Annotated in this window: 82 protein-coding genes (1 of these 82 running past the window's edge); 31 read left to right on the top strand and 51 right to left on the bottom strand. The window is 63.5% G+C overall.

The annotated features are described in order from the left end of the window. Positions 1-87: 87 nt before the first annotated feature. From Q358_RS0105090 to Q358_RS0105005, 18 genes are all read right to left on the bottom strand, one after another. Complete coding sequence (locus tag Q358_RS0105090) at positions 88-786, bottom strand: sulfotransferase (RefSeq protein ID WP_169735505.1); 699 nt, start codon at positions 784-786, stop codon at positions 88-90. Then, on the bottom strand, positions 783-1,796 hold the full coding sequence (locus Q358_RS0105085) for a sulfotransferase (RefSeq protein ID WP_027961065.1): 1,014 nt from the start codon (positions 1,794-1,796) through the stop codon (positions 783-785). The genes Q358_RS0105090 and Q358_RS0105085 overlap by 4 nt, the downstream gene beginning before the upstream one ends. A 13-nt stretch (positions 1,797-1,809) precedes the next feature. Further along, on the bottom strand, positions 1,810-2,793 hold the full coding sequence (locus Q358_RS18515) for an aspartate aminotransferase family protein (RefSeq protein ID WP_156940858.1): 984 nt from the start codon (positions 2,791-2,793) through the stop codon (positions 1,810-1,812). 39 nt (positions 2,794-2,832) lie between these two features. Next, complete coding sequence (locus Q358_RS0105075; protein WP_027961064.1) at positions 2,833-3,522, bottom strand: WbqC family protein; 690 nt, start codon at positions 3,520-3,522, stop codon at positions 2,833-2,835. Further along, positions 3,519-4,613 (bottom strand): DegT/DnrJ/EryC1/StrS family aminotransferase, encoded by a 1,095-nt coding sequence (locus Q358_RS0105070; RefSeq protein WP_027961063.1) that lies wholly within the window; start codon positions 4,611-4,613, stop codon positions 3,519-3,521. Before Q358_RS0105070 ends, Q358_RS0105075 begins: the two co-directional genes overlap by 4 nt. Before the next feature lie 36 nt (positions 4,614-4,649). Further along, positions 4,650-5,525 (bottom strand): glucose-1-phosphate thymidylyltransferase RfbA, encoded by an 876-nt coding sequence (gene rfbA / locus Q358_RS0105065; protein WP_027961062.1) that lies wholly within the window; start codon positions 5,523-5,525, stop codon positions 4,650-4,652. Between the two features lie 78 nt (positions 5,526-5,603). Further along, positions 5,604-6,656 (bottom strand): dTDP-glucose 4,6-dehydratase, encoded by a 1,053-nt coding sequence (gene rfbB / locus Q358_RS0105060; RefSeq protein WP_027961061.1) that lies wholly within the window; start codon positions 6,654-6,656, stop codon positions 5,604-5,606. Between the two features lie 37 nt (positions 6,657-6,693). After that, entirely contained in the window at positions 6,694-8,490 is a 1,797-nt protein-coding gene (locus Q358_RS0105055; protein ID WP_027961060.1) for an ATP-dependent nuclease, read from the bottom strand. An 88-nt stretch (positions 8,491-8,578) separates the two neighbouring features. Continuing rightward, on the bottom strand, positions 8,579-10,372 hold the full coding sequence (locus Q358_RS0105050) for a hypothetical protein (protein ID WP_156940857.1): 1,794 nt from the start codon (positions 10,370-10,372) through the stop codon (positions 8,579-8,581). A 38-nt stretch (positions 10,373-10,410) separates the two neighbouring features. Then, positions 10,411-10,992, bottom strand: a complete 582-nt coding sequence (locus Q358_RS0105045; RefSeq protein ID WP_027961058.1) for a hypothetical protein — start codon at positions 10,990-10,992, stop codon at positions 10,411-10,413. Beyond that, positions 10,979-12,418: an AAA family ATPase gene (locus Q358_RS0105040; protein WP_051530180.1), complete on the bottom strand. Its 1,440-nt coding sequence runs from the start codon at positions 12,416-12,418 to the stop codon at positions 10,979-10,981. The genes Q358_RS0105045 and Q358_RS0105040 overlap by 14 nt, the downstream gene beginning before the upstream one ends. A gap of 312 nt (positions 12,419-12,730) precedes the next feature. After that, complete coding sequence (locus Q358_RS0105035) at positions 12,731-13,513, bottom strand: Wzz/FepE/Etk N-terminal domain-containing protein (RefSeq protein ID WP_027961056.1); 783 nt, start codon at positions 13,511-13,513, stop codon at positions 12,731-12,733. A 256-nt stretch (positions 13,514-13,769) separates the two neighbouring features. Next, complete coding sequence (locus tag Q358_RS0105030; RefSeq protein ID WP_027961055.1) at positions 13,770-14,936, bottom strand: nucleotide sugar dehydrogenase; 1,167 nt, start codon at positions 14,934-14,936, stop codon at positions 13,770-13,772. Positions 14,937-15,020: 84 nt separating this feature from the next. Further along, positions 15,021-18,929 (bottom strand): ATP-binding protein, encoded by a 3,909-nt coding sequence (locus Q358_RS0105025; RefSeq protein WP_027961054.1) that lies wholly within the window; start codon positions 18,927-18,929, stop codon positions 15,021-15,023. 36 nt (positions 18,930-18,965) lie between these two features. Further along, complete coding sequence (locus Q358_RS0105020) at positions 18,966-19,616, bottom strand: MiaE family protein (protein WP_043487654.1); 651 nt, start codon at positions 19,614-19,616, stop codon at positions 18,966-18,968. Between the two features lie 256 nt (positions 19,617-19,872). Then, the gene (mmsB, locus tag Q358_RS0105015; protein WP_211248310.1) at positions 19,873-20,784 is read right to left on the bottom strand and encodes a 3-hydroxyisobutyrate dehydrogenase; all 912 of its coding nucleotides are present in this window, start codon (positions 20,782-20,784) and stop codon (positions 19,873-19,875) included. A gap of 89 nt (positions 20,785-20,873) precedes the next feature. Beyond that, positions 20,874-22,028, bottom strand: a complete 1,155-nt coding sequence (locus Q358_RS0105010; protein WP_027961051.1) for an enoyl-CoA hydratase/isomerase family protein — start codon at positions 22,026-22,028, stop codon at positions 20,874-20,876. Between the two features lie 97 nt (positions 22,029-22,125). Beyond that, entirely contained in the window at positions 22,126-23,292 is a 1,167-nt protein-coding gene (locus Q358_RS0105005; RefSeq protein WP_027961050.1) for an acyl-CoA dehydrogenase family protein, read from the bottom strand. Between the two features lie 195 nt (positions 23,293-23,487). Here Q358_RS0105005 and Q358_RS0105000 point away from each other — a divergent pair, with 195 nt between their 5' ends. Next, on the top strand, positions 23,488-23,931 hold the full coding sequence (locus Q358_RS0105000; RefSeq protein WP_051530179.1) for a MerR family transcriptional regulator: 444 nt from the start codon (positions 23,488-23,490) through the stop codon (positions 23,929-23,931). 83 nt (positions 23,932-24,014) lie between these two features. Beyond that, on the top strand, positions 24,015-25,703 hold the full coding sequence (locus Q358_RS0104995) for an AMP-binding protein (protein WP_027961048.1): 1,689 nt from the start codon (positions 24,015-24,017) through the stop codon (positions 25,701-25,703). Between the two features lie 133 nt (positions 25,704-25,836). Here Q358_RS0104995 and Q358_RS0104990 read toward each other — a convergent pair whose 3' ends face one another. The 3 genes from Q358_RS0104990 to Q358_RS0104980 form a co-directional block, all read right to left on the bottom strand. Further along, a complete protein-coding gene (locus Q358_RS0104990; RefSeq protein ID WP_043487652.1) occupies positions 25,837-26,415 on the bottom strand; it encodes a hypoxanthine-guanine phosphoribosyltransferase in 579 nt (192 codons plus the stop codon). Positions 26,416-26,510: 95 nt separating this feature from the next. Continuing rightward, positions 26,511-27,533 carry a beta-N-acetylhexosaminidase gene (nagZ, locus tag Q358_RS0104985; protein ID WP_043487650.1) on the bottom strand — a complete coding sequence of 341 codons (1,023 nt, stop codon included), beginning with the start codon at positions 27,531-27,533 and terminating at the stop codon, positions 26,511-26,513. 2 nt (positions 27,534-27,535) lie between these two features. Further along, entirely contained in the window at positions 27,536-28,195 is a 660-nt protein-coding gene (locus tag Q358_RS0104980) for a TetR/AcrR family transcriptional regulator (RefSeq protein WP_027961045.1), read from the bottom strand. 265 nt (positions 28,196-28,460) lie between these two features. On the opposite strand from Q358_RS0104980, the gene lexA reads away from it, so the two are divergent. The 6 genes from lexA (at position 28,461) to Q358_RS0104950 (ending at position 35,158) form a co-directional block, all read left to right on the top strand. Then, entirely contained in the window at positions 28,461-29,108 is a 648-nt protein-coding gene (lexA, locus tag Q358_RS0104975; protein ID WP_027961044.1) for a transcriptional repressor LexA, read from the top strand. Next, entirely contained in the window at positions 29,080-30,153 is a 1,074-nt protein-coding gene (gene dinB, locus Q358_RS0104970) for a DNA polymerase IV (protein ID WP_027961043.1), read from the top strand. Before lexA ends, dinB begins: the two co-directional genes overlap by 29 nt. 284 nt (positions 30,154-30,437) lie before the next feature. Continuing rightward, positions 30,438-33,041, top strand: coding sequence for a bifunctional aconitate hydratase 2/2-methylisocitrate dehydratase (acnB, locus tag Q358_RS0104965; RefSeq protein ID WP_027961042.1), 2,604 nt, complete (start codon positions 30,438-30,440; stop codon positions 33,039-33,041). Positions 33,042-33,253: 212 nt separating this feature from the next. Next, entirely contained in the window at positions 33,254-33,460 is a 207-nt protein-coding gene (locus Q358_RS0104960) for a DUF6494 family protein (protein ID WP_027961041.1), read from the top strand. Next, the gene (locus tag Q358_RS0104955; RefSeq protein WP_027961040.1) at positions 33,453-34,400 is read left to right on the top strand and encodes an ABC transporter ATP-binding protein; all 948 of its coding nucleotides are present in this window, start codon (positions 33,453-33,455) and stop codon (positions 34,398-34,400) included. The genes Q358_RS0104960 and Q358_RS0104955 overlap by 8 nt, the downstream gene beginning before the upstream one ends. Beyond that, entirely contained in the window at positions 34,397-35,158 is a 762-nt protein-coding gene (locus Q358_RS0104950; protein WP_027961039.1) for an ABC transporter permease, read from the top strand. Before Q358_RS0104955 ends, Q358_RS0104950 begins: the two co-directional genes overlap by 4 nt. 46 nt (positions 35,159-35,204) lie before the next feature. On the opposite strand, the gene Q358_RS0104945 is transcribed toward Q358_RS0104950, so the two are convergent. Then, on the bottom strand, positions 35,205-36,188 hold the full coding sequence (locus Q358_RS0104945) for a hypothetical protein (protein WP_027961038.1): 984 nt from the start codon (positions 36,186-36,188) through the stop codon (positions 35,205-35,207). Positions 36,189-36,220: 32 nt separating this feature from the next. Further along, positions 36,221-37,228 carry a hypothetical protein gene (locus tag Q358_RS16580; protein WP_043487649.1) on the bottom strand — a complete coding sequence of 336 codons (1,008 nt, stop codon included), beginning with the start codon at positions 37,226-37,228 and terminating at the stop codon, positions 36,221-36,223. A gap of 376 nt (positions 37,229-37,604) precedes the next feature. Here Q358_RS16580 and Q358_RS0104935 point away from each other — a divergent pair, with 376 nt between their 5' ends. From Q358_RS0104935 to Q358_RS0104905, 7 genes are all read left to right on the top strand, one after another. After that, positions 37,605-38,015 (top strand): putative pterin-binding protein, encoded by a 411-nt coding sequence (locus tag Q358_RS0104935; RefSeq protein ID WP_245598272.1) that lies wholly within the window; start codon positions 37,605-37,607, stop codon positions 38,013-38,015. After that, on the top strand, positions 38,015-39,451 hold the full coding sequence (locus Q358_RS0104930) for a sensor histidine kinase (protein ID WP_051530178.1): 1,437 nt from the start codon (positions 38,015-38,017) through the stop codon (positions 39,449-39,451). The genes Q358_RS0104935 and Q358_RS0104930 overlap by 1 nt, the downstream gene beginning before the upstream one ends. Next, on the top strand, positions 39,438-40,520 hold the full coding sequence (locus tag Q358_RS0104925; RefSeq protein ID WP_027961035.1) for a response regulator: 1,083 nt from the start codon (positions 39,438-39,440) through the stop codon (positions 40,518-40,520). Before Q358_RS0104930 ends, Q358_RS0104925 begins: the two co-directional genes overlap by 14 nt. Positions 40,521-40,612: 92 nt before the next feature. Continuing rightward, positions 40,613-41,620, top strand: coding sequence for a nucleoid-associated protein (locus Q358_RS0104920; protein ID WP_027961034.1), 1,008 nt, complete (start codon positions 40,613-40,615; stop codon positions 41,618-41,620). A 10-nt stretch (positions 41,621-41,630) separates the two neighbouring features. Further along, on the top strand, positions 41,631-43,394 hold the full coding sequence (locus Q358_RS0104915; RefSeq protein WP_027961033.1) for an ABC transporter transmembrane domain-containing protein: 1,764 nt from the start codon (positions 41,631-41,633) through the stop codon (positions 43,392-43,394). Between the two features lie 134 nt (positions 43,395-43,528). Next, positions 43,529-44,581 (top strand): DUF3137 domain-containing protein, encoded by a 1,053-nt coding sequence (locus Q358_RS0104910; protein ID WP_027961032.1) that lies wholly within the window; start codon positions 43,529-43,531, stop codon positions 44,579-44,581. Positions 44,582-44,757: 176 nt separating this feature from the next. Next, positions 44,758-45,108 (top strand): carboxymuconolactone decarboxylase family protein, encoded by a 351-nt coding sequence (locus tag Q358_RS0104905; protein WP_027961031.1) that lies wholly within the window; start codon positions 44,758-44,760, stop codon positions 45,106-45,108. 46 nt (positions 45,109-45,154) lie between these two features. Here the strand turns inward: Q358_RS0104905 and Q358_RS0104900 are convergent, their stop codons facing one another. Next, the gene (locus Q358_RS0104900) at positions 45,155-45,922 is read right to left on the bottom strand and encodes a metallophosphoesterase (RefSeq protein ID WP_027961030.1); all 768 of its coding nucleotides are present in this window, start codon (positions 45,920-45,922) and stop codon (positions 45,155-45,157) included. Between the two features lie 166 nt (positions 45,923-46,088). Between Q358_RS0104900 and Q358_RS0104895 the strand changes: the two genes are divergently transcribed. The 4 genes from Q358_RS0104895 (at position 46,089) to Q358_RS0104880 (ending at position 49,665) form a co-directional block, all read left to right on the top strand. Beyond that, positions 46,089-46,943, top strand: a complete 855-nt coding sequence (locus tag Q358_RS0104895) for an AAA family ATPase (protein WP_027961029.1) — start codon at positions 46,089-46,091, stop codon at positions 46,941-46,943. A 3-nt stretch (positions 46,944-46,946) separates the two neighbouring features. After that, on the top strand, positions 46,947-48,137 hold the full coding sequence (locus Q358_RS0104890; protein ID WP_027961028.1) for a vWA domain-containing protein: 1,191 nt from the start codon (positions 46,947-46,949) through the stop codon (positions 48,135-48,137). A gap of 101 nt (positions 48,138-48,238) precedes the next feature. Continuing rightward, complete coding sequence (locus Q358_RS0104885) at positions 48,239-48,901, top strand: hypothetical protein (protein WP_027961027.1); 663 nt, start codon at positions 48,239-48,241, stop codon at positions 48,899-48,901. A gap of 2 nt (positions 48,902-48,903) precedes the next feature. Next, positions 48,904-49,665, top strand: coding sequence for a DUF3307 domain-containing protein (locus Q358_RS0104880; RefSeq protein WP_027961026.1), 762 nt, complete (start codon positions 48,904-48,906; stop codon positions 49,663-49,665). Positions 49,666-49,758: 93 nt separating this feature from the next. On the opposite strand, the gene scpC is transcribed toward Q358_RS0104880, so the two are convergent. Continuing rightward, entirely contained in the window at positions 49,759-51,300 is a 1,542-nt protein-coding gene (gene scpC, locus Q358_RS0104875) for a succinyl-CoA:acetate CoA-transferase ScpC (protein ID WP_027961025.1), read from the bottom strand. Between the two features lie 238 nt (positions 51,301-51,538). On the opposite strand from scpC, the gene Q358_RS0104870 reads away from it, so the two are divergent. After that, positions 51,539-53,263, top strand: a complete 1,725-nt coding sequence (locus Q358_RS0104870; protein WP_027961024.1) for a proline--tRNA ligase — start codon at positions 51,539-51,541, stop codon at positions 53,261-53,263. Positions 53,264-53,319: 56 nt separating this feature from the next. Here Q358_RS0104870 and Q358_RS16575 read toward each other — a convergent pair whose 3' ends face one another. The 3 genes from Q358_RS16575 to Q358_RS0104855 form a co-directional block, all read right to left on the bottom strand. Further along, complete coding sequence (locus Q358_RS16575; protein WP_043487648.1) at positions 53,320-54,546, bottom strand: PqqD family protein; 1,227 nt, start codon at positions 54,544-54,546, stop codon at positions 53,320-53,322. 2 nt (positions 54,547-54,548) lie between these two features. Further along, positions 54,549-54,944 carry a hypothetical protein gene (locus Q358_RS17910; RefSeq protein ID WP_051530177.1) on the bottom strand — a complete coding sequence of 132 codons (396 nt, stop codon included), beginning with the start codon at positions 54,942-54,944 and terminating at the stop codon, positions 54,549-54,551. 156 nt (positions 54,945-55,100) lie between these two features. After that, positions 55,101-55,823 (bottom strand): SDR family oxidoreductase, encoded by a 723-nt coding sequence (locus Q358_RS0104855; protein ID WP_027961023.1) that lies wholly within the window; start codon positions 55,821-55,823, stop codon positions 55,101-55,103. A gap of 135 nt (positions 55,824-55,958) precedes the next feature. On the opposite strand from Q358_RS0104855, the gene Q358_RS0104850 reads away from it, so the two are divergent. Further along, complete coding sequence (locus Q358_RS0104850) at positions 55,959-56,885, top strand: LysR family transcriptional regulator (RefSeq protein WP_027961022.1); 927 nt, start codon at positions 55,959-55,961, stop codon at positions 56,883-56,885. Positions 56,886-57,021: 136 nt separating this feature from the next. Here the strand turns inward: Q358_RS0104850 and ccoM are convergent, their stop codons facing one another. The 3 genes from ccoM to rfaH all read right to left on the bottom strand — a co-directional run bounded on the left by ccoM (position 57,022) and on the right by rfaH (position 58,374). Continuing rightward, a complete protein-coding gene (gene ccoM, locus Q358_RS19030) occupies positions 57,022-57,132 on the bottom strand; it encodes a cytochrome c oxidase subunit CcoM (RefSeq protein WP_281172958.1) in 111 nt (36 codons plus the stop codon). A 144-nt stretch (positions 57,133-57,276) separates the two neighbouring features. Continuing rightward, on the bottom strand, positions 57,277-57,783 hold the full coding sequence (locus tag Q358_RS0104840; RefSeq protein WP_027961021.1) for an FKBP-type peptidyl-prolyl cis-trans isomerase: 507 nt from the start codon (positions 57,781-57,783) through the stop codon (positions 57,277-57,279). Positions 57,784-57,840: 57 nt separating this feature from the next. Beyond that, positions 57,841-58,374, bottom strand: a complete 534-nt coding sequence (rfaH, locus tag Q358_RS0104835; protein WP_027961020.1) for a transcription/translation regulatory transformer protein RfaH — start codon at positions 58,372-58,374, stop codon at positions 57,841-57,843. 138 nt (positions 58,375-58,512) lie between these two features. On the opposite strand from rfaH, the gene Q358_RS0104830 reads away from it, so the two are divergent. Beyond that, a complete protein-coding gene (locus Q358_RS0104830) occupies positions 58,513-59,874 on the top strand; it encodes an AmpG family muropeptide MFS transporter (RefSeq protein ID WP_027961019.1) in 1,362 nt (453 codons plus the stop codon). 24 nt (positions 59,875-59,898) lie between these two features. On the opposite strand, the gene Q358_RS0104825 is transcribed toward Q358_RS0104830, so the two are convergent. Both Q358_RS0104825 and Q358_RS0104820 read right to left on the bottom strand, forming a co-directional pair. Further along, positions 59,899-61,728, bottom strand: a complete 1,830-nt coding sequence (locus Q358_RS0104825; RefSeq protein ID WP_043487644.1) for an SEC-C domain-containing protein — start codon at positions 61,726-61,728, stop codon at positions 59,899-59,901. 128 nt (positions 61,729-61,856) lie between these two features. Further along, positions 61,857-63,104, bottom strand: a complete 1,248-nt coding sequence (locus tag Q358_RS0104820; RefSeq protein ID WP_027961017.1) for an ABC1 kinase family protein — start codon at positions 63,102-63,104, stop codon at positions 61,857-61,859. A 119-nt stretch (positions 63,105-63,223) separates the two neighbouring features. Here Q358_RS0104820 and Q358_RS0104815 point away from each other — a divergent pair, with 119 nt between their 5' ends. From Q358_RS0104815 to Q358_RS0104795, 5 genes are all read left to right on the top strand, one after another. Next, positions 63,224-65,152, top strand: coding sequence for a DNA topoisomerase III (locus Q358_RS0104815; protein WP_027961016.1), 1,929 nt, complete (start codon positions 63,224-63,226; stop codon positions 65,150-65,152). Further along, positions 65,152-66,048: a ketopantoate reductase family protein gene (locus Q358_RS0104810; RefSeq protein ID WP_027961015.1), complete on the top strand. Its 897-nt coding sequence runs from the start codon at positions 65,152-65,154 to the stop codon at positions 66,046-66,048. Before Q358_RS0104815 ends, Q358_RS0104810 begins: the two co-directional genes overlap by 1 nt. A gap of 145 nt (positions 66,049-66,193) precedes the next feature. Continuing rightward, positions 66,194-67,120, top strand: coding sequence for a LysR family transcriptional regulator (locus Q358_RS0104805; protein ID WP_027961014.1), 927 nt, complete (start codon positions 66,194-66,196; stop codon positions 67,118-67,120). A gap of 124 nt (positions 67,121-67,244) precedes the next feature. After that, on the top strand, positions 67,245-67,532 hold the full coding sequence (locus tag Q358_RS0104800) for a hypothetical protein (protein WP_027961013.1): 288 nt from the start codon (positions 67,245-67,247) through the stop codon (positions 67,530-67,532). Positions 67,533-67,906: 374 nt separating this feature from the next. Continuing rightward, positions 67,907-68,515 (top strand): hypothetical protein, encoded by a 609-nt coding sequence (locus Q358_RS0104795; RefSeq protein WP_043487643.1) that lies wholly within the window; start codon positions 67,907-67,909, stop codon positions 68,513-68,515. A gap of 188 nt (positions 68,516-68,703) precedes the next feature. Here the strand turns inward: Q358_RS0104795 and ppc are convergent, their stop codons facing one another. Genes ppc through cysM form a run of 5 tightly spaced genes read right to left on the bottom strand, consistent with a single transcriptional unit; the run spans position 68,704 to position 76,910 of the window. After that, positions 68,704-71,352 (bottom strand): phosphoenolpyruvate carboxylase, encoded by a 2,649-nt coding sequence (gene ppc, locus Q358_RS0104790; RefSeq protein ID WP_027961011.1) that lies wholly within the window; start codon positions 71,350-71,352, stop codon positions 68,704-68,706. Continuing rightward, positions 71,349-72,281 (bottom strand): nucleoside triphosphate pyrophosphohydrolase, encoded by a 933-nt coding sequence (mazG, locus tag Q358_RS0104785; RefSeq protein WP_027961010.1) that lies wholly within the window; start codon positions 72,279-72,281, stop codon positions 71,349-71,351. Before mazG ends, ppc begins: the two co-directional genes overlap by 4 nt. Next, entirely contained in the window at positions 72,278-74,554 is a 2,277-nt protein-coding gene (relA, locus tag Q358_RS0104780) for a GTP diphosphokinase (protein ID WP_027961009.1), read from the bottom strand. The genes mazG and relA overlap by 4 nt, the downstream gene beginning before the upstream one ends. Next, positions 74,547-76,010 (bottom strand): 23S rRNA (uracil(1939)-C(5))-methyltransferase, encoded by a 1,464-nt coding sequence (locus Q358_RS0104775; RefSeq protein ID WP_027961008.1) that lies wholly within the window; start codon positions 76,008-76,010, stop codon positions 74,547-74,549. The genes relA and Q358_RS0104775 overlap by 8 nt, the downstream gene beginning before the upstream one ends. 3 nt (positions 76,011-76,013) lie before the next feature. Further along, positions 76,014-76,910 (bottom strand): cysteine synthase CysM, encoded by an 897-nt coding sequence (cysM, locus tag Q358_RS0104770; protein WP_027961007.1) that lies wholly within the window; start codon positions 76,908-76,910, stop codon positions 76,014-76,016. 111 nt (positions 76,911-77,021) lie between these two features. On the opposite strand from cysM, the gene Q358_RS0104765 reads away from it, so the two are divergent. Beyond that, entirely contained in the window at positions 77,022-79,745 is a 2,724-nt protein-coding gene (locus tag Q358_RS0104765) for an ATP-binding protein (protein WP_027961006.1), read from the top strand. On the opposite strand, the gene acpS is transcribed toward Q358_RS0104765, so the two are convergent. The 11 genes from acpS to rpoE all read right to left on the bottom strand — a co-directional run bounded on the left by acpS (position 79,685) and on the right by rpoE (position 90,202). Further along, positions 79,685-80,062: a holo-ACP synthase gene (gene acpS / locus Q358_RS0104760; RefSeq protein ID WP_027961005.1), complete on the bottom strand. Its 378-nt coding sequence runs from the start codon at positions 80,060-80,062 to the stop codon at positions 79,685-79,687. The two genes, Q358_RS0104765 and acpS, sit on opposite strands and share 61 nt — an antisense overlap. Positions 80,063-80,065: 3 nt before the next feature. Beyond that, positions 80,066-80,863 (bottom strand): pyridoxine 5'-phosphate synthase, encoded by a 798-nt coding sequence (gene pdxJ, locus Q358_RS0104755; RefSeq protein ID WP_027961004.1) that lies wholly within the window; start codon positions 80,861-80,863, stop codon positions 80,066-80,068. A 101-nt stretch (positions 80,864-80,964) separates the two neighbouring features. Further along, positions 80,965-81,651 carry a DNA repair protein RecO gene (recO, locus tag Q358_RS0104750; protein ID WP_027961003.1) on the bottom strand — a complete coding sequence of 229 codons (687 nt, stop codon included), beginning with the start codon at positions 81,649-81,651 and terminating at the stop codon, positions 80,965-80,967. A 125-nt stretch (positions 81,652-81,776) separates the two neighbouring features. After that, positions 81,777-82,676, bottom strand: coding sequence for a GTPase Era (gene era, locus Q358_RS0104745; RefSeq protein WP_027961002.1), 900 nt, complete (start codon positions 82,674-82,676; stop codon positions 81,777-81,779). Continuing rightward, positions 82,673-83,362 carry a ribonuclease III gene (gene rnc, locus Q358_RS0104740; protein WP_027961001.1) on the bottom strand — a complete coding sequence of 230 codons (690 nt, stop codon included), beginning with the start codon at positions 83,360-83,362 and terminating at the stop codon, positions 82,673-82,675. The genes era and rnc overlap by 4 nt, the downstream gene beginning before the upstream one ends. Positions 83,363-83,415: 53 nt before the next feature. Next, complete coding sequence (gene lepB, locus Q358_RS0104735) at positions 83,416-84,219, bottom strand: signal peptidase I (protein ID WP_027961000.1); 804 nt, start codon at positions 84,217-84,219, stop codon at positions 83,416-83,418. Between the two features lie 28 nt (positions 84,220-84,247). After that, complete coding sequence (gene lepA, locus Q358_RS0104730) at positions 84,248-86,065, bottom strand: translation elongation factor 4 (protein ID WP_027960999.1); 1,818 nt, start codon at positions 86,063-86,065, stop codon at positions 84,248-84,250. Between the two features lie 158 nt (positions 86,066-86,223). Beyond that, on the bottom strand, positions 86,224-87,639 hold the full coding sequence (locus Q358_RS0104725; protein WP_027960998.1) for a DegQ family serine endoprotease: 1,416 nt from the start codon (positions 87,637-87,639) through the stop codon (positions 86,224-86,226). A gap of 68 nt (positions 87,640-87,707) precedes the next feature. Beyond that, positions 87,708-88,676, bottom strand: a complete 969-nt coding sequence (locus Q358_RS0104720) for a MucB/RseB C-terminal domain-containing protein (protein ID WP_027960997.1) — start codon at positions 88,674-88,676, stop codon at positions 87,708-87,710. A 13-nt stretch (positions 88,677-88,689) separates the two neighbouring features. Next, a complete protein-coding gene (locus Q358_RS0104715; protein WP_027960996.1) occupies positions 88,690-89,406 on the bottom strand; it encodes a sigma-E factor negative regulatory protein in 717 nt (238 codons plus the stop codon). 193 nt (positions 89,407-89,599) lie between these two features. Beyond that, a complete protein-coding gene (rpoE, locus tag Q358_RS0104710; protein WP_027960995.1) occupies positions 89,600-90,202 on the bottom strand; it encodes an RNA polymerase sigma factor RpoE in 603 nt (200 codons plus the stop codon). A 321-nt stretch (positions 90,203-90,523) separates the two neighbouring features. On the opposite strand from rpoE, the gene Q358_RS0104705 reads away from it, so the two are divergent. Further along, positions 90,524-91,600 carry a 3-deoxy-7-phosphoheptulonate synthase gene (locus Q358_RS0104705; RefSeq protein ID WP_027960994.1) on the top strand — a complete coding sequence of 359 codons (1,077 nt, stop codon included), beginning with the start codon at positions 90,524-90,526 and terminating at the stop codon, positions 91,598-91,600. A gap of 89 nt (positions 91,601-91,689) precedes the next feature. Here the strand turns inward: Q358_RS0104705 and xthA are convergent, their stop codons facing one another. Further along, positions 91,690-92,514, bottom strand: coding sequence for an exodeoxyribonuclease III (gene xthA / locus Q358_RS0104700; RefSeq protein ID WP_027960993.1), 825 nt, complete (start codon positions 92,512-92,514; stop codon positions 91,690-91,692). Further along, positions 92,514-92,780, bottom strand: coding sequence for a hypothetical protein (locus Q358_RS0104695; RefSeq protein WP_027960992.1), 267 nt, complete (start codon positions 92,778-92,780; stop codon positions 92,514-92,516). Before Q358_RS0104695 ends, xthA begins: the two co-directional genes overlap by 1 nt. A 132-nt stretch (positions 92,781-92,912) precedes the next feature. On the opposite strand from Q358_RS0104695, the gene Q358_RS0104690 reads away from it, so the two are divergent. Beyond that, a complete protein-coding gene (locus tag Q358_RS0104690; RefSeq protein WP_027960991.1) occupies positions 92,913-94,187 on the top strand; it encodes a DEAD/DEAH box helicase in 1,275 nt (424 codons plus the stop codon). A 159-nt stretch (positions 94,188-94,346) separates the two neighbouring features. Beyond that, positions 94,347-94,757, top strand: partial view of an ATP-dependent DNA helicase DinG gene (dinG, locus tag Q358_RS0104685; RefSeq protein ID WP_027960990.1) — the beginning only. The gene runs 1,728 nt beyond the window's last position; 411 of the gene's 2,139 nt are visible here — the first part of the coding sequence; it begins with the start codon at positions 94,347-94,349; its stop codon lies beyond the right edge, outside the window.

The following is a 94,757-nucleotide window of genomic DNA, read 5'->3' as shown; positions in this document are numbered from 1 at the left end:
CCCCGTGTCAGGAACAGGTTAGCAAGATTCCACAGCACTCCAATGCCGACTTTTCGGTTCATTGCCTTCATTCAACGAAACTCAGCATTAGGTTCTATTTTCCCAAGGGAAGTCATCGAAAGGCGAATCCACCCCAAGAAATTTAACGAATTTTTGGTAAGCGCCCTTCTCTGCGACGTTAATCACTAACAAGTCCTCGGGGCGGTCTTTAAAGTACTCCATCACCTCCCTGTTATACCGCTCGTAGTGGGCGATCATGGTGTCTTTATTGTAGGGGTCTTCATCGGTTGTGCCGTGCACGCGCACTACGTTGTACATGAATCCAGGCCATACATACTTCGCGGCCTTGAGGTCTTCCGCAGTTGGAATACGGCCGTCTTTTCCAAACATCTTGGCATGAAAGCGCGTGATGGAATTGTACCACTGCTCCGGGCTATCCCTAACGGTGAGGATGAACTTGCTGCCCGGGTAGGCGTTATCCAGGTACTTGTAGGTTTCCGGGTAGCTGAACGGTACGTCCTGGAATACCTGAGCCGATTTGCAGTAATCCACTATGGGCTGAAAATTGTCTTCAAAGTAGTGCTTGCCGGTGAGATCCTCGGCTTTACGCTGATTGCCCACGGGGTAGTCGAGGGCTTCGAAGGCTGCTTTCAGGGAGGTCGTGCCGGTTTTATTTCTGCCGATACAGAAGTATTTTGCTTTACCTTTGGCTGTTCTTTTCTTGATAACCTCCACAAAAAGTTGTTTCACTTTTCGCTTGGCTTTACCTAACACAGCTTTACTCATGCCTGTTGTTCCGCTATCCTATGATAAACCTTCACTGCTTCTTCTTGTGAGTACTCCTCCAACCGCCACCGATTAGTATTGGAGAACTCCGACTCACCGCTATATTCAGGCACTGAATCAACGCCGCCCTGCTCAGCCAATCTGCGACTGATTTCCTTATAGTAATACTCCGGTCGCTGACAAAAATCTTCGTACTGGACCACCAGTTTTCGATTATCGGGTAAGTCCGCAATGCCCTGCTCTACCGAAGAATTGATGGCAGCGATCTGGCCCGCGACGGATTCCAATGGATCGAGATTTTTTAGCTCGGGATATTCCTTGATCTTGAAGGAATACCAGGTGTTGATGTCGCCGTACTGGCGTTTGCGGGCTTCTAATGCAGACTGAATATTGAAAACCGGGTCTCGACGAATCCAAATAAACAAAGCCTTGTCGAACTGTTCCACTAATTCAGGGATATTCTGATTCATGATCATGGCTTTCATGGCGAAAGGTTTTTCAAATATATTCGCCAAGGCATTGAGTTCATCCCGAAAGCCATCGAGATCAGCCATTTTGCGTAGATCTTCTGGCGGCATGTAGTCCAGCTCGTCGAAGGGCAGGAAGCGGCGCCAGAAATACCAGAATTCGTTGGGTGCCAACGCTCCCTTGGTTTTACCGTTATCCGAACTAAAATTGACGTCAGAGTTGAAATCCAAGATTTCATTACGGAAGTTGTAGCGAGGGTCAGTCAGAAGCTGTTGAATTTTCGCGCCCACCAACGGCGCCCCGAAGAAGCGAGAGAGCAGGTTAGTTGGGTAAGCGGCCAGGCCGGTGTTGGCAAGCCATTGCATAAATAACGTACTGCCTGAACGATGGGGCCCCATGAGAAAGATTTTGGAGAAGCGCTCAGCCGAATCATTCAAATAAGCCTTGTTTGGATCCTCCAAATTGCCATTCAGTTCTTTCAACAGCTCTTCGAGAGAGGTAACGCGTGCGTATTTTTCGGTGCGGTTTTCAGGAGCGGCCATGTATCAAAACCTTTTACTGGATTGCCAACAGGCTGACGAGCCTGTCCATATCGTTTTCTGTGTATCGCTGGTCGCAAGGGAGGAACAAGCCATTAGTGACTAGGTTCCACTCAAAGCTATCCTCTCCCACCCGAGTCAACACTTCCGGCCAATAGCTAGGCACAAACACCCGGCTGTTAATTAACTCTGATCTACTAGCTGTCTTTACATTCGGAAGCAGCGGGTAACACAATGGGGCACTTTCAACGTCAACGTGGAGCTTTAATTGATTATACTTACCCAGGCGCTCATGCAGGTAGCGTACATTCCGGTTTCGTGAGGCTCGGGCCGCTTCGTAATCGATAGAGTGCAGCAGCCGTTCGGTTAATTCGGACATTCCTAGCACAGGCTGTTCGGCAATTGCCTGCTCAGCCTCCTGATATTGCTGATAAGCCGCTTCAGGGCTGTTCGTAAGCCGGCTGATGAGATGGCCCATGCGTGTTGCCGATGTGGTGTCTCTGCTCTCTGGCTGATTGATGCGAGGATCTTCTGAGTACAGTACCCCGCCGTCTGGGAGACCGAAAAATTTTCTCGGCGACCATACTGTAGCTAAAGCTCCTGCATGTTTAGAGAAGTAAGCCTGAGAGCAATCAACAATCGTATTGCTATGACCGAACCTATTGAGGGAGCGATCTACTGAACCACCTGTCAAACCAAAGTAATCAACGACTAGTATGTACTCATACTTGCCAAGTCTCAGATCAGCATCAACATCAAAATTTGAGTTTATCTGGTAATACTCTAACTCAACACCCAGATCATTTACCGCCTCGACTACCGCGTCACAAGTATAGGCTGGCACCCATACCTTTTTTGCGCCGACTACATCGAGTATTATTTTTATCGCTGACCTAGCTGAATTTACTTTTATCGAAGCCTGATCAAGGTTCGCTTGAAAAAATGGAAGTTCTAGCCCTTGGTATCCGCCTATAGGCTTCTCTGATCCAGCTTCCGTCACAAAACTTCCCACTTGCTAATATTGAGATCAGCCATACGCTTAATTAAGTTCATATTGTTTCATCAGGTTCACCACTTCATCAGGTGAACAGTTCATCAGCACATCAATAATCGACAGGTTCGGAACAAATTCACGATTACTCTGCTGGTATTCCACTGGCAATGAATCAATAAACTTCAAGTCCACGCCTTGCTCTGAAAAATCGGTTTTGGCATAAAGCGACCTGCCACCTGGTGCGTTGATGTAACAATCCGCGCCGAACTTATGACACAACGCTATCAAGCGGTCTCGTGCGGATGCGGACCGGTCGTAATCGAGTTCACTTGTTTTCTTGAATTGTTTTTCGATGCCCAAATACGAAAAAATGGCTTGATAACTTTTTTGGCATACCTTCGCAATTGAACGATCATCGTTCTCAAGAATGTCACAGACCATCGGGAAAATCACTGCAAAATAATCAGCCTTTGAATAGCTTTGCTCCAAGGATTTCAGAAATTTTGATACATCAGCTGAAAATTCCAAATCAGATATCAGCTTATTTGAAGAAGCACCTGGCACCGACACAGTAAACCGAGTAGTGCCATTTGCAGTGAGTATATTATTCCGGTTGATGTATCCTTGTTTAATGAATGATACATCATCGTAGATAAAGAAAAGGTCGGAAGCATAAATAAGCTGGAAGTAACCGATATAGGGAAACAGGTACGGCTGCATCACTGCCAGCTTCATACGTTCAGCTCCACCTTGATACACTTGATGATATTATCCTGATCTGGTTGATCCAATTGATCAAAAATTGGCAAGCATAATATTCGACTTGCAATATCCTTCGATACCGGCTGCGCTGACTGCGATTTCAGGCATCCCACGCTTTCCAGCGACGGGTAAAAATACCGCCTGGCCAGTACGCCATTTTCCTTGAGAGTGGCCGCTACGCGTACGGCTTGCTCTTCACTTTCAAACACTACGGGGAAGTAGGCGCAGTTGTATTCCAATCCTTCCGGCTTGGCTTGCAGTTGCAGACTTGCGGGCAACGCCTGCTCGTACCTGCGCCAGACCTGTGCTCGGGCCAGCAAGTTGTCTTCCATCTCATCCAACACACACAGCCCCATGGCGGCCTGAAACTCGTTCATTTTGGCGTTGATGCCGAGCTCCTCGATACTCTCCGGCCCAGTGATGCCAAAGTTGATCATCTTCCTGGCGCGCTCCAGGACTTCCTTGCGCTTGAAGACGATCGCACCACCCTCGATGGAGTGAAACAGTTTGGTGGCGTGGAAGCTGAGGGTCGCTGCATCACCGTGCTTGAGCAGACTTTCTCCCTTGTAGGTCACCCCAAAGGCATGAGCCGCATCGTAGACCACTTTCAAGTCGTGCCTGCGGCCAATCTCATCGATGGCGTCTACGTCACAGGCATTACCGAATACATGCACCGGCACGATGGCACGAGTGCACGGCGTGATGGCCGCCTCGATCAAAGCCGGATCCAGGCACCAGGTATCGGCGTCGATATCCACAAACACCGGCTGCACCCCATCCCACTTCAGAGAACTGGCTGTGGCCACAAAGGTAAAGGGCGTGGTGATGGCTTCGACAGGCTCGTCACTGCCGCTGATGCCCAGCGCTCGATAAGCAATCTGCAGCGCCAGGGTGCCGTTGCTGACCAGCAGCAAGTTCTCGACCCCCAAGTACTCCTCCAGGCGCTTGGTGAGCTCCTGCACCAACGGGCCGTTGTTGGTCAGCCACTGACGCTCATAGATGCCGTCGATATAGCGATCCAGCTTGTCGCGGCTGGGCAGGTAGGGCTTGGTAACAGGAATCATGGCAACCAGAGGTTTTAGAAAATGGTCCGTAAGACGTTATTCGTCATCGATCAGGGAAAGTAGATACTCTCCATAGCCGTTCTTGGCCAGGCGATTACCGGCGTCGATCATATCTGCCGTACTCATCCAGCCATTACGCCAGGCGATCTCTTCCAGGCAGGCGATCTTGTAGCCCTGCCGGCGCTCGATGGTTTCCACGAACTGTGCGGCTTCCAGCATGCTTTCGTGGGTGCCGGTATCCAACCAGGCAAAGCCACGCCCAAGTAGCTCGACATTGAGATCACCGCGCTCCAGATAGGCCCGGTTGACGCTGGTGATCTCCAGCTCGCCACGATGGGAGGGCTCGACCCGCTTGGCGATCTCGATCACATCGTTGTCGTAGAAATAGAGGCCGGTGACAGCATAATGCGATTTGGGCTTACCCGGCTTCTCTTCGATGGAGATAGCGCGCTTGTCAGCATCAAACTCGACGACCCCGAAGCGCTCGGGATCCTTGACCTGGTAACCGAATACCGTGGCGCCACTCTGCTGGTTCGCCGCCTGCAGCAGCTTGGGCGTAAAGCCCTGGCCGTAGAAGATGTTATCCCCCAGCACCAGGCACACCGGGTCGCTGCCGATAAACTCCTCGCCGATGACAAAGGCCTGAGCCAGGCCATCGGGGCTGGGCTGTTCGGCATAGGAAAGCTCGATGCCGAACTGGCTGCCGTCACCCAGCAGTCGCTGAAAACCTTCCAGATCTTCTGGCGTGGTGATGATCAATACCTCGCGAATACCGGCCAGCATCAGCACCGAGAGCGGGTAGTAGATCATCGGCTTATCGTAGATCGGCAGCAGCTGCTTGGAGACGCCCATGGTGATGGGGTACAGCCGGGTACCGGAGCCCCCGGCGAGGATGATGCCTTTGCGTGCCATGGTGATTCCTTTCTATATGCGGTATATCGCCATCGCTGCGCGATGGTTTCGCCCGGCGAAGCCGGCCTCCTACAAATGCTAAGCGGTGCCCAGGCGCTCTCTCTGGTAGCTGCCGTCTTGAACACGGCGACACCATTCGAGGTTGGCGAGGTACCACTGCACCGTCTTGCGAATGCCGGACTCGAAGGTCTCTTCCGGGCGCCAGCCGAGCTCGCGCTCGATCTTGCTGGCGTCGATGGCATAGCGCAGGTCGTGGCCGGGGCGGTCGGCTACATGGGTGATCAGGTTGGCATAAGGCGAATGCGGTGACGGCGCCAACTCGTCGAGAATCGCACAGATGGTATGCACCACTTCGATATTTTGTTTCTCGTTATGGCCGCCGATGTTATAGGTCTCCCCTACTTCGCCTTTCGTTACCACCTGATAGAGGGCCCGAGCGTGGTCTTCCACGTAGAGCCAGTCACGAACCTGCTCGCCCTTGCCGTAGATCGGCAGCGACTTGCCTTCCAGGGCATTGAGGATCACCAGCGGAATCAGCTTCTCGGGGAAGTGATAGGGGCCATAGTTGTTGGAGCAGTTGGTGATCAGCGTGGGCAGGCCATAGGTGCGCTGCCAGGCACGCACCAAATGGTCGGAACTGGCCTTGCTCGCAGAATAGGGAGAACTCGGGGCGTATGAGGTCTCTTCGGTGAAGAGCCCTTCTGGGCCTTCCAGGTCGCCATATACCTCGTCGGTGGAGATATGGTGGAAACGGAAGGCATCCCGATGCTCGGCATCCAGGCCATTCCAGTAGGCCCGGGCGACTTCCAGCAGCGTGTAGGTGCCGACGATGTTGGTCTCGATAAACGCCGCCGGGCCGTCGATGGAGCGGTCCACATGGCTCTCGGCGGCCAGGTGCATCACCGCATCCGGCCGGTGCTCACGGAACACCCGCTCCAGCTCCGCCCTATCGCAGATATCCACCTGCTCGAAGACGTAGCGATCGTTGTCACTTATCTCGGCAAGCGACTCCAGGTTGCCGGCGTAGGTAAGCTTGTCGACGTTGACCACACTGCCGGCAGTGTGGGCGATGATATGACGAATCACGGCCGAGCCGATAAAGCCCGCGCCGCCGGTGATCAGGAGTTTCATGGTCGTCCGTGAGGTGTAAAGGGTGAAGAGTGAGGCGTTAAGGGCCAAGGGGGCGATTGAGCCAGTGAAAGAAGTCTCGTAGTGATTGCGGAGTTTTCACACAAGCATCAAGACCCTCTGCCTCGAGGCGCTGAGTAAACTCGGCCCACTCCTGCTCGTTCTTGTCACCAGGCAAGCCAAGCACGGCTTCAATATCGCCCAGGCGCCAGAGCCAGACACGCTGTGCCTTGAGTTTCTCATGCAACGCCAGGGCAACCGGGCGTGCTGCATCCTGCCGTGCCCACTCTGCGTAGACCTGTGCCGCCTTCTTTCGCCCACCATTGGTCGGCCGCCCATTGCCTCCAATCTCAATGTCGGGATCTTGATCTGCCATGGCCGCAATCTGGGTCAAACAGCTTTCCAGATCGGCATCCTGCTTGTCGATCAGTCGATGTTTGATCGACTGATTGATTGCAAAGTCGAAATCCGCCAGCGCGTAGGCCTCGATTCCCAGTTCGTCAAATACCTTGAGGCAGTGCGGTACCGAGCCCACACCGCCAAGATTCATCACGGCAAAGCGGTCGGCGGCAAGCGTTCGCGCCATCGTCGTCTCATAGAGCACCGGCAACAGGCGTCGCTCAGTCGGCCCCTCGGCCAGAAGTACGCGGTCACTGAACAGCCAGCCACTGGCGTTTCTGAGTTCGAAGAGAGTGTGCAGACGGGTGTCGGCGTTCTCCACTCGCTGCTGCAAGGCTTCGCTGACAGACAGCATGACGCGAGTTTCACCGGTTACGGCATCCTTGCGCACGATTCGAGAATGGGGAATGGCTGCTCGATCGATCATCATCGGCGAGTGAGTGGCAAACACCACCTGGTAACCAGCATTGGAGAGGCTCTCCAGCGCCAGTCGCACCTGTTCGATGGCCTGGGGATGCAGGAACAGCTCTGGCTCTTCGATCAGCAATAGCCGGCGTTGGGTCTGCTGGCCCTCTGCCGCCTTAAGTTCGGCGAGGTAGCGAATCAGCGCCATCTGAATACTGCGCTGCGCACCATGCCCGAGGCTAGTGAAGTCCCGGATCTCTCCCCTACCTTGCTCACTAATCTTGACCGTGCCCTGCTTGAAGAGCGTCTTCACCTCGGGCACCGGGATATCAAGATGCAGATTGATCCCTGGGAAGAAGTCGGCCACCGCCTGGGTAGCCTCTTGGTCGAAGCGCTGCAACTCTGCCACTCGCTCGACGCCATCAGGGGAAAGTTGCCGGCTGACGGCATCGAATGTCGCCTGAATGGCTGCACCGTGGGCGGCTTCAAGCGGCGCGGTGAACTCCGCCAGCAGCTTGCCCAGGGTGGTACCGGTCTTGGGCTTGGTGGCATCCTCGGCGGCGTCCTCCATGGCACCGATGAAGATGGGGTCGGGAAACAGGGCCTGAATTGCCTGGGGAATGCCAGTCGGGGGCGGCTGCCAAGCATCCTCGGCATCGGCTTCAACGGCCGGGTTGCGCACTTCTAGTTTCGCCGCTGCCTTGCCGCCACCGGGTTCCACCTGCACACGACGCAGTCTCATTCGATCATTCTGGATGAAAGGGAGCATCTTCGTGCGATGCCTAGGCTCAAGCCGATCCAGCATGGCCTCATCCAGTCCCTCGATTACACCTTCTACAGCCACCTGCAGACTGGTATCGAAGAAATCGCCCTCCCCCAGAGCGCTTGGCGCAACAAGCCACTCGATGGCAGCCATGATGTTGGACTTGCCGGCATTGTTGTAGCCCACAATCGGCGTGCAACCGCTGAGCATCAGGTCAACTTCCCGGCAGGAGCGGAAATTGCGGATCGCAATGTCGGTGAGGTGGTGCATGGTGCGTCCTTGCGAATGAAATAGCTCATGAAGTAAAAGTTAGCTTTTACTCAGGTGCAATCACTAAACCAAGAGCAATGAAAAATTGTTAACCTGGCTCCGCGACCACATCCACAACGGTTTGGTAGTGTTCACGCAACCATGGCGCATAATGCTGAAGAGAAACATCTGCAGCCTGAAAACATCGTATCCAGTGGCTTGCTTTTTCTTTTTTAAAATTCAGCACCCACTCAAAGTACGCCAATCCGATCATTTTATCTTCAAGACCATGAACGTGTGGCTGCTTTTCCATCAACCTGCCGGCATTTTCAAGTGCTTGCTTAGCCTCTTTCTCCCACTCCCTATGCAGAAGCACTTGCCACTGGCGATGAGGCATTTGCTGGCTGTAACTCATGTATTCATCTACTAAAACAAGCCAGCTCTCTATGGCTTCAGCATACGCCAGCTTTTCTTGATAAAGTGTTGCCACTTCCTTCAAGTTGACAAACAGTAAGTTAAATGCATCGTCGGGATAAACTTTACCTTCATCAAGCTGCTTCATTAGAGAAACTTTAGCCAGAAGATGCGAATAACTTAGCCAATGTTGCCGCGTCTTTACCAGCGTTGGCGGTATGACCTGAAGGTGTGAATCGATGACTTCACACTTTGCAAGCAACTCATCCACAACTTGGTAAAGCAGGTTAATTAAAACCCTTGTTTCCCCATAGGCACCAGCCGTGTGAGCCTCGTCGAGTTCAAACCCCACATCGTGGTAAACAGCAGCCAATGCCGCTACTCTATCAGCCTCCTTGAGAAACTTTAATTCATCAAGCAGGCCAATAATAAAATCGATATAGCCTAAGTCGCTCTGCGGAATGCCATCGCTTCGACTCATGCGCAGCATGCTAACTTTTAACGCCACACGCTCCGGTGCGCTTAGGCTGGGAAGCGCAGCAAGTAGTCGTCGATGATGTTCGTGGACATCGGCCTTCCAGGATTCATCACCGGCTTGGCGAGCCAAGGCTAGACTCATATTGAGAACTTCCAGCACCTGTTGTTTGTTGTGCGGATCGGCAAGCTCCCAAGCTTCCCGCATCACACTCCTCGCGGCACTGGCCCCCTTTTGGTGAAGCATAGCAAACGCAAGATTCTCAGAAATCACAACAAGCATGCTGGCATTAGGAGCCTCTCTCAGGGAACTCATGGCTGAGTTTATCAGGCGAAACTGCTCTTGACGATAGCCTTGTATACCCGCGATAACAGCCAGATTATTATATACTCTTTGGAAATTCTTTGGCGTATGTGCCTTCTCCAGCGTCTCTTCTAACACCTGCCTGGCAGATGAGAATTTAGCACGACACTGAAGCGCCATGCCCTTGAGAATACTGAGTTCAATATCGCCATCGTTAGAGTGCTCTGGCAGGTCATCAACACATGCTAGAAAGTCCCGAATATTGCCTTCTTCATGATAGAGCCACGCCCTCGCAATGCTGACTTTCTCTATTTCTTTATCGAGTAGATCCTGGTCATTGACGCCATTGAGCGTTTTCCAGGCCAGGAGTGCTTCACCCATCTCTAAATAGGCAGTGGACAGGAGTCGCTGCGCCTCAATCCAGGCTTTCATCCCGCAGCTGCGTGGCGTCTGGCGTAGGTGGCTAATAGCAGCCTCCCACTGCAACGCTTCCAGCTTACGCTTTCCCTCGTTGATCCAAGCGGCTTCATTAGGGAGCCGTGAAAAAATTCTCGCCGTGGCCACCAGACCGATGACAATCGTCATTAGGCTCATAGCAGGATGAAGCATCAACAAAATAGCCGCTGATAACGGCGCCCAGCTTGCCAATGCAAAACGAGGCCTAATAAACCATCGCGGCGATTTATTGAGACTTACTAGCAGATCCTGCATGTACGCTCACTTGACCAGTTTAGGCGAGGCCCTGCTTTTTACATTGCCACCTCCACATCACCCCGCTCATCACGCCGATGTCTGTGATGCCGATATCTAGGAAACTCCGGGCTAAGTTCGCAATAACCTTGCTGCCAATCCTGCCCTTGGCGATGGGGCAGCTTTACTCCAACACCAGGCTTGAACAGCGCCGGCTGCGCACTCGCCTGGGGGCTGATGCGGTCTCTCGTATAGCAGGTATGGCACTCGACGATTTCGGGCATGGGCAGGCCGAGCAGCCCCATCAGCGCATGAGCATTGTGCAGCGCGCCAAGCAGCTGCTGCTTGATCTCGCACCACTTTCCGGTGGTGACGCCCCCCTTGAGCTCCACCAGGTGGAGTCGAACCGGTTGTCCATCCTCTCCAAGCTCCAGCAGGACGCCATCGGCGACCTTTCGCTGCTTGAGGAGTCGGAGACGATTCTCCTCGCTCAGATTAAAGCGCAGGAGCTGATTATTGTCTGGCGAGGTAAAGGTGGCTGTGCCCTCACCGCCCTTTTTTCGCTCGATAATGCTGACGGCACGGCCTCGTTCGAAGTGATCAGGCTCGATCCAGGCAAGCCGCTGTTCAAGCACTTCCATGTGCTGGCGCCTCCTGCTCGTCGTCTTCTGCATCCTGCAGCCGCATGACCTCGTCCCATAGTTCGGCCAATGGCTCGTTGAACGTGGGAACAGCGATCCCCAGCGCCGTCTGCTCCAGGGGGACCACCCGAGTGGCCGTTGCCTCACGCCGGAACTGGTAGGCCACGACGTGATCAGGCGCCAGCAGTTCGTCATTCACATAACCGAGCTCGTGCATCAGAGCCGCCTGCTGCGGGTGGGTGTGCAGCGTGGCGAGATTATTGAGCTGCTGGAAGAGCGTATCCCCGTGGGTGGTCGCGATGACAGGCAAGCCGGCATTCACCAGCCTGACAATGGCTCGGGCCATGAGGCGCTGCGCCTTGGGGTGCAGGTGGGCCTCGGGTTCCTCGATAACGATGGAGCGGTAGCCAGGCTTGTGCTTGAGGAAGTGCACGATAGGCGTCAGCTCGGCGACCAGCGACGAGGTGAGGTACATGGGCAGGCGCCGGTTGCCGGCGCCTTCCGGCAGATAGTGATAGCTGGGCAGCGGCCCTCCTGTCGTCTGCTCCACCTGGCCCTTGAGCAGCTCATGCTCGAGCCACTGCGCCAACGACGTATACCTGGCACCCTGCTTCTTGCCCGGCTCGGCGAGTGCCTGCAGAAAGCGCACCACCGGCAGCGTGAACTCGCTGGCGCTGGCCTCTTCATCATCGCCAAGACCGGCATCAAAAAGACTGAAGGCATCCCCCACCAGGGAGCGATAGGCCAGCATGAAGCCCGTGCGCGAGGCGGGCAGGAAGAGTGGTTCGCCATCGCTGCGACGCGTCGCACTGCGTGGACCGAACAGGGGGACGCTGATGTCGCCGGCCACCAGCTTCCAGGTGATCAAGCATACCGCGCGATACCGATCCGGTCCCTTGAGCAGGTTGCCCTCTTCGAGAAGAGGCAGGCGCACACTATGCTCGGCGCGAGCGCTCATGCGTGCCGGGGTGCTGCTGGTTTCCAGCTTGATGCGTAGCGGTTTGTGACGCTGGTAGTTATCAAGGCTCAGGCGGCCGATGGTGATGGCCTTATCGCCGAACAGCCGAGCGGCCAGCTTGTTGCGACTCTGTTGCAGCAGTTCGTTGAACCAGTCAATAAAGCACTGCTGATCTTCCTTGGTCAGTGCCACCTCAGGCTGACGGCTGCCTTGGTGCAGTTTCTGTACCGCAGCTTCCATCGACGACATCAGCCGACTCTGGCAGACCCTGTAGGCCTTGGTGGTGGGCGCCCCGGTCGGGAAGACCGTTCGCCCCAGCGCCAGCAGGCCCCATAGCAGCGTAGCCATATAGCTCTTGCCGCTGTTGTTCTCCCCGACGAAGAGCGTCAGCGGGCGCAGCTCGATATCGGCATGCTGGAACCTGGCGAACTGCTCGACATGCAGGGTCCAGCGTTGATGCATGGCCATGGTGGATTCCTTCAGACGACTGTCGGATCGCGTGGGTGCTTCGAGTCTGACGGCTCCCTGCGGCCTTGGCTAGCCCCAGGGGGCAGGGCTGTTGGCCCGCTCGGGACAGACCCCGGCTGTGTTGGCTTGGCTATGTTGATGCAGGCTATCGGCATTTTTGCCCGCCGCCGGGGTCAGTCCCGATGGTGGTAGGGCCGCTTGGCTCGATGCGGGGCTGCCGTTGCGGGCTGCCAATTGACTGATTGATTGGGTGCGTTAGCGATAAGCCAAGGTTATCAGCAGCAGCCCCTCAGGCATACCACATTCTTAACCTCAGCTCCCTTCAATGAGGCTTTCCCGCACCGCAACAGCAAACTGCATGAAGAACGCGCCCATCACCGCCAGCATGCCCCCGAGCACCATAGCCAGTGCCATGATCAATCTGCGCCCGGTACCTGTGGGCTCCAGGCTCTGTACCGCGGTCTGAGCTACCTGTCCATCCCTTAATTGAGCAATCCGCCCCTCAATCTCGCCCGCGAGCTTGGCGTATGTGGCAACAAGGTCGGCAGCATTTACACTGGACGACTCTTTGGCAGCCTCAAGAGGGCGTTGGACACTCTCGAGCTGACGCTCCAGATCGTCGCGACGCCGGTTGAGTTGAGACTGCTGACCGGCTTTTATCCGCTCCAGCAAAGTCGTGTGCATGGCTTCAACCAGCGCCTCATGTTCCTCAGAGGACTTGGAGCTGAGGCGGACCAGCAGCGTATCGCTCGGGTTGGACACCGAAACATCAAATGGCAGACGCTCAAGTTCCTCAGCAGAGAGCACTTGACGCGTCACCGGCCCCAAATAAAGGTTGTTGACCGTGGCCACCACCGTTTCCGGTGGCTCGAGCGCACCAGATGTCTGTTCCGCAACCTGGTAGATCGACACATACCCATAGCTGCGCTCCATCATCAACGCATACGCCAGGGCGACCAGCACCACGACGAAAAATGTTGCCACCATCATCTTCCAGCGCTTGATAAGGATCTTGGCTAGATCAACCAAAGAGATTTCATCATCGGCTGGGTAGCGGTAGTTGGCTGACTGCTGGGAAACATCGTGTTTGTTCATGGATATTGGTGCTTCTAATTACGTAAAGGATGCGGGCACGCTACCGCCCGGGGATTGCTCCGGGCGGGATCCCATACCCTGTGGCGGCGTAGGTAGCGAGACTAGAAGGGCGTTTCGGCGCCCCAGCTCTGCTACCGTTGTGTCAAGGCACACTATTCTACGGTATGCTGCGAAAATGCTCCATGCCGAACCATGGTTGGAAACGTGCTGATCGATCCGCTGGGGCTCTTTTTGGCGCAGCGGCAGCATTTTGGTCTCAGTCACTGCCAAACAGGTCCCGCGTATAGACCTTCTCGGCCACGTCGGCGAGCTCCCCGGCCATGCGGTTGGAAAGGATCACGTCGGCCTCTGCCTTGAAGACCTCGAAGTCGCGCAGCACCCGGGAGCCGTAGAAGGTTTCTTCTTCCAGCACGGGCTCGTAGACGATCACCTCGATGCCCTTGGCCTTGATCCGCTTCATCACGCCCTGCATGGCGCTGGCGCGGAAGTTGTCGGAGCCGGACTTCATGATCAAGCGGTAGACCCCTACCACGCCTGGTTTGCGCGCCAGCACCTGCTCGGCGACAAAGTCCTTGCGGGTGTGGTTGGCATCCACCACCGCCTGGATCATGTTGCTGGGCACGTCGGCATAGTTGGCCAGCAGCTGCTTGGTATCCTTGGGTAAGCAGTAACCGCCGTAGCCGAAACTGGGGTTGTTGTAGTGGCTGCCGATGCGCGGGTCGAGCCCCACTCCTTCAATGATCTGGCGAGTATCCAGCCCATGGGTCTCGGCATAGGTATCCAGCTCGTTGAAGTAGGCCACCCGCATGGCGAGATAGGTGTTGGCGAAGAGCTTGATCGCCTCGGCTTCGGTGCTGTTGGTGAAGAGCACCGGGATATTGCCCTTCACAGCCCCCTGGGTGAGCAGCCCGGCGAAGGCCTCCGCGCGGGGCGAGCGCTCCCCCACGATGATCCGCGAAGGATGCAGGTTATCGTAAAGCGCCCTGCCCTCGCGCAGGAATTCCGGCGAGAAGAGCAGGTTCTCGGTACCGAAGCGCCGGCACGCCTCGGCGGTAAAGCCCACCGGCACCGTCGACTTGATCACCATCATCGCCGCGGGATTGATCGCCATGACATCCTGGATCACCGCCTCGACGCTCGAGGTATCGAAGTGGTTGGTTACCGGGTCATAGTCGGTGGGTGTGGCGATCACCACGACGTCCGCCTCCCGATAGGCGGCATCCTTATCCAGGGTCGCCGTGAACGACAAGGCCCGGTTGGCGAGAAACTCGCTGATCTCACCGTCCTCGATGGGCGAGATACCCGCATTGAGCGCCTCGACTTTCTCCGGGATCACATCCAGCGCGACCACCTCGTTGCGCTGGGCCAGCAGCATGGCGTTGGAGAGGCCGACGTAGCCGGTACCGGCGATGGCGATCTTCATGGTGATTCCTTTCAGTGTTCGGTAGTGGGGCCGGTAGAGGGGTCAGACCCCCAACCCCCGGGGTCTGACCCCATCAGGAGCTTCTTACAAGGCGGTATCCACGGCACGGGGCTGGGTGCGGTCGAGTTGACTGTGCCAGCGGGTGAGGATGGGAGCGTCGCTGTAGCTGACCTCGGCGAGCAGCCGGCGGAACTCCTGGCGGGCGACGGCGTCGGCGGGGTCGATCAGCGTCAGCCAGGCCTCCAGGGCGGTGATCTGCAGGTGCAGATTGCCGTCCTCCCGGGCGTCGGTCAGGGCCAGCTCGATAAGGGCGATGATCTCCTCACGCGGGTGGCCGAGGCGGTGCCTGACGCGCGCCAGCTTCACGGCGAGCTCCGGCACGAACAGCGTGGAGCGTTCCCGGGCGAGCACCAGGGCCTGGTCCAGATACGCCTCGGCCTGGGCGAACTCCCCCAGGGCGATGCAGGCGTCCACGTACCATAGCGAGGGCCGGGCATAGTGATCGCGGCCGGTCAGCTCGGTGAGCTCCTCGAGGATGGCATCGATCTGGTTCAGGCCGTCGCGGTCGCCGGCGACGGCACGCTGCCAGCCGAGCACGCAGCGCGCTGCCATCTGCCATAGATGCAGATCCGGCGTACCGGTCAACCGATGAGCGCGCTCGGCGCGGTCGGCGGCCAGGTGCACGTGGCCCAGCTGACGATAGAGCGCGGCCGCATACATCAGCGCCATGGCCAGGCTGCCCGGATGGGCGATGCGCTCGGCGAGGCGAATGGCCGATTCCACCTGGGCCTCGGCGCGGCGGTAGTCGCCGCGCAGGCAGAGCGCCCAGCCCTGGAAGCAGGCGGCGGCGACCTGGGGGTGGTCGGAGAACGGCAGCCACTCGATCATCATCTCGGCGTCGAGCGGGTTGATCTCGTCGAGATGGTCATAGGCCAGCGGGATGCGCCCGGCCCAGTATTCGCAGCTGGCCTGGGCATACTCGGCGAGGCGCGCATAGCGCGGGTCGTCGAGCTGGCGGGCCAGGTCGGCCAGGTTGGCGGCCAGGCGGAAGGCGTCGGCATGGGCGTGGCGCTGGCTGCAGCCCACCCAGAGGCCCCACTTGACCAGGAAGGCCTGTTCCAGGTCGACGCTCTCGCCCTCCTCGGCCAGCGCCTTGATCAGCTTGCGGCCGCGCACGAAGCTCTCGTGGGCGGTCGGCGAACCGTGGCCCTCCAGGGCGAAGGCGGCCTGGCCACGCACCGTCAATAGGCTGATCTGACGCTCCGTCTGGCCCACCGCCTGGCGCAGGCTGGCCAGGCCGAGGTCGGCCATCTTCAAGGCGGTACGATTGGCGCTGACCTTGAGCGCCTCCCGGGCCGCCAGCTCGTAGTAGCGCGCGCCGCGAGCGTAGTGACCGCTGCGTCGCAGATGCGTGGCGAAGTCCCCCGGGTGGCGGCTGATCCACATCGGGAAACGCTCTTCGATCAGTTCCACCACCTGGCGATGGATGGCGGTACGCACATCCCGCGGGCAGGATAGGTAGGCGGCCTCCTGGAGGAGCTGATGGGTGAACTGGAACTCGCGGCCGGCCTCGTCACCCTCGGCGGGCTCGATGATCTCCAGGCGCCGCATCTGCTCCAGGGCCTGGGTCAGGCGAGGGCCGTCGAACTCGCTGCACTCGGCCAGGAAATCGTAGCGGAAACGACGCCCCAGCACCGCCGCGATATGCGCCACCTCGCGGTCGCTGTCGAGTTGATCGATGCGGCCGGCCAACAGGCCGAGCAGGCCGTGGGGCAGCTCGTCGAGCTGCACGCTGCGGCCCTCGCGGCGGTCCATGTCGACCCGCCGCACGATCTCCTGCAGATACAGGGGGACCCCATCGCAGCGTTCGATGATCTGGCCCCGCAGCCGCGGGCTGATATGCATGCGATAGCGTCGCGCCAGCTGGGTCAGCAGGCGTGAGGCCTGCATGGCGTCCAGCTTGCCCAGGCTGATCTGCTGGTCCCAGTGCAGCTTGGCCGGCAACCCCTCGCGGCCGTGATGGCTGGCCACCAGCATGAAACCGCAATTGATGGGCAGGCGCGCCTGCAGGCCGGTCAGCACCTTGAGACTGGGCTCATCGAGCCACTGCAGGTCGTCGATCATCAGCACCAGGGTGCGCTCGGTGGCAATCTGCACGATCAACCGTTGCATCAGGCTTACCACCAGCTCCACCGCCTCACCGCTCTGGGTGAGTTCGGCGACGGCCTGAGCCTCCCGGGCCCCCAGCGCCGTCTCGAGAAGCTCACGGCGCGCCTCATCGAGCTCGGGCAGGGCCAGCTGTCGGCACAGTTCGGCCAGGCTCTCGGCATCCGGGGCATGACCCAGGTGCCAGCGCAGCAGCTTGCGCGCCGCGCCATAGGGTTCCTGCACCGAGAGGCGCGTGGTGGGCTGCCAGCAGATCGCGGCGTCGCGGGTCTGCTCCAGCTGGCGAAAGCCGACCAACAGCGCCGACTTGCCCATGCCCGAGGGACCCCGCACCAGAACGCTCTGACGCAGGCCGATGCCGGCTCGCGCCAGGGCATCGCGCAATGTGCGCAGCTGGGTCTCGCGGCCCACCAGGCTCGGCGGCAGCGCCTCGCGGCCGCCTTCATCGGCCCCCAGCACCAGCGCCCGCAGGCGCACCCGGCCATCGCTTGCCACCAGGCGCGAGCTCAGCCGCGGCTGGAGGTCGAGCGCCGGCGGCATGTGCTGGCTGGCGTCCTGGGAGATCACCAGTTCGCTGCCCTCGGCGGCACTCATCAGGTCCAGGGAACCCTGGGTGACCTGCCCCAGGGGGTCGACCAGGCGCCGCTCGGGCAGATAGATCACGCGGCCGCTATTGAGCCCCGCGGCAAACTCGACCCGGGGCGGCTCGCCCTCCTCGGCCCAATGGCGCGCCAGCTCCTCGGGCAGCATGCGTCGACAGTGCTCATAGAGCGCCACCAGCTCGGCCAGCTGATGCGCCGGCCCATGGGTGCCGAAACAGGCAAGCCCCAGTCCTCCCGTGGCGCCGGGCAGCCAGAATCCCCCCAGGTGATGACACTGCTCTTCCAGCCACCGCATCAGTTCGAAATGCAACATCAGGCAGTCACGGCTGGACGAACGATCCGAGAGGTCGGCCTTGAGGCGCAGGCGAATGGCCATCACCGAGAGCTGACGCTGCTCGATCTCGTCCTCACGCAGCGGTGAGCTGTCCGCGGCGAAGGTTCGCGAGAAGCCGAGGGTGCCGGCACCCGCCGTATCGGGCTGAACATCGGACCAGTAGCGCGCCAGCTGCAGAAAGTCGGCCTCGGGCTGCTGTCCGGAGAGCGCCAGCAACTGCAGATAGGCATTGTACTGCTCATGCGCGGCGGCCTGCTGTCCCTGCTCGGCCAGCTGGCGTACCAGCCGCTCGTGAAAGGGGCCATAGCCGGAGAAACGATAGACCAGTGATTCGAGCAGCGCATCGGGCACGTTCTCGTGGCGCTCGATCGCCGCCTCGGCGAAACGGATCACGCGTTGACGCCAGTCGTTGCGCATCTGCACCAGCCAGCGCTGATAATCCGGGCAGTGAGTGACCTGAAGCTCTTCTACCAGGTCACCCTGATAGTGCTCGAGCAGGCCATCCAGGACCGACAGGTCACGCTCGCCCTCGAGCAGCTGCTGGATATCGTGCAGATCCAGGCTCCAGTGCCCGGGAAGTTGAAACGCGATGGTCTGGCGGGAAACCACCAGCACCTCGTCGGCATGCTCGCCCAGCGACTGGCGCAGGCAGTGCAGCGCATGGCGCAGGTTGGTGCGCCCCGACGAGAGGCCCTGGTCGGGCCAGAGCAGTTCGGCCAGGGTCGCGCGGCTCACCGGCTGATGGTGCAGCAACAGGTAGACCAGCAGTGCCTTGACCTTGTCGTAACTGAACTGGGTAAGGCTGTCCTCGCCGAAAGAGAGCGAGAAGTGGCCGAAGAGTGTCAGCCGCACCGAAGTGGGGGTCTCGGCGGCGTCGGAAGCATCCCGCATCGTGTTATTCCCTGCGTCCTGAACGGTGGGCCGGGATCAGGCCGGCACACCGCTGTGAAAACGAAAGGCCGTATCCGGCTCTTGTATCAGCTCAGCTTCACGGTCGGTGAAGAAGGCAATTCGTGACTCGATCGGCGCATCGCTCAGGTGTCGAGCCAGCATCAGATAATCCTCGTAGTGGCGACCCTCAGACTTAACCAGAGTGCGGTAGAACTTGGCAAGCTCGGCGTCGAGGTGGGGAATCAATCGCGCAAAGCGCTCGCAGCTGCGCGCCTCGATCAGCGCACCGATAATCAGGATATCGGTCAATCGCTCGGGGTCGTTGGCGCGCACATGGCGACGCAGCCCCTCGGCATAGCGCGAGGCGCTCAGGTGGCGGTAGACGATGCCACGAGACTCCATCAGCTTGACCACCTGCTCGAAGTGCAGCAGCTCCTCCCGCGCCAGCTGGCTCATCTTGGTCAGCAGCAGCGGCTGGTTCACATAGCGGTAAAGCAGGTTCATGGCCGTGGAGGCCGCCTTCTTCTCGCACTGGGCATGGTCGATCAGCAACAGCTCGGGGTTTTCCAGCGCCCACGCCACCCAGGTATCGGGGGTTCGGCAGCCCAGGAACGCTATCAGCTCATCGGAAAGCAGTGCTTCGGCATCGGCCGTCAGGGCGGCAGGCTCGGACAGGGTCTCGGACATGATCGGTTCGCGTCTCACCGGATGAAGATAACGTTAAAACCTCATGGTAGCGCGAACCGCGTTCGGATAGGAGAGCGTTAGACCTTGGTGGGAAGAATCGGGGACGGAAGAGTCGGGGACTGTCCCCGGGGGTTCGGGGACTGTCCCCGGGGGTTCGGGGACTGTCCCCGGGGGTTGGGGGACTGTCCCCGGGGGTTGGGGGACTGTCCCCGGGGGTTGGGGGACTGTCCCGGGGGTTGGGGGACTGTCCCCGAGGTTACTCCCCCTCGCGGTAGAGCTTCTGGATGCTGGAGAAGTCGAGGCCGCCGTTGCCCTGGGCGCTGTGCAGGGCGAAGAGGTTGCGGGCCTGGGAGCCCATGGGCACGGTTGATTTGGAGCCCAGCGCCAGTTCCCAGGCGAGGCCGAGGTCTTTCGCCATCAGGTCGGTGAGGAAGCCTCCCTCATAGTCGCGGCCGGCGGCTGCGCCTTCCATCACTCCGGGCCAGGGGTTGTAGCCGTTGAGTGCCCAGTTGCCGCCGCTGCTCTGCTTCATGATCTCGGAGAGCACGGCCGGGTCCATGCCGTTCTTGACGCCCAGCGCCAACGCCTCGGCGGTCCCGCTCATCAGGATGCCCAGCAGCATGTTGTTGCAGATCTTGGCCACCTGGCCGGCACCGTTCTCGCCGGCGTGGAAGACGTTCTTGCCCATGACATCGAGCACCGGCTTGGCCTGCTCGAAGCCTTCGGCGCTGCCGCCGACGATAAAGGTCAGGGCCCCCGCCTTGGCGCCGCCCACACCCCCGGACACGGGGGCGTCGAGCCAGGTAAAGCCCTTTTCCCTGGCGGCGGCGGCCACCGTGCGTGCGTCTTCCGGCGAGATGGTGGAGGCGTCGACGATCAACGGTGTGATATTGGAAGCGTCATCCTCAAGCGCCTCGAGCAGGCCGGGAGCGCCGTCACGCCCCAGATAGAGGCTCTTGACGTGCACGCCGGCGGGCAGCATGGAGATGACCACATCGGCGCCCTGGGTGGCTGCCTGGGCGGAATCGGCGCGGCCGGCACCCTCGCTCTCCAGGGCCTGCATGGCGCTCTCGACCAGGTCGAAGACGGTAACATTATGGCCGGCCTTGACCAGGTTGCTGGCCATGGGCGAGCCCATGTTGCCGAGGCCGATAAAGGCGATTTTCATGATTGACTCCTTGTGATTGTTTCGCTCCGGGGACACTCCCCAGAGGTAGGGGGACTGTCCCCGTGGGGTGGGGGACTGTCCCCGTGGATTCACCCCACCCGCTGGCCATGGCCCAGGTCACGCAGCGGGTGTTCCTCGCTGGGCCAGGGGGGCTGGAACATGGCATCGATCAGGGTGGCGGGGACACTGGCGACGTCGGTGTAGGTCCACCGGGGGTTCTTGTCCTTGTCGATCAACAGCGCCCGGACGCCCTCGGTGAAATCGCCGAGACGGCCGCACTGTACCGACAGCACCAGTTCCTCGCGGAAGGCATCGGCGAGGCCGGTATGGGCGTGGCGTTCGAGCATGCGCCATACCAGGTGGGCGCTGATCGGGCAGCCATTCATCAGGCGCTTGCGGTTGGCGGCTAGCCACTCGTCGTCGCTGTCGTCGGCCAGAATCCGCGACACGGCGGTTTCAACGTCGACATTGCCCACCAGCGCCTGGAGGGTGTCCTGGTGGGGCTGCACCTGCCCCGCCGGGGCCTGGTCACGCGCCTCGAAACGCTCGAGCGTGGCCTGAACGGCGGCGCGGCGAGCCGGGGCACTGCGGTCGCCGAAGTCGGCCTGGCCCAGCGCCTCGAGCAGCGCCGCCCGATGCTCGCGGGGAATGAAGTGATCACCCAGCCCGAGGTCCAGGGCATCGCGGGCATTGAGCTGGGCGCCGGTAAGGCCCAGGTAGGCACCGACGCCCGGTGGCATGCGGTTGAGGAACCAGCTGGCGCCGATATCCGGATAGAGCCCGATGGTGATTTCGGGCATGGCGATCAGCGTGGTCTCGGTGACGAGGCGGTGAGACGCCCCGGCCGTCAGGCCCAGGCCGCCCCCCATGACGATGCCGTCGGCCCATACCATCACCGGCTTGGGGTAGGTATGGATGCGGTAATCGAGACGATACTCCAGGCTGAAGTAGGTGGTCGCCGGGTCGTCATCGCCGGCGGCTTCGGCGTTATCATTCCCCTCACTGAAGGCGCGGTAGAGTGCGACGACATCCCCGCCGGCGCAGAAGGCCTTCTCGCCGCTGCCCTCGATCCATACCGCGACGATGCCGGGGTCTACCGCCCAGGCCTCGAGCCTGGCGTCGAGCTGCTGCGCCATCTCGAGTGACAGCGAATTGAGCGCGCGCGGGGCGTTGAGGGTGGCGACACCGATGCGCCCACCGTCGGCGGTGGGCAGCTCATCGAAGATCACGGGAAGCTCCGACATCCTGGTCTCCTTGTTGTTAAGAACAAGTTGTTAAGAGCAAGCTGTTAAAAGCGAGCTATTGAAAACGAGCTATTGAAAACGAGCTGTTGAAAGCGATCTATTGAAGCGACTCGATCACGCCGTCGGCGAGCAGGCGCCGGGCGACGATCAGGCGCATGATCTCGTTGGTCCCTTCGAGAATCTGGTGGACGCGGGTATCGCGCACCAGCCGCTCAAGGGGATATTCACGGATATAACCATAACCGCCGTGGAGCTGCAGGGCCTCGTTGCAGACGTTGAAGCCCATGTCGGTGGCGAAGCGCTTGGCCATGGCACAGTGCGCCGCGGCCTCGGGATCCTGATTATCCAGACGCCAGGCGGCGTGACGCACCATCAGGCGCGCGGCGGTGAGCTCACTGGCCATGTCGGCGAGCTTGAACTGCAACGCCTGGAACTGGCTGAGCTCGCGCCCGAACTGCTTGCGCTCGGTCAGGTAGTCCCGGGCCAGGGTCAGTGCCTGCTGGGCGGCGCCCAACGAACAGCTGGCGATATTCAGGCGGCCACCGTCGAGGCCCTTCATGGCGAACTTGAAGCCTTCGCCCTCCTTGCCCAGGCGGTTGGTCACCGGCACGCGCACGCCATCGAAGCTGATCAGGCAGGTCGGCTGGCTCTTCCAGCCCATTTTCTCCTCGTTCTTGCCATACTCGACACCCGCGGCATCGGCCGGCACCACGATGGCGGAAACGCCGCCCGCCCCGCTGTCGGGCTCGCCGGTACGCGCCATCACCACCAGCACATCGGTGGCGCCGGCGCCGGAGATGAACATCTTCGAGCCGCTGATGACATACTCATCCCCCTCGCGCACGGCCTTGGTACGCAGGCTGGCGGCATCCGATCCGGCGCCGGGCTCGGTGAGGCAATAGGACCCCAGCGCCTCGCCGGCCACCATGGCAGAGACCCAGGATTCACGCAGGGCATCATCGCCCCAGTTGGCGATCATCCAGGTCACCATGTTGTGAATGGTAAGATAGGCGGTTGTCGAGACGCAGCCCTGGGCGAGCTGCTCGAAGATCAGCGAGGCCTCGAGTCGCGAAAGACCCAGGCCACCGTGCTCCTCGGGGGTATAGATGCCCAGGAAGCCGGCCTCGCCCGCACGGCGAATCACGTCGACCGGGAAGTGGGAGTCGGCATCCCAGTCGGCGGCATGATCGGCAAGCTCCGCACTGGCGAAATCGGCGGCGGCCTGGGCCAGCGCTTTCTGGTCGTCGGTCAAGGAGAAGTCCATGGCGGGTTCCTCGTCTCGATGTTATGGAAAGTGTATTCACGATGGTTGGCGATGCCACCAACCTAGCACTTGCTTGGTTTATCCCATATCAACCCATGGTCGAACAAGCACTTTACGTTAACGTCAACCTCGGCTAGTGTTCACTGCAGGTGGGCGAGCAGCGCTCCGCTTGCCAATAACAAACGGAAGACATCCATGACTCAAACACCCTCCACGCCACTCTCTGCCACCGAAAAGGCGGGTCCACTGCCTCGTCAGCGACGCACCTACAGCATCGGCGAATTGGCCAGGATGTTCGAGGTAACCACGCGCACCATTCGCTTCTATGAGCAGGAGGGCCTGCTGGCCCCGGAGCGGCGTGGCCAGACGCGCATCTACGACGAGAAGGATCGCGTACGCCTCAAGCTGACGCTACGCGGCAAGCGGCTGGGCTTCTCGCTGGCCGAGATCCGCGAGGTGGTCATGATGTATGACGCCATGCCCGACGGGAACCGGCGTCAACTCCGGCGTCTTATCGAGATCCTGACCGACAAGCGCCGCAATATGGAGCGTCAGCTGGAGGATATTCGGTTAATGCAGCTCGAACTCGACGACGTCGAACGCCGCGCCCGGGACGTGCTGGAAGGCCTGGGCGACTGACCCGACCGAGTCGGACATCCGCCAGGATCATGGCAGTGATGCCCCAACGTCCAACAATTCAGCAACAACCGCGAGACACGCTCATGACACGCCAATACAATTCAATCAGCTACGTCAGCGGCATCAGCGACACCCCACTCAAGGGCCAGACCATCGGTGATTGCTTCGACGATACGGTGGATCGCTTTGCCAATGGCGACGCCCTGATCAGCCGCCATCAGGGCCTGCGCTACACCTGGAAGGAGCTGCAGGCCACCGTGAACCAGGCCGCTCGAGCCATGCTCGCCATTGGCGTGAAGAAGGGAGATCGCGTTGGCATCTGGTCGCCCAACTGCGCCGAGTGGACCATTACCCAGTTCGCCACCGCGAAGATCGGCGCCATCCTGGTCAATATCAATCCCAGCTATCGCACCCATGAGCTGGAATACGCCCTCAAGCAGTCCGGCGCCTCGACGCTCGTCCTCCAGGGGATGTTCAAGACCTCCGATTATGTGGCGACCCTGGCCGAGCTGGTCCCGGAGCTGCGAGACGGCGGCCCGAGCACCTTCAAGAGCGCCAGGCTCCCCGAGCTCAAGCGGGTCATCTGCCTGGATGCCGACCGCACGTTGACCGGCATGTTCAGCTGGCCGTCGATGCTGGCTCACGCCGACGAGGTCTCCGCCGAGCACCTGGCGGACGTGCAGGCCACCCTGCAGTTCGACGACCCCATCAACATTCAGTACACCTCCGGAACCACCGGCGCGCCCAAGGGGGCCACCCTTTCCCACCACAACATCCTCAATAACGGCTACTTCGTGGCGCGGACCATCGCGCTCACCGACCAGGACCGGATGGTGATTCCGGTACCGCTCTATCACTGCTTCGGCATGGTGATGGGCAACCTGGGTTGCATGACCCATGGCGCCACCATGATCTATCCCGGTGATGGCTTCGATCCCGAGCAGACCCTCACGGCGGTATCCGAGGAGAAGGCCACCACCCTCTATGGTGTCCCCACCATGTTCATCGCCGAGCTGGAGCATCCGGAATTCGCGAACGTGGATCTCTCGCACCTGCGCACCGGCATCATGGCGGGCTCCATCTGTCCCATCGAGGTGATGCGGCAGGTGATCGACAAGATGAACATGCAGGACGTCACCATCTGCTACGGCATGACCGAGACCAGCCCGGTCAGCCTCCAGACCCAGACCGACGCCCCGCTGGAGAAACGCGTCACCACCGTGGGCAGCATCCATCCTCACCAGGAGGTCAAGCTGGTCAGTCCCGACACCGGCGCCGTGGTGCCCCGCGGCGAAACCGGCGAGCTGTGCACCCGAGGCTACAGCGTCATGCTCGGCTACTGGGAAAACCCCGAGGCCACCGCCAAGGCCATCGATGCCGGCGGCTGGATGCATACCGGTGACCTCGCCACCATGGATGATGAAGGCTATGTGGCGATCGTCGGGCGCATCAAGGACATGATCATCCGCGGCGGCGAGAACATCTACCCACGCGAGATCGAGGACTTCCTGTACACCCACCCCGGCGTCTCCGACGTTCAGGTGATCGGCGTTCCCGACGAGAAGTACGGCGAGGAAGTGATGGCCTGGGTCAAGCTCACCGAGGGTCAGGAGCTCTCCGAAGACGAGCTCAAGGCCTTCTGCAAGGGCAAGATCGCTCACTACAAGGTGCCGCGCTATGTGAAGTTCGTCGACCAGTTCCCGATGACCGTCACCGGCAAGATCCAGAAGTTCAAGATGCGCGAGGAAGCCACCCACGAGCTCGGGCTATGACCCGGGCTTCGCCCGGGAGCCGGAAGCTTTAAGCCATACGCTGTACGCTGTAAGCAACACCCTGGGGCCGGGCATGCCCGGGGTTTACGTATAGCGTACGGCGTACAACGTAAGGCTCGCCCCGCAGGGGCGATCACATCCCCTTGGGCGCGAAGATCCCCGGGGCGTTGCGCCAGTAGCCCTCGATATCCATTCCGAAGCCGAACACATAGCGGTCGGCGACTTCCAGACTGCAGTAATCCGCCTTGAGACCGGGGACCGCCTTGCGGTCGTGCTGCTTGTCGACCAGCACCGCCGTGGTGATGCTGGCCGCCCCCGCCTCGCGGCAGTAGCCGAGAATGGCAGCCAGCGTCGCACCCTCATCGAGAATGTCATCGACGATCACCACATGGCGTCCCGCCATGGGGATCTCGGGGGAAACGCGCCAGAACAGCTCCCCGCCACGGGTCTTGCCGCGATAGCGGGTGGCGTGGAGGTAATCGACCTCGAGCGGAAATCCGAGACGGGTCAACAAGTGGCCGGTCGTGATCAGCCCGCCATTCATCACGCAATAGAACACCGGCAGCTTGTCACCCAGGTCATGGGTGATCGCCTCGGCCATGCGGTCGAGGGCGAGCTCGACTTCCTCCTGGCTGATCAGGCAGTCGGCGTTGGCCATCAGCTCGCGCATATCGGTCAGCGACTGATGGGTCTCGGGATCGAGTCTGGTCATCTACAAAGTCTCGCGGTTGGTCAATATCGGGGACTGTCCCGCTCCTGAGGGGGACTGTCCCCGTGGGGTGGGGGGACTGCCCCCCTTAGCCGGGGTTATGCCATGGCTTCGAGGTGGGCATGCAGGCGGCGCCAGCGCGACAGCGCCGAGAGGCTCTCCAGCGCCGGACGCGCCCGGGCGAAACGCAGCTTCGCCAGGCGCGGCGTGGGCCGGTGTTCGGCACAGGCGTCGAGCACCTCCAGGGCCGCCTGACGGTCGTTGCAGACCAGCAGCATGTCGCAACCGGCCGCGAGGGCCGCTCGCGCACGCTCGCCGGGCGAACCCGCCGAGGCGGCACCGGCCATGCTGAGGTCATCCGAGAAGATCACGCCCTTGAAGCCCAGGCTTTCACGCAGCATGCCCAGCCAGGCGGGCGAGAAGCCGGCCGGGCGTGTATCGAAGGCCGAATAGACGACATGGGCGGGCATCACGGCATCCAGCCGGGAGGCCAGGTGCTTGAAGGGTACCAGGTCATGGTCGCGCAGGGTCTCCAGGGCGCGGTCGTCCACCGGCAGCTCGAGGTGGGAGTCGGCCGTCACCCCCCCGTGCCCCGGAAAATGCTTGCCCACCGCGATCATGCCGGCCTCGTGGAGGCCGTCGATAAAGGCACCGGCCAGGGCCGTGACGGTCTCGGGCGAGCTGGAGAAGCTACGGTCGGCGATAACCGTGGATGTGCCACCATCGACGTCGAGCACCGGCGCGAAGGTGATGTCGAGCCCGCAGGCGGCCATCTCCATGCCCAGCAGCCAGCCGGTATCCTGGCACAGGCGACGAGTCGCTTCGGGCTGGTGCGCCACGTCGCCTCCCAGGCGACGCATGCTGGGCAACCGGGTCACGCCCTCGCGAATGCGCTGAACGCGTCCGCCTTCCTGGTCGATGCCGATCAACAGGTTGGGTCGCACCCGGCGGATGGCATCACACAGCTCCCGGACCTGGCCGGCCGATTCCACATTGCGGCCGAAGAGGATGACGCCCCCCACCTCGGGACGCAGTAGAAGATCGGGCTCATCGGCGGTCAGCCGCGTGCCCTCGAGATCCAGCATGACCGGCCCCATGGCCGGGGACTGTGCTTGAGACATGATCAGGCCTCCTGAGCGTTGACCGACGGCGGCAGTGGCGCCTGCATGGCGGCCACCACGACGGGGCGCAGTCGACGCACCAGATCGCGCACCGTGACATGTTCATCGTAATCCTTCTCGGCAATATCACGCAGCGCATCCAGCCCCGAGAACGTGAAGATCACCGAGCCGAGCATGAAGTGCAGGCGCCAGAAACGCTCGCTGTCGGGCAGCTCGGGAGTCGCCACGCGAATCAGCGCGGTGAAGCGGGTAAAGACGCCCCCGTATTCCTCCTGGATATAACGACGCAGATGGCCCTGTGCCTGGCTGTAGGCAAGCCCCAGCAAGCGCATGAACACCTTGAGGCTGTTGCGCTCCGCCGGCACCTCCAGCACGCTGCCGGCCAGGGTCTCGAGCAGCTCCTCCAGCGGGATGGCCTGGCCGCCATGCCGGGCCTCGAGGGCATCCAGCGCCCGGTGAAAGCGCTCGGTGAAGGGGTCGAGATAGCGAGCGAAGACCGCCTGAATCAACGACTTCTTGGAACCGAAGTGGTAATTCACCGCCGCCAGGTTGACCTTGGCCTTGCTGGTAATGGTGCGCAGCGATGTCTCCGCGAAGCCGCGCTCCGCGAACAACACCTCGGCGGTATCGAGGATCCGGGTAACGGTATCGTTCTGTGCCATGGGGAACGTCCAGTTATAAACATTTGTTTGAAACGTAAGTCAATTCTACGCTAGCCGCAGGCTTTAGCTCAACGCTGGCCTCCTGCAGCGTTTGAAACGACTCGCCGCTCCTCCGGGGTCAGACCCCTTTTTTGCTAAAAAGGGGTCTGACCCCAGAGGAAGGGCTCCAGAGGAAGGACTCCAGTCAGGCTCAACCGAATTACTGTATGGAACGTCATGCTGTATACTCGGTCAATACGCTACGCTCTACGCACCGGAGGTTCCCATGACGCGCCCGCTGACCCAGCGCCAACAGAATGTCTACGATTTCATCGTCAAGACCATGCAGGAACTCGGCTACCCGCCGACACGGGCGGAGATTTCCCGAGCCATGGGATATCGCTCGCCCAACGCCGCCGAGGAGCATCTTCGCGCCCTCGAACGCAAGGGGGCCATCCGCATGATTTCCGGCACGTCACGCGGCATTCGGTTGCCGGCTCAGGAGGCCGAGGCCAACGGCGACGAACCCTCCGCTCGGCAACTGCCGATCATCGGTGAGGTGGCGGCCGGCAGCCCGGTCCTGGCGGCCGAACATATCGATCGCTACTGCCCGCTGCCCCCGGAATATTTCACGCCCCGCGCCGACTACCTGCTGCGCGTTCGCGGCCTGTCGATGAAGGATGTCGGCATCCTGGAGGGCGACCTGCTCGCGGTGCACCGCACCGACCGGGTACGCAACGGCCAGATCGTGGTGGCACGCCTGGAAGACGACGTCACGGTCAAGCGCTTCGAGCGCAAGGGCCACCGGGTGACCCTGCTGGCCGAAAATGCGGACTTTGCCCCCCTCGAGCTGGATCTGCGACACGATCCGCTGGAGATCGAAGGTGTCGGCGTTGGCGTGATCCGTGGCGGTAACGGCCAGTCCCTCTCCTGAGCGCAAGATTCTCCACGCCGACTGCGACTGCTTCTATGCGGCGGTGGAGATGCGCGACGACCCGACGCTGCGCGACATTCCGCTGGCCATCGGCGGAAGCGTCGAGCGGCGCGGGGTGATTGCCACCTGCAATTACCCGGCCCGAGCCTTCGGCATCCATTCGGCCATGCCCACGGCCCGAGCCCTGCGCCTCTGCCCTCATCTCACCCTGCTGCGCGGGGACTTCGACAAGTATCGCGAGGTATCGCGCGAGATCCAGGCCATTTTCCATGAGCTGACGCCGCTGGTGGAACCCCTCTCCCTGGACGAGGCCTTTCTCGACGTGACCGGTGTGGATCGCTTCTCCGGCAGCGCCACCTGGATGGCCAGGTGGCTCAAGCAGGAGAGCCTCAGGCGCACCGGTATTGCGGTCTCGGTGGGCGCGGCCTCCAGCAAGTTCCTGGCCAAGATCGCCAGTGACTGGGAAAAGCCCGATGGCCTGACGGTGATACCACCGGACCGGGTCGACGCCTTTGTCAGCGCCCTGTCGGTCAAGAAGCTCCATGGGGTCGGCCCGGCCACCGGCGCTCGCCTGGATGCCCTGGGCATCGGCACCTGCGCCGAACTGCGTGAGCTTCCCATAGAGCGGCTGGTCGACGAGTTCGGCAAGTTCGGCCGACGCCTGTTCGAGCTCGCCCGCGGCATCGACGACCGCCCCGTCAAAGCCGAGCGAGAGCGCAAGTCGATAAGCGTGGAGACCACCTTCGCCCGGGACTTGCCCGACCTCGCCCACTGCCGGGAGGCCCTGACGCCGCTGTGCGAGAAGCTGGAGGAGCGTCTGGCTCGGCATGGCCATCCGGCACTCGCCGGCATCGTGATCAAGGTGCGCTTCGATGACTTCAGCCTGACCACCCTGGAAAGCCGTGGCCTGGCGCCCTCCCCCGACAACTACGCCCGGCTGCTGGAACAGGCGTGGCAGCGCGGCCGGCGCCCCGTGCGCCTGCTCGGCGTCGGCACCCGCCTGGTCGAAGCCGATGCCCGACGCCAGTTACCCCTGCCGCTCTAGCCCACGGAACCTCCGGAAGCTCCGGGGACTGTCCCCGGGGGTAGGGGGACTGTCCCCAAGGCAAGTCCCCAAGGCAAGAGGCAACGAGGGCAGAGGGACACCCCGCCGACCAAAGTACAAGGCCCGGCAACATGGGCTTCGCTTAACATTGTCGACAGTCTCGCGTAGAATCGCGACCATCTGAAACGGGGATCTCGCCCCTGTTCCACGCGCCAGAGGCTTGTTCCGGTGACGTCTACGCCGGGTCGCGACACTCTGGCCCCACACGTAATGAGGGCCCTAACGTGCTTGAAGCCTATCGCCAACATGTCGAGGAGCGTGCCGCCGAAGGCGTGCCGCCTAAGCCGCTGAACGCCGAGCAGGTCGCCGCCCTGGTCGAGCTGCTGAAGACGCCGCCGGCGGGTGAAGAGGAGTTTATCCTCGACCTGCTGACCAACCGTGTACCGCCGGGTGTCGATGAGGCCGCCTACGTCAAGGCCGCGTTCCTGACCGCCATCGCCAAGGGCGAGGCCGAGTCGCCGCTGATCGACAGGGTCCATGCCGTCAAGCTGCTGGGCACCATGCAGGGCGGCTACAACATCGCCTCCCTGGTCGAACTGCTCGACGATGCCGACCTGGCCAAGGAAGTGGGCGAGCAGCTCAAGCACACCCTGTTGATGTTCGATGCCTTCCACGATGTGGAAGAGCGCGCCCGCGCAGGCAACGCCGTGGCCAAGGACGTCATCCAGTCCTGGGCCGATGCCGAATGGTTCCTTTCCAAGCCGGCGCTTGAAGAGAAGATCACCCTGACCGTGTTCAAGGTGCCCGGCGAGACCAACACCGATGACCTCTCCCCGGCCCCGGATGCCTGGTCGCGCCCCGATATCCCGGTGCACGCCAACGCCATGCTCAAGAACGAGCGCGACGGCATCGAGCCCGAAGAACAGGGCGTCAAGGGCCCGCTCAAGCAGATCGAGGACGTCAAGGCCAAGGGGTTCCCGGTGGCCTACGTCGGCGATGTGGTCGGCACCGGCTCCTCGCGCAAGTCTGCCACCAACTCCGTGCTGTGGTTCTTCGGCGACGATATCCCCAACGTGCCGAACAAGCGCGCCGGTGGCTTCTGCTTCGGCGGCAAGATCGCCCCGATCTTCTTCAACACCATGGAAGACTCCGGCGCCCTGCCCGTGGAGATGGACGTCGAGAAGCTCGAGATGGGCGACGTCATCGATGTCTATCCCTATGAAGGCAAGGTGTGCAAGCACGGCACCGATGAGGTGCTGACCACCTTCGCACTCAAGACCCAGCTGATCCTGGACGAGGTGCGTGCCGGCGGCCGTATCCCCCTGATCATCGGCCGCGGCCTGACCACCAAGGCCCGCGAGTCCCTGGGCCTGCCGGCCTCGGATGTCTTCCGTCTGCCCGAGCAGCCCGCCGATACCGGCAAGGGCTTCACCCTGGCCCAGAAGATGGTCGGCAAGGCGTGCGACATGGAGGGCGTGCGCCCCGGCATGTACTGCGAGCCGAAGATGGCCACCGTGGGCTCCCAGGACACCACCGGTCCGATGACCCGCGACGAGCTCAAGGACCTGGCCTGCCTGGGCTTCCAGGCCGACCTGGTGATGCAGTCCTTCTGCCACACCGCGGCCTACCCGAAGCCGGTCGATGTGGACACCCACCACACCCTGCCCGACTTCATCATGAACCGCGGCGGCGTCTCGCTGCGTCCGGGCGACGGCATCATTCACAGCTGGCTGAACCGCATGCTGCTGCCCGACACCGTGGGCACCGGCGGCGACTCCCACACGCGCTTCCCGCTGGGCATTTCCTTCCCGGCCGGCTCCGGCCTGGTGGCCTTCGCCGCCGCCACCGGCGTGATGCCGCTGGACATGCCGGAATCCGTGCTGGTGCGCTTCAAGGGCAAGCGCCAGCCCGGCGTCACCCTGCGTGACCTGGTCCACGCCATCCCCTACTACGCGATCAAGGACGGCCTGCTGACCGTCGAGAAGTCCGGCAAGAAGAACGCCTTCTCCGGCCGCGTACTGGAGATCGAGGGCCTCGAGGACCTCACCGTCGAGCAGGCCTTCGAGCTCTCCGACGCCTCGGCCGAGCGCAGTGCCGCGGGCTGCACCATCACCCTGTCCGAGGACAGCGTGAGCGAGTATCTCAAGTCCAACATTACCCTGCTCAAGTGGATGATCGGCAATGGCTACGGCGACCGCCGCACCATCGAGCGCCGCATCCAGGGCATGGAAGAATGGCTGGCCAACCCGAGCCTGATGCGCGCCGACAAGGACGCCGAGTACGCCGAAATCATCGAGATCGATCTCGATGAGCTCGACCAGCCCGTGCTGTGTGCGCCCAACGACCCGGACGACGCTCGCCTGCTGTCCGACGTGGCCGGCGAGACCATCGACGAGGTGTTCATCGGCTCGTGCATGACCAACATCGGTCACTTCCGTGCCGCGGGCAAGCTGCTCGAGAAGCAGCCCGCCGGCAGCCTGAAGACCAAGCTGTGGCTGGCACCGCCCACCAAGATGGACCAACACCAGCTGACCGAGGAAGGCTACTACGGCATCTATGGCCGTGCCGGGGCCCGCATGGAAATGCCTGGCTGCTCGCTGTGCATGGGTAACCAGGCCCGCGTCGCCGCCAAGAGCACCGTGGTCTCCACCTCGACCCGTAACTTCCCGAACCGCCTGGGCGATGGTGCCAACGTCTACCTCGCCTCCGCGGAACTCGCGGCCGTGGCCGCCGTGGAAGGTCGCCTGCCCAGCGTCGACGAATATCGCCGTTATATGAGCGAATTCGACGCCATGGCCGGCGAGATTTATCGTTACATGAACTTCCACGAGATCGAGGAGTATCAGAACGCCGCTTCCAACGTGATTCCGATCGCCGAAGAAGCCTGATTGTCGGCGTTTTGACACCCTCAGGTTCGACTCCGATGCTCGCAACATCGTAGGCCGCCGTCCGCGGTGGCCGGAGCCGATGGCCGAAGCGCCCCTCACGGGGCGCTTTTTTTGTCCCGATCCCCCTGGGACAGTCCCCTTCTGCACCGCGACAGTGACAGCCAGTCGCGGTAGGATGAGGATTCATCCCTTCTTGCTAAAGGAGCTCCACCATGAATCAGGACGCTTTCCAGCACAGCATTCGCAAGCTGCTCAAGAACGTGGGCGTCAATACTCAGCAGGAGATCGAGAAGGCCGTACAGCAGGCGATCGATGCGGGCAGCCTCAAGGGTGACGAGCATCTGCCGGCGCGGGTCAGCGTGACGGTCGACGGCATAGATCTGACGCTGAACTTCGACGGGGACATCACCCTTGAGTGATGCCCAGGATGCCCGGGTCATTCGCATCGAGGGACTGGGCAAGACCTTTGCCGGCGGCTTCGAGGCGCTCAAGGATATCGACCTCGATATTCATCGCGGCGAGATCCTGGCCTTGCTCGGCCCCAACGGGGCGGGCAAGACCACCCTGATCAGCGTGATCTGTGGGCTGGTCAACCCCACTCATGGCCGGGTCTTGATCGATGGCTATGACAATGTGCGCCAATTCCGCCAGGCCAGGGCCCGCATCGGCCTGGTGCCCCAGGAGCTGACCAACGACGCCTTTATCCGGGTGTGGGACACGGTGAGCTTCAGCCGGGGGCTGTTCGGCAAGCCCAGGGATCCGGCCCATATCGAGAAGGTCCTGCGCTCGCTGTCGCTGTGGGAAAAGCGCAACAACCGCCTGATCACGCTCTCGGGGGGCATGAAGCGCCGCGTGCTGATCGCCAAGGCGCTGGCCCACGAACCGGAAATCCTGTTCCTCGACGAACCCACCGCCGGCGTCGACGTCGCCCTGCGCCGCGACATGTGGGAGGTGGTACGCCAGCTGCGCGACAGCGGCGTGACCATCATCCTGACCACTCACTATATCGAGGAGGCCGAGGAGATGGCCGACCGCATCGGGGTCATCCGCGCCGGTGAGCTGGTACTGGTAGAGGATAAACAGGCGCTGATGCAGCAGCTGGGACGCAAGGAGCTCACCCTCCACCTTCGCGACCCCCTGGATGGCGTGCCGCCGACGCTGTCGCAACACCGCCTGACGCTGACCGAAGACGGCCATGCCCTGGTCTACGCCTATGACGCCGAGGCGGACGGCGACGATACCGGCATCGCCAGGCTACTCGCCGACCTCGAGGCCGCGGGCATTGCCGTCAAGGATCTCCACACTCGCCAGAGCTCCCTGGAGGAGATCTTCGTCAATCTGGTCAAGGAGGCCGCGTGAACCTCGAATCCGTGAAGACCCTCTATCGCGCGGAGATGGCCCGCAGCCTGCGCACCGTGCTGCAGAGTATCGTTTCGCCGGTGCTCTCCACGTCGCTGTATTTCGTGGTGTTCGGTTCCGCCATCGGCAGCCGGATCAGCGAAGTGAACGGGGTGAGCTACGGCGCCTTTATCGTGCCGGGCCTGATCATGTTGATGCTGCTGACCCAGAGCGTCTCCAATGCCTCCTTCGGGATCTTCTTTCCCCGCTTTTCGGGCACCATCTACGAAGTGCTCTCGGCTCCCATGTCCTACTGGGAGGTCGTCGCCGGCTATGTCGGGGCGGCGGCCAGCAAGTCGCTGATCCTGGGCATCATCGTGTTGATCACGGCGAGGCTCTTCGTGCCCTACTCCATCGAACACCCCTTGATGATGGCGGTGTTTCTGGTGCTGACGGCGGCCACGTTCAGCCTGCTGGGCTTTATCATCGGCATCTGGGCCGATGGCTTCGAGAAGCTGCAGCTGGTGCCGCTGCTGGTGATCACGCCGCTTACCTTCCTCGGCGGCACCTTCTACTCCATCGATATGCTGCCGCCCTTCTGGCAGGCGGTGACCCTGGCCAATCCGGTGGTCTACCTGGTCAGCGGCTTTCGCTGGAGCTTCTACGGCATCAGCGACGTCAGTCCGCTGATCAGCCTGGGGATGATCATGCTCTTCCTGGCCGCGGCGCTCTCGGTGGTGGCCTGGATCTTTCGCACCGGCTACCGGCTGAAGCCCTGAAATCAGAAAACCGCCGCCCTGGCCAGGCGGCGGCCTCTTCCTTGCCTCAGTGTTGCGGCAAGCCGCTCTTGTCGTCCTCCGCCGAGGCCCCGACTTCCCCCGCCTTCTCCTTGAGTTTGCGGAACTTCTTCGACATGCCTTCCAGGCGAGCATCCCATTCGGGATCAGGCTGCTGCCCCTCGATCGTCTTGAAGTAGGCCTGCATCATGCAGATCACCGCGAAGGGCTCCAGCAGCGCGGCCTTGATGCTCCAGGCGAAGATCAACGCCACCACGACACCGGTGGCCGACCAGCCGCCGGGTATCAGGTAGGCCACCAGCGCGGCAGGCCCCAGGAGGATCAGGAAGATCACCAACAACAGGCCATAGACGATCAACGTCAGCCAGGCCGCATTCTTGAGCATTGGCTTGACGTTCTGACCGTACAGCACCAATGCCTCGCGGGAGCCTTCCCAGGCGTTGTCGCTGCGAGTCCGCAGGCAATAGGCCAGGATCACCTCGTCGATAAAGCCCACCGCCATGCGCAGAAAGGCCTCCACCACCCGCAGAACCGACTGCGCCCCGGGAATCGGCAGTAGTCGGAACAATGTACGAAACAGCCCGGTGAGGCTACGCAGCGTCCCCTTGATCAGCTGGTCCATGGCAAACAGCAGGCTGGCCTGCCCGAAACGTTCCTTGACCACGCCGCCGGCATACTGGATCTGCCCCTTGCCACCGGGCAGCGTATCGCCCTCGAGCAGCTCCACCAGCACGGCGATATGCCCGGCCTTGACCATATAGAGCAGGTATTCCCGAAGCACATACATGACGGCACCGACGATGCCGAAGCCGGCCAGGCCACCCCAGAAGGTACTCGCGGCGCGAAAGCCCTCATCGCCCATTCCACCGATGCCCCAGCCGACGCCGGCGCCTGCCGCGGTCATCAGCACATAGGCCAGGGCCACGCCGAAGTAGACGAGCATCCGAAAGAGAATGAAGGGCAACGTACGCAGCATCAGGCCCAGCGCCTGCCCAATCCGAAAATCCCACATGGTACTTCCTCCTCTGTCGAAAACCGGTGTCGCTACGCCTGCCGGGGTCCAGGCGATGCCACCGGATCAGGGTTTCGGGCCTCGAGGCGCAGGTAGGCCTCCAGTTCGTCACGGATATCATCGACGATGTCATCGGGGTGGGTGATACGCATGTAGAAGATCGAGAAGTAGACCACCTTGACCGAGCCCGCCATGCGCTCGAGCACCACGCCCGCCAGCTTGGCCATCCACAGGGCGATCAGTATGGGTAATACCGTGATATGCAGGCTTTCCGGCAGCGGCCCGGAGCCGGCCAGGCTGGTGCCCTCCAGGGGATTCCCGATGTAGTAGGCCGACTGGGGATCTCCCATCCAGATGCCGACAATCAACCCCAGGATCACCATCAGCGCATAGACCGGAAACATGATGGTGCCCACCGCCTTTGCCGCGATGTCGATCCCGAAGACACCCACCAGGGTCTCGGGCACGCTCTCCTTGAGCCTGGGCATCCGCGAGACACTGTCGCGAATGCCGTGACCATCGATGACGACCGAGGGCAGCAGATAGTGGTTGACCAGATCCCATGCCTCGCCGACCCCCTTGAGCAGAAGCGTCATCAGGGCGTTGCCCGGGCCGGAACGCAGGGCCCAGCTCAACATGCCACCGAGCAGGATATCGATCAGGGCGATACCCCGTGCGGAGCCCTTGAGTGTCTTCACACGCGCCCCTGCCTCGGCAGCCGTGCGCTGCTGCCCCTGAAGGGCCCCGCTCACCAGCCAGCTCTGACGCAACTCCTGCCGGGTGTAATAAAAATGCTTGTAGACGAACAGGACAAGACACAGCAGCAGCGCCAACGAACCGATGCTCCCGCTGCCTCCCCATAGCGCAATCACGCTGATAAAGAACAGACTGGTCATGACGACCGCATACAGGCTCATGCGCACCCAGGGCCTGAGTATCCCGGGGTCACGTCCGACCAGGCTCAGCGTGTTCTTGAGCAGGTAGCCCAGCTGCTGAACGCGTTCTCGCGTATCGGGCTGTCGCAGTGCTCTGTCCGTCATCGTCTTGGCTCCTCGCCTTGACCACCCGCCAGGCAGTGGTTTCACGGCTATCAAGGTGGTTTCGTTTGTCCTGACCCACTACCGGCGCGGCAACATGCTAGGGTGGCTGAGTACAGGTCATTCGGGGTCACGGTTACCAGGCCCGCTTGGCACCAGTTGCCAGCCTCTACCCTAGCGTCCTGGCGCCGTCTGTGACCCCTTTGTATGAAGGGGGTCGCCATCACTCCCGACGGGCTACAGTGACAAGCAGGGCGACCGCAAGGGAGACGTCCAGGTGATACCGATACGATGCCGCCTTCTATTGGCTACGTTGCTGCTCACGCCGTTAACGGTCTGGGCCACCGAATCCCCGTTCCCCCCTCTCGACGATAACGCTGTGTTGATAGTGGCCGGTGATATCGGCCTGACCAACCACGATGACGAGGTCCACCTGGATGCACGAATGCTGGCCACCCTTCCCCGCGAGCAACTGACGACCCACACCAGCGTGACCCACGGTCCGCAGACGTTCGAGGGTGTTCTGGCGCGGGAGCTGCTGGATGCCGTGAAGGCAGAAGGCGAGACGGTGACCGCCCTGGGCCTCAACGACTACCTGGCCGAGATTCCCATCGAGAACTTCTACGACTATGACGTCATCCTGGCCGATACGATGAACGGGAAACCTCTCAGCCGTCGTGGCAAGGGGCCGTTGTGGATCGTCTATCCGCGGGACGCTCACACCGAGCTGCAGGACATCCGTTATGACTATCGCTGGGTCTGGCAGCTATATCGACTCGAGGTCGAGTAATGGCCAAGTTACGTGCCGTGCCGGCCTATGCGATCCCCAGCCTGGTGATCGTGGCCCTGACCGCCTTTCTGGCCTTCGCCCTGGTTCGCCTGGCCCAGGTAGAGCTGGCCATGCGTGTCAATGTGGACGAAAACATGCTCTGGGTCGTTACCCAGGCACAGGTGGCCACTCACCGCCTGGACCAGGCCGTCAACCGCCGAGCGCTGGGCGACAGCAGCGAAGATCCCGAGTTGCGCCTGGATATCCTGACCAGTCGCCTGTCACTGATGGATGACGGGCCACAGCGCCGTTACCTGGCGGCCGAAGGCATGAATACGCACCTGGACGACGCCCTGACCCAGATGCAGGCCTTGCGTGACACCGTCACGACCACCGAGGGGGAGGCCCGCTTTGCCCCCGCGCAGCTCTCGCCTCACCTGGATCCTCTAATGGCCAATCTCAACCGTATCGCCAACAAGGTGATGATGGCCGAGTGGGAGAGCACCGGCGCACGCCTGGATACCTATCGCCGCAGCCTCGGACAGGTCATCGCCTCCATCATCGGCATCGGACTGAGCGGTCTGATACTGGTCATGCTGCTGGTCATCGCGCTGCGTCAGCGGCGTGCGGCCCAGCGCGAACTGATCGACCATCGCGATCGCCTGGAGGACGAGGTAGAGCGTCACATCTATCGCTACCGTCAGACCGCCGAGGCCCTCTCCCAGGCACTCGACCGTGAACGCGGGGTCAGCGAGTTCTACCGCAGCTTCGCGGCCATGGTGTCCCATCAGTTCCGGACGCCGCTGGCGGTCATCGATTCGGGGCTGCAGCGACTGCAGCGGCGTCATCGCCAGTTCACCCCGGACCAGCGCAGCGAACGCTACAGCCGACTGCGCAACGCCGTGACGCAGATGACGCGCCTGGTCGAGGCCTCACTGACCGCCGCCCGCATCGACGGCAAGCAGGTCGAGGCCGGCCTGGGTCGCCACTCATTGTGGCGCATCGTCGACCACTTCTGCCGCCTGCAAATCGAAGCCACCGGTACGGAGCGCTTGCAATCGAGCCACAGCGGCACAGAGGAACCCTGGGCCTGGTGTGACCGCGCCCTGACCGAGCAAGCGTTGGCCAATCTGGTCGGCAATGCCCTCAAGTACTCACCCGAGGATCACCCCGTACACATCACCACCGCCCGTGAAGGCAACCAGGCGGTCTGCCACGTCAGGGATTTCGGTCCCGGCGTTCCCGTCGACGAACAACCCCAGCTGTTCGAACGCTTCTTTCGCGGCAGCAATGCAGCGGGTACCGATGGCACCGGCCTGGGGTTGAATATCGCCCGGCACCTGGCCCGCATACAGAAAGGCGACGTGACGGTGCATTCCACTCCCGGTGAGGGCACCACCTTCACGCTGCGACTGCCCGCCGCCGATGCCAGGGAGAACCGCGATGATGCACAATGAGCCCTCGTCCCGCCCACCGTTGATTCTCTGCGCCGAGGATCAGGAAGACCTGCGTGCCGATATCTGCGACGAACTCAAAGAGTCCGGCTATGCGGTGCTCGAGGCGGCCGACGGTGAAGCCACCCTGCAGCAGATGGATGCCTGCACCCCGGACCTGATCCTGTGCGATATCAACATGCCCGGCCTTAACGGCTATGGGGTACTCGACGCCGTTCGGGAACACCGGCCGCACCTGGCCGATACCCCCTTCGTGTTTCTGACCGCCCTCTCGGACCCTCAGGAAGTGGTCGAGGGCAAGCGGCTTGGCGCCGATGACTACCTGGTCAAGCCCATCGACTACGACCTGCTGCTGGCCACCGTCGGCGCCCGCCTGCGCCAGGTGTCACGCATGCGCGACAAGTCCAACCACGAGCTCCAGGAACTCCGCCAGGCCATGGGCACCCTGCGTCAGGAAGCCTCGCAGCAGGCCTTTCACGCCGCAACGCGCGTTCTGAACCTGGTGGCACCCGGCATGGTGCTGCTCGACAGCCAGGGCGATATCACCTTCGTCAACCAGCGCGCCCGGCAGCTGGCCGAGGCGAGTGATGCGCTGCAGCTCAACAAGAGGTTCTCGGCAACGGGCGCCATGGCCCGACGACTGCGCGAAAGCATCGCATCGGCAACCCAGGCCAGCCGCCGGGGTGAGGAGCCGGTCTTTTCCCTGCGCCTTCCTCATCTGCCGGGAAGCCACGAGCTCCTGGTCCTGATCTGTGCGCTGGGGCAGGGACGGGAAACGGGAGGAGAAGACGCCAGCGTCGTGGTGCTCCTGTCGGCGCCGGATCAACGATTGCCGCTGCCACGCGGCATACTGGCCAGTCTCTTCGGGCTGACCCCCACCGAATCCCGTATCGCCATGGCGCTGCTGGAGGGTTTGCGCTCCGAGGAAATTGCCGACCAGATGGGCGTCTCCCCCACGACCGTGGCCTTCCACCTGCGCAACCTGTTCCAGAAGACCGATACCCATCGCCAGGCGGACTTGATCGCTCTGCTGCTGGCCGGCTCCATGACCGCCTACCTCGAAGGGCCCTAGATAACCAGGCACCCGGCAGCCAAGATAGCGCTGTCGACGGGAGGCGACGGCGGGTATCATGCGTGGCCTCGTTCATCATCGCGGGAGGCCCCATGCCCATCCTCAATGCCATCGTGCATCGCATCGAGAAGACCGGTGACGCCCCGGCACGCCTGCTGCCGGCTAGCCAGTCCCTGCCCGCCTCCGACGCCCTGGAGGCCATGCTCGAGGGCCTGACCCGCGCCTACCACGCCAAGAAAAAGGCCTGGGGCCACTTCGCACAGGACGACCGGGAGGATGCTGCCGAGGCCTCGGCACTGGCCTCGGAGATCACCGCCTATCTCGCGGAGCAGCGCGACTTCGTCGCCCTGACGCGCGGCATCGCCGAACGCCTCGCCACGCTGCTGGATGCGCACCTCTCCGTCTCCGGCGACCTGATGGTGCTGGACACTCGCTTCGGCGATGCTCGTTTCCTGACCCTGGCCCTGCTGCATCATCGCGAGGGATTTGCCATCGGCGAGGACCTGCGGCCGGTCCCGGCGCGCCAGCTTAACCTGACCCAGATGAGCCTGGCCGCCCGCCTCGATATCGGCCAGTGGCAGACCGGTGATTCCCGGCAATACCTTTCCTGGACCCGCGAGCGCGGCGGCAAGGCGCTGGCCGAAGGCTTCGCGGCGCTGCTCGGTGCCGAGGAAGGCGTCGATGCCCCGGGGGAAACACGCACCCTGCTCAAGGCCTTCAGCGACTACGTGGAGAAGGAGGACCTCCCGGAGGAGGCCAGCCGCGAAAAGACCGAGACGCTGGTGGACTATGCCAGCGAACAGGCCAGTCGCGGCGAGCCGATCACCCTGGAGGAACTCTCGGGGCTGCTCGACGAGCAGCAGCCCAAGGCCTTCTACGAGCATATCCGCGACGCGGACTACGGCCTCTCCCCGGAGATTCCGCCGGACCGCAAGACCCTGAACCGGTTCAAGCGCTTTACCGGGCGCGCCGGCGGCGTGTCGATCAGCTTCGACTCCCACCTGCTGGGCTCCGGCGTCGAGTACGACGCGGCGAGCGACCGGCTGATCATCAAGCAGGTGCCCAAGCAGCTCAAGGAACAGCTCAAGGGGCAGGACTAAGGAGGCCGAGATGTCGTCGCGTCCCGATCCCCGCGTGCTGCTGCGCCTGCTGAACCTGCTGGCGCCCTACCGATGGCGCCTGACGCTGGCCGCCCTGGCGCTGCTGATGGCCTCGGGCAGCGTACTGCTGCTGGGCCAGGGGTTGCGCCTGGTCATCGACCGCGGCTTCATGGATGCCGATATCGCCGCCCTGAGGCGAGGCCTGGTCATGATGCTCGCCGTGGTCACCGTGCTGGCGATGGCCTCGGCGCTGCGCTATTACCTGGTGACCTGGATCGGCGAACGGCTGGCCGCCGATCTGCGTCGGCGGGTCTTCGACCACCTGCTGACCCTGGAGCCCGGCTTCTTCGAGAGCGCCCAGGCACCGGACCGGGCCGCCGGGGAGATCACCTCGCGGCTCACCGCCGACACCAGCGTGTTGCAGAGCCTGTTCGGCTCCTCGGTCTCCCTGGCCCTGCGCAACCTCTTGATGCTGATCGGCGCCGTCATGCTGATGCTGGTGACCCAGCCCTGGCTGTCGGCCATCGTGCTGCTGGGCATCCCGGCAACGATACTGCCCATCCTGTGGTTCGGCAGGCGGGTGCGTGGGCTTTCACGGGCGAGCCAGGACCGCGTGGCGGAACTCGGCCGCTATGCCGGCGAGGCGCTCTCCGGCATCCGCACCATCCAGGCCTTCACCCACGAACGCGGCGAGCGGCGCGGCTATGCCCGGCGCGTCGAGGACGCCTTTACCAGCGCCATCGAGCGCACCCGCCAACGCGCCTGGCTGACCGGCATCGCCATGCTGGTGGTCTTCGCGGCGGTGGGCATCATGCTCTGGCACGGGGGACAGGCGGTACTCGCCGGCGAGATGAGCGCCGGCGAACTCTCGGCCTTCGTCTTCTATGCCGTGCTGGCCGCCGGTGCCGTGGCCACCCTTGCCGAAGTGGCCGGCGATGTCCAGCGGGCCGCGGGGGCCGCCGAACGCCTGCTGGAGCTGCTCGATACCCGCCCCAGCATCGCGTCGCCGGCCCGCCCGACACCCCTGCCCCGGCCGCTCGCCGGCGAGATCCGCCTGGAGGGCGTGAGCTTCACCTATCCGGGCCGCCAGGCCCCGGCGCTTGAGGCCTTCGACCTGACCATTCACCCCGGCGAGCGGGTGGCACTGGTCGGCCCTTCCGGCGCCGGCAAGAGCACCCTGATCGCCCTGCTGCTGCGTTTTCACGACCCCGACACTGGCGTCCTGCGCCTCGACGGCATCGACCTGCGCCACCTGGCCCCGGATGAGCTGCGCGCGGCGCTAGGCCTGGTGGCCCAGGAACCGGTGCTGTTTACCGGCAGCTTGGCCGATAACCTGCGCTACGGAGACCCGGAGGCCACGCCCGAGGCGCTGCGCCGGGCCGCCGAGTCGGCCAACGCCCTGGCCTTTATCGAGGCCCTCCCGGACGGCTTCGAGACCTCGCTGGGCCCCGGCGGCGTGCAACTTTCCGGCGGCCAGCGCCAGCGCCTGGCCATTGCCCGCGCGCTGCTCAAGGACCCCGCCGTGCTCTTGCTGGACGAGGCGACCAGCGCCCTGGATGCCAAGAGCGAACAGCTGGTACAGCAGGCCCTGGACCAGCTGATGAGGCATCGCACCAGCCTCGTGGTCGCCCACCGCCTGGCCACCGTGGTGGCCGCCGACCGGCTGCTGATACTGGACCAGGGCCGCCTGGTGGCCACCGGCACCCACGCCGAGCTGATGGCCTCCAGCGCCCTGTACCGCCGCCTGGCGGAGCTGCAGTTTGGGCGGCAGTGAGCCGTTTCGCGTGTCACTCCTGTCTGTTTGAACGGTTTTTTCCTCGCTTGCCTTGTCTACCCTCAAGTCGACCGACGCGGGTTCACCAACGACACCCTCGCGGTCGCCAATCGGTAATCAGGGGGAGCATGATCATGGCTGCTAGAGGGGATACCACTCCGGCCAGTGAGTTGCCGGAAGGGTTTGATGAGCATTACCACACCGTTATCGGCCCCGAGCTGGACCGAGCCGAAGGCCAGCGCCGTGCCGCCATGTGGCGGATGGCGCTGCTCTGCGCCGCCATCCTGCTGGATCTGATGGCAATGATGTGGTTCAGCGACCGGAACATCGACAACACGCTGGTCCTCCTCATCGGCGTTGCGGTGGCCGCCCTCCCCGCCTGGGGCATCGTGCTCACCTATCAACACATGCGTCGGCTCGCGAAGGCGGCACTGGTCGAGCCGACCTGTCACTTTCTCGGCTACGAGTACTCGCCGTCAGCAGCGGACTTTCCCCTCCATCGATTTTATGACTTGAGGCTGCTCCGCAGGCGTGAATACAAGACCCGCACACGCACCGAAGATGAAATCAGGGGCACCCATAACGGTGTTCCATTCCGGCTGTGCGAGGTGGAAATCAAGGACAAGCGACAGCGTAAGAATGATGATGACAATGACTCCAAAAAGACCAATATTCTCTTTCGAGGGATACTCTTCATCACCGAGTTTCCCCACCCTTTCAGCGGTGAAACCCGTTTGCTGAATGCCGCGGATCCCATGCCGAAAACGACACTCGATGGCACCTCGATGGAGAGCGTTCATCTGGAGGGCTCGGGGTTTTCTCAGGGCCTGCACATTTACTCCAGCGATCCCACGCAGGCTCGTTCCCTGCTTACCCCCGCCTTCATGAACCGGCTGGAGCATCTGACCGCGCACTTCAGCCACACTCCCAAACTTCCCGAGGAAGTCTCCGAGATTGAACAGTCTCCGCTGTTCCAGAAGCTGAAATCCCTGACCAATACCGTCTCCGTCGCCTTCGTGGATCAACAGATGCTGATTTCGATACGTACCGGCGAGAACCGCTTCGAAGGCGGCAGCGTGTTCAAGTCGCTCAAGAATCGCGATCGAGTCGAGAAACTGTTGGTGGAGTTACGGGTCGTGCCCGAGATTCTCGACGCCCTGGAACTGGAAAGCTCTCAATTCGGTTAATCGTTTATAAGCCATGATGTGCCGGCGATAATCCAGGGTGATGATGGCCGAATTACTAATAGTCCTGGTCGGGTGCGACATCCTGCCCCGCGACACGATTCCCTTGGTTGGACCATAGTAGATGTGCTATCACACGCTAGTTTTCTTACAGTAACTTCTACTCGAGAACCGACACCATGTACAAGGATTGGAAGAAGGCCACACAGGATCTCTCCGCGTTGATGCAGGAGGTTGGCAAGGGCGTACCCGATGTCGCCAAGGGTTTCACCCAGATGGCCAAGGGTGCCAACGTCGACGGCGCCCTCTCCCACAAGCACAAGGAACTGATGGCTCTGGCCATCGGCATCAGCATCCGCTGCGAGGGGTGCATCGCCTTCCACGCCAAGGCGGCGGCCGAGCTCGGCGCCACCCGTGACGAGGTCATGGAAACCATCGGGGTGGCGACCTACATGGGTGGTGGCCCTTCCTTCACTACCGGTGCTCAGGCACTGGAAGCCTATGACACCTTCGCCGCCGAGCGCGGGTAAGCCTCCGATTGGCTGAAACGGCTCCACCCGTTGCCCAGCGGCCTCATCAAGCCGGCAGCTCGACGATCAGGTCGGGAACGAAGCGCGGCGGGTCGAACTCCTCCGGGTAGCCGCCTGGGTTGGCGATCACCCGCGTACCATCGCGCTCCATATCGACCGGCTCATGAACGTGGCCGTGTATCCATAGATCCATGCGTCCCATCAGCTGCGGCAGGTGGGACGCAAAGGCCGGCGAGGCCGCGTCCCCCCGGTAGCTCGGCGGAATGCACTCGGCCAGCGGCGCATGGTGGCTGATCACGACCCGAGGCCCGTTGAATGGCGCTGCAAGCTCGGCTTCCAGCCAGTTCAGCGCCTCGGCATGCAGGCGACGACTCTCCGCCGGCGTGAAGACGACGCCCTCCGGCTGTTCGACGATTTGAAAGTCCGGCATGAAGGCGAGCACTCGCTCCTCGGTGAGCGCCGGGTCGTGATCCGGGTTCTCGGCGTAGAGATCGAAATCGGTCCATAGTGTCGTGCCATGAAAACGCACACCGCCCAGGGTCAGCGAACGGTTGTCCAGCAGGTGAATGCCAAGCCGACCGGCCTCGTCGGCCAGCTCCCGACGCAGCACCGGCATGCGGGTTCGGTAGAACTCGTGGTTGCCGGGAACATAGAGTATCGGCATACCGGCGAAACGCCTTGCCGCCCACTCGAGCCCACGGGTCTTGCGCGAGATATCCCCGGCGAGAATTACCGCGTCGCAGTCCACCTCCGGCAACTCTCGGCCTTCAGCGAAGCATTCGAGGTGCAGGTCGGAGAGTATTCTCAAGCGCATGTTCGACTCCTTTGTCCGGCGGGTCCGAGGCCAGTGTGGTCCAGGCACCGGGACAAGGCTATCAAGCGTCGCATGACGGCGGTAGGGCGATATTTGTCCCCGCCCCGGCCCTTCCGTACACTTGTTTGATTCCATTATTCTCCGGCAACCAGTCGAGGCACGACTCATGGCGTTTGATTCCACTTCCACCTACGTGGCGACCGATGCCCTCAGGCAGGCGGTCAACGCGGCCGTCACCCTGGAGCGCCCCTTGCTGATCAAGGGCGAGCCCGGCACCGGCAAGACCCTGCTGGCCGAAGAGCTGGCGGCGTCGCTGGGCACCGAGCTGCACACCTGGCACATCAAGTCGTCTACCAAGGCCGCCCAGGGCCTCTACGAGTACGATGCGGTAAGCCGGCTGCGCGACTCCCAGCTGGGCGTCGAGGGCGTGGAGAATGTCGCCAACTACATCAAGCCCGGCAAGCTGTGGGACGCCTTTACCGCCGACAGGCGGGTGGTACTGCTGATCGACGAGATCGACAAGGCGGATATCGAATTCCCCAACGACCTGCTCCAGGAGCTGGATCGCATGGAATTCCATGTCTACGAGACCGGCGAGACCGTTGCCGCTCGCCACCGTCCGATCATCGTCATTACCTCCAATAACGAGAAGGAGCTACCCGACGCCTTCCTGCGCCGCTGCTTCTTCCACTACATCGAATTTCCCGACCGCGACACCATGCAGTCGATCATCGACGTGCACTTTCCGGATATCGCGCCGAAGCTGGTCAGCGAGGCACTGGAAGTGTTCTTCGACCTGCGCGAGGCCCCGGGCCTCAAGAAGAAGCCCTCCACCTCGGAACTGGTCGACTGGCTGAAGCTGCTGATGAGCGATGAGCTGGCCCGCGAGTCGCTCTATCAGCGCGACCCGGTCAAGGCGATTCCTCCCCTGGCGGGCGCCCTGGTGAAGAACGAACAGGATACCCAGTTACTCGAGCGGCTGGCCTTCATGATGCGCCGCCAGGGCAACCAGAGGCGCTGAACCATGTTTATCGGCCTGTTCGAGACCCTCAAGCGCGCCGGCGTACCGGTATCCTTGCGCGAACTACTCGACCTCCATGCGGTGGTGGAGCGAGGCGTGGTATTCGCCGACATGGAAACGTTCTATCAGACCGCCCGTACCGTGATGGTCAAGGACGAGCGCCACTTCGACCGCTTCGATCGCGCCTTTGCCGCCTGGTTTGACGGCCTGGAAAACATCGACGCCGCCGTCGAGGCGCTGATTCCCGATGACTGGCTGCGCCGCGAGTTCGAGAAGCAGCTCTCCGACGAAGAGAAGGCGCAGATCGAGTCCCTGGGCGGCCTGGAGCAGCTGATCGAGACCTTCAAGAAGCGCCTGGAGGAACAGGGTGAACGCCATGCCGGCGGCAACAAGTGGATCGGCACCGGCGGCACCAGCCCCTTCGGCGCCTACGGGTATAACCCGGAGGGGATACGCATCGGCCAGGATGGCTCCCGTCACCGCCGCGCGGTGAAGGTGTGGGACGAGCGACGCTTCCGCGACTACGACGACTCCCTGGAGCTGGGCACACGCAACACCAAGATGGCGCTGCGTCGGCTGAGGAAGTTCGCGCGCCAGGGGGCCGCCGACACATTCGACGTCGACGCCACCATACGCGAAACCGCTCGGGATGCCGGCCTTCTCAACGTGCAGATGCGCCCCGAGCGACATAACGCGGTCAAGGTGCTGCTGCTGCTCGACGTGGGCGGTTCCATGGATGACCACATCCGCACCTGCGAGGAACTGTTCTCGGCGGCACGCTCGGAATTCAAGCACCTGGAGGCCTATTACTTCCATAACTGCCTCTACGAGGGGGTGTGGCGCAGCAATGCCGGCTCCCAGACCCGGCGCCATGCCGAGCGCATCCCGACCCTGGATCTGCTGCACACCTATGGCGATGACTACCAGGTGGTGATCGTCGGCGATGCCGCCATGTCACCCTACGAGATCACCCATCCCGGGGGCAGCGTGGAGCACTTCAACGACGAGGCCGGCGCGGTGTGGCTCAAGCGCGTGGTCGACAAGTTCCCGCGGCTGGCGTGGCTCAATCCCATGCCCCGCCGGGCCTGGGACTATACCCACTCCACCCAGCTGATCCGCCAGCTGATCGAGGATCGCATGTATCCCATGACCCTCGAGGGACTGGAGGACGCCATGCGAGAGCTGGCCAAATAGCCCTAAAGCGCTATAAAACTATTTAATAGCCTTTTTGGGCTATAAATTGGCGACATAGCCACAGAAGGCTATACTGAGACGCAGACTCAAGGAGTATCTGCGTGCTCGAGAAAACCGCCCCGACCCAACGCATCGCCGTACTCACCGGCGACGTGGTCGACTCACGCAAGGTGAGCGACCGCCGTCGCCTCTATCGCCTCCTGGACGACAGCCTGCAACGCCTGGCAGGACACCAGCAGGGTCATGCCGAGCGCTTTCGCGGCGATGGTTTCCAGGTCGCCCTGCCCCAGGCACGGCATGCCATGACGGCGGCCATCGCCCTGCGTACGTCGCTGATCCAGCACTCCGAACCCGATCAACGTTGGGATGCCCGTATCGCGGTGGCCGTGGGGCCGGCCAGATGGCACACCGACCTGCGCATCGCCGAGGCCGATGACGCCCCCTTCGTCGCCTCGGGGCGCCGTCTGGATCGTCTGGGAGAGGGCGACGAGCATCTTGCGCTGACACTGCTCGACGACTCTGACGATGGCAGCCTGGCGCTGCTGATGCGCTTCCTCGATGACCTGCTCGCTGGCTGGTCCACCTATTCGGCCGAGGTGGTCGAGTTGAGCCTCGAGCGGGCCCTGTCCCAGCAAGCCATGGCGACGCGTCTCGGCATCAGCCAACCCAGCGTTTACAACCGCCTGAAGGCGGCACGTTGGCCGCTGCTCAGCGATACCCTCGCCTATCTCGAGACCCGCCTGGCCGACAAGGACGCTGGCTGACCATGACGTCGCACGAACTCTCGCTGCTGCTGGGCCTGGTGCTCGCCCATCTGGTCGGCGATTTCCTGCTGCAGCCACGTCACTGGGTCGAAGAGCGTTTTCGGCTACGCCACCGCTCACGCCACCTCTACTATCACAGTGCCGTGCATGGGGGGCTCACCGTCCTGGTGCTGCTTGTCGCGACCCTGTTGCTGCCCGACTCGCCGGGGCCGGCAGGAGTACTCGTCGGCGCCTTGGGGGCAGGCATCAGCCACTGGTTAATCGATCTGTTGAAGGCCCGGCTACCCGGCACCTTACGCTGGTTCCTGCTCGATCAGGCGCTGCACCTGGGCGCGCTCACCCTGATCTGGCTGGCCTGGCTCGGCAGCATGGCGCCACTGGAGGCCCTCGGTGCCTGGCTGCTCTCGCCCGAAGTGCTGGGCGTGGCGGCGGCCTACCTGATCGTGACGCGCCCCCTGTCGTTTGCCATCGCCATGGTGTTGACACCCTGGAGCCGCCAGGTCGAGGCGTCGGGCACGCTGGACCAGGCCGGGGCACACATCGGCATGCTCGAGCGCCTGCTGGTGCTCTCCCTGGTGCTGCTCGATCAGCTCGCCGCCGTGGGCTTTCTGCTCGCGGCCAAGTCGGTATTGCGCTACGGCGACCTGCGTGAGGCGGGGGATCGCAAGCTGACCGAATACGTGCTGCTGGGCACCCTGGTCAGCGTTGCCACGACTCTGGTGCTGGGCCTGACGCTGCGACTTCTGCTATCCAGCCCGACCTAGGGAGTGCGACTCGACGATGGCATTGAGATCACCGCCATCGCCGAGACCCCGGGCTCTCACTGAAGAGGGTACCGGGACCACCGCTATCGCCAGTCAGGCACTCAGGGCGCCGGCCTCCTCCTGAAGGCTGCGCATATGGCCATCACGCTCCACGGCCATATGCCATGACAGCGCCTGCTCCAGGCAGTGTGGCGTATGGCCACCGCGCCGACAGGCTTCCTCGAAGTAACGCCGCAGCGCCGGGCGATACAGCGGATCGGCGCAGTGCTCGATCACGCTGACCGCGCGCTCCCTGGGGGCCAGGCCACGCAGGTCGGCCAGACCATGCTCGGTGACCAGCACATCCACGTCGTGCTCGGTATGGTCCACATGGCTGACAAAGGGCACCACGCTGGAGAGGTCTCCCTCCTTGGCCACCGATTTGGTCACAAAGATCGAAAGCTGGGCGTTGCGGGCGAAGTCGCCTGAGCCACCGATGCCGTTCATCATCTTCGTGCCCCCCACATGAGTGGAGTTGACGTTGCCGTAGATATCCACTTCGAGCGCGGTATTGACGGCGATGATGCCCAGGCGGCGCACGATACCCGGATGGTTGGAAAGCTCCTGAGGACGCAGGACCAGGCGGTCACGATAGCGATCCAGGTGGGGCCAGATCCGCTCGCCATACGCTTGCGAAAGCGTAATGGAACAGCCGGACGCAAAATCGAGCTTGCCGGCGTCCAGCAGATCGAAGGTGGAATCCTGCAATACCTCGGAATACATGGTCAGGTGCTCGAAGGGCCCCTCGGCAAGCCCGCTCATTACCGCGTTGGCCATGGTGCCGATACCCGCCTGAAGGGGCAGCAGCGAGGGCGTCAGACGACCGACCTGCACTTCCCCTGCGAAGAAGGCGATCAGGTGATCGGCGATCTTCTGCGTATCCACATCCGGCGGCAGCACCGTGGAGGGACTGTCCTTGCCCCGGGTCACCACGATGGCAGCGATCTTCTCCGGGTCGATGGGTATGTAGGGCGTGCCGATACGCGAGTCCGGCGCCACCACGGGGATGGGAGGTCGCGTGGGTCGCATCTGCGGGATATAGATATCATGAAGCCCCTCGAGCTCGGCAGGAGCATCGAGATTGAGCTCGATGATCACCTTGTCGGCGAGGATGGCATAGCTGGCCGAGTTGCCCACCGAGGAGGTAGGCACGATACCGCCCTCTTCGGTGATGGCACAGGCCTCCACCACGGCCACGTCGATCTCGGCCAGCTGGCGGTTACGCAACAGCTCCACGGTCTCGGAGAGGTGCTGATCGATGAACATCACCTCTCCGGCATTGATGGCTCGGCGCAGGGTGGCGTCGACCTGAAAGGGCATGCGCCGCGACAGCACCTTGGCATCGGTCAGCAACCGATCCAGATCATTGCCCAGCGAGGCGCCGGTCATCAGGGTGATCGAGAAGGGATCCCCCGCGGCCCGTTCGGCCAGGGCACGGGGCACTTCCTTGGCCTCCCCGGCCCGAGTAAAACCACTCATCCCCACCGTCATGCCGTCCTCGATCAGCGCCGCGGCCTGCTCCGCGGAGCGCAGCTTGTCCTGCCAGCCTGCAAGGCGGCAGCGCGCCTCGACCGAGCTTGTGTCGCACTTGTCCAATATCGTCTCCTTTCCCGGACGGCGGTGAGGCCATCAATTTGCATCATGCCATGATCATTTCACGCCCCTATTTAGCACGCTAGAGATAAGCATATTCAATTTGACCTTAGTCATAGTTTGTCTCGTCACGACCTGTCCCGACCCGGCTTTTGCCGCGCCCGTGGCTTGGCCGTACAATGTCACCATTATCGCCGCCCTTGCGGCTATCCCCTTCGACTACCGAGGACACGCCGGACCCATGCGCGCCACCCAGATACTGATCGCCACCCTGAAGGAAACCCCCGCCGATGCGGAAGTCATCAGCCACCAGCTGATGCTGCGCTCGGGCATGATCCGGCGCCTCACCTCCGGCCTGTACACCTGGCTGCCGCTGGGCGTGAAGACCCTGCGCAAGGTCGAGCGCATCGTGCGTGAGGAGATGGACCGCGCCGGCGGCCAGGAGGTGCTGATGCCGGCCGTGCAGCCCGCCGAGCTGTGGCAGGAATCGGGCCGCTGGGAGGAGTACGGCCCGGAGCTTCTACGCCTGAAGGACCGCCATGACCGCGACTACTGCGTGGGCCCCACCCACGAGGAAGTGATCACCGACCTGGTCCGCAAGGAGATCGCCAGCTACAAGCAGCTGCCGGCCAACTTCTATCAGATCCAGACCAAGTTCCGCGACGAGATTCGCCCACGCTTCGGTGTGATGCGCTCCCGGGAATTCCTCATGAAGGATGCCTACTCCTTCCATGTCGATGAAGACTCCCTCAAGGCGACCTACCAGGTGATGTACGACGCCTATACACGGATCTTCACCCGCCTGGGCCTGAATTTCCGGCCGGTGATCGCCGACAACGGCTCCATCGGCGGCACCGGCTCCCACGAGTTCCACGTGCTGGCCGAGTCCGGCGAGGACGATATCGTCTTCTCCAACGACTCCGACTACGCCGCCAACATGGAAAAGGCGGAGGCGCTGCCGGCGCCGCTGGGCAGTGATATTCAACGCGCCGCCCCCGGCGAGGCGCTACGCCTGGTCGATACGCCGGATACCAGGACCATCGCGACCCTGGTGGAACGGCATGGCCTGCCCATCGACAAGACGATCAAGACCCTGATGGTTCACGCCGCCGACGGTGGCCTGATCGCCCTGCTGGTGCGCGGCGACCACGAGCTCAACGAGGTAAAGGCCGAGAACCTGCCCGAGGTGGCGGCCCCCCTGACCATGGCCAGCGAAGCCGAGATTCGGGCCGTCGTGGGGGCCGGCCCCGGCTCCCTGGGACCGGTCAACCTCGACATGCCGATCATCATTGACCGCAGCGTGGCGCTGATGAGCGACTTCGGTGCCGGCGCCAACGTCGACGACAAGCACTACTTCGGCATCAACTGGGAGCGCGACGTGGCCCTGCCCCAGGTGGCCGATATTCGTAACGTGGTCGAGGGCGACCCCTCCCCGGACGGCAAGGGCGTACTGGCCATCAAGCGGGGCATCGAGGTCGGTCATGTCTTCCAGCTGGGGCAGAAATACTCCGAGGCCATGAACGCCAGCGTGCTGGGCGACGAGGGCCGCACCCTCCATCCCTGGATGGGCTGCTATGGCATCGGGGTCACCCGGGTGGTGGCCGCCGCCATCGAGCAGAACCATGACGATGCCGGCATCATCTGGCCGGATGCCATTGCGCCCTTCCATATCGCGCTGGTGCCCATGAATGCTCACAAGTCTCAGCGCGTGCGCGAGGAGTCGGAGAAGCTCTACACCGAGCTGACCGCCGCCGGTTTCGACGTCCTGCTGGATGACCGCGACCTGCGCCCCGGCGTGAAGTTTGCCGACCACGAACTGATGGGCCTGCCCCACCGCCTGGTGGTCGGCGACCGCGGCCTGGACAAGGGAGAGCTGGAGTACAAGGGGCGCCGCGACAGCGATGCCACCATGGTACCCGCCGGGGACATCCTCGATTTCCTGCGCCAGCAGATCAAGCTGGGCTAAGACCACGCCGCCGGCCCGCTGCCCTGGCAGCGGGCCGGTCGCCTCGACAGCCGGCGTCAATCCTGGTCGCGGCGGGATACCAGGCCGGTCTCGGCAAGGCCTGCAAGCCATTCGCAGACATCCGCGACGACCGACTCGGCGGGCCGATCGAAGTACTCCGCCAGGAGCTCCCCCAGCTCCTGCCCGCTAAGCGACTCCTGGCTCAACAAGCGCCAGATCGCCTCCCCCGTCGCGTTCAGGCGATGTATCGCCCCACTGCCGGGCTGAATCAGGAACAGCTCCTCTTCAAGCGGATAGGTTCGCGCCTCCCGACTTGCCACCCAGCGCCACTGCGCCGGAACCGGGCCGCTGCCCCTGGATTCATTCCCACCGCCGTGCCGCCTGTAAGGCGAGGCCGCCCCGCCGCTGTCGCCCTCCTTGCCACCGCCTTCGGCCCTATATTCCTCGAGAGCGGTGCCCAGATGACGCGCGGCGACCAGGGGCTCGGCATAGCGCAAAAGCAGACAGGGCACACGCGCCATCAGGGGATGCAGATGCGCCAGCAATTTCTCGGGCCTGGCCTGGTAGGCGAAATTCTGTGAGAGCAGTTGCAGCAGGCCCTCTCCGGGAAGGAGCCGAACGATCTCGGGACGGCTCAACCGGTCATCCCGCTCGAGCAGCACCAGCGCCCCTACCGGGCACCGCTCGCCATGTCGAGCCAGGCCTTGACCCGGTGGCAAGACGAAACGGTAGCGCTCGTCCTCGGGGCCGGCATGGGCCTCGGCATAGTCGACCAGCTCGGGGGAGAAGCCCTCGGGAAGTGGCAGACGCAGCCTGGGTGCCATGCCCAGTGCGACGCCATCTCCCTCGTGCGTCAGGCCCAGCACATCGTCTCCGAACACTCGATAGCCGGCCGCGGCGAAGGCCACCGCCAGCGTGCTCTTGCCGGCCCGATGGCTCTCGGGAAACAGCGCCAGGCGTCCCCCTACCTCGACAGAAGCACAGTGCAGCCCCAGCAGCGACGCCTCGTGGTCGAGGAAGTCACCGCCGAGATCCGCGATCAGGCTACATGCGGCCTCGGCCGGCGTCGCCAGCTCGAGGCCCCGAGGCAGCCTGGGCGAGCGCTGCAGATAGCCGCCGGGGCATCGTCCCAGGCGTATGGCGGGCGCCAGCCCCCGGGCATGGGTCACGGAGATCGGCCAATGCGGCATCGCCTGACTCAGGGCCTCGACGACTTCGGGCGCCTGATGCACACGCAGGCAACGCCCCAGCCCCGACAGGGATATATCAAGATTCTCTGTCATCTTCAGCGCTGTTCGGGTCGGCCAAGGATGATATCTTCGATGATCGTCACCGGGTCTTCGCGATAATCACGCAGGCGGCGTCGATCCCGCTCGTACTCGCGATGCGAGTGGCGGCGATCATCGCGATGATAATGATCATGGTGATGCTTATGGCGGGCCCGCTTGTGCCCCCGGTGGGCGCCATCGTGCCGACTCGGCCGTGAGTGGCTCGGACGAGACCAACTGGGCCGAGAGCGGCTGGGGTGCGAATGACGGTGCCCGGCCTGGGCCTGGCCGACGCTGAACAATGTAGGGGCCACATAGGCACCCGCCAGCCCTGCCCCCAGGGTGGCGAGTAGCCGTCGACGCCGCTGGCGATGCTGCTCGACGGCATCTATCTCATGATCGTGATGTGACATGGCAGCCTCCTTCGGCGCATCCCATGGGGTCATTAACGAACAGTGTTCATGTTAACAACCGGGAAGCCGAAATGCCGCCGCCGGCGAGATGTTGTCGATTTATTCCATCGGCGTTGCCGAATCGCGACAACTAGACGCCCGGCGCCGGACTCCCCATCAGGCAGGCTGACGGGTGGGGGCGAGGGTAATGTCGCGAATGTTCACGCCCTGTGGCTGTTCGTACATGAAGGTTGCCGCCCGGGCGATGTCATCGGCAGCCAGCACGCCGCCCATCGACGCCTTCCATTCCTCATAGCCATTGACGATATCCGGGTTCGTCGTATGACCGATCAGCTCGGTATCGACCGCACCGGGATGGATGGCCATTATTCGCACATTGCTGTCCGCGACCTCCTCGCGCACGTTCTCGGTAATCGAGCTCACGGCGAACTTGCTACCCACATAGGCGGCGTGGTTGGGAAAGCTCTTCTTGCCCGCGACGGAGCTGATGTTGAGGATCGTCCCCCGGCCACGGGCTTTCATATCGGCCAATACCGCCTGCATCGCGTTGAGCAGGGCCAGCACGTTCACGTCGAACATGCGCTGCCATTCCGCCGGGTCCTGGGTGTCGAGCTGACCCAGCAACATCACCCCGGCGTTGTTGATCAAGAGGTCGGCAGGGCCATAGGCGGCCTCGGCCTCCTCGATGGCGGCGCGAAACGCCTGGGCATCGGTCACGTCGACCCCGCGGCACAGCGCGTTGGGCAGGCCGAGCGCTTCGACCCTTTCCAGGCGGCGGGCCACCAGCAGCAGGGGATGACCCGCCTGCGAGAAGCGCTGCGCGATGGCCGCGCCGATGCCGGATGATGCGCCGGTAATGATCACCAGTGGTTTCGTCATGTGTTTCTCCTGTTGGTCGTGTCCTGTTGGTCGTGCCGCCGGAATGGCCGGCCACTCACCGAAAAAGCAGGCGCAGTTTAGGCACAAGCAGTAATATGAAAAATAGGTACATTTCAAAAAGGCTGTTCATTTTTTATGAACAATATCTCCTGGCGCTGGGTGCGTGCCTTCCTGCTGGTTGCCGAACATGGCAGCTTTACCGCGGCCTCTAGCGCATCAGGTCAATCGAAGGCCAACCTCAGTCAGCAGGTGACCCAACTCGAGGGGGCCCTGGGGGTACAGCTACTCCATCGAACCACTCGTCGCCTGCGGCTGACGACGATCGGCGAGGGCTACCGGGAGCGCAGCCAGCTGGCGTTTCGTCAGCTGGATTCCGCCGCCGAATGGGCGGTGCAGTCGACCAACGAGCTGAAAGGGGTCATCCGCATGAATGCCGTCGGCGGCCTGATTGGCGAAGAGCTGATTGCGCCGCTGGTGTTCAAGTTTCAGCGCGATCACCCGGACGTCGAAATCGAACTGGATTTTTCCAGCTTGCGTGTCGACCTGCTGACCAGCCCCTACGACCTGGTCATTCGAATGGGGGAACTGGCCGACTCGACACTGGTGGCACGTGGCCTGCACCGGGTCACGACGCGATACGTGGCCAGCCCGCAGTTTTTGCGACAACACGGGCGTATCGAAACACCCGCCGACCTCAAGGACCTGCCGCTGATCTACGGCAGCGTGGATCATTGGCTGCTGGTTCGGGAGGCGGAGCAACACCTGGTGCGTGCGAAAAACGGTGTCAGAATCGTCAGTGGGCGTGCCATGCGCCAGGCCGCGCTCGCCGGGCTTGGCGTCACCCGGCTCGCCGATGTGTATGTGCAGGCCGATATCGCCAGGGGCGATTTGGTGGAAGTGTTGCCTCAGTGGTCCGACACCACGCAGCTATCGCTGGTGTGCCCCCCACACCGGTATCAACTCCTGCGCGTGCGCAGGCTGATGGAGGAGCTGAAGGCGAACTTCGCCGCGGTTTACGAGCAGGCCCTGAGCGAGGGCCTGCCCTGGGGGCGCCGGGCATGATCCCTGGATCATGTCGGCCGGGCGTTTCGCCCACCCCCAGACAATGCGCCAGCATAAAAAAAAAGGCCGACCCGTGAAGGTCGGCCTACTGGGGGGACAGTCCCCCCTCCCCTGACGACTCGTGTCGCGGATGGATTCAGCGCTTCTTGCGGTGGTCCCGCACGATGAAGGCAATCCAGCCGCCCATGAAGGCGATCATCATCGCGACGGTGACCAACCCGAAAATTACGGCGTCATCTAGATACATGGTGGCGTCCTCCCCGTCGTGATGTGTTGAGTACACTCTAGACCGGGAGGTCGGGGAGAAACCTGACCTGTGTCAAGTTACGCCCCGGAGCCTCAGGCGAGGGACGGCTCAATTGATTCAGATCAACTTTTAGACAACCCTCTTTCAGGGCAACTTCTTGTCCTCGACCTGGGAGTGGTCGGTATCCGGGGGAAGCGGATGGCCCTTGGCGAGCTCGGCACGGCTGGCATCGCGTACCGACAGAACCTCCAGGGCGTAACGCAGGGTATGGCCGGCCAGGGGATGATTGGTGTCAATCAGCACGCTGTCGCCGCGCACCTCCCGAATAGTCACGATCTCGGGGCCATCATCGCCGGGCGTCTGGAAACGCATGCCCGGCGACAGCTCGGGAACCGGAAAGGCGTCTCGCCCCACCTGGCGCTCGAGGGCCTCATCGCGCAGGCCATAGGCCTCGGCGGGCATCAGGGTCACGGTCAGCTGCGCCCCCGCCTCCCGGCCATCCAGGGCGCGCTCCAGGCCGGCGACGATGTTGCGATGGCCATGGAGATACTCGAGTGGTTGCTGGCGGGCGCGGGAGTCATCGAGGACCCCGCCGTCGGCGTCGCTGAGGACATAGTGGAGCGTAACGACGCGCTGGGGGGCGATAGTCATGATGCTCTCCTGGGTAAGAGATATAGCGTGATAAGGAAAGAGAGAAGTAACCGCGGCCTAGCTTCGCCGCAGGCGGGAGACCGGCATCACCAGGCGCTGCTGGCGATGCAACATGTTGAGCAGCACGATGGCACGCTCCTCGCCCTTGTGGCTCTCGAAGACCGCCTGCAACTCCTTGAAGGGGCCCTCGGTAATCTGCACCGTCTCGCCGGCCTGAAAGTAGAGGTTCGCATCCTGGTCGCGCTCGCTGCCCTTGTCACGCAGGGTCGCCACCAGGTCGTTATCCACGGCGATCGGCGTATCGCCAAAGCTGACCAGCCTTAACACGCCACGGGTCGACCGAATCGGGCGCCAGTTGCTCACCAGCCGGTCGAGGCGAATAAACAGGTAGGACGGAAACAGCGGTTCGGTCACCCAGGTGAGCTTGCCTCGACGCTTCTTCTGCACCTCGAGCACCGGATGAAACACCTCGTAGTCCTGGTTGACCAGGTTCTCGGTGGCGCGAAAGGACTCGCCTCCCTTGCACTGGATCACATACCAGCGCGGCACGGCCGCATCGTCATCATGGGGGATCGTATCGCTTTCCTTCATAAGGCTCCCATCGGGCTGATGCTGGTATCACTGCCGGGGCTCTGCAACAATCGTCCGCTGCCCTGTACGACCCGACTCGCGAGCCGCGTGCCCGGCGATTAAAGGCAAGGATTCTAACACCGTTGCAAGGAGAGCCCCATGCCGAGGCCAACTGTCCGGAGAAGCTGGCGAGACGCCCTGGCGATCTACCTGCGTGCTCCCGTCATTACCATGCTGTTCCTGGGGTTCTCCGCCGGCCTGCCCTTTCTGCTGGTGTTCTCGACGCTCTCGGCCTGGCTGCGCAGCGACGGCGTCGAGGTGGCCGCGATCGGTTTCTTCGCCTGGATCGGCATGCTCTATTCGATCAAGTTCTTCTGGGCCCCGGTGGTGGACCGCCTGCCGCTTCCGCTACTGACCCGGCGCCTCGGCCAGCGCCGTGGCTGGATGCTGCTGGCTCAGGCGATGATCATGGCCGGCCTGGTGGGACTCGCCGGGGTGGACCCGGTGGGACACCTGCCGCTGGTGGCCGCCTTCGCCCTGCTGGTCGCCTTCGGCAGCGCTACCCAGGATATCGCCATCGATGCCTTCCGCATCGAATCGGCTCCCGAGGACATCCAGGCCGCGATGGCCTCCACCTATATCATCGGCTACCGCGGGGGGCTGCTGGCGGCCGGCGCCGGCGCCCTCTACGTCGCCTCCTGGCTATCCTGGGAGGCCGCCTATCTGACCATGGCCGCGCTGGTGGGCATCGGCGTGATCACGGTGCTGGTGCGCCCCGAGCCGCAGCGACTCTCGCTGACCACCCAGCTGATACACGAGCCCCGCGTGCGGGCCTTCCTGAGGGCCAGCCGCGGCAGGCCCAAGCCCCTGCGGCGCCTGGGCGCCTGGGTCATCGGCGCCATTGTCTGCCCCTTCACCGACTTCTTCACTCGCTATGGGCACAAGGCCCTGTGGCTGCTGGCCTTCGTGGCGGTCTTTCGCATCAGCGACCTGGCCATGGCCTCCATGGCCAACCCGTTATACATCGACCTGGGCTTTTCCCTCGCCACCATTGCCAACATCACGAACATGTTCGGCATCGCCATGAGCATCGGCGGTGGCATGCTGGGGGGGCTGCTGGTGGCCCGCTACGGCATCGGGCCCATCCTGGTGCTGGGTGCGTCGGCGGCGGCGCTGACCAACCTGCTCTTTACCGCCCTGGCGCTGAACGGTCAGAGCCTGCCCATGCTGGTCATGGCCATCATCGGCGACAACCTGGCCAATGGCCTGGCCAGCGCGGTATTCATCGCCTTCCTGTCCAGCCTGACGTCGCGGGCCTACACCGCGACACAGTATGCGCTGTTCTCGTCGCTGATGACCCTGCCGGGCAAGTTCCTCAGCGGCTTCGGCGGGCTGGTGGTCGAGGTCGAGGGCTACGCGACCTTCTTCCTGATCTCGGCCGTCATGGGCATCCCGGCGGTGCTGCTGGCCATCTGGATCAGCCGCGATCGCGAGCTGGTGCCCGCCCCGGCGACATCGTAAGCCGATCAGGCCTGCGGGGGCGGTTCAGCGCCGCCCCAACCACTCCTTGAGCCACTCCAACGCCCCCGGCGTACCCCGCCACTGGTCGCGCATCAGGGTACGATACTGCCAGGCCTCGGCCCGGGTGCCCGGTTCGACGGGGGCATCATCGCCTCCCGGCACCGGCGACGGGTTGTCACCGCACATCAGGCTCAGGGCGTAGGCGTTGTGGTCGTGACTCCCGGCCAGTGCCTGCTCGGCGTCTTCCACCCGGTCGAGGCGGTATAGCGCCAGGGCACGCCCCATCAGCACACCCAGCACCGGCTCTTCGGCGGCGTCTTCCCCAGGCGGCTCGCTGAGCGCCAGCGCTTCCTCGTCGCGGTCGTCGCGCAGCAGCTGGTCGAGCACCAGCTCCCGTAACCCGAGGCTGTCATGACGGTCCAGCGCCAGCAGGCTCTCGGCTAGCCGCCGGGAGTGCTCGCGGGCCCCGCGCTCCATGCCTACCACCAGGGCCAGCCCCGTGCGCAGCAGCAGGGCGTTGTCGGCGTCTTCCCAGGCCAGGGTGCCCGGCCCGGTGGCGGCCACCTGCTCCAGCCAGCGCTCCAGTCGGCTGGCCAGCGGCACAAACAGGCTGGGGGCCATCCACGGCAGGCTGCCAAACCGCGAGGTCAATGCCAGCGCCAGCTCCTGCACCACCGCCGGTGCATCCAGCCACTCCGGCTGGCTGCACAGCTCGGGAAGCCACTCCGCGGCCCCCGGCCAGGGATCATCGTCGAGCCCCAGCGGGGAATCGGAAACGGCGGTGACGGGAAAGACTCGACGCCAGGCGGCATGCAGGGTGTCCTCCCGGGCGGTGGTGTGATATTCGAAATGCCCTTCCGACGTCGCTGATACGGTCAGGCAAGGTGCCACGGGGAGCTCCTCGAGAAGCGCCTGCAGGGACGCCAGCGGCTCGGCCAGATCCTCCTCGGCATTGAGCAGCTGTTCGGCCAGGGTGGCACCGGGATTGTCGGCCAGATCGGCGAGGAACTGGAGTTGATCCGGATCCAGGTCTCCCTGGCGGGCCAGGCGCCGGAACCAGAAGCGTGCCCGCTCGGCGGCCTCCTGCTCGTGCCCCTCGTGGAGCAGCAGCATGGCTTCGATATAGGCCAGGGTGGGCGAGTCCGGCAGCGCCTGCTGGGCACGGACGAAGGCGGCACGGGCGCTGTCCAGGTCATCATTGTCGAGATGCATCAGGCACAGGCGCTCCAATGCCACGCCACGCAGAAACAGCGGGCCATGCTCGAGAACCGCATCGAGTAGACGCTCGCGTTTGCGATGGAAGCCACGCTCCTGATAGAGGTCGATCAGGATTTCGAAGGCCGGCTCGGCCTGCTCGGGGAGCTGCGACCAGTCACCGCGTTCAAACAGCGACTCGAGGATCTGCTGAGCGCGCCCCCGCTGGCCGGTCTCGGCGGAGATCAGTCCGGCCTCGAGGAGCGCCTGGGCCGGGGCACGACCGCAGGCCAGGGCGTCCTTGAGGGTCCCGCCCTTCCAGTCCTGCAGGGAGAGCATCCACATCAGGTGGTCCGGCACCGCACCGGGCAGGGTCACCGCGCCACAGCAGTGCTTGGTCTTGCGACCGGAGTCGCACCAGCAGGGCTCGTTGCGGCCGGGGCGCGCCAGCGGCTCGCAGCGGAACTCCAGGCGCGCCAGCGGCGTCTGTGACCACAGCTCCGGCGCCAACGCCTGAGCCAGTGGCAAATTGCCGTTCAGCAGACCCGGACCCTCTTCTCGCGCCCAGGCCATCAACGTCGGATAGCGCTCATCCTGGCGAATCGCCTTGAGCGCTCCCGAGGCAAATCCCAGCAGCTGTTCCACCCATACCGCCAGCATTGCGCACTCCACCGTCCGGAAAACGACACAGTCTATCAGTCCGCCGGGGGGCTTGGCAGCCGCCGGCACCTACCTGGGCAGCCGCCCCGCTCGAGGCTTTTCCGACGCCACGTCGGGGAACAGTGTTGTCACCCCGGCTGACGCGCCCAGGCCAACAGCGGTGCGGTGCGGGCCTGCATGTCGAGCCGGGCGCCGAGGCGCACCAGGTTCCAGTAGTGGCCGTTGAGGGTCCGTGACAGCAGGAGAGTGTCGGCGGGCGGCTGCAGCCGGTCCATGGCCGCCCATACCCTGGGCGAGAGTTCGCGCAGGCGACGATGAACGCGCACATCGCCGAAATCCTGTTCGCCGGGAGCGAAGAGCGCCGACACCGCCTCAGCAGACTCGCGATACAGCGACAGCGGCGCGCCCTGCCCCTGGCGACCGCCGAGCTCGAGCAGCGCGGCATCCATGGCCATGGGATCCCCGCCCAGGGTGGCGTCAAGCAGGCGCAGCATCGCCTTGAGCCGCGCCTCGGGCACCGGGATCACCGCTCCCAGGTCGTAGATGACCAACCGCCCCTGATCGTCGGCGAAGTTGCCGGCATGGGGGTCGGCATGCAGCTCGCCATGGGTGAAGAGCTCCTCGGTGAGCCAGTCGGCAAGAGAGGCCGCAATGCGCTGGCGCCGGTTGTCATCGGTGGCCTCCAGATCCCGCAGCGGCGTCCCCGGCACATAACGCATGGCCAGCACCCGGGCCCCGGAGTAATCCGGCAGTGGTTCAGGAATCACCACTTCGGGCCAGTCGGCGTAACGCTGCCGATAGCGTGCCAGCGCCTCGGCCTCGGCATGATAATCCAGCTCGCCGCGCAGACTCGTCGCCAGTTCCTCGAACAGCGCATCGAGTCGCGCCTGAGGCACCTTGAACCAACGACCCAGCCGCATCAGCCGCCTGACCTGGGCCAGATCCCCCTCCAGCACCTCGGCAAGCCCCGGATACTGCACCTTCAACACCAGCGTCTCGCCCTCGAGCGTCACGCCACGATGCACCTGGCCCATGGAGGCGCTGGCAAAGGGACGTGTCTCTATCTCACGAAACACGGTATCGATGTCGCCATAGTGCTCATCCAGGGTGCGGCGAATCGATGCCCAGGGCATCGGCTCGGCCTGGCGCTGCAGCCTGGCCAACTCTTCCGCAAGGTCCGGGGGCAGCAGGTCATCCCATTGAGACATGATCTGTGCCAGCTTCATCGCGGGCCCCTTCAGCTCCGAGAGTCCCTCGAACAAGGCCTCTCCCAGCGCCCGCCAATCCGCCTGGCCACCCAGGCGAGTGCGTAGCAGTGCCCCGCCGGTACGCGCCCCCAACCCCATCAGGCGCCGCGTCCTGCCCCTCTCGCGCATTCCTGGCCTCCGGAAGAAAAGTATTACAGCAATTGTACACCACTATACGAATGCAACACCCTGGCCATTCGGTGCGAATACTGGAAGAATCTCCATATTTGATCGCCACCGAGGCCGCCATGCGCCTGATCATCGCCGAGAAGCCAAGCCTGGCACGAGCCATCGCCGACGCCCTGCCCGGCGCGCCCCGCAAGCAGGAGGGGGCGATCGCCGTGGGCGATACCACCGTGACCTGGTGCCTGGGCCACCTGCTGGAGCAGGCGCCCCCCGATGCCTATGACCCGGCCCTCAAGCAGTGGCGGCTGGATACCCTCCCGATCCTGCCGGACCGCTGGAAGCTCACGCCGCGCCCCAAGGCCCGCGGCCAGCTGGCCACGATTCGCAAGCTGCTCAAGGCCGCCAGGGAGGTGGTGCATGCCGGCGACCCCGACCGCGAGGGGCAGCTGCTGGTGCAGGAGGTCATCGAATACCTCGGCTGGAAAGGCGAGGTATCGCGACTGTTGATCAGCGACCTTAACCGTCCGGCCGTGCAGCGGGCGCTATCCCGCCTGGAGGACAACCGGCACCACCAGCCACTCTATCGTGCTGCCGAATCACGTTCCCGGGCCGACTGGCTGTATGGCATCAACCTGACCCGGGCCTGGACGCTGACCGGCCGGCAGGCGGGCCATGACGGCGTGCTCTCGGTGGGCCGCGTTCAGACCCCGGTGCTGGGCCTGGTGGTGCGCCGCGACGCGGACATTCGCCATTTCGAGCCCAGGCCCTTCTTCGTGCTGTGGGCCGACCTCCGGGTGGCAGGCGGCCAGCTGCGCGCCTGGTGGGCCCCCGGTGAAGGGCATCCGCTGGATGACCAGGGGCGCCTGCTGAACCGCCAACCCGCGGCCGACCTGGCCGAACGCCTGCCGGGGGCAGACGGCCGACTGGTCGCCCTGGAGACCCAGGAGAAGCGCCAGGCCGCCCCGCTTCCCTATTCGCTATCGGCGCTGCAGGTCGACGCCGCCAGGCGCTACGGCATCTCCGCCAAGGTCGTCCTGGATACCTGCCAGGCCCTCTATGAGCGCCATCAGCTGATCACCTATCCGCGCTCCGACTGCCGCTACCTGCCCGAGGAGCATTTCGCCGCCGCCCGCGGCACACTGGAGAGCGCCTGCCGTGACGACGACACCCTGCGCGGCTGGCTGGCCGGCGCCGACTTCGCGCGCCGCTCCCGGGCGTGGAATGATGGCAAGGTCGGCGCCCACCACGCCCTGGCACCCACCGGGCGGCCCGCCGATACCGCACGCCTCACCGCCACCGAAGCCAACGTCTTCCGGCTGATCGCCCGCAACGTGCTCGCCCAGTTCTATCCACCGCTGGCCACTCGCGACGTGAAGGCCGCGTTTTCCATCCTCGACGAGAGCTTCCGCGCCCGGGGCCAGGAAATCCTCGACCCCGGCTGGAAGCCGCTGTTTACGACCCGCGATGACGCACCGCCGCTACCGCCGCTCAGCGAGGGCGAAGGCTGTCGCGTTGAGGATGTCGGCGTGGAAGACCGGGAGACTCGCCCCCCGGAGCCCTTCAACGATGCCAGCCTGATCAAGGCGATGATGAACATCGGGCGCTATGTGGACGACCCCGCCGTCAAGCGCACGCTGCGAGACCATGATGGCCTGGGTACCGAGGCCACCCGCGCCAGCATCCTCGAGACCCTGATAGACCGCGGATACCTCGTGCGCCAGGGCAAGGCGCTGCGCGCCACCCGCCTGGGCAGTGCGCTGATCGCCTCGCTGCCGGAGGCCGTGAGCCGCCCCGAGCGCACCGCGCTCTGGGAGCAGCGACTGGGGGCCATTGCCGAAGACGACGCCCCGCCCGCCCCCTTCCTCGCGTCACTGGTGGCCGACCTGCGCACGCTGCTCGCCGCCGCCGACGCCGGTCGCCTGCGTCAAGCGCTGCATGGCGCCGAGGGCGTCGAGGCCCAGCCGCCCGGCCGCACCTCTCGCCGCCGCGGCCCCAAACGCGCGACCACCGGCAGCAAGCGTCGCGCCCCACGCCGCAAGGAGAGTCGCTGATGGCGTATGCAAGACACTGGATCGTGGGCCCCGGGGCCATCGGCAGGCTGCTGGCCCTACGCCTGGCGCAGAATGGCCATAGCGTAACCTTGATGGGTCGCCGCCCGCTGCCTACTCATCAGACGCTGATGACGCCACAGGGCGAGGCCCTGAGCCTGGAGGTGGTCACCCGGACCACGCCGCCCCCCGAGGTGCCGGATGTCCTCCATCTGACCACCAAGGCCTACGCCGCCGAGGCCGCCTACGGGGCCGTGGCGGCGGGGCTTCCGGCGGGCACCCCGCTGGTGCTGTGGCAGAATGGCTTTCACACCCAGCCCCTCCTTGGCGCGCGCCACGGTGGCCCGGTGCTATGCGCCACGACCACCGAGGGGGCCTATGTCGCCGCGGACGACCGAGTGGTCCACGCCGGACATGGCGATACCGCCATCGGCTCACTGGATGGCGACCATGACGCCCTCTCCCGGGCCATGGCCCGCCAGCTGAATGCCGCCGGCCTGTCGGCCCGGGCGGTGCCCGATATTCGGCGGCGGCTATGGCACAAGCTGGCCATCAATGCCGCGATCAACCCGCTGGTCGCCCATCACCGGATACGCAACGGCGAGCTGCGCGACGCCCCTTTCCGTGACGAGGTAGAGGCGGTGATCGGCGAGGTCGCGACGGTGATGCAGGCCGAGGGCATCGCCCCGCCGGCGGGCTCGGGACTCGAGGGCTGGCGCGCCCTGGTCTGGAAGGTCGTGGAGGCCACCGCCGACAACCGCGCCTCGATGCTTCAAGACGTATTGGCGGGCCGCCCCACCGAACATGCCGCCATCCTCGGCCCGCTATGCGAGGCTGCCAGGCACCGCGGCCTGACAACGCCTCGCCTGGATGCGCTGCTGGAAGCCCTGGCGAAGTGATGCCCCGACGCCGGAGATGACTCCAAGAGGCGGGGGTCTGACCCCAAGGGGCGGGGTCTGACCCCAAGGGGTGGGGTCTGACCCCGAGGGGTGGGCGAGTGCTATGATACGCGCCCTGCGACACCGTATATCCGAGGATAGCCACTTGAACCGTACCGACCTGCGCCGCGTGGATTTTCATCTATTGATCGTCTTTGAAACGATGATGCACGAGCGCAGCGTCACGCGAGCGGCGGAAAAGCTGTTCCTCGGCCAGCCCGCCATTAGCGCGGCGCTCTCTCGGCTGCGCACGCTGTTCGATGATCCACTGTTTATCCGCACCGGCCGGCACATGGAACCCACCGCCCGGGCCGAAGACATCTTCAAGCATCTGGCCCCGGCCCTGGACTCCATTTCCGCCGCGCTGAGCACCACCAGTGACTTCGACCCGGCCACCAGCGACGCCGTCTTCCGCATCGGCCTGTCCGACGACGTGGAATTTGCGCTGCTGCCGGCCCTGCTGCGCCAGCTGCGCCGCGAAGCCCCCAACGTGGTGCTGGTGGTTCGCCGCACCAACTACTTGCTCATGCCGGAGCTGTTGAACGCCGGTGATATTTCCGTGGGCGTCAGCTACGTCTCTGACCTGCCGGCCAATGCCAAGTGCAAGCCGCTGCGCCGCAGCTGGCCCCAGGTGTTACGCGCCGATGACGCGCCGGCGCCGATGACGCTGGAGGAATACTGCTCGCGCCCCCACGCCCTGGTGTCCTTCGCCGGCGACCTCGACGGCTATGTGGACAACTCGCTGGAAGCCTTGGGTTACCGACGCCGCGTCGTCCTGGCCGTACCGCAGTTCAACGGGTTGGGCACGCTGCTTGCCGATACCGATATCATCGCTACCGTCCCCGACTACGTCATCGAGGGGCTGACCGCCAGCGGCCGACTGCACGCCAATGCGCTGCCGTTTTCCGGCCCGTCCTTCGACCTGTCCATGGCGTGGCGCGGTGCCCAGGATAACGACCCGGCAGAGCGCTGGCTGCGCACGCGCATCGAAGAATTCATCGGCGACCCACAGAGTCTCAAACCAATTAATTAGCGTGATAATAACCTTTGCGACGTTCGATTCGTCACGGCACGGACACGGGCGCATCATGTGGCCATCCACACGGGGCAGCGTTATTAAGGACGCCCGGCCCCTTACCACTATGGAGCCACGTACCATGAAGAAATCACTGCTTTTCTCACTCGTTATTGCCGCCACACTTCCCGTTGCCGCCAGCGCCAGCGTGATCGTGCAACAAACCAACCAGAACATTCAGGAACCGCTTGCCGGTACCGCACCGACGTCTCAGCACGTCAAGGCCGGCGTTGATGCGGCGAATGTTTTCGGTCACAGCGCGGCCATGACCGAGACCACCTTTGCCCTGATACAAAACAACCAGCATGAAACCCAGCTGCCCGAGACCGACCACAACGCTGCCAGCACCGGGCGGCCGTCCGACTGGTGAGTGACCTCCGCTAGCCGCACATGATAATCGGCGCGTCCAGCCCTGAACCGAAAAGGCTCTAAACTGGAAAGGCGCCGAACCGAAAAGGTGCTGAATCGCCAGGAAAGCCCCGCCCCGCACATGACTGCAGGGCGGGGCTTTTCGGGTAGGTATCGGGCCCCTCCGCAGCGAAGGGACAGTCCCCCGCCGTCTCACCGATGCTGGCGGCATGCATGACGACCGGCCTGATGGCCGAGTCGGGGACTGTCCCTGAGGCCTTGGGACCAAATGGCTGGCGAACCGGGAGTGGGCTTGCTAGCCTAGAGGCATCTCATCGCTACTCGCTCTACGATCTGGCCCTCCTGGGTCAGGTCATGGTGCAAGGTCAGGGAAAAATGACATCCCGTCACATCATCGCCTCGCTGCTCACCGGTCTGGCCCTCACGGCGCCCCTTGGCGCCAACGCCAATGAGGGCGGCATTGCCGAGGAGCTCACCCGGCAGACCAGTCGGCAAAGCCCCGCCTATGCTGGTCAGCCGGAAGATGTCATTCGCCTGGATAACGGTATTACCCTCGATGGCCGGGACGTCGAGAGCCCCGACGGCTACACCTCCGGCTTTCGACTGATTGCCGGCTACAACCCCTTCCGGCTCCCCAACCTGGATCTCGGCGCCGAATTCAGCTACCAGGAAAGTGACGAGGTGCCGACGCGGCCCGAAGATCAGTCGCTGCTGGTCAACACCGTCAGCCTGGGCGGAAGCCTGGTGGCCGGCGTGCGCATGGGCCACTTCGGCGTCTATGCCAAGTCCGGGATGGTCAGTTGGGAAGGCGATGCCGTGATTCCCCGCGGCGACATCGAGGAAGCCGGCACCACCCGGGTTCAAGGCTTCGGCGCCCGCCTGCAGTTTCCGAGCTTTACCAGCCGCCTCGAACTCGAGGAGTATGATGCGCCCAATATGGCGCACCTCAATCTACTCACCGCCTCCATCAATATTCCCTTCTAGCTGGACCCGGGGACAGTCCCCTGCAGAGGGAACACCGCAAGCAAGGTGCACCAAGGCGAACCGGGGCGGCTTGCCCGGGGACTGTCCCCTGCGGGCTGGCCGTAAGCCAGTATGTCGCCACCGAAACTCTCGGCAAGGGTTTTCGTATCGCTTAAAGCTTATAGCTTACAGCTCCCGGCGAAGCCAGGTCAGCCGGTATTCCTGAGCCCCGCGGCGATGCCCGCCATGGTGACCATCAGCGCCCGTGAAAGATCCGCGCTTATTGCGCCGTCGGCATCACGATTACGCTGCAAGAGCTCCGCCTGGAGACCATGTAGCGGATCGATATAGGGGTTACGCACGGAAATCGCCTGATGAATCAACGGCGTTTTCTCCAGCAGCGCCTTCTGGTCGAGGACCTCCAGGAGTACCTCGTCAAGGCGCTCGAAACGCGCGCGCAGACGCTGCCCCAGGGCCTTGAGACTCGGCTCGTCGACCAGGCGATGCTCGTAGTAGGTGGCAATGCCCACATCCGCCTTGGAGAGCAGCATTTCCAGCATATCCAGATAGGTGGCGAAGAACGGCCAGCGGTCCCGCATCTCCTGGAGTACCTCGCGGCCGCCTTTCTCTTCCAGACGGGCCGCGAAGGCCTCGCCGCTGCCCAGCCAGGCCGGCAACATCAGGCGAACCTGGGTCCAGGCGAAGATCCAGGGAATCGCACGCAGGGTCTCCACCCCCCCGTCCTGACGCCGCTTGGTAGGCCGTGACCCCAGCGGCAACCGCCCCAGGGAACCCTCCGGGGTCACCGCGCGGAAGTAAGGCACGAAATCAGGGTCTTCTCGCACCACTCGCACATAGGCGTCATGGGCAATTCCGGCAAGGCGATCCATCTCCTCTCGCCACTGGGGTTCCGGGTCGGGCGGTGGCAGCAGACTGGCTTCCAGGACCGCACAGGCGTAGATCTCCATCGAGCGCAGGGCAATTTCCGGCTGGCCAAACTTGAAGCGGATCATCTCGCCCTGTTCGGTCACCCTGAGACTGCCATTCACCGAGCCCGGCGGCTGAGAGAGGATGGCCGCATGGGCCGGACCGCCGCCACGCCCCACGGTGCCGCCGCGACCATGGAACAGGGTCAGGTCCACGGCATGTCGCCGACACACCGCCACCAGGCTCTCCTGGGCGCGATACTGGGCCCAGGCGGCCGCCAGCTGACCGGCATCCTTGGCGGAATCGGAGTAACCGATCATGACCTCCTGACGATCACCGATCAGGCGACGATAGCCGGGCAGCGCAAGAAGACGGTCGATCGCATCGCCGGCATGATCGAGGTCATTCAGCGTCTCGAACAGCGGCGCGATGGGCAGCTTGACCTCGCCCCCCACCTCCTTCATCAGCAACGCCACGACCAGAACATCGGAGGGCTCCGCCGCCATGGAGATCACGTAGGTGCCAAGCGCTTCCGGCGGCTCGCTGGCGATGACCCGAAAGGTATCGATCACCTCCCGCGACTCCGGAGAACACTCCCAGCGCCGGGGAATCAGCGGTCGCCGCGAGGCGAGCTCCTCGAGCAGAAACTCCTGTCGCTGCTCCTCGCTCCAGTCGGAATAGTGCCCGAGCCCCAGACCGTCGGTGAGCTCCTCCATGACCTGGACATGGCGGCTGGCTTCCTGACGGATATCAAGCTGGGTCAGGGTGACGCCAAATACCGCCACCCGGCGCAGGGTATCCAGCAGCGCGCCATTGGCGATGGTATCCAGGCCCACGTCGCACAGCGAGCGATAGCATGCGAGCAGGGGCGAGTAGAGTTGATCGCGACTCTCGATGATCGGACCGCCACCGTAAGGCTTGCCATCGAGGCTTGCCTTGGCCCAGTCACGGGTAGCCTCGACCCGCGCCAGCAGCTGGCGCAGCAGTTCGCGATAAGGTTCCGCGGCGTCACCGACCTCGGCCTTGAGCGCACTGTTGGCCCGCCACATGGAGAGCTCGGCCTTGAGCTGCTCCAGGTCGCGCAGATAGAGATCCGCCGCCATCCAGCGCCCCAGCAGGAGCACCTCACGAGTCACTCGGGAGGTCACATTGGGGTTGCCGTCTCGATCGCCCCCCATCCACGACGCGAAGCTGATCGGTGCGGCGTCCAGTGGCAGGCGTTCACCGGCCGTATCCAGCAGCAGGTTGTCGAGGTCACGATGGAAGTCAGGCACCGCCTGCCACAGCGAGTTCTCGATGACCGCAAAGCCCCACTTGGCCTCATCCACCGGCGAGGGACGCTCGTGGCGAATCTCGTCGGTATGCCAGGCCTGGCTGATCAGTTCCTCGAGGCGACCCTTGGCCCGTACACCCCGCTCGGGATAGTCCGCGGACGACTCGATAGCACTCAGGCAGTCATCGATCGCGTCGTATTTCTGAATCAGGGTGCGCCGGATAACCTCGGTGGGGTGGGCGGTCAGTACCAACTCGACACGCATGCCGGCCAGGCTCTCGACCAGCTTGCGCGGCGAGTTGCCGGCGCGACGGGCTCGGTCCAACAACTCGGACAATACCGGTTGGGTTCCCGGGTGATAATCCTCGACGCGACGAAAGCGGGCGCGATAATGCTGCTCGGCGATATTGGCCAGATTGAGGAACTGGTTGAATGCACGGGTCACCGGTAATAAATCCTGGTCGGGCAACCCACGCAGATAATCGATCAGCTCACGCTGGGCCTGCTCATCGCCCTGGCGCCCACGCTTGGCGAAGTCGCGAATGGTCTCGATTCTGTCAACGAAGTCATCGCCCAGGTCATTGGCGATGGTGCGTCCCAGACTGTCCCCCAGGATACGGACGTTGTCGCGCAGGGATTCGTGCAGATCGTGGCTCATGGCCGGCTATCTCCGAAAGATGTGGCAATTTCACGGCGTTCTTCGCGTTTGGCGGCCTGCCAGTGGCGCTCCATGGTCGCCAGGTCGGCGGCGGCGGGGCTGGACCCGGCTGCCGTCAAGGCCGTTTCTACATGACGAAAGCGACGCTCGAACTTGGCATTGGTCGCCCTCAGGCACTGCTCGGGATCGGCCTTGAGGCTGCGAGCGAGATTGGTGACCGCAAACAGCAGGTCCCCCACCTCCTCGGCGGCATGGTCAGCGTCGCCTTCGGCCAGCGCCTCCTCCACCTCGTCGAGCTCCTCGCGGATCTTGGCAATCACCTCGCGAGAATCGGGCCAATCGAAACCCTCGCGGGCGGCCCGCCTGGAGAGTTTTGCGGCCCGCGACAGCGCCGGCAGCGTGCGCGGCACATCATCCAGAACCGACGCCGCGGCGCCATCCAGAACCGACGCCGCGGCGCCATCGAGCACCGAGGCAGCAGACACCTCGAGCGTATCACGGGACCTCTCGGCACGCTCCTCGGCCTTGAGTGCCTCCCAGCGCCCCTTGATATCCTCGAGTCCCCGAGCCTCGGCACTCTCGCCAAGTGTTCGCCGCGAACTCAGGCTGCCGTCGGGAAACACATGCGGGTGGCGACGCAGCATCTTGGCGGTCAGGGTGTCGACCACGTCATGGAAATCGAAGCGCTCTTCCTCATGGCCGAACTGAGCATAGTAGACCACCTGGAAGAGCAGGTCGCCCAGCTCACCGGGCAGTTCGTCCCAGGCCCGGCGCTCGATGGCGTCGGCAACTTCATAGGCCTCTTCCAGGGTGTGCGGCACGATGGAGTCCCAGTCCTGCTTGATATCCCAGGGGCACCCCTGTTCGGGATCGCGAAGCACCGCCATCAGGGTCAGCAGATCGTCCAGGGTATGCTGGCGCTGGCTCATGATTTCCTCTCCCGGCGTTTACTGGACTTTCTGCCGCTGCGCAGACGACGCACCTCGATGACGTTGGACAGCTGCTGAATACGGGAGAAGAGCCGGCCCAGGGTCTCCAGGCCATCCACCTCCACGGTAATGGTCAGCCGTGCGATGCCGTCATCGGTATCGGTCAACGTATTCACCGACAGCACATTGACCTTCTCGTTGCCCAGCACCCCGGTGACGTCGCGCAGCAGGCCGGAGCGATCCCAGGCCTCCACCTCGATATTGACCGGATACTGGGTGAGGGCACGCTCGCCCCACTCCACCGCGATGATGCGCTGGGGCTCGTCCACCTGCAGCTGCAGGATATTGGGGCAGTCCTCGCGGTGGACCGTCACCCCACGGCCCTGGGTAATAAAGCCGACGATGGACTCCCCCGGCACCGGATGACAGCAGTTGGCCATGCCGGTCTTGAGGTTCCCCACGCCCAGCACGGTGATATCACTCGCCCCGCCCTTGCTCGGCGTGCGCCTCGGCTTGGCCAGCAGGCGCTCGAGCTGCTCCTGGTCGTCATTCTCGCCGAACAGCTGCTGGGCCTGGTTCAATACCTGGCCGATGCGCAGATCCCCCGCCCCCAGCGCCGCGTACATGTCCTCGGGAGTCGGGTAATTGACCTTGCGCGCCAGGGTGTGGAGATCCATGTCCTCGAGGTCGAGGCGCTTCATTTCGCGTTCGAACAGGGCACGCCCCTCCTCGATATTCTGGTCGCGAGCCTGATACTTGAACCAGGCCTGGATCTTAGCGCGGGCACGCGAGGTACGCACATAGGCCAGGCTGGGGTTGAGCCAGTCGCGACTCGGCCCGCCCTTGCTGGCGGTAAGAATTTCCACCTGCTGGCCGGTCTTCAAGGCATAGGTAAGCGGCACGATGCGGCCGTTGACCTTGGCCCCCCGGCAGCGGTGGCCTACCTCGGTGTGTACCCGATAGGCGAAGTCGATGGGGGTCGCGACACGCGGCAGGTCGATGATATGACCATCGGGGGTGAAGACGTAGATACGATCCGGCGCCACATCGCTGTTGAGCCCCTCACTGAGATCGCCAAGGTCGCCGACCTCCTCCTGCCATTCGAGCACCTGACGCAGCCAGGCGATCTTGTCTTCGTAGCCGGTGCTCTTGGCCTGGGTGTCGTGTCCCTTGTAGCGCCAGTGGGCACAGACCCCGAGCTCGGCCTCTTCGTGCATGGCAAAGGTGCGGATCTGGATCTCCACGACCTTGTTCTCGGGGCCGAACACCGCGGTATGCAACGACTGATAGCCATTCTTCTTGGGATTGGCGATATAGTCATCGAACTCGAGGGGGACGTGATGCCAACGCGAGTGCACCAGGCCCAGCACGGTGTAGCAGTCGGCCACTTCGGGCACCAGGATGCGCACCGCGCGGATGTCGTGGACCTGGGAGAAATCGATGTGCTTGCGCTTCATCTTTCGCCAGATCGAGTAAATGTGCTTGGCTCGGCCATCGACGTCATACCGATGGATACCCTGGGCCCCGAGCAGGCCCCTGAGGGTATCGACGATTTCACTGATATAACGATCTCGATCCAGGCGTTTCTCGGCCAGCTGACGCGCGATGGTCTTGTAGTCGTCCTCCTGCAGATAACGAAAGGAGAGATCCTCCAGCTCCCACTTGAGGTGGCCAATGCCCAGCCGGTGGGCCAGAGGCGCATAGATGTCGAACACCTCCCGGGCCACGCGCTGCTGCTTTTCCCGGGGTGCCTCCCTGACCTGGCGCAGCGCGCAGGTACGCTCGGCAATCTTGATCAGTGCCACCCGGACGTCATCGATCATGTTGACCAGCATCTTGCGCAGGTTGTCCTGCTGGTTATGCTGACTCATGTCATGGCTAGGCAGCTGAGTGGCGCTGATTGCCGCCATCTGCAACACGCCATCGACCAGGCCGGCCACCTCCGAGCCGAACCGCTTGCCGACGGCGTCGAGGCTAACAAGCCCTTCACGCACCGCGCGATAGAGCACGGCCGCCACGAGCACCGCCTGGTCGAGTTTCAGTTCTCCCAGGATATCGGCCATCTCCAGGCCCATGCGAAAACTGGAGCCCTCCGTCATCCAGGAACGGTGGGGATGGTCCGACTCCTCCTCCAGACGTTCGGCAAGCCGGCAGGCCTCGGCCATCTCGCCCGGGTCGCGTAGCTTGACGTCTTCCCGCAGGCGCTCCACCCAGCGATCGATATCCACACGCCCCGTTGCGGTGAGCGGTTGGTCCTCACGAACTTTAACCATCTGCTGATGCTCCTTGCCGCTGCCGTTCTGCATGGGGGTGCTCGAACAGCAACATCGACTCCAGATGCGAGGTGTGCACGAACATGTCGGCCACGGCGACATGCATGATCCGATAACCACCACGCAAGAGATGTGCGGCATCCCGCGCCAGGGTCGCCGGGTCACAGGAGATATACAACACGCGAGGCACCGGTGCGGCCACCAGGGCCCGGGCAGCCGACTCGGCACCATCGCGTGGCGGGTCAAGCACCACGACCCCGGGGGCGAGCTCCGCCAGCAGGTCGTCGACGGCGGCCTGCTGCGCCAGGTCGGCCCGGCGCGCCGTCACCCGCCACGCCTGCCCCGGCCAGTTGCTCCGGGCGTTGCGCGCCAGGCGCTCGACCATAGACGGACTGCCCTCCACCGCGGTCACTCGCGCACCGGCAGACGCCAGGGGCAGACTGAAGTTACCGATCCCGGCAAACAGGTCCAACACGGGAATATCCTCGAGTTCGCCGAGCCAGCTCAGTGCCGTCGTCACCATCTGCCGGTTGACCTCGGCGTTGGCCTGCAGGAAGTCGCCGGGGGCAAAGCCCAGTTCGAGTGTCTCCCCGTCCCCGGGCACCCGGCAGGTCAGCGACGGCTCGGGGGTCAGCCACTCGAGCTCGGGGGTCTCACGCCCCACCAGCCAGCCCAGATGGAGCCCGTACTCGGTGCCAAAGGCATGCCAGGCCTCGCGGTCGACGGCATGTGACTTGAGCTGGCGTATCACCAGCGTGGGCCCCTGATCGCTGGCCAGCAGTTCCAGGTGGCCTACCAGGCGTGGTGCCTGGAGCCTGGCCAGCTGCTGATGCAGGGGGCCCAGCAGGGCATCGAGCGCCGGCATCAGGATAGTGCAATGCTGGATATCAACCAGACGATGGCTGTGGCGAGCCCGAAAGCCCAGGTGCAGCCGCCCCTCGGCATCCTGCTTCACACCCAGGCGGGCACGCCGGCGATAGCCATGGCCGGCGCCGGCCAGCAGCTCGGGTTCCGCCTCGACCTCGATCCCCTGGCGGGCGAGCAGGTCGATGAGCACCGCCTGCTTGTGACGGCGCTGGGCGGGAAGGGCCAGGTGCTGAAGATCGCAGCCGCCACAGCGTTCGAAATGCTCGCAGGGTGGTGTGACGCGTTCCGGCGAGGCCTCGAGCCGTTCACGCACATGGGCTTCGTCGAAGCGCTTGCGGGTACGGTGAACTGCGACGTCGACCCGCTCGCCCGGCAGGGCCCCCTCGACAAACAGCGTCTTGCCGTCGGCAGCGTGGGCCAGGCCCCGCGCGTCATGCGCCAGGCGCTCGATCCGCACGCCCCGTGCCTCGCCATCGACCGCTCTCGTCGACGCCTCCTTCTCCGACGCCCGGGACGGCGGCTGACGTCCCTGCAGCCCGGAGACGCCCGACCGTTCGCGGCGCGGCCGCCGCTTGCCCAGCATCGCCATGACTCAAGCCTCCGGGGCAAACAGGCCGGTGGAAAGATAGCGATCGCCGCGGTCACAGACGATAAACACGATCACGGCATTTTCCACCTGTTCGGCGACACGCAGGGCACCCGCCAGGGCACCCCCGGAGCTGACCCCGGCCAGGATCCCCTCCTCCCGCGCCAGGCGACGCATATGCTCCTCGGCTTCATGCTGACCGATGTCCAGGACGCGGTCGACGCGGCTGGCATCGAAGATACTCGGCAGGTACGCCTCGGGCCAGCGACGAATCCCGGCGATGCTGGCACCATCCTCGGGCTGCAGCCCGATGATCTCGATGTCGGCATTGCGCTCCTTGAGTGCCTGGGAGGCCCCCATGATGGTGCCCGTGGTCCCCATGGAGCTGACGAAGTGCGTCACCGTACCGGCCGTCTGCTCCCAGGTTTCCCGACCGGTACCGAGATAATGGGAGAGCGGGTTGTCGGGGTTGGCAAACTGATCCAGACGCTTGCCGTCACCCCGGGCAAGCATGGCATCGGCCAGGTCGCGGGCCTTCTCCATGCCGCCCTCCTTGCTGACCGTGATCAGTCTGGCGCCATAGGCGGCCATGCACTGCTTGCGCTCTTCCGAGGCACTTTCGGGCATGATCAGCACCATGCGATAGCCCTTGATGGCGGCCGCCATGGCCAGGGCGATGCCGGTATTGCCCGACGTTGCCTCGATCAGGGTATCGCCCGGAGCGATGTCGCCACGCGCCTCGGCCTGCTCCAGCATGGCCATGGCTGGGCGGTCTTTCACCGAGCCCGCCGGGTTATTGCCCTCGAGCTTCGCCAGCAGCACATTGTTGCGGCCGGCACCGATACGCTTGAGGCGCACCAACGGTGTGTGGCCGACGGCATCTTCGATGGTCGGAAAATGCATGCAAGCATCCTTCTCTACGGGTATTTTCGACATTATATCCGTGGGACCCCGGGGTGGACAGGTATCTTCCGGGCGCCCCGGGCGTCGTCTCTCCGATAGCCGAGATTTTTCATGTCCCTGAAGCTGCGACTCGTGTCGATCGCCCTGGTTCTCCCCATGTTGTTGATGGTCGCCCTGGTGCTCATCGCCCTGCCCCTGCATCGCGATACTCATGAAGCGCGACTCGAGGCCGAACTGACGAGGGCGGCAACGCTGATCGAACCGATGCTGCTATCGGCGCTGCGGGCAAACGACGCGCCGGCCCTCGCGGCACACGCCAGGCGCCTGCTCGACCTGCCCGAGATCAAGGCCGCTGCCATTCTCGATGCCGACGACGCCTTGCGTGCCGAGGCGGGTCGCCTGGTGGAGGACGCCTCCCTCGAGCCCCGCCCCGGCAGGGTACGCCAGAAGGACGGCCAATGGCGCATGACCTACCCCTTGGCGAGGGCAGGCGGCGGGCGCCTGGTCATGGACGTCGATGCCAGCGGCATACTGCTCCAGCACTATCGCCAACTGGCTGGCGCCGGCCTGTTGCTGGCCCTCGTCGCCGGCATCCTGGGACTCGCCACCATGACGACCTATCGCCGCCTCAAGCGCCCTCTCGAGGAGGTCGACGCCACCCTGGCGCGTCTGGCACGCGGCGAGCCCGTGTCATCGCTGCCCCCCTCGCCTCCCGAGCTTCCCCCCCTGGCCAGCCATGCCAATGCCCTTGCCCTGCAATTGCAGCAGACCCGGGATGAGATGCAGCATCAGGTCGCCCAGGCGACGGCGGAGCTCGAGGAGTCCATGGAGACCGTCGAGATCCAGAACATGCAGCTGGACCTGGCTCACCGACACGCCGTGAAGGCCAACCGGGCCAAGTCGGAATTCCTGGCCAGCATGAGCCATGAAATTCGCACGCCACTCAACGGCATCGTCGGCTTCTGTCGGCTACTGGGGCGTTCGTCGCTGAATGCCCGGCAGCAGGAGTGGCTGACGCACGTCGATCGTGCCTGCGACAATCTGCTCCTGCTGGTCAATGATGTGCTGGACTATTCCAGGCTCGAGACCGGCAGGCTGGAGCTGGAGCGAATGCCGGTACAGATGGTGGAACTGGTCGATGAAGTATTGGCACTCCAGGCCCCCATGGCCCAGCAGAAAGCACTGGAGCTGGTCGGCATGGTCTATGACGACGTACCACCGGTCCTGCATGGTGACCCGATGCGCATCCGTCAGCTGCTGACCAACCTGGTCGACAATGCGGTGAAGTTTACCGAGCGTGGCGAGGTGCTGGTCAGGGTGACGGTAGAAGAGAGCGAACCAACGCATGTCACCCTGGGCGTCAGCGTGTCGGACACCGGCATCGGCCTCTCGAACGAGCATAAGCAGCACCTCTTCGACGCCTTCCACCAGGCCGCTCCGAGCCACTCGCGAGAGTTCGGTGGTAGCGGGCTGGGCCTTTCCATCTGCCGCCAGCTGGTGGAGCAGATGGGTGGCGAGATCGGCGTGGAAAGCGAACCGAACCGCGGCAGCACCTTCGCCTTTACCCTGCCGCTGGCCGGAGACATCGAGTCGGAGCGACCGCCGGAACTCCGGCTCGCCGGTGAGACGATACTGCTGGAAGAGCCGCACCCGGGGACCCGACGCGCCCTCCGGCACTTGCTGCGGCGCTGGGGTGCCAGGCCTCTGCCGGCCGACACCCCGGCGGCGCCCACGCCGAGCCTGGTCATGATCAGCCTGGGTGCCCCGCCCTATTCCCCCGAGCGACTGCGCCACTGGGAACAACGGCTCGCCGAGCTGCCCTGTCCGGCGCTGCTGCTGTGCACCGCCAGTCCACTGGACTTTCCCGACCTGGCGCTGCCGAGAGGCGGGGAAATGCTGGCCAAGCCGCTGGCACGCGGCACCCTCGCCGAGGCCGTCGAGCGCCTGCTGGAGACGGGAGGCAACGACGCCCTCGCGTCCCCTGCCGAGGGGCCAACGAGCGCCCTCGATGCCGGCCTGCGACTGCTCGCCGTCGACGACAACGCCACCAACCGTCGCCTCATGGGCGAGTTGCTGACCGGCCCCGGCATGGACATCACGCTGGTCAGCAGCGGCGAAGAGGCCCTGACCGTGGGACGCCGACGACACTTCGATCTGGTGTTGATGGATATCCGCATGCCGGACATGGATGGCATCGAGGCGACCCGCGAACTGCGCCACTTGAGTGATGCCTGGCGCCGTACGCCGATCATTGCGGTGACCGCCCATGCGCTGGAAGGCGAGCGGCGTCGCCTGATGGCAAGCGGCCTGGATGACGTGCTGACCAAGCCGCTGGATATCGACCACCTCTCGAAACTGCTGACGCATCACCTCGGCGACGCCCCCGCACACCTTTCATCGACCCCTCCGGCGCCGGCCCCGGGCGAGCCATCAAGGCTTCCCGTCGTGGACCTGGCGCTGGGCACACGCCTGGCGGGAGGCCGGGAACCCCTGGCCCAGCGGCTGCTCGAGCAACTGGTCGATTCTCTCGATGAAATGGAAGACACCATATGCCGTGCCCGGGCCGACGAGGATGACGAGGCGCTGCTGGATGCCATTCACGGACTCAACGGCGCCTGCCGGTACTGTGGCGCGCCGCGCCTGGGGTTGACCGCCGAGACCCTGGAGACACACTTGCGTACCCGGGGGCGCGAGGCCATGGCGCCATTGCTGGAGGAGCTGTTACACGCCATGGCCGAGCTGCGCCAGTGGCGTGAGGCGTCCGCCTCCGACCCTTACCCTTCCAGCACCACAAAGGCCACCGCAAACTCCTTCTCATCGGATAACGACAGATGAGTCCCGCGTACGCCGGCGGCCAGCGCCAGCTCATGCGCCTTGCCGGACAGCAGCAACGAGGGGCGCCCCAGGCCGTCGTTGACCACCTGGATCTCGGTCCAGCGCATGCCGTGTCGCAGCCCGGTACCCAGCGCCTTGACGAAGGCCTCCTTGGCCGCGAAGCGCTTGGCCAGGAAGGCCACCGGGTCGGCATGCAGCCGCATGCGTTCACGCTCCACCTCCCCCAGCAGGCGGCGCGTCAGGCGTTTGCCCCGGCGTGACAGGGCGGCGTCGAGACGCGCCACCCTGGCAATATCGGTGCCGATGCCCAGAATCATGCGTCAGTGCACATGGTCGGCGTGGTCATGGTCGTGATCGTGCTCCTCGAGGGCGGCGACGAAGCCCGCCTCCTGGCCGGCGATGGCCAGGCGCTTCATCTCGGCCACCGCCTCCTTGAGGCCCACGAACAGCGCGCGGGCCATGATGGCATGTCCGATATTCAGCTCGTGAATCCCCGGAATGGCCGCCACGGCCTCCACGTTGTGGTAGTGCAGCCCATGGCCGGCATTGACGGTCAGTCCCAGTTCCAGGGCCATTTCGGCCGCCGCCGAGAGGCGCGCATGCTCGCGGCTGGCCTCGTGTCCCGATGCCTCGGCATAGCCGCCGGTATGCAGCTCGATGACCGGTGCACCGACCTCGCCCGCGGCGGCAATCTGGGTGGGCTCCGGGTCGATGAACAGCGACACTTCGCAGCCCGCCGCGGCCAGGCGCCGACAGGCGTCACGGATCGCCTCGGCGCCACCGGCCACATCGAGGCCCCCCTCGGTGGTGAGCTCTTCACGCTTCTCCGGCACCAGGCAGACGTGGGCCGGGCGCACCTCCTCGGCCAGCGCGATCATCTCCTCGGTGACCGCCATCTCGAGGTTCATGCGTGTGGTCAGCACCTCGGCCAGCAGCCGCACATCGCGTTCCTGGATATGCCGACGGTCCTCACGCAGATGGATCGTAATGCCATCGGCGCCGGCCTCCTCGGCGACGAGCGCCGCCTGGACTGGATCCGGGTAGCGCGTACCGCGGGCCTGACGCAGCGTCGCGATATGGTCGATATTGACGCCGAGCAGAATACGAGGGGGATGCATAGGAATCTCCTTGTGTTAAGGCGTAAGCCGTAGGTACGGGACTATCCCCGGGCGTTCGTCGGGCTTTCTCCGGGACTGTCCCGAACTGCGGGTCTCCAAGCTTACCGCTTTGCGGCAAGCTGGCGCATCAGCTCCCGGGAGCGCAGGGGCCGACTGCCCAACAGGGGGGCCAGTGCCGCGCGGGCCACCGCCTTGGCCGGGCCCGCGAGCCCCGGCGCGCTCCAGTCGCCGGCGGCGAGCAGGCGCAGGGTGCGACCGTCGAGACCCGGCCGGCCGGGGCGAAACGCACAGCATGAGGCATCGTAGACATAGCGTGTCTGGGGGTCGAGCTCACCGCCTTCGGCCTCGACGAATCGTGGGGCGGCGCCCAGCGCTTCAAGCAGGGCAAATTCCAGGCGTCGCAGGGCGCCGGCGCGTGAACCCGGCCTCGGCAGCGCCTCGAGCAGCGACGTATAGAAGGCAAATACCTCGGCGGCCGGAAGCTCCACCGGTAGGGTGCGCGCCAGCAGTTCATTGGCATAGAGCCCGCATAACAGCCCCTCGCCCGCCAGCAGCGCCACCGCCCCACGGCTCTCCATCAGGCGCAGGCGCTTGAGTTCGCCCTCACCCACCCAGGTCACATGCAACGGCGCGAAGGGCTGTAGCCGGCCCCGCGAACGCGACCCGGGCCGCTGGACGCCCTGGGCGACCGCCCGTACGCGGCCGCCATGCAGTGTCAGCAACTCCACCAGGGCGCTGGTTTCGCGATAGGGGCGCTTATGCAGCAGGAAGGCGGGTTCTGGGCGCATCACTCTCTCGCTACGCAGTAGGTCCAGTCGGGACAGTCCCCGGCTGAGCCATCCGACTCGCCCGGGTGCACGCCTCCAGCGAGGTCACCTCCGCCGGGGACTGTCCCGGAGGGGGCGAAGGTAGCTTAATCGAGGTCGTAGCCCAGGCTCTTGAGTGCCCGTTCGTCGTCGGACCAGCCACGCTTGACCTTCACCCAGAGGTTCAGCATTACCTTGGCGTCCAGGGCGCGTTCCATGTCGAGCCGCGCCTCGCGGCCGATGTTCTTGATACGTTCGCCGTTCTCGCCGATCAGGATCTTCTTCTGACCCTGGCGTTCCACCAGGATCAGGGCACTGATATGCACTATCCTGCCTTCGTCACGGAACTCCTCGATCTCCACGGTCATCTGGTAGGGCAACTCATCGCCCAGCTGGCGCATCACCTTCTCGCGTACCAGCTCGGCGGCCAGGAAACGCTGGCTCTTGTCGGTGATCTGGTCCTCGGGGAAGAAGTGCACGCTTTCCGGCAGATGCTTGGCCACTTCGGCCTCCAACTCCGGCACATTGGAGCCGTGCTTGGCGGAGATCGGCACAATGGCGGCGAAGTCCCGGCGTGCGCCGACCGACTCGAGCCAGGGCAACAGCTCGGACTTGTCCTGCAGGCGATCAACCTTGTTGACGGCCAGGATCACCGGCGCGTCGACATGCTCGAGACGCTGTAGAACGACCTGATCCTCATCGCTCCAGCGAGTGCGATCGATGATAAATACCACGCAATCCACATCACGCAGCGCCTGAACGGCGGCCTGGTTCATGAAGCGGTTGATGGCCTTGTTGCGGTCCTTGGCGAGGATATGGATACCCGGGGTATCGACATAGATGAACTGGGCTTCCTCTTCCGTCTTGATGCCCATCACCTGGTGACGGGTCGTCTGGGGCCGCCGCGACGTGATCGAGACCTTCTGGCCGAGAATACGGTTCATCAGCGTCGACTTGCCGACATTAGGGCGGCCTACAATGGCCACGAAACCACAGGTCTGGGTCATGACCGAACTCCTCTTGGCTCGAGCTGTTTCAGTGCTATCTCGGCGGCCTGCTGCTCGGCATGGCGGCGGCTGGAGCCGATGCCGATGGTATGGTTCTGCAGCAGCTCCACATGACATTCTACGGTAAAGGTCTGCGCATGGGCCTCGCCCTCCACGCTGACCACCTCGTAACGAGGCAGCGGTTCCTGGCGCGACTGCAGAAACTCCTGGAGGCGCGTCTTGGGATCCTTCTGGGTATGCTGCAGGCTGGTGTCTTCCAGGCGCGCGGCATACCAGGAGAGTATCCGGGCCCGCACGACTTCCATGCCGGCATCGAGATAGATGGCACCGATCACCGCTTCGACGGCGTCGGCAAGGATCGAGTCTCGGCGGTGACCACCACTCTTCATCTCGCCGGAGCCGAGCCGGAGGTATTCGCCGAAGCCCATCTCACGCGCCAGCTCCGCCAGGGTCTGGCCCTTGACCAGGCGCGCACGCAAGCGGGAAAGCTGCCCTTCCCGGGCCTCGGGAAAGCGACGAAACAGCGCCTCGGCGATGACGAAGTTGACGATGGAATCACCCAGAAACTCGAGGCGCTCATTATTCTGGCCACCGTAGCTGCGGTGGGTCATGGCAAGCTCGAGCAACGAGTCGTCGCCGAAATCATGGCCGATACGTCGGCTGAAGGCGTTGAGGGTTTGGCTCACGAAAATCCTGTTATCTGATTCTGTCGTCTGATTCTGGAAATCAAGCAGGGCATCTACTGGATACGTCGCATGCTGGTGAAGCTGGGCAGGCCGCCGTCCCAGTGCATCCAGACGGCGAAGGCCTGGCCAACGATATTTTCCTCCGGCACGAAGCCCCAATAGCGGCTATCGTTGGAGTGGTCGCGGTTGTCACCCATGGTGAAATAGTGCCCCTCCGGCACGACCAGCTCGCGCATCTGAGGCCCGAGGTCTCGAGGATTATTGTAGAGGCGATGCTCTACCTCGCCCAGCTGCTCGGCATACATCAACTCATCCGGCGCCTTCGCCGGCCCTTCGGCCAGCAACGTCTTGGCGGCCGGCTCGCCATTGACGTAGAGCTGCTTGTCCTCGTAGCGGATGCGGTCACCGGGCAGGCCGACGACCCGCTTGATGAAGTTGACCGAGGGTTCATTGGGGAAACGAAACACCATGACGTCACCCCGCTCGGGCTCACCCAGATCAGCGATCTCGGTATGCACCACCGGCAGGCGCAGTCCGTAGGCAAACTTGTTGACCAGGATAAAGTCGCCGATCTCCAGGGTGGGTCGCATGGACCCCGATGGAATCTGAAACGGCTCCATCACGAAGCTTCTCAGCACCAGCACCACCAGCAGTACCGGAAAGAAGGAGCGGGCGTAGTCCACCGGCCAGGGCTCCTTCAGCACCTGTTCGCGAGCCTCGGAGGGCAAGCCTTCGCTGGTGCCAGCCTCGGCGGTTTGCAGGGACTGCTGGCGTGCCGGACGCCACCAGAGAAAGTTGAACAGGGTGATCACGCCGGTGACGGCGACGGCAATCACCAGCAGCAGTGAGAAGTCCATGGCGGTTCGTTGTCCCTAGCTAGTGGAATCAGTCGTTGACCCTGAGCACGGCGAGGAAGGCATCCTGGGGGATCTCTACCCGGCCCACCTGCTTCATGCGTTTCTTGCCTGCCTTCTGCTTCTCGAGCAGCTTCTTCTTGCGGGACACATCGCCGCCGTAGCACTTGGCGGTAACGTTCTTGCGCAGCGCCTTGACGGTGGAGCGTGCCACGACCTGACCACCGATGGCGGCCTGGATCGCCACGTCGAACATCTGACGCGGGATCAGCTCCTTCATCTTCTCGACCAGCAGGCGGCCGCGACTGTGGGCATGGTCGCGGTGGATGATCACCGCCAGGGCATCGACCTTGTCGCCGTTGATCAGCACGTCCAGGCGCACCAGCTTGGCGGCCTCGAAGCGCTCGAAGTTGTACTCCAGGGAGGCATAGCCCTTGGAGATCGACTTCAGGCGGTCGAAGAAATCCATGACCACCTCGGACATGGGCAGCTCGTAGGTGAGCTGAATCTGGCTGCCCAGAAACTGCATGTCCAGCTGGGTGCCACGGCGCTGCTCACACTCGGTGATGACGTTGCCGACAAACTCCTGGGGCACCAGGATACTGGCCCGCACGATCGGCTCGCGCATTTCCTCCACGTCAGCCATGTCGGGAAGCTTGGATGGGTTGGCGACATAGATCACTTCCTCATCCTTGAGCACCAGCTCGTAGACCACCGTAGGCGCGGTGGTCAGAAGGTCCAGGTCATACTCACGCTCGAGGCGCTCCTGGATGATCTCCATGTGCAAGGTGCCGAGGAAGCCGACCCGGAAGCCGAAGCCCAGGGCATCGGAGTTCTCCGGCTCGTATTCCAGGGAGGCATCGTTGAGCGCCAGCTTCTCCAGGGCGTCGCGGAAATCCTCGTAGTCGTCGGCGCTGACCGGGAACATGCCGGCATAGACCTGCGGCTTGACCTTCTGGAAACCGGGCAGGCGCGCCACATCCGGGGTCTTGGTATGGGTGATGGTATCCCCCACCGGCGCCCCCTGGATTTCCTTGATACCGGCCACGATAAAGCCCACTTCGCCGGCACGCAGGACGCCGGTCTGGTGACGCTGCGGGGTAAAGATACCCACCTCGTTGATCTGCCAGTCACGGCCGGTGGAGCTGATGCGGATCTTCTCCCCCTTCTTCAGGGTGCCGTCGAAGATCCTCACCAGCGATACCACGCCCAGGTAATTATCGAACCAGGAGTCGATGATCAACGCCTGCAACGGGCCTCCCGGATCTCCCTTGGGCGGCGGGATATCACGCACCAGGGTCTCCAGCAGGGCATCGATACCCAGCCCGCTCTTGGCCGAGACCTGGCAGGCATCGGTCGCATCCAGACCGATGATCTCCTCGATCTCATGGGAGACCTTGTCGGGATCGGCCTGGGGAAGATCCATCTTGTTGAGTACCGGCAGCACCTCGAGCCCCTGCTCGATGGCGGTGTAGCAGTTGGCCACCGACTGTGCCTCGACCCCCTGACCGGCATCCACCACCAGCAGGGCCCCTTCGCAGGCATACAGCGAACGCGACACCTCATAGGAGAAGTCGACGTGTCCGGGCGTATCGATAAAGTTGAGCTGATAGGTATTACCATCCGGCGCTAGATAATCGAGCGTTACCGACTGGGCCTTGATGGTGATCCCCCGCTCCCGCTCCAGGTCCATGGAGTCCAGCACCTGTTCCTTGAGTTCACGCTCGGTGAGGCCACCGCAGGTCTGGATCAACCGGTCGGCCAGGGTCGACTTGCCATGGTCGATATGGGCGATGATCGAGAAGTTACGGATATGCTTGAGCTTGTCGAAGGAGGTGTCTTGGGACATCGGTGGACTTCTACCTGAATAGGGTTCGGGCCAGGACCGAGCACAGCAGCGTGGGCCGGCGGCCAGGATGAACGCATTGTACCGGTATGCCGGTGTCAGATACAGCAGCCCGACGGGCAAGGCCGTCGGGCTGCTGGAGATGACGCGTCAGGCGAGGATCAATCGTCGGTCAGACGCAGGGCCACGAACAGCGAGCGCCCATCGCGATAGAGACGCACCGGCACGGCCCGGTCGGTGGGCAATTCGCTCGCCAGGGTGACAAGCTCGGAGGCGCTGGAGACGGCCTGGTGGTCGATGCTGACCAGGATATCCCCGGGCCGCAATCCCGCCTTGGCGGCGGCCCCGGAGGGATCGACGGCAACGATGCGCACACCGCCCTCGATTCCCTGGCGCTCGCGCTGCTCGGCATCCAGCTCGGTCACCGTGACTCCCAGGCGCGCCTGGTCGCTGTCGCGGCTCTCACCTGCTGGAGTATTGCCGCTATCGGGCCAGTCCCCCAGCGTCACCTCGAGGGAACGACGCTCGCCATCGCGCATCAGCTCGAGCTCGACATCACTGCCCGGAGCGGTACGCCCGATCAGCCGCGGCAATGTGCTGGAATCATGCACCGGGGCGCCATCCACTTCGAGAATGACATCACCGGCCTCGAGGCCACTCGCTGCCGCCGGCCCCTCGGGGTCCAGGTCGGCGACCAGGGCGCCACGCGGATCATCCATGCCGAAGGACTCCGCCAGATCCCGGGATACCGGCTGTATCATCACGCCCAGCCAACCACGACTGACTTCTCCGTCATTGCGCAGCTGGTCGGCCACATCCATGGCAACATTGATGGGAATGGCAAACGACAGCCCCATGAAGCCACCGCTACGGGTGAAGATCTGGGAATTGATGCCCACGACCTCGCCGTCGAGATTGAACAGAGGGCCGCCGGAGTTTCCCGGGTTGATGGCCACATCGGTCTGGATGAAGGGCACATAGGCATCCCGCGGCAGGGTACGATCGATAGCGCTCACGATACCCGCGGTCACGGAGTGATCGAAACCGAAGGGCGAGCCGATGGCCGCCACCCACTCGCCGACTTCCAGGTTATCGGAGTCCCCCAGGCGCAGCGTCGGCAGATCGTCGGTGTCGACCTTGAGCACCGCCACATCGGTGCGCTCATCGCTGCCCACCAGCTCGGCAGGCAACTCGCGTCGATCGTTCAGGCGTACCAGGATCTCATCGGCGCCATCGACCACGTGGGCGTTGGTCATGATGTAACCATCATCGCTGATGATAAAACCGGAGCCCAGCGACTGACGCTCCTGGGGTTTTCCAGGTGTCTGGCCCGGCGGCACCGGAAAACGGTCGCCGAAGAAATGGCGAAAGATCTCGGGGACCTCTTCACCGCCGAACCCCTGGAAGGGGTTACGACTCTCCACCACCCGCGTCGTCGAGATATTCACGACACCGGGGGCCGCCTCCCCCACCAGCTCGGTGAAGTCGGGTAGTTCGCGGGCCATGGCAGTCTGCCAGGCCAGCAGGGCCCCGGCCAGCAGCATCCACAGGGAAAGGTTTCGCAGCGTTCGCATCATGTTGGCTCCTGCATGGGTTGGAATGGACAATGCGAATAAGGGAATACCGACATCAAACCACCACCGGCTCAGGGGTCGCGGGCTTCCCAGCTCAGCCGATCGGCCACCTGCAATAACACCCTCGGCGGCATCTCGCCCATGACCACCACCTGACGCGGCGTACCATCCAGCTCACGGTGGCGCACCGCGGCATGGGAAACGCCGAGCCGGTGCAGGCCGGGCGCTAGCGGCGCAACCCCCTGAAGGGGCGAGACAAAGACGCTGAGAGTGGAAAGGCCATCACTGTAGAGACGATGCATCACATCGCTGCCGTGGCGATTGCTGCGGGTTTCTATCGGCTGAGGACGGAAGCCATCGGGCAGCCAGCCGGGGTGCCAAGAGGCTTCGGGGGCATCGCGAGGGGCATCGATGCCGATATCACCCCGATGCAACTGCGGCTTCTCGAGCACCGTCAACTGGAAGGTCTGCACGGCGCGGCCGGTTTCATCGAGCAGGCTCTGTTTCAGGGTCAGCCCGGTGTCGGCGTCCAGCCACAGTCGCTTGCCATAGCGAAAGCTGTCGAGTGGCGAAATATCCAGACGCCGGGCACGTCGATTGGCGATGCGTTCCTCGCCACCCAGGCTCAAGCGGTAGTGTGACGAGATATCGGCGGCAATGCCGACGGGCGTCGGTGGCGCTGCGCCGTCATCCGACCACCCCAGGCGGCCGATACGGCTCCGCCGCTCGAAGGCCATGGGAAGACCATCGAGGAAGCGCGCCTGACCTCGCTCAACACCACTGTTGACCTCGTGGCTCAGCACGAGAGTACGTACACCATCGAAGCCGATCCGCACCGCATGAGCATCATAGCGATAACAGTGTCCGGCCCATAGGCTGCGTTCATACCACTCGAGGGCCGTCTGCGGGGCCGGCTGTTCTTCGAGGAGGCGACAGTCGAAATGATCCGCATCCGGGGGAAGATCCATGGCCATGGCCGGGGTGACGACCGCCAGCAAGAATGCTGGAAGGCAAGCGGCATAGCAGCGAAAGACGTGCATTGCCTTCCCTCATTCAGCGCTGATCGAGACTGTCGCCACCGCTGGCACGCAGCAACGGCATCCAGGCATCACCACTACGGTAGGCGGCGCCTTCGGCGTGACGATCCAGGTAGGACTGCAGCAGCCGTGCCTGCTCTTCATCGGCCATCAGGGACTGTCGCTGAGTGGGCGCCATGAACATCGGCGTGCTCTGCATGTCGGTCCCAACTGTCATCAAGCCGCTGCCGCCATCCTGAGGCAGCTGAAAGAGCGGCAGGCGAGAGGAAGGTGATGCTGGGGACTGGGCATCGGCGCCAGCCAGGCTCGCCGGGGCGGGCCGCCCCTCACCTTCCTCGGCACCGGCAACCAGCTCGGGTGAGTTGGCTCCATCACCGGAAATACCCCCACCGTTATAGAACTGCACGCCTGTGATCACCAACAACGACACGGCGGCGGCGATACCCGCACTTCGCACCAGGGGAAGCGTTTGGCGAGGGGCCGCGGCCGGGACCTTGTCATCGTGAGCCGGGGCCGGCTCCTGTTGGAGTTGCGCCAGGACACCCGCCGAGAGGTCGACACTGACATCCGCCTCTGTCTCGCGTCGCAGCATGCTGCGCATCAAGTGATAGCGCCGCCACGCCTGGGCGGCATCAGGCTCGTCTTCCAGCGACTTCAGCACGCGGCGAAGTTCCAGCTCATCACCCTCGTTATCCATCAGGGCAGAAAGCGATTCCCGTGCGTTCTGACTCATTCTCAACACCTCAGCCTGGCAAGGCCACGACCTTGCAATCTGTTATCACCCGATATCGACATGGGCGGAAGCCGCTCCAGGAATGCCGACACCTTGAACCACTCTCGGCGGATCGGTCACTGCATATGACGCTCAGGAAATCGAACAGTTCAGCGAATCGACAAAAAAATGACAATTCGCCGACGTCGTCATCTTAATCGACTGCCTCATGGTTTCGTGACGTCGTGACCAGTGGTTGAATATGCTGGTCAACCGCCTCTCGAGCCCGAAAGATCCGTGAGCGCACCGTGCCCACCGGACACTCCATGATATGGGCGATATCCTCATAGGAGAGGCCATCCATCTCGCGCAGGGTAATCGCGGTGCGCAAGTCGTCGGGCAGGGCCTCGATCGCATCGAAGATAGCCTCCCTGAGCTGGTCCCGTGCCATGGCGGCCTCGGGCGTCTCGGTATCGGACAACCGCCCGCTCTGATCGAGGACCTCGGCATCGACGATATCCAGGTCATTGCCCGGCGGGCGCCGCCCCCTGGACACCAGATGATTCTTGGCCGTATTGATGGCGATTCGGTACATCCAGGTATAGAAGGCGCTTTCCGCACGAAACTTGCCCAGGGCCCGGTAAGCCTTGATAAAGGCCTCCTGGGCGACATCCTGCACCTCGGCATGGTCGTGCACATAGCGACCGATCAGGCCGATGATCTTGTGCTGATACTTTTTCACCAGCAGATCGAAGGCCCGGGTATCTCCCTTCTGGGCGCGCTCGACGAGCTGCTGGTCGGTTTCCCTGGCCTCCATCTAGCCTCTCCCCGCCATCGGGGGACGGGAAAGGCGACCGGGCCCGAGGGGCCTGGAAACTTCAACAATAGGACGTGCTTGCATAGCGTCTACCTGGAGCCTGGGAGAGTGAGATTCATAGACCATCTTGGATAGTCGCACAAGTGTTCCCTTTTCCCGTTCATCCATCAAGCCATGACGCGTCGCCAGACGCGAGCGCTAGGACACTACTGGTCCTTGCAAGTTCACAGGATTGATTCGTGCTACCCAGGCCGGTGTATAGTAGAGCCATAAATTTACGCCACCAGGCCATCCGCGCAGACACCACTCACAGGAAACCGCATGACAGATCAACAGGTCAGCAATCTCAACGTCCTTTCCCAGGATGTGCTTGTCACCCCGGAAGCCCTCAAGCAGCAGGTTCCGCTCACCGATGCCGCCGAGAAGACCGTCATCGAGGGTCGCCACACCATCCAGCGCATCCTCGATGGCGAGGACCCACGCCTGCTGGTCGTGGTTGGCCCCTGCTCCATCCACGATGTGGGCGCTGCCCTGGACTATGCACGTCGCCTGCGCCGCCTGGCCGATGAGGTAAAGGATAGCCTGTATATCGTCATGCGCGTCTACTTCGAGAAGCCCCGCACCACGGTGGGCTGGAAGGGACTGATCAACGACCCCCACCTGAACGGCTCCTTCGAGATCGAGGAAGGCCTGCATACCGGCCGCAAGCTGCTGACGGAACTTGCCGAGATGGGCCTGCCGCTGGCCACCGAGGCCCTCGATCCGATCTCTCCCCAGTATATCCAGGACTGCATCAGCTGGTCGGCCATCGGGGCACGTACCACCGAGTCCCAGACCCACCGCGAGATGTCGTCGGGTCTCTCCTGCCCGGTGGGCTTCAAGAACGGCACCGACGGCAGCCTGGATGTCGCGGTCAACGCCCTGCAGTCGGTGGCCCACCCGCACAATTTCCTGGGCATCGACTACAAGGGACGGGTGGCCATCATTCGCACCCGCGGCAACGTCTACGGCCATGTGGTGCTGCGTGGGGGTAACGGCAAGCCCAACTACGACAGCGTCAGCGTGGCGCTGGCCGAGCAGGAGCTGAAGGCGGCCGGCATCAAGCCCAACATCATGATCGACTGCTCCCACGCCAACTCCAACAAGGATGCGGGGCTGCAGCCGCTGGTACTCGAGAACGTGACCAACCAGCTGCTCGATGGCAACCGCTCGATCATCGGCCTGATGGTCGAATCCAACATCGGCTGGGGGAACCAGAAGCTGACCGAGGACCTCGACCAGCTCGAGTACGGCGTCTCCATCACCGATGCCTGCATCGACTGGAGCACCACCGAACAGGCGTTCAAGGAGATGAACGAGAAGCTGGCGCCGGTACTGGCCGAGCGGGTCAACGCCTGACCGACCCCGTCGTCACCCTGGTTCGACACACCATCGCCCCACGCCCCGCCGAGCGGTCGTGGGGCATGCTTGCGTCGCCGACACCGGGCCTATAACGCCAGCTCGGTCCATACCGGTGCATGGTCTGAGGGCCGCTGCATGCCACGCAGCTCATAATCGATGCCGGCATCCTCGACCCTTTCGGCCAGCGGCGCGGTCACCAGAATATGGTCGATGCGCAGGCCGCGCTTGGGCTCCCGGTCGAAGCCTCTGGAGCGGTAGTCGAACCAGCTGAAGCGGTCGTCGACCTGCGGATAGCGCACCCGATAGCTGTCCGTCAGTCCCCAGGCCTTGATGCCCGTGAGCCACTCGCGCTCCACGGGCTGGAAGCTGGTCTTGCCTTCGCGTAGCCAGCGCTTGCGGTTGGCCTCCCCGATGCCGATATCGATGTCTTCGGGGGAAATGTTGAAGTCACCCATTACCACCAGGCGCTCATCGGGACGATGCTGCTCGAGCAGCGCGGCCAGCTGGGCATAGAAGCGGCGCTTGTGGGGAAACTTCAGCGGATGCTCGACGTTCTCGCCCTGGGGAAAATAGCCGTTCCATACGGTCAGCGATTCACCGCCGGCAGGGCGCAGGGTCACGCCGATCATGCGCCGCTGGGCGTCTTCGGCATCATCGGGGAAGCCGTAGTGCACGGCCTCGGGCTCGCCGCACTGGGCGATATCCAGCATCAGCGCGACGCCATAGTGCCCCTTCTGGCCATGGTAGACGACCCGGTAGCCAAGTGCCTCCACCGCCTCACGGGGAAACTCCGCGTCCTGCACCTTGGTTTCCTGCAGGCCGATCAGCGCCGGACGATGGGCATCGATCAATGCCTCCAGCTGAGGAAGCCGCGCGCGAATGCCGTTGATATTGAACGAAACCAGGCGCATCAGTCCCGCGTGCCTCCCTGCTCCGGCCCCTCACCGCCCTCGCCTTCCTGGCGCTCGGGGTGAATGGCAATATCCTGGCCGGCCTCCTGTCGGGCCTGCTTGCGGGCGGCCTGAAGCTTGCGCTGCTGACGCTTCTTCTGAGTATAGCGGGTCGACGAGACCACTTGGTCGGGGTTCTCGTGGCGCCACTTCTTGTAGTCCTTGCGCCGACCGGTACGAATCTGCACCTTGTCGGCCAGTGAACGGGTCTTCTTACGACGGGTCATGGGGTCACTCCTCTACTGTGACGCGCATTCTACCAGCCCGGCGCGGTGAGACGCGCCCTTCGTTGCATAGACTGGTACAATACCCGTTTGCATCACACGACTACCCTATCGACACGGAAAGACAGCAAGCCTATGAGCGAGTCGGAACAGACCACGGCCCCAACCGAGAACCGCAAGCCCAAGCGTCGCCGTCGCAAGCCGCGCCGTCGCCAGTCGAGCTGGGATCTTCGCCAGTTCCAGGTCCCTCCGGTGGCCGGCAAGTGGCGCTTTCATGACTTCGATCTCCCCTTGCCGCTGATGCGCGCCATCCATGCGCTGGGCTTCGAGTACTGCACACCGATCCAGGCCGAGGCACTCAGCCAGACGCTGCTGGGTGGCGACATCGTCGGCAAGGCCCAGACCGGCACCGGCAAGACCGCCGCCTTCCTGATCTCGATTCTGGCCTACTTCCTCGAGGAAGAGCGCCCCAACGGCCAGAAGAATGGCGCGCCGCGCGCCCTGATCGTGGCGCCTACCCGTGAGCTGGCCCTGCAGATCGAGAAGGATGCCAAGGCGCTGGCCCGCTTCACCGACCTCAAGATGGCAAGCGTCGTCGGTGGCATGGACTACCAGAAACAGCGCGATGCCCTGGAAGGGAATCTCGATGTCCTGGTGGCCACACCGGGACGGCTGATCGATTTTCATCAGAAGCGCGACGTCGACCTGACGGAAGTCGAGGTGCTGGTGCTCGACGAAGCCGATCGCATGCTGTCCATGGGCTTTATTCCCGACGTCAAGCGCATCATTCGCCATACGCCCAGGAAGGAAGAGCGCCAGACCTTCCTGTTCTCGGCCACCTTCACCGATGACATCCTCCAGCTGGCCAGCCAGTGGACCCTCGACCCGGCCCATGTCGAAATCGCCGTTACCGTCGATAACGCCGCCAATATCGACCAGCGGGTCTATATGGTCGGCGATGCGGAAAAGCAGCAACTGCTGGTCAAGCTGCTCCAGCAGGAAAGCTTCGACCGGGTGATGGTATTCGGCAACCGCCGCGACCTGGTGCGCAAGCTCGACGACCTGCTACGCAAGGCCGGCATCAACGTGGCCATGCTCTCCGGTGACGTGCCGCAGAACCAGCGTATCGAGACCCTCGAGAAATTCCGCGCGGGTGAGATCCAGGTCCTGGTGGCCACCGATGTCGCCGGCCGTGGCATCCATATCGAAGACGTCAGCCACGTGATCAACTACACCCTGCCGGAAGACCCGGAGGACTATGTCCACCGCATCGGCCGTACCGGCCGCGCCGGCGCCAAGGGGGTTTCCATCAGCTTCGTGGGCGAAGAAGATGCCTTCTCGTTGCCCGAGATCGAGCGCTATATCGACGACAAGCTGCCCTGCGAGCATCCGCCCGAAGGGCTGCTGTAAACACTGTAAGCTATAAGCTGTAGGCCTTGAGCAACGGCATCATGGATTTACAGCGTAAAGCGACGCTCGGCTCAGGTACCTGACGCGCCCGGGAAGGGGCGCAGTCGGGATAGATTTTTTCTTACGGCTTAAAGCGTAAGGCTTACGGCGTGGACCGATATGCTTGACGAGGCCTTGAAAGGCGAGATCCAGACCGCCTATCGCCATGCGCTGGAGGGGCTGGGGCTCACCCCTCGCTACGGCCAGCGACTGATGATCGCCGAGATCGCGCGCACCCTGGCGGGGATCGAGGCCGACGAGGACGGCAAGCGCATCGGCGATGAGCATGTCTGCGTCCTCGAGGCCGGCACCGGCACCGGCAAGACCCTGGCCTATCTGCTGGCCGCCCTGCCGGTGGCCAAGGCCCGCGGCAAGCGGCTGGTCGTTTCCACCGCCACCGTGGCCCTCCAGGAACAGGTGCTGCACCAGGACCTGCCGGCACTCAAGGCCCACAGCGGCATCGACTTCCGCTATGCCCTGGCCAAGGGGCGCGGCCGCTATGTATGCGTGGCGCGCCTCGACCAGGCCCTC

Source organism: Halomonas halodenitrificans DSM 735 (assembly GCF_000620045.1).
Taxonomy (GTDB): Bacteria; Pseudomonadota; Gammaproteobacteria; order Pseudomonadales; family Halomonadaceae; genus Halomonas; species Halomonas halodenitrificans.
Note: the sequence above shows the minus strand (reverse complement) of the source record. Positions and strands in the feature narration are given on the sequence as shown.

Bases quoted from the DNA above. Each gene is read 5' to 3' on its own strand.
- Q358_RS0105090 (WP_169735505.1), bottom strand. From the start codon at position 786: ATGAGTAAAGCTGTGTTAGGTAAAGCCAAGCGAAAAGTGAAACAACTT.
- Q358_RS0105085 (WP_027961065.1), bottom strand. From the start codon at position 1,796: ATGGCCGCTCCTGAAAACCGCACCGAAAAATACGCACGCGTTACCTCT.
- Q358_RS0105075 (WP_027961064.1), bottom strand. From the start codon at position 3,522: ATGAAGCTGGCAGTGATGCAGCCGTACCTGTTTCCCTATATCGGTTAC.
- Q358_RS0105070 (WP_027961063.1), bottom strand. From the start codon at position 4,613: ATGATTCCTGTTACCAAGCCCTACCTGCCCAGCCGCGACAAGCTGGAT.
- rfbA (WP_027961062.1), bottom strand. From the start codon at position 5,525: ATGGCACGCAAAGGCATCATCCTCGCCGGGGGCTCCGGTACCCGGCTG.
- rfbB (WP_027961061.1), bottom strand. From the start codon at position 6,656: ATGAAACTCCTGATCACCGGCGGCGCGGGCTTTATCGGCTCGGCCGTG.
- Q358_RS0105055 (WP_027961060.1), bottom strand. From the start codon at position 8,490: ATGCACCACCTCACCGACATTGCGATCCGCAATTTCCGCTCCTGCCGG.
- Q358_RS0105050 (WP_156940857.1), bottom strand. From the start codon at position 10,372: ATGCAGGATCTGCTAGTAAGTCTCAATAAATCGCCGCGATGGTTTATT.
- Q358_RS0105045 (WP_027961058.1), bottom strand. From the start codon at position 10,992: ATGGAAGTGCTTGAACAGCGGCTTGCCTGGATCGAGCCTGATCACTTC.
- Q358_RS0105040 (WP_051530180.1), bottom strand. From the start codon at position 12,418: ATGGCCATGCATCAACGCTGGACCCTGCATGTCGAGCAGTTCGCCAGG.
- Q358_RS0105035 (WP_027961056.1), bottom strand. From the start codon at position 13,513: ATGAACAAACACGATGTTTCCCAGCAGTCAGCCAACTACCGCTACCCA.
- Q358_RS0105030 (WP_027961055.1), bottom strand. From the start codon at position 14,936: ATGAAGATCGCCATCGCCGGTACCGGCTACGTCGGCCTCTCCAACGCC.
- Q358_RS0105025 (WP_027961054.1), bottom strand. From the start codon at position 18,929: ATGCGGGATGCTTCCGACGCCGCCGAGACCCCCACTTCGGTGCGGCTG.
- Q358_RS0105020 (WP_043487654.1), bottom strand. From the start codon at position 19,616: ATGTCCGAGACCCTGTCCGAGCCTGCCGCCCTGACGGCCGATGCCGAA.
- mmsB (WP_211248310.1), bottom strand. From the start codon at position 20,784: ATGAAAATCGCCTTTATCGGCCTCGGCAACATGGGCTCGCCCATGGCC.
- Q358_RS0105010 (WP_027961051.1), bottom strand. From the start codon at position 22,028: ATGTCGGAGCTTCCCGTGATCTTCGATGAGCTGCCCACCGCCGACGGT.
- Q358_RS0105005 (WP_027961050.1), bottom strand. From the start codon at position 23,292: ATGGACTTCTCCTTGACCGACGACCAGAAAGCGCTGGCCCAGGCCGCC.
- Q358_RS0105000 (WP_051530179.1), top strand. From the start codon at position 23,488: ATGACTCAAACACCCTCCACGCCACTCTCTGCCACCGAAAAGGCGGGT.
- Q358_RS0104995 (WP_027961048.1), top strand. From the start codon at position 24,015: ATGACACGCCAATACAATTCAATCAGCTACGTCAGCGGCATCAGCGAC.
- Q358_RS0104990 (WP_043487652.1), bottom strand. From the start codon at position 26,415: ATGACCAGACTCGATCCCGAGACCCATCAGTCGCTGACCGATATGCGC.
- nagZ (WP_043487650.1), bottom strand. From the start codon at position 27,533: ATGTCTCAAGCACAGTCCCCGGCCATGGGGCCGGTCATGCTGGATCTC.
- Q358_RS0104980 (WP_027961045.1), bottom strand. From the start codon at position 28,195: ATGGCACAGAACGATACCGTTACCCGGATCCTCGATACCGCCGAGGTG.
- lexA (WP_027961044.1), top strand. From the start codon at position 28,461: ATGACGCGCCCGCTGACCCAGCGCCAACAGAATGTCTACGATTTCATC.
- Q358_RS0104960 (WP_027961041.1), top strand. From the start codon at position 33,254: ATGAATCAGGACGCTTTCCAGCACAGCATTCGCAAGCTGCTCAAGAAC.
- Q358_RS0104945 (WP_027961038.1), bottom strand. From the start codon at position 36,188: ATGTGGGATTTTCGGATTGGGCAGGCGCTGGGCCTGATGCTGCGTACG.
- Q358_RS16580 (WP_043487649.1), bottom strand. From the start codon at position 37,228: ATGACGGACAGAGCACTGCGACAGCCCGATACGCGAGAACGCGTTCAG.
- Q358_RS0104930 (WP_051530178.1), top strand. From the start codon at position 38,015: ATGGCCAAGTTACGTGCCGTGCCGGCCTATGCGATCCCCAGCCTGGTG.
- Q358_RS0104925 (WP_027961035.1), top strand. From the start codon at position 39,438: ATGATGCACAATGAGCCCTCGTCCCGCCCACCGTTGATTCTCTGCGCC.
- Q358_RS0104920 (WP_027961034.1), top strand. From the start codon at position 40,613: ATGCCCATCCTCAATGCCATCGTGCATCGCATCGAGAAGACCGGTGAC.
- Q358_RS0104915 (WP_027961033.1), top strand. From the start codon at position 41,631: ATGTCGTCGCGTCCCGATCCCCGCGTGCTGCTGCGCCTGCTGAACCTG.
- Q358_RS0104910 (WP_027961032.1), top strand. From the start codon at position 43,529: ATGGCTGCTAGAGGGGATACCACTCCGGCCAGTGAGTTGCCGGAAGGG.
- Q358_RS0104905 (WP_027961031.1), top strand. From the start codon at position 44,758: ATGTACAAGGATTGGAAGAAGGCCACACAGGATCTCTCCGCGTTGATG.
- Q358_RS0104900 (WP_027961030.1), bottom strand. From the start codon at position 45,922: ATGCGCTTGAGAATACTCTCCGACCTGCACCTCGAATGCTTCGCTGAA.
- Q358_RS0104895 (WP_027961029.1), top strand. From the start codon at position 46,089: ATGGCGTTTGATTCCACTTCCACCTACGTGGCGACCGATGCCCTCAGG.
- Q358_RS0104890 (WP_027961028.1), top strand. From the start codon at position 46,947: ATGTTTATCGGCCTGTTCGAGACCCTCAAGCGCGCCGGCGTACCGGTA.
- Q358_RS0104880 (WP_027961026.1), top strand. From the start codon at position 48,904: ATGACGTCGCACGAACTCTCGCTGCTGCTGGGCCTGGTGCTCGCCCAT.
- Q358_RS0104870 (WP_027961024.1), top strand. From the start codon at position 51,539: ATGCGCGCCACCCAGATACTGATCGCCACCCTGAAGGAAACCCCCGCC.
- Q358_RS16575 (WP_043487648.1), bottom strand. From the start codon at position 54,546: ATGACAGAGAATCTTGATATATCCCTGTCGGGGCTGGGGCGTTGCCTG.
- Q358_RS17910 (WP_051530177.1), bottom strand. From the start codon at position 54,944: ATGTCACATCACGATCATGAGATAGATGCCGTCGAGCAGCATCGCCAG.
- Q358_RS0104855 (WP_027961023.1), bottom strand. From the start codon at position 55,823: ATGACGAAACCACTGGTGATCATTACCGGCGCATCATCCGGCATCGGC.
- Q358_RS0104850 (WP_027961022.1), top strand. From the start codon at position 55,959: ATGAACAATATCTCCTGGCGCTGGGTGCGTGCCTTCCTGCTGGTTGCC.
- ccoM (WP_281172958.1), bottom strand. From the start codon at position 57,132: ATGTATCTAGATGACGCCGTAATTTTCGGGTTGGTCACCGTCGCGATG.
- Q358_RS0104840 (WP_027961021.1), bottom strand. From the start codon at position 57,783: ATGACTATCGCCCCCCAGCGCGTCGTTACGCTCCACTATGTCCTCAGC.
- rfaH (WP_027961020.1), bottom strand. From the start codon at position 58,374: ATGAAGGAAAGCGATACGATCCCCCATGATGACGATGCGGCCGTGCCG.
- Q358_RS0104830 (WP_027961019.1), top strand. From the start codon at position 58,513: ATGCCGAGGCCAACTGTCCGGAGAAGCTGGCGAGACGCCCTGGCGATC.
- Q358_RS0104825 (WP_043487644.1), bottom strand. From the start codon at position 61,728: ATGCTGGCGGTATGGGTGGAACAGCTGCTGGGATTTGCCTCGGGAGCG.
- Q358_RS0104820 (WP_027961017.1), bottom strand. From the start codon at position 63,104: ATGCGCGAGAGGGGCAGGACGCGGCGCCTGATGGGGTTGGGGGCGCGT.
- Q358_RS0104815 (WP_027961016.1), top strand. From the start codon at position 63,224: ATGCGCCTGATCATCGCCGAGAAGCCAAGCCTGGCACGAGCCATCGCC.
- Q358_RS0104810 (WP_027961015.1), top strand. From the start codon at position 65,152: ATGGCGTATGCAAGACACTGGATCGTGGGCCCCGGGGCCATCGGCAGG.
- Q358_RS0104800 (WP_027961013.1), top strand. From the start codon at position 67,245: ATGAAGAAATCACTGCTTTTCTCACTCGTTATTGCCGCCACACTTCCC.
- Q358_RS0104795 (WP_043487643.1), top strand. From the start codon at position 67,907: ATGACATCCCGTCACATCATCGCCTCGCTGCTCACCGGTCTGGCCCTC.
- ppc (WP_027961011.1), bottom strand. From the start codon at position 71,352: ATGAGCCACGATCTGCACGAATCCCTGCGCGACAACGTCCGTATCCTG.
- mazG (WP_027961010.1), bottom strand. From the start codon at position 72,281: ATGAGCCAGCGCCAGCATACCCTGGACGATCTGCTGACCCTGATGGCG.
- relA (WP_027961009.1), bottom strand. From the start codon at position 74,554: ATGGTTAAAGTTCGTGAGGACCAACCGCTCACCGCAACGGGGCGTGTG.
- Q358_RS0104775 (WP_027961008.1), bottom strand. From the start codon at position 76,010: ATGGCGATGCTGGGCAAGCGGCGGCCGCGCCGCGAACGGTCGGGCGTC.
- cysM (WP_027961007.1), bottom strand. From the start codon at position 76,910: ATGCATTTTCCGACCATCGAAGATGCCGTCGGCCACACACCGTTGGTG.
- Q358_RS0104765 (WP_027961006.1), top strand. From the start codon at position 77,022: ATGTCCCTGAAGCTGCGACTCGTGTCGATCGCCCTGGTTCTCCCCATG.
- acpS (WP_027961005.1), bottom strand. From the start codon at position 80,062: ATGATTCTGGGCATCGGCACCGATATTGCCAGGGTGGCGCGTCTCGAC.
- pdxJ (WP_027961004.1), bottom strand. From the start codon at position 80,863: ATGCATCCCCCTCGTATTCTGCTCGGCGTCAATATCGACCATATCGCG.
- recO (WP_027961003.1), bottom strand. From the start codon at position 81,651: ATGCGCCCAGAACCCGCCTTCCTGCTGCATAAGCGCCCCTATCGCGAA.
- era (WP_027961002.1), bottom strand. From the start codon at position 82,676: ATGACCCAGACCTGTGGTTTCGTGGCCATTGTAGGCCGCCCTAATGTC.
- lepB (WP_027961000.1), bottom strand. From the start codon at position 84,219: ATGGACTTCTCACTGCTGCTGGTGATTGCCGTCGCCGTCACCGGCGTG.
- lepA (WP_027960999.1), bottom strand. From the start codon at position 86,065: ATGTCCCAAGACACCTCCTTCGACAAGCTCAAGCATATCCGTAACTTC.
- Q358_RS0104725 (WP_027960998.1), bottom strand. From the start codon at position 87,639: ATGATGCGAACGCTGCGAAACCTTTCCCTGTGGATGCTGCTGGCCGGG.
- Q358_RS0104720 (WP_027960997.1), bottom strand. From the start codon at position 88,676: ATGCACGTCTTTCGCTGCTATGCCGCTTGCCTTCCAGCATTCTTGCTG.
- Q358_RS0104715 (WP_027960996.1), bottom strand. From the start codon at position 89,406: ATGAGTCAGAACGCACGGGAATCGCTTTCTGCCCTGATGGATAACGAG.
- rpoE (WP_027960995.1), bottom strand. From the start codon at position 90,202: ATGGAGGCCAGGGAAACCGACCAGCAGCTCGTCGAGCGCGCCCAGAAG.
- Q358_RS0104705 (WP_027960994.1), top strand. From the start codon at position 90,524: ATGACAGATCAACAGGTCAGCAATCTCAACGTCCTTTCCCAGGATGTG.
- xthA (WP_027960993.1), bottom strand. From the start codon at position 92,514: ATGCGCCTGGTTTCGTTCAATATCAACGGCATTCGCGCGCGGCTTCCT.
- Q358_RS0104695 (WP_027960992.1), bottom strand. From the start codon at position 92,780: ATGACCCGTCGTAAGAAGACCCGTTCACTGGCCGACAAGGTGCAGATT.
- Q358_RS0104690 (WP_027960991.1), top strand. From the start codon at position 92,913: ATGAGCGAGTCGGAACAGACCACGGCCCCAACCGAGAACCGCAAGCCC.